This is a genomic window from Aeromonas sp. 97A, assembly GCF_051919185.1.
GTDB lineage: Bacteria > Pseudomonadota > Gammaproteobacteria > Enterobacterales > Aeromonadaceae > Aeromonas > Aeromonas veronii.
Genome location: NZ_JBQBFF010000001.1, coordinates 519,045 through 634,387, shown reverse-complemented (window position 1 = coordinate 634,387; position 115,343 = coordinate 519,045). Strand labels below are relative to the sequence as shown.

The following is a 115,343-nucleotide window of genomic DNA, read 5'->3' as shown; positions in this document are numbered from 1 at the left end:
TTGTCGGCCCCTGCTCTATCCATGATCCCGCTGCTGCTCGCGAGTATGCCCAGCGCCTCAACGCCCTGCGCGAGCAGTATAAAGAGAGCCTCTGCATCGTGATGCGCACCTACTTCGAGAAGCCGCGCACCATCGTCGGCTGGAAAGGGCTGATCAACGATCCGCGCCTCGATGGCAGCTTCGACGTCAACGAAGGGCTGAAACTGGCACGCAAGCTGCTGGTCGATATCAATGAGCTCGGCATGCCCACCGCCACCGAATTCCTCGATATGGTGACCGGCCAGTATATTGCCGACCTCATCACCTGGGGCGCCATCGGTGCTCGTACCACCGAATCCCAGGTACACCGCGAGATGGCTTCGGCCCTATCCTGCCCGGTTGGCTTCAAGAACGGCACCGACGGCAATACCCGCATCGCCATCGATGCGGTGCGCGCCGCCCGTCACAGCCACATCTTCTATTCGCCGGACAAAGACGGCAAGATGACCATCTACCGCACCGCCGGTAACCCCTTTGGTCATGTGATCCTGCGTGGTGGCCACCGACCCAACTACGACACAGCCAGTGTCGATGAAGCCTGTGAAGCGCTGGCCGATGTGGGCCTGCCGGAGCGTCTGGTGGTCGATTTCAGCCACGGCAACAGCATGAAGGATCACCGCCGTCAGCTGCTGGTCGCGCAAGATATCTGCGATCAGCTGCGCCGTGGCCGCACCGGCATCGCCGGCATCATGGCCGAAAGCTTCCTGGTGGAAGGGCGTCAGGATGTGGAGAACGGCTGCGCCGCCACCTTTGGCCAGAGCATCACTGATGCCTGCCTGTCATGGAGCGACACCGAAACCCTGCTGGCGATGCTGGCAGAGGCTGCACTGGTACGCCTTGCCAAGCGGCAAGCCTGAGCCCCGATGACGAATATCGGCTGGCAGATAGTCCCCCTCGACGAGACGCTGCTGGCGCAGTGGGCAACCCTGCGCCAGCAGCTGTGGCCGCACCACGCACTTTCGGCCCACCTGCAGGAAGGGGTTGAGATGTTGGCCAATGCACATCTCAACGCCTTTCTGGCACTGGATGAGCAGAGTCAGGCGGTAGGCTTTGCCGATGCCGCCCTGCGCCACGATTACGTGAATGGCTGCAACAGCAGCCCAGTGATGTATCTGGAAGGGGTCTATGTGCAACCGGCCTCGCGCCAGCGTGGGGTGGCCCAAGCCTTGATCGCTCAGGTGGCGCAGTGGGGCCGCGAGCTGGGTTGCCGGGAACTGGCCTCCGATGCCGCCATCGACAATCTTGACTCGCAGCAGATGCACCAACAACTCGGCTTTGCCGAAACGGAGCGAGTCGTATTCTTCAAAAAGGCCCTCGGCTGACGCCAAGGGCCTTTCTTGTTTCTCACAAACTGGGCATAAACCACACCCGCCCTGCCGCTTCGATGCGGTCGGTGCTGATCTGAAACACCTGCGCCAGCAGCGCCTCATCCACCAGCTCGACACCCCCTTCGCGCACCACCGCGCCCCCTTGCAGGCAGAGAATGCGGTCGGCCCAGTCGATGGCCAGATTGATATCGTGGATGGCGAGCACCACCAGCAAGCCCTGCCCGGCCAGGGTTTTCAGCAACCGCAACAGCGCCAACTGATGATGCAGATCGAGCCCCGCCAGCGGTTCATCCAGCAGCAGCACCTTGCCGGTCGGATTGAGGCTCGGCCACACCTGCAGCAGGGTGCGGGCAATCAGCACCCGCTGCTGCTCGCCCCCCGACAACCGGCTGAAGTCACGAGCCAACAAGGCTTCCAGTTCCAATGCCTCGCACAGTGCATTTATCGCCTCATTCTGTCTGGCGGGTGCAACCATCTCATCGAGCCCCAGGCTCAACACCTGAAACACCGGAATATGAAACAGCTGGGGCTGACGCTGGGGCAGCATGGCGCGCCGTTTGGCAAGCTCGGGCCAACTCATGTCAGTAAGCACTTCCCCCCCCAGCAGCACTGTGCCATCGGCGGGTAAAATCCCCGCCAGCGCCCCGAGCAGGGTCGACTTGCCACTGCCATTGGGGCCAAGCAGCGCCACCAACTGGCCGCCATGCCAGCGGATATCCAGGGGAGAGAGCCGTCCGGCAATGGCGAGTGCGCGCGCCTCCAGCAGCGGCGCAGCAGCACGAGAAGAAACCGGCATGGGATCAGCGGGTGACATCGGCATCTTGCCTCAACAACGGGTAAATAAGGAGACTGCGCGCCCCGACCAAATCATGCAGATATTCATGCAGCACCATCGGCAGTTTGCCTCAATAGCAGGTAGATAAAGAGCGGCGCCCCCACCGAGGCGGTGATGACGCCGATAGGCAACTCCCCCGCGCTCAGGGTGGATCGAGCAACCAGATCGGCCGCCAGCAGCAAGGCCCCGCCGCCAAGCGCCGAGGCAGGCAGCAGAAAGCGCTGATCGCTGCCACCGCAGAGCCGCAGCAGATGGGGCACCACCAACCCGACAAAACCGATGACACCACACAACGACACCGCCACACCGGTCAGCAGACAGACCGCCAGCACCAGCCGCACCCGCATCTTGTCGACATCCATCCCCATCAGGCGGGCCTGGGTCTCCCCCAACAACAACTGTTGCAGCGCCTTGCCCTGCCAACAGAGCCAGCCCAGGGTGAGCGGCAGCACCAGCCACCACCAGCCGAACTGCTGGCTGCCGTAAGAGAGGCTCCCCATCATCCAGAACATGAATTCACGCAAGGAGCCATCGTCGGCAAAGTACATCAACCAGGTCATGGCGGCATTGGTAAGAATACCGATGGCGACGCCAAACAACAGCAAGCGAGCATGACCGAGACGCGCTCGGCGAGCCAGCCGAATGAGCAGCATGGTCACCAGCAGGGCGCCACCAAAGGCCGCCAGCGATAGCCCCCAGCCGGGCAGATAGAGGCCGAGGGACTTGGCCACCGCCATCGCCACCATGGCGGCAAGGCCCGCCCCGCTTGAAACGCCAAGCAACCCGGGTTCGGCCACCGGGTTGTGCAGCATCACCTGCAGCACGGCCCCGCCACAGGCAAGGGCTGCGCCGGCCAAGAGGGCCAGCAAGGCACGGGGTAGCCGCAGCTCCAGCAGGATGCGCTGTTCGAGATCGCCAAGGGGCTGCCAGGGCAGCAGCACAAACTCGCCCCAGACGAGGGAGAAGAGAAACAGCAGCAGGGTCAGCAGCGTCAGGCCACAGAGCCAGCGCCGCTGCCAGCGCTGCTGGCGGGCGATAAGGGAGAGGTACAAGGAGGATCCCCGAATAACAAGGCTTCCCCCCGGCCCTGTCGCAGCGCCGGGGGAAAAGCAGGAAAAGGGCATGATAACAGTGGCTTGCCACCCAAGGTCAAGGCTGGTAACGCTTTGCCATCCCCCTTATCTCGCCGCTGGCCACCAGATTTTGCAGCGCCACCAGCAAGGGCTGGCGCAGCGACTGGTGAGGTGAGTGCTTGCTCATCCCCAGATAGAGGGTCACCGGCGTGGCGGGGCGGTAGTCCGCCTTGCCTATCCGGCTGGCATTTCCCTGACTCAGGGCATAGTCCACCTGACAGTCGGTGCCAATCATCAGCGGCAGGTGACCGCGCTGCACCATGCGCAGCAGCTGATCTTCGGTGGGTACTCCGTGCTTGTCGAGGCGGCTGTCACTGTTGAAGGGCTCAAAGTAGGCGGAGTTGAGCACATAGCCCACCTTCGCCCCCTGCAGATCACGGTATTGGTGGATCCGGGCCACATTGACCGGCTGACCATAAAACGCGGGCCAGCACTGATAGTAGGCAGGCTGCAGATAGTCGATGAACTGCGCCCGCTCGGCGGTATAGGCGAGGCCAATCATCAGATCGACCTGACCGGTCTGCATCTGCTTGAGCGCCCTGCCCCACGGCATCCGCCGTACCTGCAACTCAATGCCGCTCGCCTGTTGCAACCGGCGCAGGATGTCCATGTCGAGCCCCTGCAACCGGCCATCCGCTTGCAGGATGCGAAATGGCGGCCACAGATCGGTGGCTACCGTCAGCGTCGGGGTCGCTCGCACCGGCATGGCAAATAACAGTAACAACACAATCCCGCATAACTTGCCCATCCCGTCGCATACCTCGCACGGCTTATCCTGTTGGTTAAAAATACCCTCCCGCACCACGTATGAAAACCCGTGGTTCAGGGATAAAATGCGCCGGATTTTCAAGGAGAACCCTATGAACCCGATTTTCACCAGTATCGGTCTGCTGCTCTGCAGCAACGTCTTTATGACCTTCGCCTGGTACGCTCACCTCAAGAGCATGAACCATAAACCCTGGATCATTGCCGCCCTGGTGAGCTGGGGTATCGCCCTGTTCGAATACCTGCTGCAAGTGCCTGCCAACCGCATCGGCCATACGGTGATGAGCGTGGGCCAACTTAAAATCCTGCAAGAAGTGATCACACTCACCGTATTCGTCCCCTTCTCTATCTTCTATCTCAAGGAAGATCTGAAATGGGACTATCTCTGGGCAGGGCTCTGCATTCTCGGTGCGGTCTTTTTTGTCTTTCGCGAGAAACTGACCGGCGCCTGAGGCTGTACACTCAATATCATCCCGCTCATGGCATCTCATTGATCGACGAGGCAAAAAAATGGAATTGCGAGACATGTTACAGATCCTGGCCAAGCAGGATGGCTCAGACCTCTATCTGTCGACCGGCGCGCCCCCCTGCGCCAAATTTAACGGCGGCCTGCGCCCCCTCAACGAAACGCCGCTGGAACCGGGTGAAGTGGCGCGGATCGCCGCCGAGATCATGGATGGCGAGCAGAAGCAGCAGTTCGAGAAGGATCTGGAGATGAACCTCGCCATCTCCCTGCCCCAGATCGGCCGCTTTCGGGTCAACATCTTCAAGCAGCGCAACGAAGTCTCTCTGGTGGCCCGCAACATCAAGACCGAAATCCCCCGCTTTGAAGATCTCAAACTCCCGCCTGTGCTGCTCGACACCATCATGGAGAAACGTGGCCTGGTGCTGTTTGTCGGCGGTACCGGCTCGGGCAAATCCACTTCGCTGGCGGCGCTTATCGACCATCGCAACCGCAACAGCGGCGGCCACATCATCACCATCGAAGATCCGGTGGAGTTCGTTCATCGCCACCGCAAGAGCATCATCAACCAGCGGGAGGTTGGCGTGGATACCCGCAGCTTCCACGCTGCCCTGAAAAACACCCTGCGTCAGGCGCCGGATGTCATTCTTATCGGCGAGATCCGCGATCGCGAGACCATGGAACATGCGCTGGCCTTCTCCGAAACCGGCCACCTTGCCATCTCCACCCTGCACGCCAACAACGCCAACCAGGCGCTGGATCGCATTATCAACTTCTTCCCCGAGGAGCGCCGCCCCCAGCTGCTCAACGATCTGGGCAACAACCTCAAGGCTTTTGTCTCCCAGCGGCTGGTGAAAACCACCGATGGCGGTCGCCGGGCCGCAGTGGAGATCATGCTCGGCACCCACACCATCCGCGACATGATCAAGCGCGGCGAATTTGGCGGCCTCAAAGAGGTGATGGAAAAGTCCAAAGCCCTCGGCATGGTCACCTTCGACAGTGCCCTGTTTGATCTGGTAGTGGAAGGGGTAATTGAGGAAGAAGAGGCGGTGAAAAACGCCGACTCGGCCAACAACCTGCGCCTCAAGATCAAGCTGTGGAAGGAGAAGGGACAGATTGCCAGCAGCAGCGATGCCACCGGCTGGAGCCTCGAACCCACCAAGGACGAGAAGGGCGATTTTTTCTAACCAGCCCCTCGAGAACCCCGGGCCCGCCCGGGGTTCTCTTTATCCAGCACGGCTGACCCGACTTATCCCTCAGCTCACGCAGCTCACGCAGCTCACAGCCAGTCAGCACCAACGGCGAACACGCTGGCAATACGCCACATACTCGTCGCCGAAACGGGCGCGCAGCAGCCGCTCCTCCGGCATGATCTGAAAGCGGGTCAGCCAGGCAACCAGCACGATTGGCCCAACCCAGACCCAACTTCCACCGAGATAACAGCCCCAGGCGGCCAGCCAGCAGAGCAAGCCCAGATACATGGGATTGCGACTGACACGATAGACGCCGCAGGTCACCAGACGACTGGTGTGCTGCGGTTTGGTGGGGCTGACCGTGGTCTGATGGTGACGAAACCGTTGCAGGGCACCAAAGCCCATGATGGCCCCCGCCACGACCAGCATAGCCATCAGCGTCATTGCCCAGATGCCGGGCTGACTCTCCCCTCTTAGCCACCACATGACACCAGCACAGAGCAGAAAGATCAGCGGTGGTGGCAAACGTAACTCAAGATTGACCATTTTCTTCCCCTGACGAGTGTCGGCCGAACCCGTGTTGCGGTAGACTCCCAACCCGTCAGCGCCTGTTGAGAGTGACAAAGATCATAATAATAACAACAAGTTGTGGTTAAACCACCACCAATGTGGCCGACCCCGTCCAAACTATCCAACGCGAACAACAAAAAGGAATCACCATGCACAAGAAAACTCTGCTGGCTACCCTGATCTTCGGCCTGCTCGCGGGCCAAGCCGTTGCGGCTCCCTATCTGCCCCTTGCGACGGATCATCGCAGCGGCCAGGAGCAAACCGCCAGCAACGCCTGGTTGGAAGTGGATCTGGGCGCCTTTGAACACAATATCCAGACCCTCAAGGATCGTCTCGGTGACAAGGGCCCGCAGATCTGCGCCATCATGAAGGCCGACGCTTACGGTCATGGCATCGACCTGCTGGTCCCCTCCGTGGTCAAGGCCAATATCCCCTGCATCGGCATCGCCAGCAACGAAGAGGCGCGCGTCGCCCGCGAGAAGGGCTTTACCGGCCGTCTGATGCGGGTGCGTGCTGCCACCCCGGATGAAGTAGAGCAGGCCCTGCCCTACAAGATGGAGGAACTGATCGGCAGTCTGGTGAGTGCCCAGGGTATCGCCGATATCGCCCAGCGCCACCACACCACCATTCCGGTGCATATCGCGCTCAACTCCGCCGGCATGAGCCGCAACGGCATCGACCTGCGTCTGGCCGATGCCAAGCAGGATGCGCTGGCCATGCTCAAGCTAAAGGGGATCACCCCGGTCGGCATCATGACCCACTTCCCGGTTGAGGAGAAAGAGGACGTCAAGATGGGACTGGCCCAGTTCAAACTGGACTCCCAGTGGCTGCTGGAAGCGGGCAAACTGGATCGCAGCAAGATCACCATCCACGCCGCCAACTCCTTCGCCACTCTAGCCGTGCCGGACGCCTACTTCGACATGGTGCGCCCGGGCGGCCTGCTCTACGGTGACTCCATCCCCTCCCACACCGAATACAAGCGGGTGATGGCATTCAAGACCCAGGTCGCCTCGGTCAACCACTATGCAGCGGGCAACACCGTCGGTTATGACCGCACCTTTACCCTCAAGCGTGACTCCTGGCTCGCCAACCTGCCGCTGGGCTACTCCGATGGCTATCGCCGCGCCCTCAGCAACAAAGCCTATGTGCTGATCCAGGGTCAGAAGGTGCCGGTGGTCGGCAAGACTTCCATGAACACCATCATGGTGGATGTGACGGATCTGAAAGGGGTGAAACCCGGTGACGAGGTGGTGCTGTTTGGCCGTCAGGGTGACGCCGAAGTGAAACAGGCGGATCTGGAGGAGTACAACGGCGCCCTGCTGGCGGACATGTACACCATATGGGGCTACACCAACCCCAAGAAGATCAAACGCTGATAACACGATATGAAAAAGGGCTCCCGCGGGAGCCCTTGTTGTTATTGCTTCATTGTCTGCCGCGCTCAAGCGGCCTTTTTACGGGTCACAAACAGACTCAGCCCCATGGACACCAGCAGGATCAGCGCGACGACACCGAGTGCTATGCCGGTCGGGATCTTGAAGATATCCAGCAACAGCATCTTGACCCCGATAAACATCAGGATCAGCGCCAGACCGTACTTGAGCAGGGCAAAGCGATCAGCCACACCAGCCAGCAGGAAGTACATGGCGCGCAGACCCATGATGGCAAAGATGTTGGAGGTCAGCACGATGAAGGGATCCGTGGTCACCGCGAAGATGGCCGGGATACTGTCCACCGCGAAGATGAGATCGCTCACCTCCACCAGCACCAGGATCAACAGCAGCGGGGTGGCATAGCGCACACCGTCACGCCAGACGAAAAACTTCTCCCCTTCCAGGGTCTCGGTCACCTTGAAGCGACGGCGCATCCAGCCTAGCAGCGGATTGTTGGCCAAGTCAGGCTCCTTGTCGGCCGCCCACAGCATCTTGGCACCGGTCAGCAGCAGGAAAGCGCCGAACAGATAGAGGATCCAGTGGAACTGCTCGATAAGCCAGCTACCGGCGAACACCATACCGGCACGCATCACGATGGCACCCAGCACCCCGTACAGCAGCACCCGGCGCTGCAGCTCGGCCGGAATGGCAAAGTAACCGAACAGCATCAGCCAGACGAAGACGTTGTCCACTGCCAGCGCTTTCTCGATGAGGTAGCCGGTGAGGAACTCCAGTCCCTTCTGGTTGGCGATTTCACGGCCCGCGCTGTGATCGAGCCAAAGCCAGATGGCCAGGTTGAAGAGCAGGGCCACACTGACCCAGATGAGGGACCAGACACCCGCCTCTTTGAGGGACACCTTGTGTGACTTGCCGCCACCGACAAAGCGTATGTCTATCCATAACAGGACCAGCACTATGCTGAAGAAACCGGTCCACATCCACCATTCACCCATTTTCACGTCTCCCAAAAACGACAAAACCCACGACCGAGAGGCGTGGGTTTGCGTTTGGAGCAGATACACCTTGCCTCTCGGCAAGGTCTCACTTACAGCTGATTTGCATCGACTGCCCGGCTGCCGGGTGCACTGCAGGATATGGGTGCACCGTAATGACGACAAACCGGCGAGAAGTTACTCCCCTTGTTGCGCGGATAGTAGCAGCGGTAAAAGATAACGCCAAGAGGCATCTTCAGTGCCGTCAAAAATAAATCGGGGCCCCATCAAGGAGCCCCGCAAACAGGTTCAACACATCCCCATCAGAGCGGATCGACCTTGAGGCAGGAGACCGCGTGATCGAAGTTCCCCTCCAGCACGGGGCGGGTCTTGGCGCACTCGGGGCCAGCCACCGGGCAGCGGGTGCGAAACACGCAACCGGACGGCGGGTTCATCGGTGAGGGCAAATCCCCCTCCAGGATCTGGATCACCTTGTTGCGCTCCAGCTCAGGGTCCGGGATCGGCACCGCTGACATCAGCGCCTTGGTGTAGGGGTGTAGCGGATTGGCAAAGATCTCCTTGCGGGTCCCCAGCTCAACGGCGTTGCCCAGATACATCACCAGCACCCGATCGGAGATATGTTTGACCACAGACAGATCGTGGGCGATGAAGATGAGCGACAGCCCCATCTCCTTTTGCAGGGATTTGAGCAGGTTGACCACCTGCGCCTGAATGGAGACGTCAAGCGCCGAGACCGGCTCGTCGCAGATGATCATCTTGGGCTCGAGGATCAGCGCCCGGGCAATCCCGATCCGCTGGCACTGGCCACCGGAGAACTCGTGCGGGTAGCGGTTGACCAGGTTGGGCAAGAGCCCCACCTTGCTCATCATGGCGCGCACCTTCTCCTTCACCTCTTCCCGCGGCAGGTTGGGATAGAAGGTGATGAGCGGCTCAGCGATGATGTCGCCGATGGTCATGCGTGGGTTCAGAGAAGCCAGCGGGTCCTGGAAGATCATCTGGATCTCTTTGCGCTTCTCGCGCAGGGCATTCTGATCGAGCTTGGTGAGATCATCACCCAGCCACACCACCTTGCCATCGGTGGCCGGTACCAGACCGATGATGGCGCGGGCAAAGGTCGATTTGCCGCAGCCGGACTCCCCCACCACGCCGAGGGTTTCACCCTCATAGAGACGCAAGGTCACGCCATCGACCGCCTTCAAATCGGATGGCTTGGCCCAAGGCCACGCCTTGCCACTCTTGATACTGAAGTGGACCTTGAGGTCAGACACTTCCAACAGCAATTTTTTGTCGGCACCCATTTAGTTGGCCCCCTTGTTCATGGCATCCGAAACCCAGTGGCAAGCACGCTCCCGACCGTCGTTGAACGGGGTCAGGATCGGTGACTGCTGGCCGCAAATCTCGCTGACCCGGTGGCAACGCTCCTGGAAGGGGCAGCCAGTCGGCAGACGCAGCAGGTTGGGCGGATTGCCCGGGATGGTGGGCAGCACTTCCCCTTCGGTATCGAGACGAGGAATGGCGCGCAGCAGGCCTTCGGTGTAGGGGTGGCTCGGACGATAGAAGATATCGTCTACCTTGCCGTACTCCATGGTACGACCGGCATACATCACCAGCACCTTGTTGCAGATACCGGCGACCACGCCAAGGTCATGGGTGATCATGATGATGGCGGTGTTGAACTCGCGCTTGAGCTCGTTCATCAGAGTCATGATCTGGGCCTGTACGGTCACGTCGAGCGCGGTGGTCGGCTCGTCGGCGATCAGCAGTTGCGGCCGGCAGAGCAGTGCCATGGCGATCATCACCCGCTGACGCATGCCGCCGGAGAACTCGTGGGGATACATCCCCATCCGCTTGCGTGCTTCGGGGATCTTCACCGCATCAAGCATCCGGACCGACTCTTCGAACGCTTCCGCCTTGCTGACGCCCTTATGCAACATCAGCACTTCCATCAGCTGATCCTGCACCTTCATGTAGGGGTTGAGCGAGGTCATGGGGTCCTGGAAGATCATGGCGATCTTCTCGGAGCGGATCTTGTTGAGCTTGGACTCCGGCAGGTTGAGGATCTCCTCACCCTGAAACTTGGCGGAACCGGTAATAATGCCGTTTTTGGCCAGCAGCCCCATGATGGCAAAGGCCGTCTGGGATTTGCCGGAGCCGGACTCGCCGACGATCCCCAGGGTTTCGCCCGCAGAGAGAAAAAGTTGAGGTCGTTAACCGCCACCACATTGCCATCCGGGGTCTTGAACTCGACCCGCAGATCTTTCACATCCAGTAACTTCATATAAAAACTCCTTATCGATCTTTCGTGATGCTTTCCTGTCGACCCGATGCTCGATTAACGATCTTTCGGATCGAGGGCGTCACGCAGACCATCCCCGAGGAAGTTGAAGCAAAACAGGGTCACCACCATAAAGCTGGCGGGGAACAGCAGTTGCCAGATGGCCACTTCCATCGACTTGGAGCCTTCATCCAGCAGGGCACCCCAGCTGGTCATCGGTTCCTGAACACCAAGGCCCAGGAAACTCAGGAAGGATTCAAACATGATCATGCCCGGCACCAGCAAGGTGGCGTAGACGGCCACGATACCGAGTACGTTCGGTACGATATGGCGGGTAATGATCTTCCACTTGGAGACGCCACAGACGTGGGCTGCCTCGATAAACTCCTTGCTCTTGAGGCTGAGAGTCTGGCCGCGCACGATCCGCGCCATGTCGAGCCAGCTCACCGCCCCGATGGCGATAAAGATGAGCGCCAGATTGCGGCCAAAGAAGGTGACCAGCATGATGACAAAGAACATGAAGGGGAAGGCGTTGAGGATCTCCAGTGCCCGCATCATCAGGCTGTCGACCCGCCCGCCGATAAAGCCGGAGGCCGCGCCATACAAAGTACCGATGATGACCGCCACCATGGCGCCCATGATGCCGACCATCAGGGAGATGCGACCGCCCAGCAGGGTGCGCACGAACAGATCGCGCCCCAGACTGTCGGTTCCGAAGTAGTGACCCGCTTCCATATCCGGCGGCGACTGCATGGCGCCCCAGTCCGGATCGTCAAAGGTGTATTGGGACAAATGGGGGCCAAAGATGACCGCCAGACCGATGATGGTCAGAATGATCAGGCTGGTCAGGGCCGCCTTGTTGCGCAGGAAACGGCGACGGGCATCCTTCCACAGGGAGCGCCCCTCCACCACTTCCACTTTTTGCGCGAACGCCTCAACGGCATCGCGTTTTTCAGTTGAAACAACCATGATGAACTCCCGAATTAGTAACGGATCTTGGGATCGATAAAGGCGTAGAGAATATCGACCACAGCGTTAAAGGTGATGGTGAGGGCGCCGACCAGAATGGTCAGACCGAGCACCATGGAGTAATCACGGTTAAGGGCACCGTTGACGAACAGCTGACCGATCCCCGGCAGGCCGAAGATGGTCTCGATCACCACGGAACCTGTGATGATGCCGACAAAGGCCGGGCCCAGATAAGAGACCACCGGCAGCATAGCCGGACGCAGCGCGTGTTTCAGGATGATATGGCGCAGCGGCAAGCCCTTGGCACGGGCGGTACGGATGAAGTTGGAGTTCATGGTCTCGATCATGCTGCCCCGCATGATCCGCGAGATGGCAGAGATGTAGTACATCATCATGCCGAACACCGGCAGCACCATAAACTGGATGCCACCACCCTGCCATCCACCGGCAGGGAACCAGCCAAGATGAATACTGAAAAACAGCACCAGCAAGGGCGCCAGCACAAAACCCGGGATCACCACCCCGGCCATGGCCGACGACATCAGCAGATAGTCGATGATGGTGTTCTGTTTCAGGGCCGCTATGGTGCCGAAGGTGACCCCCAGCAGCACGGCGAAGAAGAAGGCCGTGGTCCCGATCTTGGCGGAAACAGGCAGCGCCTGGCTCACCAGATCATTGACGGTAAAATCCTTGTATTTGAAAGAGGGGCCCAAATCACCCTGCACCAGGTTGCCCAGGTAGGTGAGATATTGCATGCCAATGGGTTTGTCGAGCCCATATTTGGCCTCGATATTGGCGATGACTTCGGGGGGCAGTGAACGCTCGCTGGTAAAGGGGTTACCCGGGGCGAAACGCATCATGAAGAAAGAGACGGTGATCAAGACCAGCAGAGTCGGGATCGCTTCCAATAGCCGTTTAAAAATGAATTTCAACATAGACATTTCCTGTCCTGTACTGCTTCCAAATGGTCGCGGTTGTAATAAAGGCCCGCCGTCTGGCGGGCCCTGCTTGTTATGCGACTTGTTGCTTTAAATCAGTGAGCAATGATGTACATATCTTTGCTGTAGAGGTTATCCAGCGGGTTGGCCGGGTAGCCGCCTACATAGGGTTTGACCATACGGGCAGTCACGTACTGGTAGATGGGGGCGATCGGCATGTCTTTGGCCAGGATCTCTTCAGCCTGGACGTAGAGCTTGTTACGGGCAGCCACATCGACCTGATCACGGGATGAATCCATCAGCTTGTCGAACTCCGGATTGGAGTACTTGCCGTCGTTGTTACCGTGGGTGGTCTGCATCAGATCCAGCATGGAGGAGGCTTCGTTGTAGTCGGCGATCCAGCCGGCACGACCTACGTCAAACTGACCCTGTTTCTTGGTCTCCAGGTAAGTTTTCCACTCCTGGTTGACCAGGCTCACCTGCACGCCCAGCTTCTTCCACATGGAGGCCACGGCCACAGCCACTTTCTTGTGGTTGTCGTCGGTGTTGTAGAGCAGCTCGAACTTCAGCGGTTTGCTGGCATCGAAACCGGCCTCTTGCAGCAGCGCCTTGGCCTTGGCATCACGCTCGGCCTGGGTCATCTTCGACCACTCGGGCGCTACCGGCTTGAAGCCATCGACGAAGTCCGGCACCAGGGTGTAACCCGGCGTCTGACCCTGACCCATCACCTTGTCGGCGATCACGTTGCGATCGATGGCATAGGAGAGCGCAGTACGGACACGCACATCGTCAAACGGCTTCTTCTTGACGTTGTACTGGTAGTAGTAAGTACCAACATAACCGGTCACTTTCAGCTCGTCCGGCTTCTCTTTCTTCATCTGCTTGAAGCGCTCGATGGGCATCTGATAGGTGATGTCCACTTCGCCAGCCAGATAGCGGCTCAGGTCGGCGTTGGTAGACTGGATGGGCAGATAGACCACCTTGTTGATGACGGTCTTGCCATCGTTCCAGTAGTGCTTGTTGCGCTCCACTTCGACGCGCTCGTTCACCACCCAGTTCTTCAGGGTATAGGCACCGTTGGATACCATATTCTCCGGCTGGGTCCACTTGTCACCGAACTTCTCGATCACCTTCTTCGGTACCGGATAGGTGGTGGTGTGGGAGAGCATGCTGACGAAGTAAGGGATCGCTTTCTCGAGCTGCACTTCGAAGGTGTAGTCGTCGGTCGCCTTCACGCCCAGCGTATCAGCCGGCTTTTTACCTGCGATGATCTCGGAGGCATTGGCAATGGTCGGGATCTCCAGATACCAGGAGTAAGGAGAGGCGGTTTTCGGATCAACGGCACGCTGGAAAGCAAAAACGAAATCGTGAGCAGTGACCGGGTCACCGTTGGACCACTTGGCATCTTTGCGCAGGTGGAAGACGTAGTGCTTGTTATCCTTGGTTTCCCAGGATTCAGCCACAGCCGGGAGAATTTCCCCTTTCGGGCCGGAAGCAACGAGACCCTCGAACAGGTCGCGCAGGATATTGGATTCGACCGTTCCTTCGGTCTTGTGCGGGTCAAGGGTCGCAGGCTCGGAGCCGTTGCCCTTTACCAGTTGCTGGACTTCAGCCAGCTTGGTTCCCGCCGGGACATCGGCAGCCTGAGCCACATTGACGCCACCAAACAGTGCAGCCATCAGCAATGTGTTAATCATTGTTTTTTTATGAGTCATTTCCCTACTCCAACAAGAACATTCCATGCGTTTTTTAAAGTGACGGGGTTAAAACCCGCTCCCAGCATAATTCCCTGCCAATTCCGATAATGCAACAGATATTGTCAGGGTAATCGTCATTTTCTGGTCAAAAAATCAGCCGCCATGCGCTTTTTCAGTATTAAAACACCAGCAAAGCTGCTCATTTTTCACACAAACGACCGATTCTAGAAAAGACCGGGCAAAAAGCAACCAATAAAAAGCCGGTCACGAGGACCGGCTTTCATAAAGCGGAGCTGGCTCACATCAGGCTGGGGAAAACCCCCTTGATGCCGGCCACCATGATCTCGATACCCAGCGACATCATGATAAGACCCATGATACGGGTCACCACGTTGATGCCGGTGTTGCCCATGATCTTGAACAGCAGCGGCGCGGCGCGAAAGATGAGCCAGGAGCAGAAGGAGAAGACCACGACAACCACTGACATGCCGAGCAGCTGCTGCCAGTGGCTCTGGCTGGCATAGACAATCACCGAGGAGATAGCACCGGGGCCCGCCATCAGCGGCAGCGCCAACGGCACCACGGCGATAGACTCGCGCACCGCCAGTTCACCCTTCTCCTGTTTGTTGTGCTTCACCTCGCCCAGCTTGCCCTGCAGCATCGACCAGGCAATCAGGGTAATCAGCGACCCACCGGCGATCCGGAACGACGCCAGCGAGATGCCAAACCCATCGAGGATCAGCTGCCCCATATACATGGAGACCAGCAGGATCACCATCACCGCGATATTGGCAGTGGTATTGGTTTTCATCCGCTCGGCCTGGGTATGGTGGCTGGTCAGGCTGACAAACACCGGCAACAAACCAAGCGGGTTGATAATTGCGAACAAACCGACAAAAAACTTCAGATACAACGAGACGTCAATTGCTGCCATAGGCGCCTTCCAATAGAGTTTCGGGCCCAGCGGGCCAGTCCATTAATTTCGTGCGTAAATTTACATCATAGCCAGAGCGGGCACCAATCAAATAATCTCACCATTTTGAGGGTTTTTTAGTTAGTTCATCTAATGCATCCGCGCTAACTGGCATAAACCGATGCCAAAAGCCCTTTCTACCGCCCGACACGCGCCAGAAAAGTGAGCGCAAGCCTGCTTAATCATGACCAGAGAGCCCGACGATGACTGACCGAATGACCAAGCGACTCGAGAGAATCCAGGCTTTGCCTTCCCACTATTTCAGGCCAGACATCACTTCATTGACTCGGCAAGAGAGCCACAATGCAAAAACCGGGAAAGGGGACAGAAATGGCCCCCTCGGGGAATAAAGCGGATTAGTCATGGATTAAAACAACAATCATTTTTGCAACAAACGCTGGAATAAAGTGCGTTTGTCGGTGATTTTGAAACCAATTCACTCATATTTGCTAACCTATACCGCCAAAATAGCTCTGCAATCCTATGTTCGATTGCAATTAACCACTTGATAAATGTGGTTTATTACCCTGCGTTAACAAGTCTCTCGCCTTTCCCTTTGATGCACATTCCGATAACATCAGTCAAACAAGGATTGTGAAATAAAATTTCTTTTGTTCTTTTGTTACACATGATCCAGATCAAGTTTTTCTGAGTCAGCCCCGCTCTATAATCGACTCAGAAAGCGATTTAGTAAGGCATGTGAAAAAGCTGTTGCAACGATACCGTCTTGACAGGGCGACTATAATTGCCGGGCATTGCCAACGTCTTACTAAACAGTTTTCAAATAATCAGGAGATAAACATGGCAGTAACCAATTTGGCTGAACTGGATGCACTGGTCGCCCGCGTTAAGGAAGCCCAGCGTGAATTCGCCAGCTTCTCTCAAGAGCAGGTAGACAAGATCTTCCGTGCCGCCGCCCTGGCCGCCAACAACGCCCGTATCCCCCTGGCCCAGATGGCCGTGGAAGAATCCGGTATGGGTATCATCGAAGACAAGGTTATCAAGAACCACTTCGCCTCCGAATACATCTACAACAAGTACAAAGACGAGAAGACCTGCGGCATTCTGAGCGAAGATGATCAGATGGGCACCATCACCATCGCCGAGCCGGTAGGTATCATCTGTGGTATCGTTCCGACCACCAACCCGACCTCTACTGCGATCTTCAAATCCATGATCGCGCTCAAGACCCGCAACGCCATCATCTTCTCCCCGCACCCCCGTGCCAAGAACTCCACCAATACTGCTGCCAAGCTGGTACTGGATGCAGCTGTTGCCGCTGGTGCACCGAAAGACATCATCGGCTGGATCGACCAACCGTCTGTTGAGCTCTCCAACGCCCTGATGAAGCACGAAGACATCAACCTGATCCTTGCCACCGGTGGCCCGGGCATGGTGAAAGCAGCCTACTCCTCCGGTAAGCCTGCTATCGGTGTGGGTGCCGGTAACGTACCTATCGTTATCGACGAAACCGCCGACGTGAAGCGTGCCGTTGCCTCCATCCTGATGTCCAAGACTTTCGATAACGGCGTGGTCTGTGCTTCCGAGCAGGCAGTCATCGTTGTTGATGCCATCTACGACCAGGTTAAAGAGCGCTTTGCATCCCACAAGGGCCACGTGCTCTCCAAAGAAGATGCTGACAAGGTACGTAAAGTCATCCTGATCAACGGCGCCCTGAACGCCAACATCGTTGGCCAGCCAGCCACCAAGATTGCCGAGATGGCAGGCGTGACTGTACCGGCAGATACCAAGATCCTGATCGGTGAAGGCGTCAAGCTGTGTGCAGAAGATGAGTTTGCTCACGAGAAATTGTCCCCGCTGCTCGGTATGTTCCGTGCAAGCAGCTTCGAAAACGCCGTTGATATGGCCTGTGACATGGTCAACATCGGTGGTATCGGCCACACCTCAGGTCTGTACACCGACCAGGACCGCAACGCTGACCGCATCAAGTACTTCGGCGACAAGATGAAGACCGCGCGTATCCTGATCAACACTCCGTCTACCCAAGGCGGTATCGGTGACCTGTACAACTTCGCAATGGCTCCGTCCCTGACCCTGGGTTGCGGCTCCTGGAGCGGTAACTCCATCTCCGAAAACGTGGGTCCGAAGCACCTGATCAACAAGAAGACAGTCGCAAAACGGGCAGAAAACATGCTGTGGCACAAACTTCCGAAATCCATCTACTTCCGTCGTGGTTCCCTGCCGATCGCTCTGAGCGACCTGGAAGGTAAAAAGCGTGCCATGGTCGTAACTGACCGCTTCCTGTTCAACAACGGCTACGCCGATGAACTGGTCAGCCTGCTGAAAGCACAGAATATGGAAGTGGAAGTGTTCTACGAAGTAGAAGCTGACCCGACCCTGGCTGTGGTTCGCAAGGGTGCCGAGATGGCCAACTCCTTCAAACCGGACGTTATCCTGGCGCTGGGCGGTGGTTCACCGATGGATGCGGCCAAGATCATGTGGGTGATGTACGAGCACCCGAACACTGCGTTCGAAGATCTGGCCATGCGCTTCATGGACATCCGCAAGCGTATCTACAAATTCCCGAAAATGGGCGTGAAGGCCGAACTGGTCTGTATCACCACCACTTCCGGTACCGGCTCTGAAGTCACTCCGTTTGCGGTAGTAACCGATGAAGTGTCTGGTCAGAAGTATCCGCTGGCTGACTACGAGCTGACCCCGAACATGGCCATCGTTGATGCCAACTTGGTCATGGGTATGCCGAAGTCCCTGTGTGCCTTCGGTGGTATCGATGCCGTGACTCACGCCATGGAAGCCTATGTTTCCGTACTGGCTAACGAGTACTCCGACGGTCAGGCGCTGCAAGCCCTGAAAATGCTGAAAGAGTACCTGCCATCCAGCTACCAGAACGGTGCCAACGACCCGATCGCTCGTGAGAAGGTGCACAATGCAGCCACCATCGCCGGTATCGCGTTCGCCAACGCCTTCCTGGGTGTGTGCCACTCCATGGCTCACAAACTGGGTGCCGAGTTCCACATTCCGCACGGTCTGGCTAACGCCCTGCTGATCAGCAACGTCATCCGCTACAACGCGAACGACAACCCGACCAAGCAGACTGCGTTCTCCCAGTACGACCGCCCGCAGGCTCGTCGTCGTTACGCCGAAGTCGCTGACCACCTGGGTCTGACTGCTGCCGGTGACCGCACCGCCGCCAAGATCGAGAAGCTGCTGACTTGGCTGGACGAGCTGAAGGCTACCTTGGGTATCCCGGCCTCTATCCGCGAAGCTGGCGTGACTGAAGCTGACTTCCTGGCCAAGGTTGACCAGCTGGCTATCGAAGCTTTCGATGACCAGTGCACCGGCGCCAACCCGCGCTACCCGCTGATCAGCGAGCTGAAGCAGGTTCTGCTGGACTCCTACTACGGTCGTCCGTTCACCGAAGCCGCTCCGGTAACTGCTGCCCCGGTTGAAGCCAAGGTTGAAGGCAAGAAGAAATCCAAGGCCTGATAACCAGTCCTGAGATAACAAGCCCGCGCACTGCGCGGGCTTTTTTTATCTGCCACTTATCACAGAGCTCCTCACTCCAGCCGATTGCGGTAGTGCAGCGCCTAACTTCCCAACCAACCAACCAACCAACCAACCAACTCGCCCCAGCCAATCCGTTATCGACATCCCAACCTGTGACTCTGTATTGATGGGCCCCTGTGATAACAAGAGCACGCTCCATCACCTCCTCTCCCCTACCCGCAACGAATTACCCTGACGGGCAGATGTGAGCAGTCAACGCCATCTCAAGAGCTAAAGGTGTGATAAACAGGATAAGCGGAGCCTCGCTAACGCAATGCAGCAGAACTGCGACTGGCATACGTGCAGGGCCAACCGACTGGCAGAGACAGAGCAATGATAATTCGCGGAGAAAGCGGGAAAGATTGTCAGTGAAGAGAATTGTTGCGCCGATTACTCAACCGACACATCAGCAGTTGCCACGATGCAAAGATAAAAAAATGGCAGCCATCAGGCTGCCATCGGGAGAGCACGATTCAGCGATCAGAGGGTCGCAGCGACTTCATCGGAGATGGAGCCGTTGTGATACACCTCTTGCACATCGTCCAGATCTTCCAGCATGTCGATCAGACGCATCAGCTTGGGTGCAGTTTCTGCATCCAGCTCCGCTTCGGTGGAGGGGATCATGGTCACTTCGGCGCTCTGGGCCTTGAAGCCGGCAGCTTCCAGACCGTCCAGCACGGTACCGAAGTCGTTCGGGGTGGTGTACACCTCGATGGTGCCATCCTCTTCGGTGACCACGTCATCGGCGCCCGCTTCCAGCGCGGCATCCATCAGGGCATCTTCGTCTACGCCCACGAAAGTCAGCAGACCTTTCTTGCTGAACAGATAGGCAACGGAGCCGTCTGTACCCAGGTTGCCACCGCACTTGCTGAAGGCGTGACGCACTTCGGCTACGGTACGGTTACGGTTGTCGGTCAGGCACTCTACCATCACCGCAGAGCCAGCCGGGCCGTAACCTTCGTATACGATGGTCTCGAGCTGTTCGCCATCGCCACCACCGGCGCCACGCTGAATGGCACGGTTGATGGTGTCGCGGGTCATGTTGTTGGTCAGGGCGGCAGTCACCGCAGCACGCAGACGCGGGTTGTTGGCCGGATCGGCATCACCCAGACGCGCGGAGGTAGTGATTTCGCGGATCAGCTTGGTGAAGATCTTGCCACGCTTGGCGTCCTGAGCGGCCTTGCGATGTTTGATGTTGGCCCATTTACTGTGACCTGCCATAGAGACTCTCCGTTATTTTTTAAATGTCAGTAACACTGATCATGACTAACCCAAGGGAAACACAGAGGCCGCACGGCGGCGGCCTCCGGTGCCGGTATCGGCTTACTCGTCGCCCTTGACGGTGGTTGCAATCGCCAGCTCACCCAGTTGGGCGGCATTGGCAAGGCTGGGGGCGTCTGTCATCAGACAGGCGGCCGCGGTCGTTTTCGGGAAGGCGATGACGTCCCGAATGTTTTCGGTGCCGGTCAGCAGCATGCTGAGACGGTCCAGACCGAAGGCCAGACCGGCGTGCGGCGGGGTACCGTACTTCAGCGCATCCAGCAGGAAGCCGAATTTCAGGCGCTGCTCGGCCGGGGTGATACCCAGGATATCGAACACGGTGGACTGCATCTCGCTGTTGTGGATACGGACAGAGCCGCCACCCACTTCGTAGCCGTTGATCACCATGTCGTAGGCGTTGGCGTAAGCACCCACAGGGTTGGCTTTCAGCTCGGCCGGGCTCATGTTGCTCGGCGCGGTGAACGGGTGGTGCATGGCGGCCAGACCACCTTCACCATCTTCCTCGAACATCGGGAAGTCGATGACCCACAGCGGTTTCCAGCTGTTCTCCAGCAGGCCCAGATCGCGACCCACTTTCAGACGCAGGGCGCCCATGGCATCGCAGACCACTTTCTTGCTGTCAGCGCCAAAGAAGATGATGTCGCCGTCGGCAGCACCGGTACGAGCCAGGATCTCGCGCACGATGGCGTCAGAGAGGAACTTGGCAACCGGAGACTGCACGCCTTCGATACCATTGGCCGCTTCGTTGACCTTCATCCAGGCCAGGCCCTTGGCACCGTAGATGCCGACAAACTTGGTGTATTCGTCGATCTGCTTGCGAGAGAGCTCGGCACCGCCCGGGACTTTCAGGGCAGCCACACGGCCTTTCGGATCGTTGGCGGGGCCCGCGAACACGGCGAACTCGACAGCAGTCAAGAGGTCTGCCACATCGACCAGCTCCATCGGCAGACGCAGGTCCGGCTTGTCGGAGCCGTAGCGACGCATGGCTTCGTCGAAGGTCATGATCGGGAAGTCGCCCAGATCCACGTTCAGGATGTGCAGCCACAGTTTACGGATCATCTCTTCCATCACTTCACGCACCTGCGGCGCGGTCATGAAGGAGGTCTCCACGTCGATCTGGGTGAATTCCGGCTGGCGGTCGGCACGCAGGTCTTCGTCACGGAAGCACTTGACGATCTGGTAGTAGCGATCGAAGCCGGACATCATCAGCAACTGCTTGAACAGCTGGGGTGATTGCGGCAGAGCGTAGAACTTGCCCTTGTGCACGCGGCTCGGCACCAGATAGTCACGGGCACCTTCCGGGGTGGCCTTGGTCAGCATCGGGGTCTCGATATCGAGGAAGCCGTGCTCGTCCATGAAGCGGCGTACGAAGGCGCTGGCCTTGGCACGGGTCTTCAGGTACTTGGCCATCTCGGGACGACGCAGATCCAGGTAGCGATACTTGAGGCTGATCTCTTCGCTGTTGACCTGATTGAAGTCCAGCGGCAGCGGCTCGGCACGGTTGATGATGTTGAGTTCGTGGGCGAACACTTCGATGGCGCCAGTGGCCATGTCGCTGTTGCGCTGGGACTCGGGACGGGTGCGCACCACGCCGGTCACCTGGATGCAGAACTCGCCGCGCAGCTCGGAGGCCAGGGCGAACGCGTCCGGCTTGTCCGGATCGAAGAACACCTGAACGATCCCTTCCCGGTCGCGCATATCGATAAAGATCAGACCGCCGAGATCACGACGACGATGAACCCAACCGCACAATGTAATGGTCTGCCCTGCATGGGCCTCATTGACCTGTCCGCAATAGATAGAGCGCATGGACTTCTTCCTTCGAAATTGTAGAGAGACGGTTAACCTTGGGCCGCCGGGCACGACTGGCAAGCACCGTCTGTCTCACAGCTGGCCAGATTCTTTTTCTTACCCGGTTTGAAATCAGTCTCGTACCATCCGGTTCCCTTGAGCCGGAAGCCTGCCGCCGATATCAGCTTGACCAGATTCGGCTTGCTACAGGCCGGACAGTCGGTCAGGGGGGCATCGGAAAGCTTTTGCAGTTTTGCCAATTCATGGCCACAGACGTCGCAACGATATTCGTAGATAGGCATGGGTCACAAGAAATTGAAAAACAAAAGGGCTGGCATTATAGAGGAAAACCCCCTTTTGGGTAAAATGGCCAGCAGCCTCCTTTCGCCAGTTTTTTGCACTCGATGGCAAAAAGCGGGCAAAAAATCGGCACGAATGCACCAAGAGCGAAGAGAATAGCCATCATGAGCCTCTATTTGGGCCTGCCGCAATGGTCCCACCCCAGCTGGCCCGGCCAGTTGCTGGGCCTTGGCGCCAAGCCTGCCGAACACCTCGCCCACTACGCGACCGTCTTCAACTCGGTGGAGGGTAACACCACCTTCTACGCCCTGCCGACACAGGACACGGTACAGCGCTGGGCCGATGCGGTGCCTAATCACTTTCGTTTCAACTTCAAGTTTCCGCAAACCATCAGCCACCAGAGCGATCTGGTGAGCGCAGACAAGCAAGTCGCCGACTTTATTCGTCTGCTCACGCCACTACACGACAAGCTGGGGCTGCTCACTCTGCAGTTGCCCGCCCGTTTCGGGCCACAGGGGCTGGCCAGACTGGCGGCCTTCATCGAGCGGCTGCCGCGGGCGTTTCGCTACGCCCTCGAAGTGCGCCACCCCGACTTCTTCGCCAAGGGGGAGGCCGAGCGGGCATTGAACCGGCTGCTGATGGAACAGGGAGTGAACCGGGTGATGCTCGACAGCCGGCCACTCTTCTCGGTGCAAGCAACCACGCCAGCCCTTGTCGATGCCCAGGGCAAGAAACCACGCCTGCCGGTGCATCTGCTGGCCACCGCCAACGCCCCCATGGTGCGCTTTATCGGCCTGCCGGATCCGGCGGCCAATCACCCCTTCCTGCCCAGCTGGCTCCCCCACTGGCGCCAGTGGCTTTCCGAGGGCAAGGATCTCTACCTCTATATACATACTGCCGACAACGCCCAGGCACCTGAGCTGGCCCGCCAGATCACCCGCTTGCTGGAGCAGGAGATGGCCCCCTGGCCGGGGGAAAACGATCGCGCACGGCAGGGAGTGCTGCGCTTTTAGCCAACCCATTCTGCGGCCATCGTTTCGCTGCAAAAAAAGTGCTTTTTTGTGGCGTGGCAAGCCCTGGCGTCAAGACAAACGGCCATCAATCCTCTACACTACCGCCCCAAGTAAGGGTCCGGAACATGGCCCGTACGAACAGGACAGGTCCAAAGGATTTCACGACCAGCCACCCCGTTCGTAAACAGGTGATAAATCTACTCTGATGGGTGTCACCCAACGACTCAATTGAACAATACAGCCGGGTGATGTCCCGACTGTCAGGTTGCGCCAGCATGCATACCAAAGATCAAATTTTTGCCGCCCCGATCGCCCGATTGGGTGACTTCTGTTTTGACGAACAGGTCGTCGACGTGTTTCCCGATATGATCCAGCGCTCGGTGCCGGGTTACAGCAACATCATCTCTGCCATCGGCATGATGGCCGCCCGCTACGCCCAACCCGAGAGCCGACTCTATGATCTCGGCTGCTCACTGGGCGCCGCGACCCAGGCGATGCGTCGCCATGTCAGCCAGCCCGGCTGCCGCATCACCGCGGTGGATCTCTCCCATCCGATGATCGAGCGCGCCCGCGCCCACCTATCCGGTTTCAAATCCGAGGTGCCGGTGGAGCTGGTAGAGGCGGATATCTGCGACATCGAGATTGAGAACGCCTCCGTGGTAGTGCTCAACTTCACCCTGCAATTTGTCGAGCCAGAGAAGCGGGCCGCCCTGATCCAGCGCATTCATGATGGGCTGCGCCCGGGCGGGATCCTGATCCTGAGCGAGAAGTTCCGCTTCGAAGATGAACCGGTCAACGAGCTGCTCATCGATCTGCATCTCGACTTCAAGCGGGCCAATGGCTACAGCGAGCTGGAGATCAGCCAGAAACGCACCGCCCTTGAGAACGTGATGCGCACCGACAGCCTGCCGGTGCATCAGGCCCGTCTGCGCGACGCCGGTTTCGTCCATCAGGATCTCTGGTTCCAGTGCTTCAACTTCGGCTCCATGATTGCCATCAAATCCAGCGACGCCCAGCCATGATCGACTTTGCCAATTTCTATCAACTGATTGCCAAAAACCGGCTGAGCCACTGGCTGCATACCCTGCCCGCCCAGCTGCATGCCTGGCAACATGACAACCAGCATGGCGATCTGCCGCGCTGGAATCGCGCCCTCAACAAGCTGCCGGTGGTCTCCCCCGGCAACATCGAGCTGAAAAGCCGGGTCGAGATTGGCTCGGCCGAGAGCATTGGCGAAGGGGAGCGCAAGAAGGTCGAGAGCCTGCTGCGCCACTTCATGCCCTGGCGCAAGGGGCCGTTCACGGTGCACGGTATCCATATCGATACCGAGTGGCGCTCTGACTGGAAGTGGGATCGGGTGCTGCCCCATATCAGCCCGCTCGAAGGCCGTTACGTGCTGGATGTGGGCTGCGGCAGCGGTTACCACCTCTGGCGCATGGTGGGTGAAGGGGCCAAGCTCGTGGTCGGCATCGATCCGAGCCCGCTGTTCCTCTGCCAGTTCGAGGCCATTCGCCACTTCGCGGGCAATGATCAGCGCGCCCACCTGTTGCCGCTCGGTATTCAGGAGCTGCCGGAGCTGCGTGCCTTTGACACCGTCTTCTCCATGGGGGTGCTCTATCACCGCAAATCCCCCATCGAGCACATCGAGCAGTTGCGCAATCAATTGAAAGATGATGGCGAGCTGGTGCTGGAGACCCTGGTGATTGACGGCGGGGTCAACGACGTGCTGATGCCCACCGATCGTTACGGCAAGATGCGCAACGTCTGGTTTATTCCCTCAAGCCGCGCCCTCAAGCTGTGGGTCGAGCGCTGCGGCTTCACCGACGTGCGGATAGTAGACGAGAATATGACCAGCACCGACGAACAGCGTCGTACCGACTGGATGATTAATGAATCCCTGAGTGACTATCTGGATCCAGACAATCCGGCACTCACGGTAGAAGGACACCCGGCGCCGAAACGTGCCGTACTGATTGCCCGCAAGGCCAAAGACTAGCCGATGGCGATTCAGGAAGTTACACTGACCCAATTCCAGGAAGCACAGTTAAATGAATGACATGAAAAGCAAATTAAAAGGAATGACCCTGCTCTCCCTGCTTAGTCTCGGCGGGTGTGTCAATATGGAAAAAGCGCCTCAGGTCCCTGCTCTGACGCTGGCCGAGCTTCGTAGCGAGCTGAGCCAGAGCGAGCAGCGCCTGCAAACATCCATGGAACAGCAACAGAAGCAGTATGTGCAGCAACAGCACCTGCTGGTTCAGCTCAACACAGATGTCACCAATATGAAAGAGTCCATCAAGCAAGTAGACCACAAGCTCGCCACCCTCCCCTCCGAGCCGCCCAAGCCGATGGCCATCCCCACCGAGAAGTGCCCGGCCCCCAATCAGGGTCACACCATCGATGGCAAGCTGATGGTCGGTGAAGCCGAGTGGATCTGGGTTGATGCGGCCAACGACGCCTTCCAGGCGCGGGTCGATACCGGTGCGACCACCTCCTCCATCAGTGCGCAGGAGATCACTATTTTCGAGCGCAACGGCAAAAACTGGGTGCGCTTCTTCCTGAGCCATCAGGAAGTGGACGACAAGATCCAGATCGAAGCGCCGCTGGTACGCCATGTACGGGTGCGTCAGGCCTCTGCCGACGATCTGGACCGCCGTCCGGTGGTGCGTCTGGCCGTGCGCATTGGCGACATGACCGAGAAAGCCGAATTTACCCTGAAAGACCGTAGCGACATGACCTTCCCTGTGCTGCTGGGTCGCGAATTTTTGAAAGACATCGCCGTGGTTGATGTGGCCCGCGAATATATCCAACCCAAACCCAAGCTCAAGGATGTGAAATAATCCATGGTTTCCCGTAAGCCGTTCTATTTGCTGGTAGCCCTGCTGTACATTGTCGGCCTGGGGATGACGATCTATCACCATATCGCGTTGGATGTACCCCTGACGCCCGGTGAAAAGCGCCAGATCTGGTCCATCGAAGCCAAGCTGGAGTTTGAGGCGACCGGTGAGCCGGTGATCGCCTCTCTGGCCATTCCGGGCACCCAGCCCGGTTTCACCCTGATGAACGAGAACGCCGCCAGCCCAGGTTACGGCCTCTCGTTTGTCGAGAAAGATGGCGATGCCCGCGCCGAGTGGTCCATCCGCACCGCCTCCGGCCGTCAGGAGCTCTACTACCGCGTCGACATGATGGCGGATGCCCATGCCAAACCGGCCGCCAATCCGCAGCCGCCTGCCATCGAGAAGCAGATCGAGAGTGAGCCTTACGCCACCGCGATGAAGCAGATCCTCGAGCGGGCCCAGGAGCGCTCTGCCGACGGCTACACCCTGACTCGCGAGATCATCAAAGAGATCGAGAAGCAGGAGCAGAACGCCGAGCTGCTGAAAAAGCACAAGAGCCGCGCCAACCTGATCGCCGAGCTGCTCAACAATGCTGACGTCCCCACCCGCGTGGTGCATGCCCTGAATCTGGAAGATGGCCGCCGTCGTCAGGAACTGGTGGATTACCTGCAGGTATTCAACAGCCCGACCGACTACAAGCTGTTCAACCCGCAAACCGGTGAACAGGGCCGTCCGGCCAACCTGCTGCTGTGGGAATACAACTCCGGCGCCCTGCTGGACGTGACCGGTGGTCACAACTCCCGTGTCAGCTTCTCGATGATCGAGCAGGAGCAGCCGGTTAGCGTGGCACTGGCGCAGAAGTTCGAAAAATCGGAGATGATGAACTTCTCAATCCATAGCCTGCCGCTGGAAGAGCAGACCCTGTTCAAGGGCTTGCTGCTGATCCCGATCGGCGTGCTGATGGTGGTGTTCCTGCGGGTTCTGGTGGGGATCAAAACCTCCGGTACCTTTATGCCGGTGCTGATCGCGGTCGCCTTTATCCAGACCTCTCTGGTCACCGGTCTCATCGGCTTCCTGCTGATCGTCGGCACCGGTCTCATCATCCGCTCCTATCTGTCTCGGCTTAACCTGCTGCTGGTCGCCCGAATATCGGCCATCATCATCATGGTTATCTCGATGATCGGTATTTTCTCCGCGTTCGCCTTCAAGCTGGGGCTGACCGACGGCATGAAGATCACCTTCTTCCCGATGATCATCCTCTCCTGGACCATCGAACGGATGTCCATCCTGTGGGAAGAAGAGGGCCCGAAAGAGGTGTTCCGCCAGGGTGGTGGCTCTCTGCTGGTTGCCGTCATCGCCTATCTGGCCATGGATAACGAGCTCATTCGTCACCTCACCTTCAACTTCCTCGGCCTGCAGCTGGTGCTGATGGCGACCGTGCTGTTGATGGGTAACTACACCGGCTACAAGCTGAGCGAACTGAAGCGCTTCAAGCCGCTGGTGGACGAGATGAAATCTGGCGTCACCCCGGGTAAGGACAAGTAACCGATGTGGTTCTGGGAAAAATACACAACCCCGTGGAGCCTGTCCCAATCAGGCATCCTCGGCATGAACAAGCGCAACCACTCCTACATCAGCCGCTACAATCCGCGCAGCCTCTATCCGCTGGTGGATGACAAGCTGCAGACCAAGCAAATTGCGCTGGATGCAGGGGTTACCGTGCCTGAGCTGATCGGTACCATCCGTGCCCAGCACGATGTGGGTCGCATCACCGAGCTGGTAAAAGATTGGCCGGGCTTCTGCATCAAGCCGGCTCGTGGCTCGGGCGGCAAGGGGATCCTTGTGATCCTCCGTCAGGAAGATGGCCTCTTCTACAAGCCCAACGGCAGCGCCTCTACCGGTCAGGATCTGGAGCGCCATGTCTCCAACATTCTGGCGGGGCTCTATTCGCTTGGCGGCAAGCCCGACGTGGCATTGGTGGAAGGCCTCATCAACTTTGATGATGTGTTCGACGGCTACTCCTTCGAAGGGGTACCCGATGCCCGGGTCATCATCTTCAAGGGGTTCCCGGTGATGGCGATGATGCGCCTCTCCACCGCCGCCTCCGATGGCAAGGCGAACCTGCACCAGGGCGCCGTGGGGGTGGGTCTGTGCCTGCGTACCGGTCGTGCCCTGCGGGCAGTGCAGTTTGGCAATCCGCTGCGCCACCACCCGGACACCGGCCTCGATCTCTATGAGCTCAAGGTACCCCACTGGGATACCCTGCTGACTCTGGCCGCTTCCTGCTACGAGATGTCGGGTCTGGGTTATATCGGTACCGATATGGTGCTGGACAAGTTCCGCGGCCCCATGCTGCTGGAGCTCAACGCCCGTCCGGGTCTTGCCATCCAGATCGCCAACGGTCGCGGCCTGGTGCCCAACCTCAAGACCATCGAGAAACTGGGACAGGTGAAGATGAACGTGGAACAGCGGGTCAATTTCGCCAAGGATCACTTCGGGATCTTTGAGGAATAACTTCTTCGCTTGTGAACTAAGCGCGCGTATGGCGCGCTTTTTTTATGGCGATTGTCTGTCGGCATATCCCCCCACCCAGCCATTCGGATCAGCATCTCATTTCGAAACGACGAGTACGCCAGCGAACGGCTGCTTGGAATAGCAATGGAGCGAGAAGAGTGTGACCGCAATGTCAGGGGATGGATAAATCTCAGGTATAAAAAAACCGGTGCCAAGGCACCGGTTTTTCAAGGAGAGTATGACCCGATTACAGGGAGTCAGCGTTCTCGGACAGGTACTTGGCAACGCCGTCCGGAGAGGCTTGCATACCTTTTTTGCCTTTTTCCCACTGAGCCGGGCACACTTCGCCGTGCTCTTCGTGGAATTGCAGGGCATCGACCATGCGCAGCATCTCGTCGATGTTGCGGCCCAGCGGCAGATCGTTGACAACCTGATGGCGAACGACACCGTTCTTGTCGATCAGGAAGGAGCCACGGAAAGCCACACCGGCTTCCGGATGCTCAACGTCATAGGCTTTGCAGATTTCGTGTTTCACGTCGGCGATCAGTGGGTACTTGACCTGACCGATACCGCCATCTTCCACTTTGGTGTTGCGCCATGCGTTGTGGGAGAACTGGGAATCGATGGAAACACCGATCACTTCCACGCCACGCTTCTGGAACTCTTCATAACGGTGATCGAAGGCAATCAGCTCGGACGGGCAGACGAAGGTGAAATCGAGCGGATAAAAGAAGACAACGGCAGCTTTGCCTTTGATGTGGGATGAGAGGGTGAACGAATCAACGATCTCGCCATTACCCAGAACAGCTGCGGCGGTAAAATCGGGTGCGGGACGGCCTACCAATACCATATTCAATTCCTCTTTATGTGAAGTGAACAATCCGGTGAGGATTGGGCTACCTAGAGCCAAGTCCATCTAATTCAAGCGACAAACTATAGACCCGGTGGTAGATTAGTTAAATCAAATTAAATAGATAGCATTAATCGGGTTTTTCTATGCAACGTTGGCCCAGCCTCAAACAGCTGCAATATCTGGTCGCTCTCGATGAGCACAAGAACTTCAACCGCGCCGCCAAGGCCTGTCATGTCAGCCAGTCGACCCTGAGTACCGGGATCCAGACGCTGGAGGACATGATGAACCTGCAACTGGTGGAGCGGGACCACAAGAGCTTCATTATGACCCCGGTCGGCATGGAAATCGTCGAGCGCGCTCGCAATTTGCTCTCCGATGCGCGGGATCTGATGGAGCTCGGGCAACATCAGGGCGGCGTGATGCAGGGGACGGTACGTCTTGGCTGCATTCCCACCATCGCCCCCTTCCTGCTGAGCAAGCTGCTGAAAGAGTGCAGCAAAACCTATCCTGACCTCGAATTGTTGCTGCGTGAAGACACCACCAGCAATCTGCTCAAGCAGCTGGAACAGGGTCAACTCGACTTGCTGATCCTCGCTCTGCCCATCGAGATCGGGGGATTTCACTGCAAGACCGTCGGTCAGGATCCGTTCCACATGGTGATGCCCGCCAGCATGGCGGCCGGTCTGCATACCCCGTTCGACTACAAGGAGTTGCCCAACCAGAGCATCTTCCTGCTGGAGCGGGAGCACTGCCTCACCGAGCACGCAGTGAGCGCCTGCCGCCTGCGGGACAAGAGCAAGATCAACCCGTTCGCCGCCACCAGCCTGCACACCCTGGTACAGATGGTGGAAGCGGGTCTGGGCACCACCTTCCTGCCGCAGATGGCCATCGATGCCGGCATTCTTGCCAACTCCGATCTGGTGGCCATCCCGCTGCCGGGAGAGACCTCCTATCGCGAAATCGGGCTGGTCTGGCGCCCCAGCACCACCCGGGTGCAGACCTTCTACAAGCTGGCCGAGCTGCTTAAACCGCTGATCAGCCACAACGAGTGACAACAAACGCCAGCCCTCGGGTTGGCGTTTTTCAGTTCCCCGCCACATTTTTCCTCTCGGAGACTAGGTCTGGAGCCAGATCCCTGTTTATGATGGAAAAGTTGTCGCGTGCCCTCCTGCCGCCAGAACGATTTGGCAGGATATGGCGTTCGATAAATGTCTCGTTTGGTAGACCCGTCCGTGGAGAGAGCCCGATGTATCGCAAGCTGCTGCTATCCCTGCTGACTCTGCTGCTGGCCGCCTGTTCCAGCACGCCGGAGCCGCCTCCGGCCCCCCGGCAGAGCAGTGCCTTCGATGGCTTCTACCAACAGTGGCGCGGTGTCCCTTACCGCATGGGCGGCGCCAGCCGCGCCGGGCTAGACTGCTCCGCCTTCACCCAGCTCGCCTACAGTCAGGTGCTGGGCTTCAACCTGCCAAGAACCACCGAATCTCAGGCCAGCATTGGCAAACCGGTGGATCGCTACCGGCTGCAACACGGGGATCTGGTCTTCTTCAAAACCGGCTGGCAACAGTACCATGTGGGGGTCTACACAGGTGCCGGCGAGTTTATTCACGCCTCCACCAGCAAGGGAGTGATCCGCTCCCGCCTCGACAACGTCTACTGGAACAGTCGCTACTGGCAGGCGCGTCGGGTGACCCAGTAACCGCTCAAACGCCTGCTTGCGGCACAAGTTGCGTGCCGATACTCTCCGTCAATCCCTGTCGCGATGTCGGGACACGCAACCCACGCTTATAACTCAATTGGCCCCAAAGCCTGCATATCACACCATTTTGTGATAAGGTGGTGGCCAATTTTTAACACTTTCGCCTTTTTCTCATACGCTCTCTGTCCTGATTGACAACAAGCGAGGCGATAACAAGCAGCGCGCGGCGAAAGTGGAGTGTGGCGCGACACTGCCGGACGGGTGTCCCACAGCTGCAGTATCAAGGGTTAAATAGATAAGGAGATCGTGCAATGAAACAGTATCAAAGCTGGCTGGGGCAATACCTGATGAGTCGCCGTGACGGTGACCACGCCATGGCATGCGAGATGGCGAGTTCCATCTGCGAGTTCTGGCAGCAGCAGGGTGATGAAAACGAACTGGACAAGTGGCAGCAGATTTACCAGAACCATCTGGAAAAGACCACCTGATCCCGACCGTTGCCTTGCTGCCAGCCATCCGGTGTGGGCAGCAAGGCCACTCGCAACCAGCCACCATCAGCCAACCTCTCTCCCCCAATATTCCCGCTACGTTAAACCGCTACCTTCGTTCACCCGCGCTTTACCATCTTCATTTTGCTCTTGCGCACCGGTCTCTATTCATTCCATCTCGGCAGCCATTTCCTGCGCCCAGTCGATAAAAGCCTGGATCTTGGGACACGCCCGGTTGGGCAGGGTCGCCATGTAATAACGCTGCTCGCACTTGATCTCCAAGCCGGGGAAAGGGGCCACCAGCTCGTTGCGTGCCAGTCGCTTGCTCACCAGATTCTTGCGCCCCATGGCGATCCCGGCGTGATTCATGGCGGCGATGATGGCGAGATCCGAGCGATCAAAACCCATGCTCAGCTGGCATGCCTCGAGGCTGACCCCGGCGTGGTGAGCCCAGCTGCTCCATTCGTCGGTATCCGAGTCAAATCCCCATGCCTGCCGATCATGAAGCAGACGGCAAAAGGACAAGTTGGCGGGATTGCCGACAAGCCCGTGCTGCTCGGCATATTCCGGGCTGCAGACCGGCAGCATGAACTCATCCATCAGCGGATGGATGGCAAGCCGCTCCGGGCTCTTCTCATCGAAATAGAGGGTCAAATCGATGCCATAACCATGCAGGTTGATGTTCTCGTTGCCGGTGATGATATTGAGCTCGATCTGCGGATGCAGGCGGGAAAAATCCGCCAACCTGGGCACCAGCCAGCACTGGGCGATGGAGGGACGCGAATAGATGGTCAGGGTACCGGAGAGCTCCTGATTCTTGATCTCCAGGATCTCCTGATTGATGAACTCCAGCGAGGATTTGAGCGCCCAGAACACCCGCTGTCCATCCGCCGTCAGTACCACCTTGCGGTGAAAACGCTCAAAGAGCTTGAACCCCAGCTCCTCTTCCAGCGCGCTGATCCGGTGGCTCACGGCGCTGGGACTCAGCGACAATTCATCAGCTGCCATGGCAAAAGATCCGTGGCGGGCGGCCGCCTCGAAGGTGTGCAGCTTGGCCAGCTGGTAGCCACTCAGCAGCTTGTTGCGCGATATGTAATTATCCCCGTTATACATTCATCCCCCTCTTCGCAAGAGCCGCCGATGATACACCCACAGGCCACCTTCAGGATGAATTCAAAAGACCCAAAGAGTGTGATTTCGATAAATTGTGACCAATGCAGCGCCTTTGCATCACCTCAGTTCATCCAAGTGGTCGATTTCATCATTTGTCAGCCCCACCTCATTTTCATTCAATAAGCGCATAAACAATCACACACAACAGATGTCGAGGCGCAGTATGAGTTCAGAGGTATGGGTCATCGCTACCTTGCTAAGTAGCATCGTTCTTATCGTGGTCACCATAGTGAAGGGCAAGGTGCATCCTTTCCTCGCCCTGCTGCTGGCGAGCTTCTATGTCGGCACCCTGATGGGGATGGAGCCCCTCAAGATGGTCAACGCCATGGAAGAGGGAATTGGCGGCACGCTCGGCTTTCTCGCCGCCGTCATCGGTCTTGGCACCATACTCGGCAAGATGATGGAGGTGTCTGGGGCTGCAGAGCGCATCGGCCTCGCCCTGCAGAGATGCCGCTGGCTTTCGCCTCAGGTCATCATGGTGCTGGTGGGTCTGGTGTGCGGCATCACCCTGTTTGTCGAAGTCGGGGTGGTGTTGCTGATCCCGCTCGCCTTCTCCATCGCCCGCAAGACCAACACCTCGCTACTCAAGCTGGCCATTCCGCTCTGCACCGCCCTGATGGCCGTGCACTGCATAGTGCCGCCCCACACGGCAGCCCTCTATGTCACCAATCAGCTGGGCGCCGATGTGGGTTCCGTCATCGTCTATGGTCTGGCGGTCGGCCTGTTTGCCTCGCTTATCGGTGGCCCCCTGTTCCTCAAACTGCTGGGCAACCGGATTCCGTTCAAGGAGGTACCCGCTGCCTTTGCCGACATCAAGGCCCGCGATGAAGCAACTCTCCCGACCTTAAGCGCCTCGCTCTTCACCGTGCTGCTGCCCATCCTGCTGATGCTGGCCAAGACTGTCGCTGAGCTCAATATGGATCACGCCAGCCACCTCTACACCGTGCTGGAGTTTATCGGCAACCCCATCACCGCCATGTTCATTGCCGCCTTCACCGCCTACTACGTGCTGGGGATCCGTCAGCAGATGAAGATGGAGGGACTGCTTAACAAGACCGAGGAGTGCTTCTCCTCCATCGCCAATATCCTGCTCATCATAGGGACAGGCGGCGCCTTCAACGGCGTGCTCAAGGCAAGCGGCCTGGGCGATAGTCTGGCCACTATCCTCTCCCAGCTGGATATGCACCCCATTCTGCTGGCCTGGCTGGTGGCTATCGTGCTGCACGCCGCCGTGGGCTCCGCCACCGTCGCCATGATGGGCGCCACCGCCATTGTCTCCCCCATCATGGTGCACTACCCGAACATCAGCCCGGAGATCATGACCCTGGCCATCGGCTCCGGTGCCATTGGCTGCACCATGGTGACTGACTCTCTGTTCTGGCTGGTCAAGCAGTATTGCGGCGCCACCCTGAACGAAACGCTCAAGTACTACACCACCGCCACCTTTGTCGCCTCCCTGATGGCGCTGGCCGGTACTTTCCTGCTCTCCTATATCGTGTAACAAGACCGAGAACACTATGAAAAACATCGACGTACAACAGCTCACAGCGCAATTTCCACTGGTGCAATCCCTGATCGCGCTTGAGCCAGTCACCTGGTTCAACCCCAACACCACCACTCTGGCTGCCGGTCTGCCCTATGTGGGGCTCGATAACAACAATGTGGCGGACGCTTCCGCTCGGCTGGCCCGCTTCGCTCCCTACATGTGCGAAGCCTTCCCCGAGACCCGCGCCAGCAACGGTATTCTGGAGTCCGAGATCGCCGCTATTCCGGCGATGCAGGCTACGCTCAACCAGCGCTACGGGGTTGAGGTCACCGGTCGACTGCTGCTGAAAAAAGACAGTCATCTGCCCATCTCCGGCTCCATCAAGGCTCGAGGCGGTATCTACGAGGTGCTGACTCACGCCGAACAGTTGGCGATCAAGGCAGGTCTGCTCTGCGAAGAGGATGACTACCGCAAGCTCTTTAGCGAGGAGTATCGCCAGTTCTTCAACCAGTACAGCATCGCGGTAGGCTCCACCGGCAACCTTGGCATGTCTATCGGCATCATGAGCGCCAAGCTCGGCTTTACCGTCACCGTCCACATGTCGGCCGATGCGCGGGAGTGGAAGAAGCGCAAGCTGCGTGAACACGGCGTCATCGTGGTCGAATATGCCGAAGATTACGGGGTGGCGGTGGAACAGGGGCGCAAAGAGGCCGAGCGGGATCCCAACTGCTTCTTTATCGACGACGAGAACTCCCGCACCCTGTTCCTCGGCTACTCGGTGGCGGGCGAGCGGGTGAAAGCGCAGTTCGACCAGATGGGCATCAAGGTAGATGCCGACCACCCGCTGTTCGTCTACCTCCCTTGCGGCGTGGGTGGCGGCCCGGGCGGCGTGGCCTTTGGTCTCAAGCTCGCGTTCGGGGATAACGTTCACTGCTTCTTCGCCGAGCCCACTCACTCCCCCTGCATGTTGCTGGGGGTCCACACCGGATTGCACGATGCCATTGCGGTGCAGGATCTGGGCATCGATAACCTCACCGCAGCCGACGGCCTCGCGGTAGGTCGCGCCTCCGGCTTCGTCGGCCGCGCCATGGAACGACTGCTCGATGGCTTCTACACCCTGAGTGATCAGGAGATGTATGACCTGCTCGGGCTGCTGGCGCGCGATGAGCAGATCACACTCGAACCGTCAGCCCTGGCGGGTATGGCCGGCCCGTGGCGGGTGGCAGCCAATCCCGAGTGGCTCACCGGGCGCGGTTTCGATGCCGCAACCATGGCACAGGCCACCCATCTGGTGTGGGCCACCGGCGGTGGCATGGTGCCCGCCGAAGAGATGGCAAAGTACCTGGCCAGCGCCAAGATCTAGGCTGTTTTGCCACATTTATCTGCAAATCAACCCGCCATCACGGCGGGTTTTCTGTTTTGGGAACAAGGGGATGGGGCAGTTCTGTCGCAATCCATGGCGACAATTTCCCCAAGTTGGTCAGTTTGTGCTAAAATGGCGCTCATTTTTTGACATCTCGCGTCACGTTCGCCGCCAGATTGCCCATCGGGCTCTCTGCCCGGGTCGTGACTTTGCACCATCATGCCTGATGATGTTCCCCCCAGGATGAGCCAACAGGCTCTCGTCAAGGTGGGCACCCTCAAGGGCACATGAGATAAGGAGATCGGGTAATGAAACAATATCAAAGCTGGCTGGGAGATTATCTGATGAGTCGACGTGACGGAGATCACGCGATGGCTTCGGAACTTGCCAACACCATCTGCGCCTTCTGGAAGGCCCAGGGTGATGAAGCAGAAACCAGCAAATGGCAGCAACGCTATCAGCAACACGTAGAGCAGGCGCAATAAGCCCCTTCACTCTTTCGCGATAAAAAAACCGGCGCACATGGCGCCGGTTTTACGTTTCTGGCAAGCAGCAAATTACATCTGGTCGATCATGTCCTGAGCAAACTGGGAGCAGGAGCGCAGGGTGGCCCCTTCCATCAGACGCTCGAAGTCATAGGTGACGGTCTTGTTGCGGATCGCCGCTTCCATCCCCTTGATGATGAGATCGGCCGCTTCAACCCAGCCCATGTGGCGCAGCATCATCTCGGCGGAGAGGATCAGCGAGCCCGGGTTGACCTTGTCCTGACCGGCATACTTCGGCGCAGTACCGTGGGTCGCCTCGAACAGGGCCACGCCGTCACCGATGTTGGCACCCGGCGCGATACCGATACCGCCTACCTGAGCGGCCAGCGCGTCGGAGATGTAGTCGCCGTTGAGGTTCATACAGGCGATGACGTCATACTCGGCCGGACGCAGCAGGATCTGCTGCAAGAAGGCATCGGCGATGACATCCTTGATGACGATGGTCTTGCCGGTTTTCGGGTTCTTGAAGGAGCACCAGGGGCCGCCGTCGATCAGCTGGGCACCGTACTCGTTCTGGGCCAGAGCATAACCCCAATCCTTGAAGGCACCTTCGGTGAACTTCATGATGTTGCCCTTGTGCACCAGGGTCACTGAGTCGCGATCGTTGTCGATGGCATACTCGATGGCGGCACGCACCAGACGCTCGGTACCGGCTTTGGACATCGGCTTGATGCCGATACCGCAGGACTCGGGGAAGCGAATTTTCTTCACGCCCATCTCGTTTTGCAGGAAGGCGATCACCTTGTTTGCTTCGGCGCTGTCGGCCTTCCACTCGATACCGGCGTAGATGTCTTCGGCGTTTTCACGGAAGATCACCATGTCGGTCAGATCAGGACGTTTCACCGGGCTCGGGGTGCCGTCGTAGTAACGTACCGGACGCAGGCAGATGTAGAGATCCAGCTCCTGACGCAGGGCTACGTTGAGGGAGCGAATACCGCCACCGACCGGAGTAGTCAGCGGGCCCTTGATGGCCACGCAATATTCACGAATGAAATCCAGGGTTTCGGCCGGCAGCCAGGCACCTTCACCATAGACATGAGTCGACTTCTCGCCGGTATAGATCTCCATCCAGGCGATCTTGCGCTCGCCCTTGTAGGCTTTCTCGACCGCAGCATTCACCACATTCAACATGGCCGGGGTTACGTCAACACCGATGCCATCCCCTTCAATAAACGGAATGATCGGATGGTTGGGAACCTGCAGCTTGCCGTTGGCATCGACTGTGATTTTCTGACCTTGGGTCGGGATTACTACTTTGCTTTCCATCGGCATCTCCTAACTTCCGTTTGTTATCAACTTGTTTGTTGCGCGCGGCCATCTTAGCCCATTCATTTTCATAATAAAACGACAAGAAAGCATGTCAGACCAAAGAGGTAGCCACCCGCCAGTGCGCCGTCACCACGCCTTCCCGACACAGCCCCGTTATCCCTCCAGCTCGCTGGCCGCCGCCTGCGGCTGACTCAGGGAACGGTACTGGGAAGGGGTCAAGCCGGTCTTCTGTTTGAACACCCGGCAGAAGTAGTTCACGTCGGTAAACCCGCAGCGATTGGCGACCTCTTCGAGACGGAAGCGATACTTTTTCAGCATGAACTTGGCCCGCTCCAGCCGCACCCAGCTGATGTAGTCCGCCAGCCGCATGTGCCCCTGCTGGCGAAACAGACGTGAGAGGTGGCTGGGGGAGAGATTGAAGCGGGCGGCGATGCATTCGCGGCTGATGGGGCGGTGGAAATTTTCCTGAATGTAGATGCAGATGCCATGAAAAAGATCGGAGCCACGAGGACGACCGCTCTCCGACTCCACCAGCAACTGCCGTGAATAACTTAGCAGCGCCTGCAGCAGGTGATTGTCCATCGGTGCCCTTATCGGCTCCTGCGCAAGGGTGTTGAGGGAGAGCAGGATATGATCGAGCGCCCGTCCGGCACCGGCCTGAATACTGTGCTTCTGCACATCGAAGAAGCCGGTGTCTCCCTTGTGCTTGCTCACCAGACTGAACCCTATCTGACGCTTGCCGAACAACAGGCTGAGCACGGAACAGTCATTGTCCCAATCCGGCTTGTTCCAGCCGTTAGGGGGAATGTACATCGCCTCCCGCGGCCCCATCTGTACCGACTGCACATCCCCTTCCGGGGACCAGATCTGGTTGAGATAGTGGCCACTGAATACCAGCTCGAGACGCGGAAAATTGACCTGATAACTGAAGCAGGGAGGCACCCCTTTGTCAGAGGCAAACAACACCTTCTCAAAGCCTCCCCCCTCACTTAGAAAGCCGTCCAACAGCTGGGTAAAGATGATACTCATGAATGATCCTGATCAAGATGCAGAGAGCAACCGATTGCGGTGCGCTGCCCCTGCCATGCTATAGTCCGCGCCAGACTGAAATTCCCAAAAAATCGTTCTGATACAAGGAGCCATCCATGAGCTACCCGCCGTTTTTTCTAATGTGCAACCCGATCCAGGATTATGTCTGGGGCAGTCGTGACTCCCTGACCACGCTGTTTGGCATCAAAAATCCCGAAGGCAAACCACAAGCTGAACTGTGGATGGGCGCTCACCCCAATGGCTGCTCCGAAGTGACCCTGGCAGGCGAGACCGTGAAGCTTTCCAGCCTGATTGACGCCAACCCCGTCGCCATGCTGGGCGAAGCTACCCAGGCTCGTTTCGGCTCACTCCCCTTCCTGTTCAAGGTGCTCTGCGCCGAGCAAGCCCTCTCCATTCAGGTACACCCGAGCAAGGCACAGGCCGAAGCCGGTTTTGCCAGAGAAGAGGCCGCAGGCATTGATATCAAGGCGAGCAACCGCAACTACAAGGATCCGAACCACAAGCCGGAGCTGGTCTTTGCCCTCACCCGCTATCAGGCGATGAACGGCTTTCGCGCCATCCCTGCCATCCTGGCCCTGTTCGATCGCATGGCGCTGCCCGCACTGGTCGACCTGACCGCGGCGCTTCGCCAGTCACAGGATGAAGCTGGCCTGCAGCACTTCTTCCACCAGTTGCTGATCCTCAGCGGTGATCGCAAGGACGAGGCGCTGGCTGGCCTGCTGGCCTATGCAGCCGCCCATCAGGATGAAGAGACTTTCGCCACCATCAGCAAGCTGGCCAACCAGTACCCGGGGGATGTGGGGCTCTTCTCGCCGTTGCTGCTCAACGTGGTAACACTTGAGCCGGGTCAGGCGATGTTCCTCGATGCCCAGACCCCCCACGCCTACATCCACGGCACTGGCCTCGAGATCATGGCCAACTCCGACAACGTGCTGCGTGCCGGTTTGACCCCCAAATACATGGATGTGCCGGAGCTGCTGGCCTGCACCAGCTGTGTCGCCAAACCGGACGACCAGATCCTGCTCACCCCTCGCATGGAAGGCACAGTACAGCACTTCGACGTGCCGGTACCGGATTTCACCTTCAGCGTATATGGCGCAGGCGAACATGCCCTCACCACCGGCAATGCCGAGATCCTGTTCGCCATCGATGGGGCCATAACCCTCATTGGCCAGGATGGCGAGCGTCTGACACTGACCATAGGGCAATCTGCATTTGTACCCGCCAGCACCGGCGATTATCGCGTGACGGCTGAAGGGCGTTTTGCCCGCGCCAGCAACCGCTGATCCTGGTGGGCCATCGGCTCATCACCCTCTGTTCAAAGGGCCCAGCATGGCCCTTTTTTTCAGCTCATCTGACCATGTGGAGCCCGGTACGACTCACAAAATCGGTCATTTAACTCAACATCGAAGAATAACACGCTGACTTATAATGATTAATATCATTTAGCCTCCCTGGTCACGCCACCCTGCAGTTATGCGAGCCAGCTCACACCCTTCCCCACACGTCATAAAAATCCAGTTAATGCCATTTTTTTCCTCTGTCCTAGGATATTAATCAACGAAATAATAGAAACCGTTAATTTACAGGCAGCAGGAAAAACATTTAAGAGCATTTATATATTCCAGATGTAACACAGCTCAGCCACTTATTTCATAAGTGTAAGGGGCGATTTTTAAATCAGGCTATAGGTGCCTGTTATTTTTCTGCGCATTTATTTTTCCGCCTGTATGGCCAGAACGTTTTCACTATCCATTTTATCTGGCTGATATTCCCCCCGTCACCATCTATATCCAGTGACAGTCGGGGTAATACATGAAGATGGCTATCTCAGCCGGCAGATATTCATTGGCTGGCCCGGCATTCTGCATTATCTGTTTTTATATGTTCGATACCCTACTTTCATTAACCTGTGGCGACAAATATGAAACTGAAACGTTCCCTGCTCGCGTGTGCCGTACTGGCTGGCCTGGTTGGTATATCCGGTTGTCAAAATGACTCGGATACCGCTGTCGATAACAATAAAGAGACTAACGTCTCCCGTTACGTCAATCCGTTCATCGGCACAGGTAATTTGGGCAACACCTATCCTGGTGCCACTACCCCGCATGGCATGGTGCAACTGTCGCCCAATAATGGGGCCAATGGCTGGGAATATATCTCCGGCTATTACTACCACGACAACCGCCTCGCCGGGTTTTCCCACACTCACCTCTCGGGGGCCGGAGCTGGAGACCTCAACGATATTCTGGTGATGCCGATCAACTCACGCTCCAATTTCATGCTGAACGAGGGGTCGGCCTCACTGAATCTGGAGGCCTCCCGCTACAGCCACAAGGATGAAGAGGCAACAGCGGGCTACTACACGGTCAATCTGAAGGATTACGGGATCAAGGCCGAGCTGACCGCCTCGGATCGAGTGGGTGTTCATCGCTACACCTTCCCGCAAGATAAAAAATCGGAAATCGTGGTCAACCTCGGCTTCAAGGTCAACTGGGACTACACCTCCGACTCCTATCTGAAATGGGACAAAACCCACAACCGGATCGAGGGCCATCGCTTCTCTGACGGCTGGGCCCCCAGCCAGAAAGAGTTCTTCGTGATGGAGTTCGACCAGCCCATCAAAAACATCCGCTTCGCCTACTTTGACAAAGACCAAAACCGCTATCTGGACCTGCCGGAAGGCACCACCGAGATCGGCAACGAGACCCGTGGCAAATATCAGTACGCGCGTGCCTATGTGGAATTTGATACCGCAGCGGCGGGCTTGACTGTCGAGGCCAAGGTAGCCCTCTCCAACGTCGAGGTCGGCCGGGATGGCAACGCTGGCGCCTCACTCAACATGACCGAAGTGGCCAATATGTCGTTTGACGATGTCCGTCAGGCTGCGACCCAAAAATGGGAAAAGGAGCTGGGCAAGATCCGGGTCAGTGGGGATGAGGAGTACAAACAGACCTTCTATACCGCGCTCTACCACACCTATCTGGGCCAGACCATTCACTCTGATCTGGACGGACGCTACCGCCAGGTCCATCAGGGGCGCAACGCCTATCCGGATGGCAACACACCGTGGGGCGAGCAGATCGATACCCTCAAGGAGTCGGTTCGCACCGCCGATGCCAACCGGGATGGCAAAGCGGACTTTACCCGTTACGACACCTTCTCCCTGTGGGACACCTACCGCGCAGTACAACCCCTCTCGTCACTGCTGGAACCGGATCGCCTCGCCGATGTGGTGCTCTCCATGCTCTCCTACGCCGAGGAGGAGTGGATGGACGATCTGGGCAACCTGCGCAAGGGCAGATTGCCGGAGTGGACCTTCAAGGGTAACGAGACCGGCATGATGATGGGGATGCACTCCACCCCGGTGATCCACGACGTGCTCTCCAAAGGCTCGCTGGACAGACGGATGATCGCGCTGGGCTTCAGCGATGCGGAACGTCAGGAGATCAAGGAGCGACTGGTGACCGCCATGATCACCGATGCCCGCGCAGCCACCAGCCAGGGAGTCGCCTGGATCAAGGAGTACGAGCAGCAAGGCTATGTGCCTGCCCAGTTGCATGACACTCCGCCGGGCAATGACTGGGAATCGCACTCCCCCTTCAAGGATGCCTGGACCTCCTCCTACTCGCTGGAGTACTCCATGAATGACTGGGCGATCGCCCAATCGATCAAGGCAGTATTTGGCGAAAGTGACCCCCGCTATCAGGAGTTTGCCGATAGATCCAAGAACTGGCAGGCGCAGTTTGACTTTGGCGGCAAGCAGTACAAAGGGTGGTTCAAGGCCCGTGACTACGATGGCAAGTTCATCGATGCTGGCTGGGTAGACCCGAAAACCGGCCGGGCAGTGGGCAAGGATTGGCGCCCCGACATGTTCAACTGGTCATTCGCCGAGTCCAACGGCTGGCAATACGCCTTCAGCGTTCAACATGACATTCATGGCCTGGTCGATCTGATGACCCGGTTCGACCAGACCCAGAATCCTCAGGCCAAACCGGGTGAACTGTTTGCCAAACGGCTGGACGAGTATTGGAGCACCTATCCGGATCGCAACGCTGGCGACAACCAGTTCCCGGTATTCAACACCGGCAACGTGGGACAGCATGTGCAGGGCAACGAGCCCGATATCCATGTGCCCTACCTCTACAACTACGTAGGACAGCCCTGGAAGGGACAGGCCGCCATCGTGGCAGCCACCAACGTCTGCTACAAGAACACCCCTGACGGCATCTGTGGCAACGATGACTTTGGCACCCTCTCTGCCTGGTTCGTGTTCCGGGCGCTGGGCTTCTTCCCGGTCAATGCCTCCTCCGGCATCTACGAGATTGGCACCCCCATGTTCGAAACCGCCTCGCTCGATGTGGGTGCGGGCAAGCAGTTCACCGTCACGGCCCAGAATGTCAGCCGCGACAACATCTACATCCAGTCCGCTCGCCTCAATGGCAGCGAGTTCAATCGCAGCTACCTCACCCATGAGGAAATCCTCAGTGGCGGCAAGCTTGAATTCGTGATGGGCGATAGCCCCAACCAGAACTGGGCCAGCCAGCCGGAAGATCTGCCGCCCGCGCAAGGTATCGGCACCTTCCTGCACGAAGGCAACCTGCCTGCCGGTTCCCGTTAATCACCTGTTCGGGGGAGGGTTCCCTCCCCCATCACCACTCAAAAATGGAATGACCATGTTCAAGTGCAATCTTCTTTCTCTTGCGGTGATTGCCGCGCTGACCGGTGGCATCGCCGGTTGCAACAGTGAGAGCGAGTCTACCGCTATCGAGAAACCGGTAACTCCGGGTGTCGATCTGTCGGTACTGAAATACGTTGACCCCATGATAGGCACCGCCGCATCAGGCCACACTTTCCCCGGTGCCACCCGCCCTGCTGGCATGGTGCAGCTCTCGCCGGATACCTTTATTGGATCCAACACCGATCACGAGAGCGGACTCAACCCCTGGCACTCAGCCTCCGGCTACTGGGACTCTTCCAATTACCTCACGGGCGAGATCGTCGCAACCGATGTTCCGCTCTACGGCTTCTCCCATACCCATCTCTCCGGCACCGGCGCCACCGATCTGGGCGACATTCTGGTACTGCCCTACGCCGAGATGGCCGACGCCCAAATAAACGCCTTTGACAAAACCAATGAGCACGCCAGCGCCGGTTATTACCAAACCAGACTGAACAAGGGGGAGATTGAGGTTGAACTGACCACCACCAAACGGGTCGGTTTGCACCGTTACACCTTCGCCAAAGGAGCGGATCGGAATGTGAAATTCGATCTGGGCCACACTCTGCTGAACAACAACGGCCAGTCGCTCAAAAACAAAATCGAAGTGGTGGATGAGTACACCCTGCGTGGCCGCAAAACCTCCACTGGCTGGTTCCAGGGACAGAACCATCAGGGCCAGAACATCTTCTTCTACGCCAAATTCAACCAACCTGTGGCCAAGGCCATGCTGGGCGAGCAGGACAAGATGCCGACCCGGGAGATGCGCCCCAACAGCGTCTATCAAGGGGATGACCTGACCGCCTACCTCAATTTTGGCCAGGGTGACCAACCGCTCGAGATCCGGGTCGGTATCTCGGCGGTGAGCTGGCAAGGAGCACAGAAGAATCTGGAAGCGGAAGCCCCCACCTTTGATTTTGCCAAGGTGAAGTCAGACGCCGAATACGCGTGGGCCGAAAAGCTGGCAACACTCAAAACCGAAGGGGGGACGGAAACCGAGAAGACCAATTTCTACACCGCCCTCTACCACATGATGATCGCCCCTATCGAGCTCTACGATGTGGATGGCAAGTATCTTGATATGCAGGGCACCCTGCGCACCCTGCAACCAGGTGATACCCCCAACTACTCCATCTACTCGACCTGGGATACCTTCCGCGCCGTTCACCCCATGTGGACCATCATGGACCCGCCACAGGCGACTCTCTACGCCAAGGATCTGATCCGCAAATCCAACGTGGAGTTCGGCCTGCTGCCCAAGTGGGAAGGCCACGGCTCGGAAACCGGCACCATGATTGGGTACCCCTCGGCGGCCATCCTTGCCGATGCGGTGACCAAGGGGCTGATCGATGCGCAAGAGGCACTGGAAGCCTCGGTCAAATCGGCCCACTACCGGCCTGCCGATTACCCGCAGATCCATGACGACATCCTGAGTGCGCTGATGGCCGGTCAGCTCAGCTATCACGAGAAAGAGCAGTGCGTCCGTTATCCCAACTGGAACTCGGTCTCCTACTCGCTGGAGTTCTCTTTTTACGACTGGACCATCGCCGAGATGGCGAAAGCCGCGGGCGACATGACCACCTATCAGGAGTTCAAGGCACGATCCTACAACTCGCTCAAACATTGGGATCCCCAGGCTGGCAATGCCGATGGCAAAGGCTTCTTCGTACCGACCGAGCTGAAAAACGGCGACCCGTGCGCCCTGAAATACGCGCCAACCGATTTCGATCCCTACAAGTCGGATGCCTTCTACTACACCGAGGGCAATGCCTGGCAGTGGCAGTGGTCATTCATGCAGGATCTCGACAAGCTGACCGAGATCATGGGTGGCCAGCAGGGACTGAACGACAAGCTCGACAACCTGTTCAATGCCGACCCCAACGGGGGCGAAGCACATCAGGACATGACCGGTTACATCGGGCAGTACATTCATGGCAACGAGCCCTCACACCACGTCATCTATCTCTACAATCGCACCGCTCAGCCCTGGAAAGCGCAGGAGTACCTCGACCGGGTCTATAAGGAGTTCTACAAAACCACCCCGGATGGCCTGATCGGCAATGAAGACGTTGGCCAGATGTCGGCCTGGTACATCATGAGTGCCATGGGCTTCTATCAAATCTCCCCGGGCGACCCGACCTACACCATCGGCCGTCCCATCTTTGACAAGGTCACCATCAACCTGCCCGACGGTCAGTTCAACGTGGTAGCGCAGAACAACAGCCCGGACAACCTCTATGTCAAAGAGGTCACCATCAATGGCAAGCCACTCAACCAGTACAACACCTTCGCCCACAGCGAGATCCGTCCCGGTGGTGAGCTGCGTTTTGTGATGACCAACCAGCAACCGACCCCGTAACTCTACAAGCGGCAAGCCACCCGGCTTGCCGCTTGTTCATCTCCGGAATTTGAGGAACTACGATGTTCAAACCCCACAAGCTGGCCATCATGGTGACAGCCCTGCTTGGCCTCTATGGCTGCAACACAAACGATGAGACTACTGACAATGGCCGCCCCGACAATGCCCTGCAGGTGCTGCAATATGTCGATCCGCTGATCGGCACCGATGGGCTGGGCAATGTCAATCCGGCCCCTGTCATGCCGGAAGGGATGATCCAGCCGGGCCCGGACAACTGGAATCCGGCCAACTGGAATGGCAAGGGATCCCCTTCCGACTATCACCACCATCTGGCCAAGCTTTCCGGCTTCAGCAGCACCCATATCTCGGGGGCAGGCAAGGGGGATCTCAATGATTTCGCCTTCTTGCCCTTCACCGGCAGCAATACCGACCCGGTCACCATCAACAAGACGAGCGAACAGTCGGAAGTAGGCTATTACAAAGCGGATCTGGTGGAGACCGGCATCAAGGCCGAACTCACTGCCACCCAGCGGGTCGCCTTCCACCGTTACAGCTATCCGGCGGGTGAAGATCGTAAAGTCCAGCTCGATCTGCAGCACGAGCTGCTGGAGCAGTATGGCAACCACTCCCGCAATATTTACTTCAGGCGGGTGAGCGACAACGCCATTGCCGGAGCCAGAACCAGCAACGAGTGGGGGCAGTGGCAGACGGTCTTTTTCTACACCGAGTTTTCCGAGCCGTTTGTGGATCAGATCCTCTATGTCGATGGCAAATTGAGCAACGACACAGAGGTGGGGTTGGCCGATTACATCGGGTATGGCGAAACCAGACCCCGGGTACGGGATGTGGTGACCCAACTCAACTTTGCCAAAGGGGAACGGCCCATCACCATGAAGATGGCGATCTCGGGCACCGGCATTGAGGGGGCCATGGCCAACCTGCGCGCCGATGAAGATGGCTACCGCTTCGATCAGGTGGTGCAGGAGAACAAGCAGGCATGGGCGAAAGTGCTCAATAAGTTCACCCTGGAGGGTGGCAGCGATGCCGACAAGACGATGTTTTATACCTCGCTCTATCGCACCTACATCGCCCCCTTCGTCTATCAGGATGTGGATGGTCAATATCGCGGAATGGATGGCAAGGTGCATCAGGCCAAGCCGGGCTTTACCAACTATTCGGTCTACTCCATGTGGGACACCTTCCGCGCCGCCCACCCATTGAAGACCATCATCGAAAAAGAGCGATCCATCGACTATGTGCACGATCTGCTCAACAAATATAAAACCGGCGGCATCATGCCCAAATGGGAGCTGCACTCCGACTATACCGGCGAGATGGTCGGCTATCCGGCGGTCTCCATCATCGCCGATGTCATCGTCAAATATCCGGATGCATTCACGCCGGAAGAGATAAAGCTGGCATTGCAGGCGGCCAACGTCTCCGCCAATTTTGACCTCGAGCTGACCAAAAGCTGGGTGCCCTATAAGGATCCCTGGAACGGTGACAAGCGCTTCACCGTGATGACCCGCCACGGTCAGTATGCCGAGCAGCACGGCTATGTTCCGGCCAACGTCAAATACAAGCCGGAAGAGGGCGGCATGGCGCAGGACAAGTACGATGAGCTGGTCAACGAATCCGTCTCGTACGGTGTCGAGAACGCTTACTATGACTGGTGCATCGCCCAGCTGGCCCGTCTGGCTGGCGACAAATCCGCCGAGAACCGCTATCTGGCCCGGGCTACTACCTGGCGCGCCTATTTTGACTACAACCCGGCGGAATATGGCAAATATGGTTCGACTGGCTTTATGCGCCCCAAAAATTACGATGGCAGTTGGGTCAACAACTACCCCTCCTGTGCCATCGACAACAATGGCAACCCCGTTACGCCACCACAAAACTGTGACATCAACGACAGCAGCCGTTATGACATCTTCTGGCCCTATCGTGCCGAGCACCGGGGACAGGACTTTACCGAAGGCAACACCTGGCAGTGGAGCTGGTTTGTTCCCCACGATATCGAGGGGCTCAAAGAGGCGATGGGGGGCGAGGAGAAATTCAGGAAGAATCTGGATGCCCTCTTCACCGCCAACTCCAATGCCGACACCTCGCAGGGGGATATGACCGGCTATATCGGGCAGTTCGTGATGGGGAACGAACCGGATCACCATGTTCCGTATCTCTATAACTGGACCAAAGAGCCGTGGAAAACCCAGGAGTATGTGGATCAGGCGGTGCGCAGCTTCTTCCACCCAACCACCACAGGGCTGATTGGCAATGAGGACGTGGGGCAAATGTCCGCCTGGTACATCATGAGTGCCCTTGGCTTCTATCAGGTCACGCCGGGAGTCCCGGTCTACACCATAGGTCGGCCGCTGTTTGACAAGGTGACGATGGATATTGATGGCGGGAAATTCATCGTGAGCGCCGAGAACAATGGCCCCCAAAATATCTATGTGGAATCCGTCACCATCAATGGCAAACCGTTGGGGGAAAACCTGACATTCAACCACAGCGATATTCGGGCAGGTGGTGAACTGAAATTTATCATGACGGCGCAAAAACCGACCCGCTCAGATAATAAATAGCCATCATGCATTATCAATATATGTTCAGGCCCAAAGCTTCCTTTGGGCCTCTTTTTGGGTCGATTCACAAGAACACTCAAAAAATATGACGTGCTGCATCACATGATATGCGGATCACAAACAGACAGCCTTGTCACAAAAGTCTAGTGAATGACACTTTTTTACTCTGTCGATGAAACAGAAGCCATGGGAATAATAGCGCTCGCCGGGATTGACAGCGCCGAGCCTTGATATTACTCAGGCACCACTCCGGCATCAAAAAATAAATTCTGACTGCTCACCCCCTACACGATGGAGCCGTTCCATATGTTCAAGAGAAATATTCTGGCTATTACCCTGACCAGCACCCTGGCCATGTTATCCGGCTGCGATTCAGATAACAGCAGCACCGATAACGACGAGCAAAAGCCAACGCCAACCAATGTGTTGCAATACGTGAATCCATTTGTTGGCACTGGCTTTAACGGTCACACTTTTCCCGGCCCCGTGGTACCGGAAGGCATGGTGCAACTCTCGCCGGATACCGAACTGATAGGGTGGCACTCCTCCTCCGGCTATCACTTCGACAAAGACACTCTGTTCGGTTTTTCCCACACCCATCTCTCCGGCACCGGCATGGGGGGGCTCGGGGATATTCTGTTCCTACCCTTTACCGAAGATAAGGCCAAATACATCGAGCCGAACAATGATTACCGCAAGGCCATCTCGGTCAAAATGGACAAAAAAACCGAGCAGGCCGAGCCTGGCTACTATGCGGTGCGTATCGCCGAAAATGGCATCAAGGCCGAGTTGACCGCCTCCGAGCGGGTGGGCTTTCACCGCTACACCTATCCGCAGGGCCAACCACAACGACTGAAGATCGACTTGAATTCGATCCTCAACAGCGACTGGGGATCGAGTTCGCTTCGCAACAAGCTCACTGTCAGCGAAGATGGCTACACCATCACCGGCGAGCGGGATGCCACCCACTTCTCCGGCTGGGCGAAAAACCAGAAGATCTTCTTCCATGTGACCTTCGACAAGAAGATCAAAGGGGTCTACCTCCTCGCCGGGGGTGTGCCGATAGAGGGCTTGAGCGCCGAGCACAAGGCCAAATCCAATGCCGATGTCACCGCCTACGTCGAGTTTGAAGAGGGCGGTTCTGCCCAGCTCAATGCCAAAGTTGCCCTCTCGGCGGTTGATGCCACCGGTGCACAGAAAAACTAACAGGCCGAAGGGGATGTATCGTTTGACGAGGCCCGCGCCAATGCCCGCGACAAGTGGGCCAACGCCCTCAACTTCACCATCGAGGGGGGCAGCAAGAAGCAAAGCGAGATCTTCTACACCGCCCTCTATCACACCAAGATCGCCCCCATCGTCCATCAGGATGTGGATGGTAACTACCGCGGCATGGGCAAAGGGGCGCAGGCCAAGGGGGAAGGCAGCTACTCGATCCACTATGGTCAGGCGAGCGAAGAACAGCCCAACTTCTCGGTCTACTCCCTGTGGGACACCCAGCGGGCGCTGCACCCGCTCAAGACCATCACCGAACCTACCCGCGCCGTGCAATATGCCAAGAACCTGATCCAGAAGTATCTGGAGAGCGGCCTGCTGCCCAAGTGGGAGCATCTGGGGGATGAGACAGGCACCATGGTGGGCTATCCGGCGGTCGTGGTGATTGCCGATGCCATCACCAAATACCCCGATGCCTTCACTGCGCAGGAGAAAAATCTGGCGCTCACGGCCGCCATCGACTCCTCCACCTATACCAACTACCCCATGTTGGCGACCGAGTGGGACAAGGCGGTGCTGGACAAGACCCTGACCAACCACATCGATTACATCGAAAAGAACGGCTTTGCCCCGGCAGTGCAGCGGATCGACGGTCAGCCCGTCTTCGCTGACTACACCCTCGAGTCGGTCTCCTACGGTCTGGAGAACGCCTTCTATGACTGGGCCATCGCCCAGATCGCCAAGGCGGCCGGCAACCCAGCGGCCGAAGCGCGCTATCTGCCCGTTCTAACGGCTATCAGCGCTACTTCGACCACAATGCGACCGAATACGCCCAGTACGGGGTGACCGGTTTCATGCGTCCGGTGATGATCGATGGCTCCTTCATGACGCCGTTTGATCCCTATGGCACCGAACATGAGACTGGCAACTATACCGAGGGCAACGCCTGGCAGTGGACCTGGTTTGTGCCCCATGACATCAAGGGTCTGAAAACCGCGATGGGCGGAGAAGAGGCCTTCAAGCAGAATCTGGACGCCACCTTTGCCGCCGAGAGTCAGGGGTCGGAGACCGCTGACATGACCGGGATGATGGGTCAGGTGGCCTTCGGGAATGAACCCTCCCACCATATCCCCTACCTCTACAACTGGACATCGGAGCCCTGGAAAACTCAGGAGACAGTCGACTACATCCTCGACACCATGTACTCGAACACCCCGGCAGGCATCATAGGCAACGAGGATGTGGGCTCCATGTCTGCCTGGTATGTGATGTCAGCACTTGGCTTCTATCAGGTGAATGCGGCAGATCCCGTCTACACCATTGGCCGCCCGCTATTTGCCAAAGCGACCATCCCGGTCAAGGGGGGAACCTTCACCATCATCGCCGATAACAACAGTGCCAAGAACCGCTATGTCCAGTCGGTCACCATCAATGGCAAACCGCTCAAGGATGGTCTCTTCTTCGAGCACAAGGAGTTTGTACAGGGGGGCAACCTCCACTTCGTGATGGGCGATACCCCGCCACAAAAGTAACGATCGATAGCATTGAGGTGACATTCAGCACGCAACCCGAAAATGTCACTTTGTGATACCCGACGGCCCACGCCAGATGGATTGATAAAATCCAATCAGCGCTGGGCCATTTTATTTTCCAGTGGAAAGCCCTAGTTCAGCCATTAACCCGTTTTTCTCAAATCTGCCTTAAATCGGGCAATAAACCGCAAAAAATGGCTGTAAATCCCATTACAAGGGTTTTTCTGTCATACCTTGACCGCTGTCACAGCCTGCCATTAATTAAACAAAAACAACTATTGAGTTAAAGAACAACACTTTGCGAGCTGGATCACACCAGCAAAACCATGCAACAAAAATCCAGTTATTGCTACATTCATCGCCTGTCCAACCCTACCCTTGAGGGCAATAATGAGCCCAATTCGCAACGCATGACTTAGCCCTTACAGGGAAGGAGAGTGAGATGTTACCCACCATGACCAACGGCAGACTCATCTGCCTGGAGTTGAAGGCCACCAGCAAGGAGGCCCTGTTCGACGAGATGGCACAGATGCTGGCGCGCGATGGCGCCGTGTCTGATCAACAGCAATTCGTCAAGGATATCTGGGCCCGCGAGCAGCTGGACTGCACCGGCTTCGAGCAGGGTGTCGCCCTGCCCCACGCCAAGAGCAAGGCGGTCAGTCGTCCGGCCATTGCCATCGGTGTCAGCCGTCAGGGTATCGAGTACGGTGCCGAAGATGGCAAACCGACCCAGCTGATCTTCATGATCGCCTCCCCGGATGGTGGTGCCAATCACCACATCGAAGTGCTGGCGGAGCTCTCTACCCGTCTGCTGGAGCCGGGTTTTATCGAGCAGATGAAGGCGGCCACCACTGTCGAGCAAGCCCTGACCCTGCTCAAGCAAGGCCCGAAAGCGGAAAAACCGGCGCCAGCCGCCAAACCGGCAGCCACTGCCCCGGCGGCCCCCGAAGAGCGCACCTTCAAGGATCGCCTCAACACCATGAAGCAGCACCTGCTGTTTGGTACTTCCCACATGATCCCCTTCATCGTGGCGGGCGGTGTGCTGCTCTCCCTGTCGGTGATGATGAGCGGCAAGGGCGCCGTGCCGGAAGCGGGCTTCCTTAAAGACATGGCCACCATGGGTATCGCCGGTCTGACTCTGTTTACTGCCGTACTGGGTGGCTACATCGCCTACTCGCTGGCTGACAAGCCGGGCCTGGCCCCGGGCATGATCGGCTCCTGGATTGCCGTTCAGCACTATCAAACCGGTTTCCTTGGCGCCATTCTGGTGGGCTTTATCGCAGGTTTCGTGGTCAATCAGCTCAAACGGATCAAGCTGCCTGACTCTATGACCTCCCTTGGTTCCATCTTCATCTATCCGCTGATCGGTACCTTCCTGGTGTGTGGCATCGTGATGTGGGGGATCGGCGCCCCGATCGCCGCCATGATGGAAGGGATGAACCACTGGCTCTCCAGCATGGCGGGCTCCGGTAAAGTGATGCTGGGGGCCATTCTGGGTGGTATGACCGCCTTCGATATGGGCGGCCCGGTCAACAAGGTTGCTACCCTGTTTGCCCAGACTCAGGTCAACACCCAGCCCTGGCTGATGGGCGGCGTCGGTATCGCCATCTGTGTGCCGCCGCTCGGTATGGCACTGGCGACCTTTATGTCTCCGAAGCGTTACAAGAAAGAGGAGCGTGAATCCGGTAAAGCGGCCGCCATCATGGGGATGATCGGTATCAGTGAAGGTGCCATCCCGTTTGCTGCCGCTGACCCCATGCGCGTTATCCCGGCCATCGTCGCAGGCGGTATCGTCGGCAACATCACCGGCTTTATGATGCACAGTATCAACCACGCACCCTGGGGTGGCTGGATTGTCCTGCCGGTGGTGGAAGGCAAGATGGGTTACATTCTCGGCACCATCCTCGGCGCCCTGACCACCGCCATCATCGTCAACCTGCTGAAGAAGCCAGTGAGCGAAGAAGATGACGTGACCACCACCCAAACCAGCTTCGAGATCATTGAAGCGGAAGGAGAAGCGGACGTACTGGCCATCACTGCCTGCCCGTCTGGCGTGGCCCACACCTTCCTCGCCGCCAAGAGCCTGCAGAAGGCTGCCGCCAAGCAGGGGATCAAGATCAAGGTCGAGACCCAGGGCGCCAACGGCATCATCAACCGCATTACCGCCAAGGATGTCGCCAACGCCCGCTGCGTCATCTTCGCCCACGACGTGGCTATCAAGAACCGCGAGCGCTTCACCAATATCGAGGTCATCGATGTGAAGACCAAGGAGGCGATTCACAATCCGGAAGCACTGTTGGCCCGCACGCTGGGCAACAAGGCAAACGCCGCCTGATAGCAATCAGACCAACCAGTACAAGGGGCCCATCGCGGGCCCCTTTTCGTTGCCTGCCGAGCAACCGCACATCATCCCACCGACCAAGCCACTGATTTAAAACATATTAACCAGTCACATCACGGATCTTGGCGAGCCGTCACAGAACGGTGACGTGTAAAAAAACAGCAATTGAAGCGCTGGTCAGATCTCATGTCAAATGGCTCCGCCTACTAAACTGGAGCATCACAAAAATGATAAAAATCAATAAATTGGTTCTGGCTGTTACCCTCACCCTCACTGCCCCCCCCTTGCTGGCGGCTCACTGGACGTGTGGCGACCACGTACGCTTTGGCCTGCCCTCCGAATCGGATCAGAAGCTCTGCCGTGAAGGGTATGCGGTCGGCTACAACTACGACTACAAGGTGGCGGACTGGGTCTCCTACCGGATGACCGCCCAAAGCGCACAGGGCACAGTGCCGCGCAAGGATGCCTTCGCCGAGGACAGGGAGATCCCGGTTGCCTACCGCGCCACCCTCTCCGACTACAAGGGCTCGGGCTACGACCGTGGCCATCAGGCCCCGGCGGGGGACATGAAATCGAACAAGAACACCATGAAAGAGAGCTTCCTGCTGAGCAACATGACACCGCAGATCGGGGTGCTCAACCAGAAGGCGTGGCGCGTGCTGGAGGACAAGGTGAACAAGTGGGCGGTCTCCCGCAAGGATGTGCAGGTGATCACCGGCCCCATCTTTACCGGCTCTGAAGAGTCCATCGGTCAGGGTGTGGCGATCCCGAGCGCCTACTACAAGATCGTGATGGACCCGGCCAGACTGCAGGCCATCGCCTTTATAATGCCGCAAGAAGAGGTGCCCATCAGCCAGATCGCCGACTACCGGGTCTCGGTGCGCGAGGTGGAGGAGCAGACCCAACTCAACTTCTTCAGCGATATGCCCGAAGAGCAGCAAGAGACGCTGGAAGCCCGCATCTCCCCGATGTGGAACTGACCGCGAACACTCGCCAACAGATGGATTGACACACCATCTGTCTTGCATCGCAACAGAGGGAGGGGGAGTCACGCTCCCCCTGTCCCTTTCAGATGGCTGCTGACCCGTTGCGGCCACTTTTGCGGCCACAGGTGTGGCATCACCCGACGACTCGCCCCGACTCACAGTTTACCGCACCGTTAGCTGGTATATTGCCCTCTCTTTGGCACTAACAGACTGAATTGACGCACATTTGCCTTATCCCATCGGCCCACAAGCCGCTGCGCCACGGCGCGATTCAGCCCGACAGAGGACCTTTTGATGAAACAGACCCTTCTTGCCCTCACCCTCGGCGGCCTGCTGGCGCTCTCGCCCCTCGCCCTGCAAGCGGCCGAGAGCTCGATGCAGATGGAGCACGACCTCAATACCCTGGTCAGCAAACGCCAGGCGGTGGACATGCTGCTCGGCGAAGCGCTGCAGCTCTACAAGTCGCCTGCCAAGATCTCCCACGCCGGTTTTACCGCCAAGATGCCGAGCAATATGGAGCTGGTGACCGAGCGGCTGGTGACCGAGCGGCTGCTGGCCGCCTACCAGCTTGAGCCCTACCGCACCGACCTGCTCATCTCGGCAGCCAACGCCCAGATCTACAACGGTAACCTGAGCCGCGCCATCACCTTGCTGGAGCAGGCGCAGGCCGTCGCCCCGGATGATCTCGACATCAACAGCTATCTCGCCATCTGGCAGTTGGTGAAGGGCAACAAGGAGGCCTCCCGCAGCTATCTGGCGAAAGTGGCGGATCGCAACAGTGGCCGCGCCGCCGATCTGGAAGAGATCATCGCCCGGGTGCAGCGGATCACCGCCGCCCCGCTGCAGACCGAACTAACCGAGGATCAGGTCAAAGCCAGCAGGGAGGGCAAACGCGCCATCGTCACCCTGGGCTACGCCCTCAATCCCGACGGCAGCATGGACAAGATCCTGCTGGGCCGTCTGCAAACCACCCTTGAGCTGGCCAAAGCCGACCCAGAAGCGCTAATCATCCTGACCGGCGGTGTGCCCCAGAACCGCCAGACCGAGGGCAAGCTGATGGCAGACTGGCTGGCCAACCACGGCATCGACCGCAGCCGCCTGATTGAAGAGAACTACGCCACAAGCACGGTGGATAACGCCCTCTACAGCGCCTATGCCCTCGCCCGCCACCAGATTGACTATGCGGTGCTGGTAAGCTCCGCCAGCCATGTACGCCGCGGGCAGACGGTGCTGGAAATCGCCTGCGACCAGATTGGCCCGGCCAACATCAAGGTGGCGAGCGTCAGCTACCCCGACAAACCCCTCGAGGAGCTGGCCACCCCGAGCGAGAGCGAGCTGCTCGGCATCTACCGCGACGCCCTGCGCACCTACGGCATGTGGAGCTACCGATCTGCCCCGCTGATCGAGCGTTGATCGGCCATCAACACGAAAAAGAGAAGGAGGCGTGATGCCTCCCTCTGTTTTTATTGACCGATGATTGGCCAAGCAGCGCCCGTTAGCTGACGATAAAGCCCTGCGAAGGGCTCGCTTTGGGATCATCGCCGAAGCGGTTTGGCCCCTGCTGGCCGTTGCAGACCATAAAGTAGATAAGAACCAAGGTGCCGATAATGGGGATAAGCCCGAGCAGCAGCCACCAAGCGCTGCGGTCGGTATCGTGCAGACGACGGGCCGCCACCGCCAGCGATGGCAGCAGCACAGCCAGCGAATAGATGGAGCTGATCAGCTCATTGTCGCCGCCAATCAGCTTGTCCACCATGCCGAGCAACAGCATGACGATGACGTTGCACAGCACGAACATCCAGTATTCGGTGCGACGGGCTCGCCCGCTGAATACCGCATATTGCTTGAGGACCGAGATATACCAGTTCATTGCGCCTCCTGAGTGGCCTTTATGCCTATGAATAAAAAGAGAGTCGATAAAACAAGTAGTTAAGAGCTTAGCGCGATCATCCCCCCGAGTCGACAATGATGCCCGAACGCCTCCCAAACTAATCAGCTGCGGCAATCATTGACCGACCGAGCCGAGAGATAATTTGCCCTGCAACAGGGCAAATCCCCCCCATCAGCGCATCACTCTCGTCACAAGCAGGAAAATGGTGCTTAATAATCCATTAGCAATCGTATGGACTCAGCGTGAGGATAGCGGTAGATTCGGCGCCCAATCCTGAACAGGATCTGTGTCTCCCTCCCATAATGAATCCACTTATTCATTACTTCTCCTAACACAGGGATAGCCATGAGTATTACACGCAGAGATTTTCTCAACGGCGTTGCCATCACCATTGCGGCAGGCGTCGCCCCCATCAATCTGCTCAAGGCTGCCGAAGGCGGCAGCACGCTGGCGGATAAAACCCTGGCCTACCCGCCCGCCCTCACCGGGCTGCGCGGCAACCACCCGGGCTCTTTCGAACCGGCCCACAGTATCGCCCGTGACGGCAAGCAGTATGACTTCGCCAATATTCCCCTCGAGGGGGAGTACGATCTGGTGATCGTCGGCGCCGGGATCAGCGGTCTGGCCGCCGCCTGCTTCTATCAGCAACTGCTCGGCGCGGATAAGAAGATCCTGCTACTCGACAACCACGATGACTTCGGCGGCCACGCCAAGCGCAACGAGTTCACCACCCCCGATGGCCTGCGTCTGGGTTACGGCGGCAGTGAATCCCTGCAATCACCGCGTTCGGTCTACAGCCCGGTGGCGCTCGGTCTGCTCAAGGCGCTGGAGGTCAACATCGACGAGCTGGCCGCCGGTTTCCAGCAGACCTTCTATCCGGATCTGGGGCTGAGCCGTGGCGTCTATTTCGACGAGAAGCACTTTGGCGTCAACAAGATAGTGAACGGGGATCCGGGCCACAACGTGGCGGATGATATCCCGCGCGATCGCCTGAACGGCCGGCCACTGGCAGAGTTTATCGGTGACTTCCCCCTCGATGATGCTGACAAGGCCGCCCTGTTGGCCCTGCACGAATCGAAGATCGACTACCTGAGCGGCATGACCCGCGAGCAGCAGGATGAGTGGGTGACTCGCAACAGCTACACCACCTTCCTGCGCGATAAAGTGGGCCTCAGCGAGCGGGCGATCACTTACTTCCAGCAGCGCACCAACGACTTCCAGGCGGTCGGCATCGACGCCACCGCCTGCGCCGATGCGCGCCTCTGCGCCTTGCCGGGTTTCGACGGCCTCAATCTGACGCCGCTGGATGCCGAGGAGCAGGCGGAGCTGGACGATCCCTACATCTTCCACTTCCCCGATGGCAACGCCGGTCTCACCCGCCTGATGGTACGCAAGCTCATTCCGCAAGTGGCGCCGGGTCACACCATGCAGGATGTGGTGCTGGCCAAGTTTGACTACAGCAAACTCGACCTGCCTGAGCACAAGGTGCAACTGCGCCTTGGCAGCACGGCGTTGCAGGCCAAAAACGTGCGCCTCGCCGATGACAAGCTGGCGGTGGATGTCACCTACATCAAGGAGGGGAAACTGCATCGGGTGCGGGCCAAACAGTCGATCATGGCGGGCTACAACATGATGATCCCCTACATGGTGCCCGAGATGCCGGAGCCCCAGAAGGAGGCGCTGCGCCAAAATGCCAAGGCGCCGCTGGTCTACACCAAGGTGGTGATCAAGAACTGGCAAGCCTTCGTCAAGCTGGGGGTACACGAGGTCTACTCCCCCGCCGCACCCTACAGCCGGGTCAAGCTCGACTATCCGGTCAGCATGGGTGGCTATGAGCATCCCAAGAGCCCGGATCAGCCGATGTGCCTGCACATGGTCTATGTGCCGACCCTGCCGGGCAGCGGCCTCTCGGCCCGCGAACAGTCCCGCAAGGGGCGCGCCATGATCCTCGGCATGCCGTTCGAACAGCATGAGCAGATGATCCGCGAACAGCTGCAGGGGATGCTCGGCAGCGCCGGTTTCAACCATGAGCAGGATATCCTCGCCATCACGGTCAACCGCTGGTCTCACGGCTACTCCTATGTCACCAACACTCTGTTTGATGACGAAGCGCAGTGCGAAAAATGGATTGAACTGGGTCGCCAACCGATCGGCAACATCACCATCGCCAACTCGGATGCAGGCTGGAGCCCCTACGCCCACGCCGCCATCGACGAAGCGTGGCGCGCCGTCAACGAGCTGGTTGCCATGAGCAAGGGAGGTGCCCAATGAGCCGCGCCCAGTCACTGACCGCCAGCGCCCTGCTGCTGGCCCTGCCCGCCCTTGCCGCCAACGCAGCCCCCGCCATGTCTGCGGGGGAATACGTGGCCAAGCTGGGCGATTGCGCCGCCTGTCACACCAGCGAAACCAGCAAGCCGCTGGCGGGCGGCAAAGGGTTCCCGACCCCCATCGGCACCGTGTTTGCCACCAACATCACCCCCGACAAGAGTCACGGCATCGGCAATTACAGCCTGCCGGAGTTCATCAAGGTGATGCGCGAAGGGGTGGCCCGCGATGGGCATCGCCTCTATCCGGCCATGCCCTACACCGCCTACGCCAAGATGAGCGACGAGGATCTCACCGCCCTCTACCACTACCTGATGCAGGATGTGCAGCCGCTGGCCGTGGCCAACAAAGAGAGCGACATCCCCTGGCCGCTCAATATGCGCTGGCCGCTGATGGGCTGGAACTGGGTCTATCACGACGACAGCCGCTTCACCCCGGTCGCTGGCAAGAGCGAAGAGTGGAACCGTGGCGCCTATCTGGTGCAGGGCGCCGGTCACTGCGGCAGCTGCCACACTCCGCGCGGGCTTGGCATGCAGGAGAAAGCGCTTACCGAGGCGGACCCTGTCTACCTGAGCGGTGCCGCCCTCGACGGCTGGTATGCCCCCGACATTCGCGGCAACCGCTACGACAAGCAGGCGCTGATCGACCTGCTGAAAACTGGCCGCAGCCAGCATCAGGCCGTCGCAGGCCCGATGGCGGAAGTGATCACTCACAGCAGCCAGTACTTCAGCGACGCCGATCTGGCCAGCATCGCCACCTACCTCACCGACCTGAAAGCGGAGCCGGCGGTAGCGAAAGGTGCCCGCGCCTATGCCAGTGCCGGCGGCAAGGCGGACTACGCCATGTACTGTTCCACCTGCCACGGGGTCGATGGCAAGGGCAACGACCACGTCATCCCCTCGCTGGTGAACAACCGCACCGTGCTGGCGGACGATCCGGCGAGCCTGCTCAACGTGCTGCTGCATGGCGCCGAGACGCCCGTCACCCGCGGTCATCTCGGCTACCACATGCCGGGTTACGGCTGGACCATGGATGACGAGCGGATCGCCGAGGTGGTCAATACGTTGCGCGCCTCCTGGGGCAACGAGGAGCAGGCGATCAAGGCTGCTGCCGTCAAGGCCCAGCGCGAGCTGCACGGCAAGGAGTAAGGGCAAGCCGCTCTCGCTTGGCCAAGCGCCATAAAAAACGTGCCTCCACTGGAGGCCCGTTTGCTATCTGATGCACTCGGACTGCTTTTACCCTTTGCGCGGCTTGGCGCCCGGGGCGGCGACGTGACGATAGTCGCCATAGGGGAAGATATTGCGAAAACGCTGGGCCACCGGCTCGGGAATGGAGCGGGAGAAGACCAGCTTGACCCCGTCGCCATCGCGATGTCCCACAATGCGCCCGCGCACTGTTTCGTGGCGCAGGATCTGCTTGGCATGCTCAATAAAGGCGGGCGATACCTTGCCCTGCTTGACCACCACCTTGCCGGGTGCAAGGCGGATCTCGAACAGGGCACCACGCCCCAGCTTCATCAACCACCAGATCAGGGCTATCGCCACTATCAAGGAAATCCAGGCCATCCCAATCCCTCCTAACGTCTTGATATCAGACAGTATAAGCGCCTGAACGCCGCGATTGTTTGGCGGGGATCACAGCCGCAACGCGCGCCACCAAGGATCACCGCCAGACCGTCGCTGACGTTTAACGGCGCTTGCCCCAGGCTACCAGCGTCTCGCGATAGAGAGTGAGCAGCGCCTCATCACGCACCGCCACCCCGACCTGCTGCGGGCGAAACTCGGCCCAGCCATCGTGGGAGTGGCGCTTGCCATCGAACTTTTGCAGGGTATGACCGATGGCCGGGCCACTGTTGATCACCCGCACCGGCCCCTCACGCAGGGTAAAGAGAGTCGGGTCAATGACATAGGCGATGGCGGACGGGTCGTGGACATGGCAGCCGGAGAGCCCCAACTTCTCCGAGTAAAAACGCAGGTAGAAGCGGCTCACATCCCACAGGAACTGGCCCGGCTCGCCAGCTTCGTCACGCAGCGCATCGAGATAGTCGCCGCTGAAAAAGCTCTGCTGAGTCACATCCAACCCGATGATCACCACCGGCCAGTCGGCAGTAAAGACCCGGTCGGCAGCATCGGGATCATCGTGGATATTGGCCTCGGCATAGGGGGTGACGTTGCCGCGATGACCATTGATACCAAAAGCGCCTCCCATCACCACCACCTGTTTCACCAGTGAAACAATCTCGGGCGCCTGCTGCAGTGCCAGCGCCAGATTGGTCAGGGGCCCGATGGTGACGAGAGTGATCTCCCCCGGCGCCGCTTTGACCGCCTCGACAATGTACTGCCATGCGGGACGGGGATCGGGCGCAATACTCACCTCTCCCGCCTCCAGATCACCAAAGCCTCTCGGGCCGTGAACTATGGTGGTGGGGCCGACCGGCTCACGCAGCAGCGGGGCGGCAGCGCCTTTGGCCACATCCGCTTTCATGCCGTACTTCTGCTTGAGCCAGAGGGCGTTGCGGGTGCCATTGGCGATGGTGGCGTTGCCAAAAACGGTGGTGATGGCGAGCAGCTCGATGCCGGGGTGTGCCTCGGCAAAGAGGATGGCCATGGCATCGTCGATACCCGGATCGGTGTCGAGAATAATCTTGTGAGTCTGGATCTTGTCAGTCATATGACCTCCCTGCAACGACAAAAGGGGGAGTCTACCGGGCTCGCCACCCTTTATCCCGGCAGGGGATCACACCCTGAACCTTTGACCACCCTTTCCGGCATCACATCCACAATCCCCGCTACAAAAAATGGCGCGGCCACTTGGAGCCGCGCCATGACGATTCATTATCTCATTGTCCAGAAACTAGGTTCCCGGCATTGCCGCTCAGCGTTTACGGTGCCAACGCGGCGAGGTGGACTTCTCTCCCCAAGGGGTCACACAGGGGAGCAGAGCCCCTTCAATCACCGCATCGCAGCTGGCCAGCGCCTCGGCAATCTTCTGATGCAGCACCCGCAACACCTTGCCTTCGTGCTCGGCCAGCGAGTGGCCGGCGGCAAAGAACTCCGGCTGATACTGCAGCGCCAGCTTCTGGGCAAATTCGTAAGTGTTGAAGCAATCCGGCATCCGCTCAACCACATCTTCAAGCCGGGTCAACAAGCTGTTCAATTCCCTGGTCATAATGCTCCCTCCGTGCATGTGAATAGCCAAAAACTACCTCTTATTAGATAAGCCACCAACGAGCAAACCACAAAAGTGTGGGGAGGAACACAGTTCTCTCTTGCGTCCAGCTGCCGGTGACAGGGGCAGATGATGCCAGCTTTACACTTGCGCAACAAACGACTAGATTTAGACCGACCAATCAGTCGGTTGTTTTTCAGACGGAGAAGAGCATGGGAGTCGCACCGCATCAGCACAGTCCGGAGGATATCCTCGCCATCAAGCTGGCCCTGCCCGAGCAGCTGGAGCGGCTCAAACGGGCAAGCCGGGAACACCCCATGCCGACGCTGGCCGAGCGGCGAACCCAGCTGACCAAGCTCAAGCGGGCGCTGCTGGCCCACAAGGAGCAGCTCTGCACGGCGCTGGCGCAGGATTATGGCCAGCGCAGCCACTACGACAGCCAGATCGCCGACATCCTCCCCTGCATCATGCAGATCAACTACACCCAGAAGCGGCTCAAGCGCTGGATGCAGCCCCATCGTCGCCATGCTGGTCTGCTGCTCGCCCCCGCCAAAGTGGAGGTACACTTCCAGCCGCTCGGAGTGGTCGGCATCATAGTGCCGTGGAACTTTCCGGTGATGCTGAGCCTCGGCCCGCTCATCACCGCCATCGCGGCAGGGAACCGGGCGATGCTGAAACTCTCAGAGTTCACTCCCCATACCAACGCCGTGCTGCGAGCCCTGCTCACCACCACCTTCAACGAGGACGAGATCGCCGTCATCGAGGGGGATGCCCAGATGGCGGCCGCGTTCAGCTCGCTCCCCTTCGATCACCTGCTGTTCACCGGCTCCACCATGGTCGGCAAGCTGGTGATGGCCGCCGCCGCCCCCCAGCTCACCCCACTCACCCTTGAGCTGGGTGGCAAGAGCCCTTGCCTCATCGCCCCCGACATGCCGGTTGAGACCGCCATCGAGCGGATGATCTTCGGCAAGAGCCTCAACGCCGGGCAGATCTGCGTCGCCCCCGACTATGTGCTGCTGCCCCGCAGCGAGGTGGATAACTTTATCGCCGCCTATCGCCGCCACTTCAGCAAGCTCTACCCGCAGGGGCTCAATAGCGCCGACTACGGCGCCATCATCAACGACCGCCAGTATCAACGTCTCGTCAGCTGGCTGGATGAAGCCGAGCAGGCGGGTGCCCAGCTCCACCCCTGTGGCAACCCGGCCCGCGACGACCAGCGTCGCCTGCTGGTGCCCCACCTGCTGACCGGGGTGCCGAGTCAGTGTCAGGTGATGCAGCAGGAGATCTTTGGCCCGCTGCTGCCGCTCATTCCCTACGACACCCTGGAGGAGGCGCTCGCCTATGTGGCTGAACGGCCCCGCCCGCTGGCCCTCTATCTGATGAGCTTCGATCCCGAGTTGCAGGCACGGGTGACCCGGGAGACCCACTCCGGCGGCATGGCGATCAACGAGAGCCTGTTTCAGGTGGCTGCCGATGATGTGCCGTTTGGCGGCATCGGCGCCTCCGGCATGGGCCACTACCACGGCCACGAGGGGTTTCTTACCTTCTCCAAGGCGAAAACCGTGCTGACCCGCGGCAAGTTCACCACCGGCTCCCTGATCCATCCGCCCTACCACAGCTGGATCCAGAAGCTGATGATGGCCTTCTTCCTGCGCTGATGGAGATGACCATGAACCAGGCTATCCCGCAGCCACAAACCATGACCGACAAGCGCCGCCAGATCCTGGATGCCGCCCTCGCCCTCTGCGCCGAAGATGGCCTGCAGGGGGCCGCCACCGCCCGTATCGCCAAGGCTGCCGGGGTGGCCAACGGCACTCTGTTCCACCACTTTCCGAGCAAGGAGGCGCTGATCCTCGCCCTCTATCAGGATGTAAAGACCCGGATGGGGAGCGCCATCCATGAAGCAGATCCCACCCTGCCGCTGTACGACCAGACCCGCCACTACTGGCAGCTGGCGATGGAGTGGATGCAGGCTAACCCCAATGAGCTCAAATTTGTGCTGGGCTTCTTTCACTCTCCGCTGCTGGCCAGACCGGCCCGCAGCCAGATCCTGAACGATGCCCTGCGCTTTCTGCCTGCTCTGCTGGCAAAGGGGCAGGCCAGCGGCGAGCTGATGCAGGCTCCCGCGCCACTGTTGCTGGAGGTGTGTCAGGGCCAGTTCCTCGCCTGCGCATCACTGTTTGTCGATCAACCGGAGCTGGGAGAGGACGACTACTGGCAAGCCAGTGCGTTCGCCCTCTTCTGGTCAGCCATCTCAGGAGCCAATCCCCATGCAAACACGGATGTTTGAACCTGCGGCCGCCCTTGGTCGCCGCCTCTGGATCACCACTCTGCTCTGGGTGGTGGGTCGCACCCTCTGTCGCGCCGCCCGCACCGATGAGGCGGTACGCCGCGAATTGGCGCCGTTGCCGGACGGGTTGGCAATCCGCCTCGAAGTGGGCGGCATCGGCTACGCCATGAACATGCACAAGCAGGGTGGGCGCTGGTATCCCGGTGCGCCAGCCGCCCCTCATGCCACCATCCATCCGCTACGGGTGCGCTTCAAACACCCCAATATCGCCTTTCGCGCCCTGAGTTTTCGGCTCGGGGTCAATCAGGCATTTGGCGAAAACCGGCTGCTGGTGGAGGGGGATCTGACCGTTGCCATGCATCTGGTGCGGGGGCTTGAGCAGTTGCAGTCCCTGATCCTGCCCGCCTTTATCGCGCGGCCTCTGCTGCGCCACTATCCCGCCCCGACCAACAAGATCGGCCGGGCCTGCAACATCTATCTGGGTCTGGTGACCGGCTAACGCGCAAGGAGCCTTGAAATGAGCCGCTATTACGATTTCTTCTGCCCGGTCAAACTGCTGGCCGGTGAACAGGCGCTGGAGCAGCTGGCCAGCGAGCTGGCCAGCCTGGGTGCCCGTCGCCCGCTACTGCTGACCGACAAGGGGGTCAATGCTACCGGCCTTGCCACCCTGCTGGCCAATGTGCTGGCCGAAGGGGAGCTGCCGGTCGCCGCCATCTGGGACGAGATCCCGGCCGACTCTTCCACTGCCGTGGTGGAGCGGATCGCCAAACGCTATCGCGAGCTCGACTGCGACAGCCTGGTGGCGCTGGGGGGCGGCTCGGTCATCGACACCGCCAAGGCAGTCAACATTCTCACTTCCATGGGGGGGGATCATCTGCTCGACTACTCGGGCGCCGGTTGCCTGACCCGTCCCCTCAAGCCGCTGGCGGTGGTGCCCACCACGGCGGGCACAGGATCAGAAGTGACATTGGTTGCAGTGATCAAGGATGAGGCGAGCGGGCGCAAGGTGCCCTTCACCTCCCCCTTCCTGCTGCCCCAGCTGGCGGTGTTAGACCCGCGCCTGACCCAGGGGCTGCCTCTCAATATCACCGCCGCCACTGCCATGGACGCCATGACCCACGCCATCGAGGCCTTTATCGGTACCGCCAAGAACCCGGTGAGCGATGCACTGGCCCTGATGGCAGTGGAGAAGATCGCCAGCGCCCTGCCGCAAATCATCCACGACCCGCAAAACAAACAGCTGCGGCTGCAACTGGCGGAAGGCTCCACGCTGGCTGGCATGGCTTTTTCCAACTCCATGGTGGGGCTGGTGCACGCCCTCGGCCACAGTCTCGGAGCCCGCTGCCATCTGCCACACGGGCTGTGCATGAACCTCTTTTTGCCGACCGTGCTCGACTACAACCGCCCCGAGGTGGATAGCGAGTTGGCCCGGCTGCTGTTGCCGCTGGTGGGGGCAGAGCGCTTTGCTGCCACCCCGGCCCATCAGCGGGCAGAGGCGACCATCACAGCCATTCGCACCCTGCGCGACACCTTGTGGCAAGCGGTCAAGCTGCCGCGCACCATGAGCGAGGCGGGAGTAAGCGATCGCTCGCTACTGACCGAGATCCGCGATCTGGCGGTCAACGACGGTGCCATGCTGTTCAATCGCAAGGACGCCGACCGTGAGCAGTTACTCACCCTGCTGGAGCGAGCCTGGGTCTGATCCCTCCCCTTTGCCAATAATCTTGTGCTGACACTAACGCGGTGCCCGACTCACCATCGGGCACCTTGATCTGCATCGCGATATCGATGTGCCCCCTGTCAAAGGGGGATGATATTGACCACGGGCTCTCATTATCTGTTCTATACCTTGGCTAACAGTTATGTTGTGCCGAGAGACTCAACTTTATGCCAGAGGTGCCCACCATGAGCGACATCATCCATCAGGCCAACCAGCAACAGTTCATCTGTATGGTGGAGGGGAAAGAGTCGAGACTGCGCTACCGGCGGCTCGATGCCAAGACCATCGACGCCTACAGCACCTTCGTACCCCCCGAGCTGCGGGTGCAGGGGATTGCCGATCAGCTGGCGCGCGCCTTCTTCAACTGGACTCAGGCGGAGGGGCTCACTATAGTGCCGAGCTGCCGCTACATTGATGTCTGGTTACGCCGCAATGCCAACAACTGAACCTCTGAACTCCGCCCTCGAACAGCAATTCCAAGCCAAAACAGAAGCCCTGCTGCGGGCCGATCCGCAGCGGATGGCCTGCCTGCAAGCCGCGGCCGAGCTCAATCTGCCCGACTGGGCGCTGGGGGCCGGTTTTATCCGCAACCTCATCTGGGATCACCTTCACCACAAGGCGGTGCCCACCCCGCTCAACGATATCGACCTTATCTATCTCGATAAAAGCGACCCGCAAGGGCTGGCCGAAGCGGAGCACGAAGCTTGGCTCGCCAAACTCCTGCCCGGCCAGCAGTGGGAAGTGCGCAATCAGGCTCGCATGCACACTCGCCAGCTGGTAGCGCCGTTTGCCAGCAGCCTTGAGGCGCTCAGCCACTGGGTCGAGGTGCCCACCTGCATCGGCGTACGCCTCACCCGAGATGGCGAGTTCGAGTGGCTCGCCCCCTACGGCTTTACCATCAACTGGTCGCTGCAAGTGAGTGCCAACCCCAGATGTCGTCAGGACAAACAGATTTTTACCCAGCGCATCAAGGAGAAACGCTGGCAGGCTATCTGGCCTGACCTTCAGGTAAACTGGCCATAACCTGATTGCAATCTTTCGATAACCTTGGGCACACTAGGGGAAAAGCTGGTTGTAACTCAATGGGTTAAATAATGCGCGACTTCTTCTCTCTCGAACGCTGGCTACCGGGCCTCGCCGCCCTGCTGCAATACCAGCGCGCCTGGTTGATGCCAGATCTTCGCGCCGGACTCTCGGTGGCGGCAGTGGCGCTGCCCGTCGCCATTGCCTATGCAGAACTCGCCGGAGTGGGTGCCATCGTCGGTCTCTACTCCTGCATCCTGCCCATGCTGGTCTACGCCCTGTTTGGCACCTCCCGCCAGCTGATTGTCGGCCCCGATGCCGCCACCTGTGCGGTCATCGCCGCCGTGGTGACGCCGCTGGCCGCAGGCGACCCCACCCGTCACTGGCAACTGGTGATGACCATGACCGCCATGACCGGCTTCTGGTGCCTGATTGCCAGCCGCTTCAAGCTGGGAGTACTGGCGGACTTTCTCTCCCGCCCGATCCTGATGGGGCTACTCAATGGTGTGGCCATCACCATCATGGTGGGCCAGCTCTCCAAGATCTTCGGCTTCACTTTCAGCGAACGTTACCTCATCGAGCGGATCGCCAGCGGGGCCACCTATATCACCCAGACCCATCTGCCGACCCTGGCCATGAGTCTGGTAGCCCTGCTCACCCTGCTGCTGGCCAAGCGCTACAAACCGGCATGGCCCTCCTCCATGGTGGCCATGGTGGTGACCGCTGCGCTGGTGTGGGGATTTAATCTCGGCCAGTTTGATATCGCCACCCTGGGGGCCGTGGGCTCCGGCCTGCCCGCGTTCCAGATGCCGGAATTTCCCCCCGGTCTGATGCGGGAGCTGGTGCTGCCTGCGCTTAACCTGGCCATGGTGAGCTTCGTCTCCATGATGCTGACCGCTCGCAGCTTTGCAGCCAAAAACGGTTACGAAATCGACGCAGACAAGGAGTTTCGGGCCCTCGGTATGGCTAACCTCGCCTCCGCGGTCTCCCAGGGCTTTGCCATCAGCGGCGCGGATTCACGCACCGCGGTCAACGACGCCAACGGCGGCAAGAGCCAGCTGGTCTCTATCATCGCCGCTGCGGTGATCGCCCTCATCACCTTCTATCTGACGGCGCCGCTCAAATACATTCCCACCGCCGCCCTCGGGGTGGTGCTGGTGATGGCCTCCCTGTCGCTCACCGATTTTCGCGGTCTCTGGGCCCTGCGCCACTCCGATCGATCCGCCTTCTGGCTGGCGCTGGTCACCTTTATCAGCGTGCTCACCATGGGAGTGATCCCGGGGATCACCCTCGCCGTGTTGCTGGGGCTGTTCCAGTTCCTGCGCAATGTGATGCGCCCCACCGACCAGCTGCTCGGCATGGATGACGAGGGGGTAGTACGTACCCTGGGGGACAACGAACAGGCCAAGGCGATCCCGGGTATTCTGGTCTATCGCTTCAACTCGCCGCTCACCTACTTCAATGCCCCCTATTTCAAGCGGCGGGTGCTGGCCCTGCTGGTGCAGGATCCCCGAGCCCCCAAGTGTCTGGTGATCGATGCGGTCGCCTGCTTCACCCATCAGGACATCAGCGTGATGAGCATGGTGGGAGAGCTGCACAAAGAGCTGAAACGGCGCGGCATCCATATGGTGATGGCGGGTCGCCACGGCCAGATGACCCACTGGCTAAAGCAGGCGGGCGTGCGGGTGGGCGATGAAGGGATCATCCTCTGCCCCGATATGTATCAGGCGCTGCGCCTGACCCGCTGCTACCGCGAGCCGGTGTTCAAGGATGATGCGGTGGTGGAGAGCACCACTGATGCCATCCGCTCCAACTGGCCGCAGGATGATGCCCTGCCCGACTCGGCGCGCCTCACCCTGCCAAGCGAACAGGAGGCGGGCGCCACGCCTGCCTGATCCCTTGGCCTGCGCCCCTGGCCGATGCAATCCTGCACAAGGATTGCACCGGCCTTGGCCTTGGTGTTAAATGCGCCCCCAGAGGGCACTCCCCCGTGTCCTCCCAGCTGTTGGACATGCCATGCAATCTCAATCCCACGCAGGCCCGGGCACCCTCTTTGCGCTGACCTGGCCTCTCTTTATCGATCTCGCCCTGCACTTTCTGACCGGCGCCCTCAATACCTTCATGGTGGGTCACGTCTCCTATCAGGGAGTGGCGGCGCTGGCGGTCGGCAATCAGGTGTTCGACCTCGCCATCACATTGTTCAGCTTCGTCAGTATCGGCACCAGCGTGGTGATCACCCAGTATCTGGGGGCAGGCGATCGGGAGAAGAGTCGGGTGGTGATCCACACCGCTATCGGCTTCAACCTGCTGATCGGTCTGGTGGCAGCCATCGGCGTGATGGCTGGCGCCAGCACCATGCTGGCGCTGATGAACCTGCCTGCCAATCTGATGAGCGACGGGACGCTTTACTTGCAGATCATCGGTCTCTGCCTGTTGCCGGAAGCGGCAGCCCTCTGTCTGGCAGCCACCCTGCGCGCTCACGGCCACACCCGTCAGGCGATGTATGTGACCCTGATCGTTAACCTCATCACCTTCGTCGGCAACCTGCTGCTGCTCTACGGCTGGTTCGGCCTGCCCCAGCTTGGTGTCGCCGGTGTCGCCATCAGCACGGTCGCGGGCCGACTGGTCGGCGTGGTGCTGCTAGTGTGGCTGGTAGCACGCAAGACCGGTATTCGACTGGTGGTGCGCGATATCGTCCACCCCAGTCGGGAGATGCTGGGCAAGGTGCTCCATATCGGCCTGCCGGCGGCAGGGGAGAACCTCTCCTGGATGCTGCAGTTTATGGTGGTGACAGCCTTTGTCGGACTGCTGGGGGACAAGGCGCTGGCAACCCAGTCCTACTTCTTCCAGATCTGCCTGTTTATTTTGCTGTTTGGCCTCTCCATCGGCCTTGGCAACGAGATCATCATCGGTCATCTGGCAGGAGCCAGGCAGTTCGATCGCGCCTATCAACAGCTGCTCAAGAGTCTCAAACTGGGGCTGGCAGTCACCTGCGTCATCGCCGTGGCAGCTGCCCTCAATGGCCGTACCATCATCAGCCTCTTTACCGATGATGCCGACATCATCACCCAGGTGGCGCAACTGTTTCTTATCAGCCTTATCCTCGAGCCCGGCCGCACCTTCAATCTGGTGGTGATCAACGCCCTGCGGGCCACCGGGGATGCCCGTTTCCCCCTCTACATGGCGTTGCTCTCCATGTGGGGAATTGCCGTGCCACTCTCCTATTTCCTCGGTATCATGCAGGGTTATGGACTGGTCGGTATCTGGCTGGCGCTGGCCTGCGACGAGTGGGTGCGCGGTCTGGCCATGTTCTGGCGCTGGCGCAGTCGTCGCTGGCAAAACAAAATTCTTGTTGAAACAAAAGCGGAATCACAATGAAGAAGATAGGACTCTTGCTGGCTGCCATCCTGCTCAGCCCCCTGGCCATGGCGCAAACTGCCCCTGCCGCTCCCAAGGCTCAAGCCACCCAGACCTGGTATGTGGCCCCCATCGCCATCGATGAAACCAGCGACGCCCAGAAGGCGCTGACCAAGGACTTCATGGCCCAGATGATCAAGACCATCAAGATCAACGAGTACCAGACCGGCAAGGCGGTGGGCAACACCAAAAAGCCCAAGTGGCTGATCCGCACCAAGCTGATCCCCGCCAGCAACGAGCCGCTGGTCGGCAAGAAGCACCCGCAGGGTCTCACCTACGGCAAGGGCAATCCGACCCAGGAGATCGTCGGCGAGCTGTTGATGAACGGCACCCTGGTGGCCCACATCGGCCAGGGCTGGCGCGAGCCTATCGTCCCGGGCACGCCGGTGGCTGACAAACTCTCCATCGCCAACTATCGCTACGCCATCGGGGATCAGGCCAAGTCGGCGGATCTGGAGGAGCTGGCCGCCCAGATTGGCTTTGAAGCGGGCAAGGTGATCCACCGCGACGGCAAGCCGCTGCCCGAGAAGAAAAAGAAAAAAGAGCAGGCGGACGAAGAAAAAGAGTAACGTTGCCTGCATCCATAAAAAGGGGCCACTCGGCCCCTTTTTTGATCCTGCGCCCTCACGCCAACACTGCCCCTGTTGTGACTTGTCGCACAGTTTGGCTCACCATTCAGATTGATAAATCACTTATCTTGTTTTGATTCAACAAGTTATAAATATCCCGCCGAATACTCCAAATCATTGCCCCCAAATCCGATCAGGATCACATTTATCCCCGGCACTAAGGGGTAGCTTTGGTCTTACAGGCACAATCAAACGAAACCAAGGAGGCTCCATTACATGTTCCCAGAGTACAGAGAACTCATCTCGAAACTGAAGAGCAGTGATGTCCATTTCCAGAAGAAGTTTGACTTGCACAACGACCTGGATGCGGAGATTAGAAAGTTGGAAAAGCATCACGCCAGCGACTATAGCGCCGAGGTGAGAGATCTGAAAAAACAGAAACTCAAACTGAAAGAGGAGATATACGACATCCTCAAACAACATCCACAATAGATGCCTCGAAGAATATGCGGATAAGCAATTTATCCCCCAGCCCGGCCCACGCGCCGGGCTTTTTGTTGTTTCAGTCAATTAGTTGACACCCGAGCCTACCGATCTTGCTGGTAGTTTGTTACATTTTTCCCTTGGAATTCAGGGAATAACGGTGATGATAACATGAGCAGAAAACGATCTTTTTATCATCTCTTGCTGCTTTGCCTGTTCGCATTGAGCCACCCCCTGCAGGCTCAGGAGCCTGAACTGGAGCTGTGGCACTCCCAGCAAGCCGGTTACGTGATCGACGACGTGATCGCCCGCTTCAATCAGGAGGGAAACCACAGAGTGCGGGTCACCCAGATTGAGCCGGGCAAGATCAAGGCGGATCTCCTGCTGGCAGCTCAGGCCAGGGGGCTGCCCGATCTGATGCTAATCCCCTCCGATTTTATCGGCCTCTATCGCCAGATGACCCTCGCTCCCCTCCCGGCCGAGTGGTTTTCCCCCGCGCTGATGGCCAGCGCCTTGCGTTATGTCACCCTGGATCGGCAACGCTGGGGCATGCCCATGATGCAGGGCAACCATCTGATGCTGTTTTACAACAAGGCGCTGGTCTCGACTCCGGTGACCCAATGGCAGCAACTGACAGCTATCACCCCGGCCCTCAAGGCCAAGGGGGTCTACCCCGTCAGCTGGCCCTATCACGACATGTACTACTTCGCCGCCTTTTTACACACCTTTGGCGGCTCGCCGGTGACCGAAGGGCGCATCACCCTCGACAGCCCAGCCATGGTGCAGGCGCTGGAGGCCTACCGCACCGTCGCCAGCGAACAGTGGGTCGATCCCGAGTGCGACTATGACACCGCCCTCACCCGCTTCAATGAGGGCAAGAGCGCCTACCTCATCAATGGGGACTGGGCGTTCAATGACCTGGTGAAGAACATGGGGGATAAGCTGGGCGTCGCCCTGCTGCCCCGCTGGCAAAGCCATCCCATGCACTCCATGAGCGGCGCCTACGTGATGGGAGCCTCCCGCTGGGCGATGGATGATGAGGATCGGCAACCCGTCATCAAGGCACTGATGGCCTTTATCCAGCGTCAGGATATTCAGCAGTTCATCTATCATCAGGGGGCGTTGCTGCCGGTCAATCAGCAGGCTTTTACAGCCATCAGCCGCCGTCCCACGCCTCAGGAAAAAGTGCTGCTGGAGCAGTTCACCCTCAGTACCCCCATGCCCTCCGACAGCGCCATGTCCATCGCCTGGCAAGCGATGGAGAAAGGGTTCGAGCGCTTTAAAGAGGGGATCAGTGCCGCCGACACCGCCCGCTATATGCAGCAGCTGGCCGATCAGCAGTACCGGCAGGTCAAAACACCATGAAACATCGCACCTTTCGGCTCGGCCCGACCCTCATCATCATCCTGTTCACCGTCGCCTTGCTGCCAGCACTGCTGGCCAGCACTGTGCTGCTGATCCGCCAGCACCAGATCATCGCCCAGAGCGAGCAGTCACAGCTGGAGCGGGCCCTCACCAGCATGACCCGCGAGGCCCGCTTTCGCAGCGAGCTGATCGGCACCCAGATCAATCAGCTCAGCCAGGATCGGGTGCTCCATCAGGCCCTCGACAACTTTCTCTTCTCCAGCCATGCCCGGCTGGCGCTGGCCACCTTCATCAAATCCAACAGCCTGCTCACCTCGGCCTACCTCATCGATGACAAGGGGTTGGTGGTGGAGTACATCAATGGCCAGGCCTCCCACCTCGAATCGAGCAACCTGATGCCGCAGCTGATGGCCTGGGGCAAGACCCGCGAGGCAAAACAGGGCAAGCATCTGCTGCTGCCCGTCGATGATCCCGTGCTGGTCGACGACATGGAGCAAAACCGCAGCGGCGGGCTGGCGCTGGTAGCCCCCATCTATCGCAACCACCAGCGCGCTGGGGTGATGCAGACCCCTTCCGGCTTCGTGATGGCCATTCTCCCCTGGCGGCAGATGGCCCAGTTGCTGGAACCCTATCTCAAGGGGAGCGAATATCTGGTGATCTCCCAGGGCGAGAACCGTCTCTACGAAGGGGCTCACCAGAGCGCCAACGCCATGGATGACAGGGAGCCAAGCAAGTTGGCGCAGCCCCTGGCCATTGGCTGGCCCCAGCTGGAGCAGGAGATCACCCCCACCATCACCCTCTACAGCTACAGCAATGACAGGGTCAGCGAGCTCAATAAATCCCAACAGCTGCTGACCGTCAGCATCGCCGTCATGTTGCTGCTGGTGGCCATCGGCTGCGTCTGGCTCACCCGCTGGCTCACCCGACCGCTGCGCTCGCTGGCCGCGCTGGTGCGCAGCTATGGCAAGGGCAATTACCAGCAACGGCAGGCACCGCTGCGCTTTGTGGAATACGACGAGGTGCGCCAGTTGCTGCAGGAGATGGCCAGCACCATCTCGGATCAGGTGCGGGCGCTCTATCAGCAAAATGAACAGCTGCAGCAGGCCAATAGCGAGAAAGAGGCCTTCAACCAGCGGCTGCTCGGCTTCAACGACGAACTGGAGCAAGAGGTCGCCTCGCAAACGACCGCCCTGCGCTCGGCCCTGAGTCGGGAGGAGCGTAGCCGCCATATCCTGCAATCCTGGCTGCAGTTCGGTCTGCACCAGCAGCTGGATATCGATATTGCCGAGCTGGCCAGCTCTGCCCTGCTGCAACTCTCGCAGCTCTATCCCGGCCACCGCTGGGGGCTGGTGATCCGCCGCGATGGCCAGCCCCACTACTCCCTGACCCAGGGGGTCGATGCCCCCTTGCGGGATGCCTTGCAGGAGAAACTGGCTCAACTGATGGATGAGGAGGTCAAACACTCCGAATGCCAGTGGGACAACGCACTCTGGAAGATCATGACCCTGCCCGGTAGCCAGAGCGGCGTGCTGTTTGGCTATCTGATGGTGAGCGCCGAAGGGCTGGAGTCCGAAGACAGGGCCATCTTGCGGCTGTTTGCCAAGCAGTTGGCGGTGGGCATCGAGGGGCGTCTCTTCACCGACGAGCTGGCGCGGGTAGCCCGCACCGACAACCTCACCGGGCTGCCCAACCGGCAGGCGTTCGAAGAGGCCTTCCACCACTATCAAGCAGTGCTGGCGCGCCATCCGGAGCGTCACCTCGCCCTCTTCATGCTCGACCTCAACGGCCTCAAGCGCACCAACGACCAGTATGGGCACGAGGCGGGCGACGCCCTGCTGATCCAGATGGCTCGCCAACTGCGCACCCTCTGCCGTCAGGATGAGAAGATTTTCCGTATCGGCGGCGACGAGTTCGTCCTGCTGGCGGAGGCGGACCACCTCGCCAGCCAGCTGCTGGCAGGTAGACTTGAGGCAAGCCAGCAGCACGCCATCGTGCAACATGGGGAGCACAGCTTCCCGCTGCGTTTTGCCATCGGCTGGAGCAGCAGCGACCAGACCCCGCTGGCGGAGCTGAGCCGGGTGGCGGACGACGCCATGTATGCCAATAAGGCGCGCTTCTATCAGGGGCAGCGATAAAAAGCGGAGGTCTGCGGCGTTGGCGAGCCTTTCGCCAACGCCCTGATCAGCTCGCAAAAATGGCGCGCAACGCTAGACGCGGCGCGGACCATGACTAAGATAGGGGCTCTTGATGTCTCGATTTGGAAGGGAGTAGGAAATGGAGTTAGTACTTGGCCCGCTGGAAGCCCGCGTCATCGGCTGTCTGATTGAAAAAGAGATCTGCACCCCGGATCAATATCCCCTCTCCCTTAATGCACTGGTCAACGCTTGCAACCAGAAGAGCAACCGCGAGCCGGTGCTGGAGCTCTCCGAGCTCGATATCCGCGCCGTGGTGGACGAGCTGATCCGCAAGCGGCTGGTGGTCAACACCGCCGGCTTCAACGCCCGGGTTCCCCGCTATCAGCACAGATTCTGCAACACCGAATTTGGCGAACTGAAATTCAGTGCCCAGGAGCTCGGCATCGTCTGCGAACTGCTGCTGCGCGGCCCGCAAACCCCGGGGGAGCTGCGCTCCCGTACCAACCGACTCTGCAGCTTCGATGATGTCACCGAGGTGGATGCGGTGCTGACACAGCTTATCGAGCGTGGCCCCTACGTGGTCAAACTACCGCGCGAGCCAGGCAAGCGCGAATCCCGCTACGCCCACCTGTTTAGCGGTGAAGTGGATATTCAGGCGATGATGGATGCCGCCCCCGCCGCGGCCTATGCCTCCCCTGCCGCCGACCGCCTGAGCGAGCTGGAGCAGGAGGTGAACGAGCTCAAGAGCCGTCTCGCCGCCATGGAAGCGCGGCTGGCAGCACTGGATGGTCAGGGCTGATCGCCTTTACCATCGCCAATCTCTATCAGGGAGCCGGGGCAGATGTCCCCGGCTCCCTGCGTTTTTTTATCGTGAGGAAGTGCCCGTGATCACCCTGATTAAAGAGTCTGACCACCAGAAGATGCCCTGGAAAAACCAGCAGGGCACCACCAGCCAGATCCTCATCTCCCCCAAGGGGAGCAGCCTTGCCAAACTCGATTTTGACTATCGACTGAGCTCGGCCCCCATCAAGAGCGCGGGTCCCTTCTCCCCCTTTCCCGGCTATCAGCGCATTTTGCTGCCGGTGAGCGGGGCAGGCTTTGTGCTCAACGGTCACCCCTACGCCACCTTCGAGGCAGCGCACTTTAGCGGCGATGAGGAGACCCACTGCGAGTTGCTGAAAAAAGAGGTGACCGATCTGGGGCTTATCTACCATCCGGATCGCATCAGCGCCAACGTGCGGGTACTGAACCTCCCCTTCCCGCTGACCCTTACCCTCGAGCTAGAGAAGACCTACCTCTGTCACCTGCTGAGCGGCCAGCTGGCCGTGCAGGGCAAAGAGGTGGCTATCAACGAGACGCTGGTGGTGACCGGGGAAGAGAGCATTCACTTCGAATGCCAGAAGAAGACCGCCATCGCCTTCTTTACCCTGCAGGCCAAATAGCGCGAAAGTCGGCGGTGTGCAGTCATGCCACACACAAACAGCAGAGATGAAAAAGCCGGGTAATCCCGGCTTTTCTATTGAGGCAACCGGCTCGTGCCGGTCAGCACCTTAGTTGACCTTGAAGGAGCCCTTCATCATGGCGAAGTGGCCGGGGAAGGAGCAGAAGAAGGTGAGATCCTTGCCCGCCAGACCGTCGGTCTTGAAGGTCACGCTGCTGCTCTCGCCGCCGCCGATCAGCTTGGTGTGAGCCAGTACACGGGCATCGTCCTTGGGCAGATAGCCGTTCTCGGCCCCGGCGCTCATCCCGGCAGTCGCCACGGTCTGATAGTCGGCGGTGCTGGCCAGCACCCAGTTGTGACCCATGGCGGTCACAGGCAGCTTGCCGGTGTGGTTCAGGGTGACCGTCACCTCCTTGCAGGTGGCCGGCACGCTCATCTCTTTGAGGTTGTACTGCATGGCATCATTGCCTTCGATGACCAGTGCACACTCATCCGCCAGCACAGGGGCAGCCAGGGTACTCAGAAACAGCAGGGTAATCGCCTTTTTCATCATCTTCTCCTTTGATTGGCAATGGATGGCAACGACTTGGCGGATGCGGTTAACGCTTCGCAAAGATGCCGTCTAAATCGACCTTCATTTTACTCAATTGTCTTCAATCGGCTATGGCTTTTGGCCAAAGCTGCGGGCCAGGTCACCAGACGGTGCTCTACTCGCCACTCTCTCCCTCACGGATGGACGATACGGCGCTCGGCTGTCACAGGTTCAAAACTGTTTAATTTTTTCTGTCCTTTTCCCTCCGATTGGCCCTATCAGGGCTCGCCCGGCGGGCGCCCCTTGGCTAAGCTAGCGCCCCGATATGAACCTTCTCCAGATGAGAGCGCCGGATGATTGCGATAACCCCCGTGGCGGCCCTGCGCGGCCTGCTGCTGACCCTGCTGCTGGCTCTGGCCGGCTGCCAGCCCACCCCGCCTGCCCAGACCCGTATTCAGGGCAAGACCATGGGCACCTACTATGTGGTGACCCTGAGCGATAGCTACCCCGGTGGGGAGCCCGCCCTCAAAAGCGATGTAGAGAGCCTGCTGGCCCGGATGAACAAGGAGATCTCCACCTACGATCCGGGCTCGCTCATCTCCCGTTTCAATCAGGGGCCCGCCAACACCCCGTTTGCCATCCCGCCCGCCATGGCCATCATAGTCCAGCAGGGGATGGATGCCGGTAAGCTGACCGACGGCAAGCTGGATGTGACCGTGGGGCCTCTGGTCAATCTGTGGGGCTTTGGCCCGGACAAACGGCCGGTCAAGCGGCCCGATGAGGCGGCCATTGCCGCCGCCCGCCACAAGGTGGGCATCGACAAGCTGACCCTGACCCCGCAGGGGGATCACTTCCTGCTCGAAAAAACGATCCCGGATCTCTATCTCGACCTCTCCACTCTTGGCGAGGGGGCGGCATCGGATGAAATCGCCGCCCTGCTCGAGGGCAAGGGGGTACACAACTACCTGATCGAAGTGGCCGGTGCGGTGCGCAGCAAGGGCAACAACAGCAAGGGCTCGCCATGGAAAGTAGCCATCGTCGAACCCTCCGATCAGCCGGGAGCGTTTTCCGATATCGTCATCCCCAACGGCATGGCGCTCAGCACAGCGGGCAGCTATCGCAACTACTACGAGCTGGATGGCCAGCGTTACTCCCATATCATCGACCCCGCCACCGGCCAGCCGGTCACCCACAAGCTGGTTTCCGCCAGCGTCATCACCCCGACCGCGCTGGAGGCCGATGCCCTCGATACCGCGCTGATGGTGATGGGACCTGAAGCGGGGATGACATTTGCCAAGCAGCACCAGCTGGCGGTCTATCTCATCATCAAGACCGAACAGGGGTTCAAGGCCGAGTACACACCGCAATTTGCTCCCTATCTGGCAGAGAAAAAACGGTAAGTTCAAGGCCCTGGCAACAGGGCCTTTTTCTTTCACTCAGCGCGGGCAAAAGGCGGACAAACGGAGATGGTTCGCAATCGACAACTTGGCCAATTGCCTCTTCGGGCGCTTTGGTGGCACACTTTCTCCCATCAGCCCGTAGCGCCTCGACCCAGACAGATGCAGACACCTGAACAAGAGCCAGAAAAAAAGAGCCCAGCCAAGCCACAACGCATTCTGATGGTCAATGAGCAGCGCTCGTTTCAGGTGATGATGAAGGCGATGCTGCTCAATCTGGGTATCAGCAACATCACCTACTCCAATACCGCCGAGGATGCGCGGCGCCGCTGCCAGAAGGGCAGTTTCGACATCTATCTCATCGATTACGATCTCGGGATTGGCGAGAATGGCCGCCAGTTACTCGAAAGCCTGCGCGACAAAGACCTGATCCCGCCCCAGAGCGTGGTGATCATGGTGAGTGGCGACAGCTCTCGCGCCATGGTACTGAGCGCGCTGGAAGCCGAACCCGACGAATACCTGATGAAGCCCTTCTCCCAGGAGCAGTTCTCGTTTCGCCTCAAACGTGCCCTCGCCCGGCGCAATGTGCTGGCCAGCGTCTTTACCGCGCTGGCCGATGACAATCTGGCAGCCCTCATTACCGCCTGTGCCGAGCGGGCCGATGCGGTGCCCCGTTTTGCCAACTACTGCCGCTGCCTGCAGGCCGATACCCACCTCAAGCTGGGTCAGGCACAGGAGGCGCGCGCCCTGATGCGCCAGCTGCTGGCCGGGCAGGAGAACAGCTGGGCCCGCCTGACACTGGGCAAGGCCTGCAACACCCTGGGGCTCCACGAAGAGGCGGTCAGCCATCTGCAGGCGACCCTCAAAAATACCCCGCTGATGGTGGAGGCTCACCTCTGGCTGGCGGAATCCCTGCTGGCCCTTGGCAATGACGAGCAGGCGCAGCAGGAGCTCAGACGGGCGGTGGATATCTCCCCCCAGTCTGTGCAACTCTCCCGTCGGCTGGCGGAGGTGTGCCTGCAGCGCCACGACTACGCCCAGGCCAAGGATGTGCTGATGTCGCTGATCGACCTGTCGCGCAACTCCATCCACCGCACGCCCCATTATCTGGGGGCCTATATCCAGACCCTGACCCTCTACGCCCTCAACAGCAACGACAGCTACCACATCGCCAACCTGCAAAAGCAGGTCAATTCTGCCCTGTCGCGCATCCGCGATTCGCTGATGATGTCGGAGTTCAACTACCCGGTGTTCGAGCAGATCTGTCAGGCCCGGGTGCAGATTGCGCTGGGGGAGCTGCTCAAGGGCAAGAAGATGCTCTATCGCGCCAACCAGAACTGGCTCGATGAACCGGCCACCATGCCCCCCGTCCTGCTTGGCGAAACCATCCTTGCCCTCTATCAGCTCGGCGAGTTCGAATATGCCGAAAGCCTGCAAGGGCTGCTGGCAGAGGACGAAGATCGGCTGCTCACCACCTGCATTCAGGCAACCCGCGATGACAAGACGGTGCTGGAGCGACGTCAGCGTTACCAGCAGCTCAACGATCTGGGGATCAAGGCCTATCAGAGCGGCGAGCTGGAGCAGGCCCTCGGTCATTTTCGCGAGGCCCTGCGCCGCGCTCCCGCCAATACCGGTGCGGCTCTCAACAAAATCCAGGTGCTGCTGCAACTGATGCAGAAAAACCGCAAGAGCCCGGAGTTTGGTGCCGAGTGCAAAGACACCCTGGACGTGCTCGACGGAATCCCCCTCAACCCGGCCCAGCAGGAGCGTTTTCGCAAGCTGCGTCAGGAGTTCAACCAGTTCAGCTAAGACGCCGCCGCGCCCCCTTTTCCCCGCCTATGCTGAAACCAGTTCGGCAATGCGAGGGAAACGAAGATGGCGATGTGTCGTTATCTGGTGGCCGATGGCCGCCACTGCAGTGAAGAGGCTGGCGAGCACGATCTCTGCCACTGGCATGATCCCCACCATACCCATCAGGAAGCCCACACCGCCGAGGCGCTTGAACAGTACGTTCGCGCAGGCGGACTCTGCCACGGCCTGCAGCTGTCACGGGCCAATCTGGCGGGCCTCAATCTGGTCAACAAGGAGTCTGATCAGGGATTTTTGCTGGAGCAGTGCAACCTCTATCGCGCCAACCTGCGCGGTGGTCACCTCTACGGCCTGCGCATGAAGGGCGGCAGCCTGATGAAGGCCGATCTCAGTGATGCCAACCTCCAGTGCGCCACCCTCGATGACGTCAACCTGCTCGGCATCCGCTGGCACAACACCCGACTCGACAACATGCAGACCGGCAAACGGGTGATGCAGGATCGCAAGGGGCGCCGCGAACGGGATCCCAAACAGGCGCGCATCTGGTTCAAGGAGGCAGAAGAGACCTACCGGGATCTGCGCAAAGCCTCCGAGGCACAGGGGATCTTCACCATGTCCGGCAACTATATCCAGCAGGAGCTCACCATGCGCCGCCTGCAACTGCCGTTCTGGTCGACCCAGCGCTTCACCTCCTGGGTGGTCGATCTCTTCTGCGGCTATGGCGAGGCCCCGATGCGGGTGGTGCTCTTCTCGTTGCTGCTCATCTTTATCTGCAGCATTTTTTACTTCTTCTGCGGACTGCATTTTCAGGGCGAGCACCTCATCTACCAGCCCGGTGCCCCTCTCGAGCAAAGCCATCTTCCTGCTCGAATGCCTCTACTACAGCGTGGTCACCTTCACCACATTGGGGTACGGCGACTTCACTCCGGTCGGGCTCTCCAGGATCTTCGCCGCCTTCGAAGCCTTCACCGGCAGCTTTACGCTGGCGCTGTTTGTGGTGGTATTCGTCAAAAAGATGACCCGCTGACACCTCTGCCCACCCCGCGGTGCCTGCCACTGACGCAGGCCCGCGGCCAAACTTGCATCCACCGCCGATTCCTAGTCCAATAGCCACTTATAAAAATGACATGAGCATCCCGGACATGAAGATCATCTCTTTCAATATCAACGGCCTGCGCGCCCGTCTGCACCAGCTGCAAGCCATCATCGACAAGCACCAGCCCGATGTGATCGGCCTGCAGGAGATCAAGGTGCACGATGAAGCCTTCCCGCTGGCCGATGTGGAGGCCATGGGCTATCACGTGGAGTTTCACGGCCAGAAGGCCCACTACGGGGTCGCCATCATGAGCAAGCAGAAGCCGGTCAAGGTGGAGAAAGGCTTCCCCACCGATGATGATGAAGCCCAGCGCCGGATGATCATGGCCACCTTCGAGCACGAAGACGGCTCCCTCATCAAGGTGATGAACGGCTACTTCCCGCAGGGTGAAAGCCAGGATCACGAGACCAAGTTCCCGGCCAAGCAGAAGTTTTACGAGGATCTGCAGCACTACCTCGAGACCAACCACACCCCGGACGACCAGCTGGTGCTGATCGGGGATATGAATATCTCCCCCACCGATCTCGACATCGGCATCGGCGAGGCAAACCGCAAACGCTGGCTGCGGGATGGCAAATGCTCCTTCCTGCCCATCGAGCGCGAATGGATGGAGCGACTGAAAGGGTTCGGCCTCACCGACACCTTCCGCGCCGCCAACCCCACCGAGTGCGAGCGTTTCTCCTGGTTTGACTACCGCTCCAAGGGATTTGACGAGAACCGTGGCCTGCGCATCGACCTCATCATGGCCTCCGACGCCCTCAAGGACAAGGTGACCGAGACCGGTATCGACTACGAGCTGCGCGGCATCGAGAAACCCTCCGACCACGCCCCCATCTGGGCCTGCTTCGCCTGACACGGCGCAAGATTAACCGATGAGCCGCGCCGAATTCGTAAACTGTGAAGCGGCTCGCGGTTGCCCGCGATAAAAGGGCGTAAAAAACCCATCCAAACAAGGTGCCTTATGGCACCTTCTTTTTGCAGCAAGGAGTGCCAGCAGTGACCCCAACTCACCTTCCTCTCTCCCCCGCCCGTTTTCTGGCCCTGCGCCTGTTGCCCGGGGAGGATCTTATCGCCGGATTGCGCGCCCAAATGGCCCGACACGGCCTGCAGGCAGCCTGGATCGCCGGGGCGGTCGGCAGCCTGACCCACGCCAACCTGCGCTATGCCGCCCAGCCCGATGGTACCCTGCTGGAGGGGGCCTTCGAGGTGATCGCCCTTGGCGGCACCCTGGATCCGGAGTGCGAACACCTGCATCTCTCCATCTCTGACGAGCAGGGATTGATGCGCGGCGGCCACGTGCTACCTGGTTGCCGGGTGCGCACCACCCTCGAGCTGGTAGTCGGAGAGCTGGAGGCGTACCGTTTTGGCCGTGCCCCCTGCCCCCAATCCGGTTATGAAGAGCTGCTCATTACCCCCAGAACCTTGTGAGGATCACTATGTCCGTCAGTAAACTCTCCAGCTACAACCTGGCTTTTATGGTCATCTGCATCGCCATCAACATGGTGGCGGGACAGGCCGTCTCCATGCTCAAGCTGCCCATCTTCCTCGACTCCATCGGAACTGTGCTCTGCGCCATTCTGGCGGGCCCCTGGATGGCGATAGCCACCGGTCTGCTCACCAACCTGCTGTGGGGCCTGCTCACCGGCCCCATTGCCGCGGCCTTTGCCCCGGTCGCCATGATGATTGGCCTCAGTGCCGGTCTGCTGGCGCGGGCCGGCTGGTTCAACAATCTGCCCAAGGTGGTAGTGAGCAGCGTGGTGATCACCCTGGCGCTCACCCTGGTGGCCATTCCCATCCGCTCCTACCTGTTTGGTGGCGCCACCGGCAGCGGTGCTGATTTCGTGGTTGCCTACCTGCACGCCATGGGTAGCGATCTGCAGGAGTCGGTCGCCGTCACCGTGCTGGGTACCAACCTGCTGGACAAGCTGCTGACCGTGCTGATCGCCTGGGGGCTGGTACGCCGCCTGCCGCAGCGCACCCTGCGCCACTTCCCGCAGATGGCTGCCGTGCGCTGATGCACCTGTTTACCTCCCTCGCACTCTGGCTCTGGTTTTCGGTCACGGCCAGCGTGCTGCCGCCCCCCTGGCTATGGGGCTGGAGCCTGCTGCCGCTACTTGCTCTGGTGCTGCTGCCGGGTGCCCGCGCCCGGCTCAAGCTGGTGCTGGCGGTAATGCTGCCGCTGGGGCTGGGGCTCTATCTGGTGCACGGCCCCTGGTTGCGGATCCTGCTCGGCATGCCAGCGGTTCCAGCCAGCGAAGCGTTTCCCATTCTGCCCCTTTGGTGCCGGCTGCTCGCCTGTCTGGCCAGCGCCCAGCTCTGGCTGTGGGCGGTCTCGACCGAGCGGTTTGTTCATGCGCTCTTTGCCAGCCGGCTGCCCATCGCCCTCTCCTACCTCTGCTGCGGCCCGCTGTTGCTCAAAGAGCAGCTTGGCCACCAGCTGCGCGCTATCATGGAGGCCCAGCTAGCCCGCGGCGTGCCCTTTGACGGCAATCCGCTGGCCCGGCTAAAGGCAACGCTCCCGCTGCTCTCGCCGCTGGTCGGGCAGGCATTGAGTGAGCTGGCCACCCGCAGCATGGCGCTGGATCTGCGCGGCTTTCGCAGCCAGCCGACACGCACCCGCATGACGGAGATCCCGCAGCAACGTTACGAGCCACTACTGCGCTATCTGTTGCTGTTGCTGGTAGTGCTGGAGATTGTCTGGAGGTGGTGGCCATGATCTCGCTGCAAGGGTTGACCATCGGCCACGCGGCCCACCCTGACCACTTTCAACTGGGCCCACTCGATATTGAGCTGAAAGAGGGCGAATGGCTGGCCATCCTGGGTGGCAATGGGGCAGGCAAATCCCTGCTGGCCCAGCTGCTGGCGGGGGGCTGGACCCAGCTGCACCTCGACACGCTGACGGGAGAGGGCGTCATTCTCGGGCAGCCCCATGATAGCGGCCAGCTCAATCACCATGCGGCTGTGCGTCAGTGGGTACAGCAATCCCCTTATCTGCAATTTTCCGGCTGCTGTTTTTCGGTCGCCGATGAGGTGGCGTTTGGCCCGGCCAATCTCGGGTTGCCGCCTGATGAGGTCAGCCGGCGGGTATCCGATGCCATGGCGCTCTGCAACTGCGAGGTGCTGGCAGCCCGCCATCCCCTCGATCTGTCGGGAGGTGAAGCCCAGCGCGTGGTGCAGGCCTGTGCCCTGGCGATGGCTCCCAAGCTCTTGATCCTCGATCAGGCTTGCAGCCGTCTGACCCCGGCGGCAACCCAAACCATGCTGCGGCAGATCCGCCGCTACAGCGAGGAAAACGGCTGCAGCGTCATCTTGCTGGAGCAGCGGCTTTTTCCGGCCGCTCACTTCTGCGAGCGATTCCTGCTGCTCGACCATGGCCGCCAGCTGGCCTGCGGTGAGCTGGGCGAGGTGCTGCCCCATCTGCCCGGGAGGGTTATCCTGCCGGACTCCCTGCGCGAGACGCTACAGGTGCGCGACCCGCGCCATCACCCCTACCCCTTGGCCATGTTGCGGGAGTTTTATGCTGAGCTTTGACCACCTCTGCTTCTCATGGGCACCGGACAATCCCTGCCTGCACGACATCACATTGCAAATTGCCAGTGGGGAACAGGTCGCCATCGTCGGGGATAACGGCGCAGGCAAGTCAACCCTGCTGCGACTGGCGGCGGGTCTGCTGGCCCCCACTTCGGGCACGGTGAGCTGGCAACAGCAGGCGCTCTGCAAGCAGCGGGCACTGGCCCGTGCCAGTCAAATCGGCTTTCTGTTTCAGGAGTCTGAGCGTCAGCTGTTTCACAGTCGGGTCGAGGATGAAATCGCCTTTGGCCTGCGCCTGCAGAAACTGCCGCGCGAGGAGATCCGGCTGCGGGTCGCCGCAGCTCTGGAAGAGTGCGAGCTGACAAAGTGGGCGGCCACCCATCCGCTCGATCTCGATACCGGTCAGCGGCGCATGGTGGCGGTGGCCTGCCTCCATGCCATGCAGCCCGCCTTGCTGCTGCTCGACGAACCGAGCCGGGATTTCGATCCCCATTGGCTTGCCATTCTTGAAAGCTGGCTGGCCAGCGAACGAGCTAAAGGCACCACCATAGTGGCCATCAGTCACGATGCCGAATTTGTCAGACGCAACTTCACCACCCTGATCGAGCTGAAAGCTGGCCATCTGGTTGTCCACGGCCCCACAGCCGAACTACTCTCTGCACTCAATGGCTATAGAGCAGTGCCTTGCTGTTGGCTGCCATGGCCAGGGCTGAACATCCCCGATGATGTCCCGCCCATATCGGAAAAGTCAGACTTTTTCGTCAATCGGCAACCCTAATTGCCACTTTGAGAAGGTTGTGTTCAAGGTTGCCGCCCTATCATCTCCCATTCCAATCATAAAGAAGTTGTTTTTTTAATCATGAAGTTAATGATGTGTATGGAGAAACATGCTGAACGCAGCAGCCGAAATCGATCCAACAGGAGTGTGATGATGAAGGTGCCCAATGCCGGAAGAGAGGTTTACAAACGCAGCTTGCTGACCCTGGCGCTGATCAGCGGTCTGAGTGCCTGTGGCGGCGAGACGACCCAGACGGCACAGACCATGCCCGCCGTCCCTGTGGTGGTCGCCGAGGTCAAGCTGACCGATGTACCGCTCACCACCGAGATGGTGGGAGAGACCGCCGGTTTTCGCGAGATTGATGTGCGCTCCCGGGTCAGTGGCATCCTGCTCAAGCGCACTTATGTGGAAGGCCAGCCGGTTACCGCCGGTCAGGAGCTGTTTTTGATTGACCCTGAGCCCTACAAGGTGGCGCTGGAGCAGGCCAAAGGGACTTTGGCTCAGGAGCAGGCCCGTCTCAACAAGGCCCGTGCAGATCGGGATCGCATCATTCCCCTCTTCAAGCGTCAGGTGGTGAGTCGCAAGGACTATGACGACACCATCGCCAACTACGAAGCGGCTATCGCCAGCCATCAGGCCGCTCAGGCCAAGGTGAAAGAGGCGGAGCTCAACCTCAGCTACACTCAGGTGACCGCCCCCATCAACGGCATGGCGAGCAAGAGCTCCCAGTCCGAGGGGAGCCTTATCTCCACCAGCGGCGACAACGGCCTGCTCACTACCATCACCCAGTTTGATCCGCTCTATGTCAACTTCTCCTACTCGGAGCAGGATCGCCTCAACTTCGAAAACTCGGTAAAGAAAGGGGTGATTGAGGCGAAGGATGCCACCACCTGGCGCACCCATATTCGTCTGGCCGATGGCTCCCTCTATCCGGAGGCGGGCAAGCTCAACTTCTCCGACAACCGGGTCGATCCCCAGACCGGCACCATCCGTGCCCGTGCCATCTTCGACAACAAGGACGGCGTACTGCTGCCGGGCCAGTTTGTCCGCATGACCATCGATCTGGGCACCCGCAAAAACGCCATCGTGGTGCCGCCCCGTGCCATCGTCCAGTCCCAGGCTGACCGCATGGTGATGGTAGTCGATGCCGACAACAAGGTGGTGCCCCGTCCGGTGACCCTGGGCGCAACGGTCGACTCCGGCGTGCTGATCGAGAGCGGTCTGCAGGCTGGTGAGCGCTATATCGTCGAAGGCTTGATGAAGGCCCGCCCCGGCGCCGTGGTGAAACCTGTCTCTGCCGACGAGATGAAGGCGATCACCGGCAAGGTGGTCAGCCAGTCTGCGGCCAAGTAAGGAGCCCGTATGTTTTCCAAGTTCTTCATAGAACGCCCCATCTTCGCCAGCGTGATTTCGATCATTATCGTGCTGGGCGGTTTGGCGGCGATGCGGGCGCTCCCCATCGAACAATATCCCCAGATCACCCCGCCGGTGGTCTCGGTCACGGCGTTTTATCCGGGCGCAACCCCGGAGGTGATCTCCCAGACCGTGGCAGCGCCGCTGGAGCAGCAGATCAACGGCGTCGAGCGGATGATCTACATGCAGTCGGGGTCGGCCTCCAACGGCCAGATGAACCTCAACGTCTACTTCGAGATCGGCACCGACCCGGATCAGGCCACCATCAACGTCAACAACCGGGTCTCGGCCGCCATGGCCCAACTGCCGGAAGAGGTGAAAAAGCAGGGGGTGACGGTCAAGAAGAAATCGACCTCCATCCTGCAGGTGGTTACCCTCCAGTCACCGAACGGCTCGTTTGATACCACCTATCTGTCGAACTACGCCCTGCTCAACATCATCGACGAGCTCAAGCGGATTCCCGGCATCGGTGATACCACCTTGTTTGGCGGTACCGACTATGCGATGCGTATCTGGCTGCGGCCGGATCGACTGGCCCAGCTCGAGCTCACCCCGAGCGACGTGATCGGCGCCATTCGCGAGCAGAATACCCAGTTCGCGGCAGGCAAGATCGGTGCCCAACCCACCACGGCCCCCATCGACTTCACCTACACGGTGCAGACCAAGGGGCGCCTTGAGGATGTGAAGGAGTTCCAGAACATCATCGTCCGCTCCATGCCCGATGGCTCCAAGATCCGGGTCCGCGATGTCGCCCGGGTCGAGCTGGGGGGCAAGGATTATGATCTGGTCGCCCGCGCCAACGGCAAACCGGCCATCGGTATTGCCACCTATCTGCAGCCGGGCGCCAACGCCGTCGCGGTCGCCGATGCGGTACACGCCACCATGGAGCGACTCAAGGAGCGCTTCCCGCAGGATATCGAGTACCAGATCCCCTACGACACCACCGAGTTCGTGAAGATCTCCATCGAAGAGGTGGTACACACCCTGTTCGAGGCGATCGTGCTGGTGTTCGTGGTGGTCTATCTGTTCCTGCAGAACTTCCGCGCCACCCTGATCCCCTGTATCGCGGTGCCGGTGTCGCTCATCGGGACCTTCGCCGGCATGCTGGTGCTCGGTTTCTCCATCAACCTGCTCACCCTGTTCGGCATGGTGCTGGCCATCGGTATCGTGGTGGATGACGCCATCGTGGTGCTCGAAAACGTCGAGCGGATCATGAGCGAGAAGAAGTGCTCGCCCAAAGAGGCCGCCATCCTCGCCATGCAGGAGGTCTCCGGTCCGGTGGTCGCCATCGTGCTGGTGCTCTGCGCCGTGTTCCTGCCGGTCGCCTTTATGGGCGGCATGACAGGGGTGATGTACAAGCAGTTCGCCATCACGGTTGCCGTGTCGGTCGCCATCTCCGGTCTGGTGGCACTGACCCTCTCCCCGGCCCTGTGCGCCGTGCTGCTCAAGGAGGGACACCACAAACCGGCCCGCTTCTTCGTCTGGTTCAACGAAAAATTTGACCAGCTGACCCGCGGCTATGTGCGGGGTGTAGCCTTCCTGAACCGTCGGGTGGGGGTCGCCTTTGCCATCATCGCCGTGCTGATCCTCTCCATCTACGGCCTCTTCCTGAAAGTGCCGGGCGAACTGGTACCGAACGAAGATCAGGGCTACCTCATCTCCGCCGTCATGCTGCCGGATGCCGCCGCGATGAGCCGGACCCAGGCGGTGGCGGATCAGTTCGACAAGATCGCCATGGCCAACCCCCATGTGAAGGATGTGATCACCTTCTCGGGCTTTGACATTCTCTCCAATGCCATCATCAGCAACAGCGGCATGACCTTCATTACCCTGAAGGACTGGAGCGAGCGTCAGGGGGCCGGGCAGGACTCCTTCTCGCTGGCCAAGACCTTCCAGGGCTTGAGCCTGATGGGGCTGGCGGATGGCTTTGTCGCCTCCTTCAACCCGCCCCCCATTCAGGGGATGTCCACCACAGGTGGCCTTGAGGCCTATCTGCAGAACCGTGGCACCGGCAACGCCCAGGCCTTCTCAGGCGAAGTGCAGCGCTTCCTCGAAGCTGCCAAGGCGCGCCCGGAGTTTGCCAGCGTCACCAGCACCTACCGCGCCAACGTACCGCAGGTCTATCTGGACCTGGATCGCGAAAAAGCCAAGGCGCTTGGGCTGCCCATCAACGCGGTGTTCGACACCATGCAGGCCACCTTCGGCCAGGTCTATGTCAACGACTTCAACCAGTTCGGCCGTACCTACCGGGTGCAGTTGCAGTCCGAGGCAGACTATCGCGCCAAGAAGAGCGACATCCGCAACGTCTATGTCCGCTCCGACAAGGGGGAGATGATCCCGCTCAGCAGTCTGGTGACGGTGCGTGATGCCACCGGCCCCGAACTGGTCGAACGCTTCAACATCTTCCAGGCCGCCAAGATCATGGCACAGCCGGCACCCGGCTACAGCTCGGGTCAGGCCATCGCTGCGCTGGAAGAGGTCGCCAATGAGGCTCTTGGCAACGACGCCAAGCTGGAGTGGACCGGCTCCGCCTATCAGGAGAAAGCGGCCGCAGGCAGTGCAGGCATGGCCTTTGGTTTCGGTATCGTGATGATCTTCCTGATTCTGGCCGCCCAGTATGAACGCTGGAGCCTGCCGTTTGCGGTGATCACCGCCGTACCGTTCGCCCTGTTCGGTGCCCTGCTCGCCACCTGGCTGGTGGGGCTGACCAACAACGTCTACTTCCAGATCGGGCTGGTGACCCTGGTCGGCCTTGCCGCCAAGAACGCCATCCTGATCGTGGAGTTCGCGGTGATGAAGCACGAAGAGGGGATGAGCCTCATCGAGTCGGCACTGGAGGCGGCGCGCCTGCGTTTCCGCCCCATCGTGATGACCTCGCTCGCCTTCATCCTCGGCTGTGTGCCGTTGGTCACCTCCAGCGGGGCCGGTGCGGCAAGCCGTCACGCCCTAGGCTGGCCGGTCATCGGCGGCATGCTGGCGGCCACCTTTATCGCCATCTTCTTTATCCCGCTCTTCTTCCGGCTCATCATGCGCCGCTCGGAGAAACGGGCCTGACGATTCCGGTAAAGCTCACCAAGCCCCTCCCTCACGGAGGGGCTTTTTTATGTCACTCCGTTACATCGCAAACAGATAGGCCTTCATCGCCTTGAGACGCACGGTAGCCGCACCGATGATGTCGATGAAGCCAAGCAGCGGATGGGGTTTATGTGCCGAAATCCAGGCTGAGCCGGTTGCCCCTATTGGCAAGTCCACACCGTCCGGCACCAGCATGTCGAGTACCACTGTCCGGCCATGGCTCGACATGTTGTTGCCCACATGCTGCCGTACATCTTGATCCCCCTGCGCAACACTCATCTGGGCCTCCCCCGTACCAGTAAGTACTGAGTGCACCCGTGCCCGAAAGATGCGCCCTGGATAGGCATCTACATAAAACTCGGCAAACTGGCCTGGTGCTATGTTGCGAAAACTCTGATCCGGAATGCGAAACTCCAGAAACTTGCGAGAAGTGTCGTATAGGTGCATGTTGCCGGTACGGGAACCGCTGGCAATATTGACTATCGAGACCTGACCATCAAACGGAGCCCTGATCACCTTCTCTTCATTCCGTCGCTCCTGCAAGGCCAGCTCTGTCTCTAGATTCAACACCTGAGCTTCAATCGCCTGAACCTTCGCTTCACTGGCACTCAGTTGCGCCAGATCGCCATCAATTTGGGTCTGCAGCTGGTCACGGCTCTGAATACTGGCGAAGTTACCCAACTGGGTCAGCCGAGCCAATTCCTTGTGATTGAGGTTCAATCGTGACTGGATCGCTCGCTGCTGGCTTACCTCTGACGCCACTTGGGCATGCTGGGCGTCAATCTGATAGCTCAACGCCTGAGCCTTACCGTTACTCTCCCAGTCTGCAAGACTATAAATGGGCTGACCACGCGCAACGCGCTGATTATGCGCAACATAAATCTGATCTATCTGATGAAACTGGTTGATGCCTAGTAATGGTCCCAACACCGCATGAGGTGCCTTGACCGTCGCCGAATCGGTAAAATCCACCGGAGCCAAATGGCGAGAGGTAGTCAACAAACCAAGCGCCAATAACGCGCCAATTGCGGTACTCCAAAAACCAGTTTTTAGGTTCCAAGGCAATATGTTCAGCTTGACCAGCAACCAGACGATCAGGATATAGGGCAGCAGGATCTCTTTCATGATGCCTCATACCATGGCCGATAATAAGGCTCATCCGCTCGCTCAGCACATCCCAACGGGCAAAGGCGATGATAACGGCAAGCACCCACCAGGTCTTGTCGATAAACAGTCCGCACAAGGAGAGCGCAAACACCAGGGTGATATGCACCGACTCAGACACCTTGGCACGATGCACAGCGATCTCATGCAGTTGCCACAGCAGATAGACCAGATAGAGGACCACATAGAGAGTGATCACAGTAATCACCCCCATAAAGATCTCGGAATCAAGCAGCACCATGATGGCTGGCAAAGCATGGTTGAACTTGGTCGCCTCAATTGGATAGATGTGGGCACCTTTCGAGAAGAAGACAACCAGAGCGACCGTGACCAATATAAACGTCAGGCGCCAAAGCCACCGCGCTAACGCAGAGGGTGATTGTGATGACATTTGATGTTGTTCCTTGAGTAACGGATGAGCAAACAAGTGGACCTCACGAGCCACCCAGCTAATAACGCGCCAGATCGGCGCGACGGCTAGGATGGAGAAGCCCCCAACCAGTGAAGGCTTGCAAGGCTCACAACTCAGAACTGGTGTTGCACACCGATGTTGAAGAAGTTCAGGTAGCTGTTGTTGTAGTTGCCGGACAAGTGCGGGCGACCGATCCCGTCCTGATCCACTGGCATATCACCCAGCCAGGCCAGGGTATAGCTGGCTTCCACCTTGGTGGCTGGGCTCAACTGATAACTGGCCCCCAGACCCCAGCGCCAACCAGAACCCACTGGAAGCATCACAGTTCGGTACTCATCACTCACTGCACTACTGTCATAGCCTATTCCGCTGCTCAAACGCAGTGCTGGGGTGACATCAACCTGTGCCCCCAGGCTGGCATGCCATGTATCCTTGTAATTCATATCAATGGTTTGGCTGCCCATGGCAGATGCCACACCGATATCGCCAAAACGGGACCACTGCTGCCAGTTGGCACTGGCCAGCAAGGCCCACTGGTCGTTGAGCTGGTGATAGCCACTTAGCGTAATGGTCTGCGGAATCATGATCTCGACCCCTAGACCTGCCACATCAGCACGTGGGAAGAGCTGATCTTCCAGCTCCCACTTCAGTTCGGAGAAGTAGCTCAGGCCGATACGGGAGTGCTGATCCAGCTCGTAAAGTACCCCGAAGGAGGCGCCATACGCCCAGTCGCTGTTGGAGAATTCCCGACCTTCCCCCATCCCGGACGTCAGATCCACAGAGGCTTCCAGCGAACCATTCATGGCGATCAGGCTGGCTCCCACCGACCAATTTGAGTCAATGCGGTACGCCAGACTCGGAGCAAAGGCGATGCCGGTCAGCTTGGCCGACTGGGTATAACCACGACCATCCCAGCCATCGCCATAATCGATACCCAGACCGTGACTGCCAAAGACGCCGATACCTGCGACCCATTGATCGTTGATGGCATGAGTCAGATAGAGGCTGCCGAGCGGCGCGGTCTGCAGGGCATTTCCACCGTTGTTACCACCGTTGTCCAGATCCAGCTCAAGGTCGCCGTATACCACACCGCCATTGACCTGCAACTGGGTACCTTCCAGTTTGGTCATACCGGCCGGGTTGCTTGCGATAGTATCTGCCCCTTGGGCACGGGCGGCAGACCCTGCGTTGGCCAGCGCACTGTTGGCAGTGCTGGTCTCGTAGAGGGCAAGGCCGCCAGCCATGGCTGATGGACTCAGCAAAGCGGCAAGCATCAGCGACAGCAGTCGTGGCTGCATTTCAATACTCCTGAATAGTGAACATGGTGAGCACCCGGCAAGGTGTGCTGCTCAAAAACACGGTTTGACTCTTTGATTGTCAGCATCCGGGAGACCTGCGGCTTTATACTGCTCGCTCATGGCGTCGCGGGATGGATAAGGTCGGCAAGCACTCCTGCCGCAGTCATTTATGCCGGAGCAAAAGAGTGAACCATCACGCCATCGTGGTAACTGACAGGGGCATCCTAACGGGATGAGGGGCATGCTTCATTAGGGTTGGGCATACGCAATGGTTAAGCATTGCTTAAATATCCTCCCCCCAACACAGCACCTCTATCACATCACCGGCGCCATTGACCTTCACCTCGTGGCAAGGTTTACAGTCCCGCCATCTGCTCCCGAAGGATGCCCGGATTGTCACTCACCCAGCTTGCTGCAAGATTGCCCTCTGTTGCTCTGGCCCGGCTATTGCTGGCGCTGCTGCTCGTCTGCAATCTGACTCTCTGCATCAGCTGGCATGGTTCCCCCCTCTCCTCCGAGCCGACCCCAAGCAGCGCCCAGTCGATGGTGATGTTAGATTCATCCATGGCGATGGCGGATGGCGATATTTCTCATGCAATGCCCGCTATGGATCACCCGGGCGATATCATGCCCCTCTCCTGTCATCAGGGAGACGAGGGGTCAGCCATGGGCGATGAGTGCCAGATGCAGACCGGCGTCAATGCCCTCTCCTTCGGCGCGATGGCTCTGCTGGGTATGCTGGTCGCCATGCTGATCTTCCCCCTGCTGCTTGGCAGCAACTTCGCAACTGCACGGCTTGATAACTGGTTGCGGGATCCCTTCCTGCGATCGCGCGGTACTCACCCTCCCTCCTGGCCGCGCCGACATCTGATGCTGTCGGTGTTACGCCACTAGAAAGTCCTTCTCTTGCGGCACAGGCAAGCTTTAACTTGCCCGTTTCCTGCCGCCTTGCCTGACCCTGTGCCCCGGCCAAACCGGTCCGCTCACAGGGAGCCGTGCGCACTGATACAGCTGCACCCCGTTTGCCGCCAGCCCCTTTGGTGATGCCTTGCACCTCACCCGACCGGCGGCCTGCAAAAGAGAAGACGTATTATGTCACCAGCCCACTTTTCACCGTCCAAGGTTGCTGCCTTTGCGGGCGCATTACCCTCCTGCACTTTCTGCATGCAGATCCGCGCCGGAGACCAGTCATGAACAAGACCGTCCTGATGTCGGCCCTGCTACTTGCCCTTGGAGCTGGTGGCGGCTACTGGGCCGCCAAACAGACCACCACAGGCAACGCGGCCAAGGAGAAGACGCCGCTCTACTGGGTCAACCCTATGGATCCGCGCGACAAGCGCGATGCCCCTGCCAAGGACAACATGGGGATGGACTTTATCCCCGTCTATGAGGAACAAAAAAACGGCTCGCCGGGCACCGTCACCATCAGCCCCGAGATCCAGCAGAACCTGGGGGTGCGACTTGCCAAGGTGGAGAAGCTGCCTATCCACCAGCAGATCGAGACGGTGGGCTATGTCGGTTATGACGAAGATCGGCTGGAGGCGGTCAACGCCCGCATGGCGGGCTGGATCCGCACCCTCGCCATCAAGAGCGAGGGGCAGCAGGTGAGCAAGGGGAGCCTTATTTACGAGCTCTACGCGCCGGATCTGGTCAACGCCCAGCACGAATACCTGCTGGCACTCAACACGGCCAACCCCCTGCTGCTGCGCGCCGCCGAGGGCAAGCTCAAGTCCCTGCAGGTACCGGCAGATCAAATCTCAGCCCTCAAGCGCAGCCGTCAGGTGCGCGAAACCATCAGCATTTACGCCCCCAGCAGCGGTTATGTCTCCGAGCTCAAGGTGCGCGAGGGCCAGTATGTGGAGCCCGCAGCGGCGCTCTTTAACATCAGCACCCTCCAGCAGGTGTGGGTCAGTGCCGAGGTGTTCGAGCGCCAGGCCGACCAGCTGAAAGTGGGGGATCCGGTCACCATGACCCTCGACTATGCCCCCGGTCGCAGTTGGCAAGGTAAGGTGGATTACCTCTACCCGACACTGGACGCAGCTACCCGCACCCTCAAGGTGCGCCTGCGCTTTGCCAACCCGGACGAGTTTTTGAAACCCAATATGTTTGCCAAGGTGAGCATTCGCACCGGGCAGGGAGAGCCGCAATTGGTGGTGCCGAGCGAAGCGGTGATCCGCACCGGCAGTCAGGATCGGCTGGTGCTGGCGTTGGGGGATGGCAACTTCAAGTCGGTCGCCGTCACCCTCGGCCCCCAGTTTGGCGACAAGGTCGCCATCAAGGCGGGGGTGGAAGCGGGTGACAGCATAGTCAGCTCGGCCCAGTTCCTGCTCGACTCCGAGTCGGCCATCGATTCGGACTTCCAGCGCATGACGGCGGTACGCCCCGCCCAGGTGTGGACCCAGGGCAAGGTTGAAAGCATCGATCTGGCCAAACGTACCCTGATGGTCTCCCACCAGCCCATCCCCGAGTGGCAGTGGCCCGCCATGGAGATGGAGTTCGCCGTCGCCAACGGGGTCGATATCAGCAAGCTGGTCGAGGGGCAGACCCTGCACCTGCAGGTAATGCAGGAGGGGGATGAGTACCGCATCACCAACATCCATCAGGAGAAGGCGCCCGCTACTGACGGCGACGCCAAGCCTGCAACGGATGAGATGGAGAAGATGGAAGGCATGGACCATAGCCAGCATCAGATGACGATGCCCGAGGTGGAGAAGAAGTCATGATCCCTGCCATCATTCGCTGCCTAGCAGGCAACCGCTCTCCGCTCTCTCTACTTGGTGAGAAAGGAGTTCAACCATGATCCCCTCGATTATTCGCTGGTCGGTGGGCAACCGCTTTCTGGTGCTGTTGTTGACCCTCATGCTCACCGCCTGGGGGCTCTGGTCGGTCAAGCAAACCCCGGTGGATGCCCTGCCGGATCTCTCCGACGTGCAGGTGATCATCAAGACGGCCTATCCGGGCCAGGCGCCCCAGGTGGTGGAAGATCAGGTGACCTACCCGCTCACCACCGCCATGCTGGCGGTGCCGGGGGCGACCACGGTGCGCGGCTACTCCTTCTTCGGCGACTCCTTCGTCTATGTGCTGTTTACACGACAACACCGACCTCTACTGGGCCCGCGCCCGGGTGCTGGAGTATTTGAGCCAGGTTGCGCCCAATCTGCCCGCCTCCGCCCGCCCCCAGCTCGGCCCCGATGCCACCGGGGTGGGCTGGGTCTATCAGTACGCGTTGGTAGACAAAACCGGCACGCATGACCTCAGCCAGCTCACCTCCCTGCAGAACTGGTTTCTCAAGTACGAGTTGCAGACGGTGGAGGGGGTCTCCGAGGTCGCCACCGTGGGCGGCATGGTGCGCCAGTATCAGGTGCGGGTCGACCCGGACAAGCTACGCGCCTACGGCATCCCGCTCTCCCTTATCGAGACCGCCATCAAGCAGGGCAATCAGGAGACCGGCGCCTCCGTCATCGAGATGGCGGAAGCGGAGTACATGGTGCGCTCCAACGGTTACCTCAAAAGCATCGAGGATCTGAAGCAGATCCCGCTCGGCACCACGGTACGCGGTGCCCCGCTGCTGCTGGGTGATGTGGCAGATGTGGTCACCGGTCCCCAGATGCGGCGCGGCATCGCCGAGCTCAACGGCGAGGGAGAAGTGGTGGGCGGCATCATAGTGATGCGCTACGGCGAGAATGCCCAGCACACCATCGACGGGGTCAAGGCGCGGCTGGCGGAGCTGAAAAGCAGCCTGCCACAAGGGGTGGAGGTGGTCACTGTCTACGATCGTTCCGACCTTATCCAGCGCGCCATCGACAACCTCTCCGGCAAGCTGCTGGAGGAGTTTGCCGTGGTGGTGCTGGTCTGCCTCGCCTTCCTGTTCCACCTGCGCTCGTCGCTGGTGGTGGTCATTACCCTGCCCATCGCCATCTTGACCGCCTTCATCGTCATGCATCTGCAGGGGATCAACGCCAACATCATGTCGCTCGGGGGCATCGCCATCGCCATCGGCGCCATGGTGGATGGCGCCATCGTGATGATCGAGAACGTCCACAAACACATGGAGCGGGAGGCGCTCACCGACAAGAACCGCTGGCGCATCATCACAGAGGCGAGCATCGAAGTGGGGCCTGCCATCTTCTTCTCCCTGCTGATCATCACCATCAGCTTCCTGCCGGTGTTCGCGCTGGAGGCACAGGAGGGGCGGATGTTCCATCCCCTCGCCTACACCAAGACCTATGCCATGGCGGCGGCTGCCGCGCTCGCCATCACGCTGGTGCCGGTGATCATGGGTTACTTCATCCGTGGCAAGGTGCTGGCGGAGCAGGCCAACCCGCTGAACCGCTGGCTGAGCCAGGGCTATGTGCCACTGCTGAAAACCGTGCTGGCCCGTCCGAAAACCACTCTGGTTGTCGCCGCCGTAGTGACGGTGGCGGGCTTCTGGCCGCTCAAATACCTCGGCTCCGAGTTCATTCCGCCGCTCGATGAGGGGGACATCATGTATATGCCCACCACCGCAGCCAATATCTCGGTGGGCAAGGCGCGGGAGATTTTGCAGCAGACCGACAAGCTCATTCGTACCGTGCCCGAGGTGCAAAACGTGTTCGGCAAGGCGGGGCGCGCCGAATCGGCCACCGACCCTGCCGATCTGGTGATGATGGAGACCAGCATCCAGCTCAAGCCCCGGGACAAGTGGCGCCCCGGCATGACCCCGGAGAAGCTCAAGGAGGAGCTCGACTCCCTCATCCGCTTCCCCGGCCTCACCAACGCCTGGGTGCCCCCCATCAAGACCCGCATCGACATGCTGGCCACCGGCATCAAGACCCCGGTCGGCATCAAGATAGCGGGGCCGGATCTCAAGGTGATCCAGCAGCTCGGCCAACAGCTTGAGCAGATTGTCGGCAAGGTGGAGGGCGCCTCATCGGTCTACGCCGAGCGGGTGGCCGGCGGCCGCTACGTCAAGGTGGATATCGACCGGCTCAAAGCGGCCCGTTACGGCCTCAACATCGCCGATGTACAGGCGGTACTCGCCACCGCGGTGGGCGGCATGGAGGTGGGCCAAACCATCGAGGGGCGCGAGCGCTATCCCATCAACCTGCGCTACCCCCAGAGCTATCGCGACTCGGTGGCGAGCCTCGAGCTGCTGCCGGTGGTCACTCCAAGTGGCGCACGCATCGCGCTGGCGGATGTGGCACGGGTCTATATCAGCGACGAAGCTCCCATGCTGCGCAGCGAGAATGCGCGCCTCAACGGCTGGGTCTACGTCGACATTCGCGGCCGCGACATTGGCTCCTTCGTCGATGAGGCCAAAGCCGAGGTGGGCAAGCAGCTGGTGCTGCCGGCGGGCTACGCCCTCACCTGGTCTGGCCAATACGAGTACATGGAACGAGCCAAAGCGCGCCTCGCCTACGTGGTGCCGCTCACGGTCACCATTATCGTGCTGCTGCTCTATCTGGCGTTTCGCCGCGTTCAGGAGGTGCTGCTCATTCTCACCACCTTGCCGCTGGCGGTGGTGGGGGGATCTGGACCCTCTGGCTGCTCGACTTCAACCTCTCTGTGGCAGTCGGGGTGGGCTTTATCGCTCTGGCGGGGGTGGCGGTAGAGACCGGCGTCTTGATGCTGGTCTACCTCAACCATGCCTGGGATGACCTGGTGGCCAGTGGCAAGCCGGACAAGGCGGGGCTGCACCGGGCGGTGATCCAGGGCGCCGCCCTGCGCCTGCGCCCCAAGATGATGACGGTGGTCACCATTATCGCCGGCCTCTTGCCCATCATGTGGAGCCACGGTACCGGATCGGAAGTGATGCAGCGCATCGCCGCCCCCATGATCGGCGGCATGGTGAGCGCGCTGGTGCTGACCCTCTTGGTGCTGCCCGCGGCCTACTACCTGTGGCGCAGTCGCAGCCTTGGCAAGAGCGCGAACCCGCAATCCGAATAACCCGATTTCACGATCCATATTGACTGAACGATGAGGAAACCATCATGAACTACAAAACGCTGACCCTGACCCTGCTGCTTGGCCTTGCCACCCACACCAGCCTGCAAGCCGAGGAGATGACGCACAATGAAGGGCACGAGATGAGCCAGACGGGTGAGATGAACGAACAGGCCGCAATAGTGATGACCAAGGGGGTCATTACCCGCCTCGATGAGGGGAGCGGCAAGGTCGGCATCAAGCACGAGGCGATCGAGAATCTCAAGATGCCCGCCATGACCATGGTCTTTCGAGTGGCAGATCCGGCCCAGCTCAAGGGGCTGAAGGTGGGGGATGCCATCCACTTTCATGCCGAAAGCCAGAGCGGCAAGCTCACAGTGACAGCCATCCAGCCGCAATAAACGGCTCTGGCTCGCCGAAAAGGTCACGATAGACAGTGACAACGCAAGAGGGAGGCATCAGCCTCCCTCTTCTTTTGATCAACCTGTTCGTGTGGTCAACCTCTGGCGCGCGATAGCACTCAGCTGCGGGTTGCCAGCAACTGCTCCACATCCTCGATCACCTTGAGGGCCGCCTGCGGGCCGCCGCTGGAGGTCCAGAGCGACCCGTCCACAGCGCCAAAGCGCTTGGCTTTGATCACCGGCAGCTGCTGGAACGCCGGGGTCTGCTCCGCCTGACGCATGGCATCCACCGCATCACCGGTGGCGCTCAGAGTACCGACCACCAGCCAGTCAGCATCCAGCAAGTTGAGGGACTCCAGACTCAGCGCCGGTGAGTGGGGTGCGCCAGTACCCTGCTGCTTGCTTGGGCGTACCAGCCCCATCGACTCCACTACGCTGCTGGCAAAGGTGCCCTGATACATAAAGCTCGGCCCCTTGGGGTTCCAGCGCACTATGCTGATGCTCTCCCCCTGATGCTTGGCCAGCTTGCTGCGGGCCTGAGTCAGCCGCTCGGCATACTGCAGCAAGAAAGTATCCCCTTGCTGGTCGCGGTTGAGGGTGTGGGCGGTGCGGCGGAAGCTATCCTGCCACGGCTCACCCCACTTGCTGGTCACCACGGTCGGCGCGATCTCCCCCAGCAAGGTCAGCAGCTCGGGACGGGTCTGGCCGGTCAGGATAAGGTCGGGCTCCAGCGCAATCAGCGACTCCAGATTGGGGCTGTCGAGATCGCCGATCACCTGGATCCCCATGCCCGCCTTGTTCAGCAAATAGCGAGGCAAGGTGGGTTGACCACGGCCATTGACGGCGCCGATGGGGGTCAGCCCCAGGGTCAGGGTGCTGTCGAGTTCGAGCTCGCTCAGCACCACCACCCGCGTTGGCTGGACTGGCACCTGCACCTTCTGGCCAAACGCATCGGTCACTTCACGCATCTCCTGTGCCTGAACCAGCGGCGCGGCCAGCATCAGGATGGCTGCTGCCAGGGCGGCAAAACGCTTCATCATCTCACTCCTTCATCGTTGCACGGCCCGGATAATCGGCCGCGTGAATACACTCGGTGGGCCCACAGAGCAGGCCCATATGACTCAACTCGCCGAACGCAGGGTGCGGCCATGTTCGTGGCGACGGGGCACGATAATGGGCGCCCCGTCGCCGGGGGCATGCAGAATGTCGACACTGGTCTGGTAGAGCCGGTCGATTAGATCCTTGGTCACCACCTCCCGGGCCGGGCCCATGGCAGCAATGGTCCCCTCGCCGATGGCGATCAACTCGTCACAGTAGCGGGCCGCCATCGCCAGATCGTGGATCACCAGCAGCACGGTTTTGCCTTCGGCAGTGATGCGGTGGATTGACTCCATCACCTCGGTCTGGTGGCCGATATCGAGGGCGCTGGTGGGCTCGTCGAGCAGCACCATGTCGCTGTCCTGCGCCAGGATCATCGCAAGCCAGGCCCGCTGCGCCTGCCCGCCGGAGAGGGACGCGGCGCTCTGCTGCCAGATGCTTTCAAGCTGCATCCGCTCGCAGGCGCTGCGCACCATGCGGGCATCCTCCTCGCCCCACTGATTGAACCAGCCCTGATGAGGGTGGCGGCCATACTGCACCAACTGCTCCACCAGAATGCCGGCAGGCAGGGTTGGCCGCTGGGGCAGGTAGGCGAGCTCCCGCGCCAACCCCTTCATGGGGTAGCTGGCAAGCGGCTTGCCTTTGAGCAGGATCTCGCCGCGTTGGGCTTTCATCTGGCCGGATAGCAGCTTGAGCAGGGTCGATTTGCCGCAGCCGTTGGGGCCGACGATCCCCACCAGCTTGCCCCTCGGCACGCTGAAAGAGATGTCCCGCAAAATGGGGGTCTGCTGATAGGCGAAATGGAGGCGATTTACGGTGAGCGTCATCAGTCAGCCCTCTGGCGATCGTTAACAAGAAGAAACAGCAGCAACAGGCCGCCGAGAATACGGGTCATGATGCCGGTCGCCACCTCGTGAGGGTTTGCCAGCACCCGGACCAAGGTATCGCTGGCAAGCAGCAGCAAGGCGCCGCTGAGTGCCGCCAGCCAGAGCGGCACCACCCGGTCTTTCACCAGCCAGGAGGCAAGAATGGGGGCTGCCATGGCGATAAAGACCACGGGGCCGCCGATGGCGGTGCCGAGCGCCGCCACCAGAATGGCCTGCGCCAGAATGCCCAGTTGTACCCGATCGCCGTTGACGCCAAGCCCTCTGGCCATCTCGGGGCCAAAGCGCAGCACCGCCAGCGCGCGGGAGAGATAGACGATCCACGGGCAGAGCAGCAGCAACAGGATGGCGATAGGGGTAATGGTGCTGTAACCCACGGCGATAAAGCTGCCCATATTCCACAGATAGAGAGAGCTCAAATGCAGCAAGGCCTGAGTGGACATCACAAACTGGCCGAGCGCCTCGAACAGCTCGGAGAGGCCGATGCCGATCACCACGAACAGATAGCCCTGCTCACCCGGTTTGCGGCAGAGGGCATAGAGCACCAGCGCCGCGAAGATAGCGCCGATGGGGGCAGCCCACCAGGGCCAGCTGCCTACCGTCAAGTAGAGGGAGAAGACGATGATGGCCAGAGAGGCGCCGTTGTTGACCCCCACCATGTCGGGTGTGGCCAGCCGGTTGCGCACCAGAGTCTGCACCAGACAGCCGGAGAGCCCCATGGCCGCCCCCGCCACCACCACCCCAAGAATGCGCGGCAGCCGGATCTTGAACAGGGTGAGCTGCTCAAGCCGCGTCCCCTCCCCCAGCAGGGTGTTGACCACCCCGGCAAAGCCGAGATTGCCGCCGCCAACGCTCAGGGCCAGCAGAGCAAGCGCCAGCAGCGCCATGGCCAGCAGAGCCAGCCAACGCCAGCTGGGCAGATGGATCAGCAAAGAGCGGTTGCCGGCCCGCAGGCAGAGCATATCGGTAGGTGTGCGCATCAGCCCCTCACTTGACGGTCAGCAGGGTACGAAAGCCCCCGCGATGAACAATGGCGATCAGTACAGGCGCGCCAATCAGGGCCAGAATAACCCCGTTGGGCAGCTCGAACGGCTGGATCAGCCAGCGCGCCAGAATGTCGGCCAACAGCAGAAACAGCATGCCGAACAGGGCGGAGAAACAGACCTGCACCGACAGCTTCACCGGCTCTACCAGTCGGCCACAGTAGACGGCCAGAAAGCCGACAAAGCCGATGGGGCCGGCGATGGCGATGGCACTGGCGGTAAACAGGGTAGCGGCCAGCAGCACGCCAATTCGCACCCGGTTTGGGCGGATCCCGAGCGCCTGGGCCTGACTGTCCCCCATCTGCATCAGGGTCAGCTGGCGACAGAGCAGCAGGGTGATGACAAACGCCGCCAACACGAAGGGCAGCACGGCTATGATGGCATCGAGATTGGCCGCCGACAGGGAGCCGAGGTTCCAGAAGCGGTACTGCTCCAGCACCATCTTGTTGGAGAGCAGCAGAAAGCTGGAGAGACCGCCGAAGGTGGCGGAGAGCGCCACCCCGACCAGAATTAGCTTCAGCGGATTGGAGCGGCCAATCATCATGCCAAGTCCCAGCACAATAACGTTACCAAGCAGCGCGCCGAAGCCGGCCCAGAGCAGATAACCATAGGCGGACTCCACACCAAACCAGGTGAGCCCCACCACCAGCGCAAAGACGGCCCCGGCGTTGACCCCGAGCAGACCGGGCTCCGCCAGCGGGTTGCGGGTCGCGCTCTGCAACAAGGAGGCCGCCAGAGATAAAGAGGCGCCGACCACCATGGCGCAGAGGGTGCGCGGCAGTCGCAAGGTATTGAGCACCATGGCGAGCTTCTCGTCACTCGCCCAAGGCGCGTCACCCATCAGGTAGCCGAACACTTCGCGGGCACCATAAACACCCGCACCGGTGGCGAGCGAGAGAGAAAGCAGTATGAACAGGAGGAATAATCCCAGCCAGAACAGCGAGGTCTGGTCTCTAAACACCCTTTAACTCCTTATGATTGCAATGCCATCTTGTTGACACAAAAGCCGTCATCCGAGGTGATACCGTGGCAACAACGGAAGCCCGCCAGTGCGGGCTTCCGCTCAGCCACTACATCTTGTAGGCCACACCGGCATAGACAGTGCGCCCGTCGAGGATCTGATCGGCCTCGGTGGCAACCCAGTCACGCTTGGTATTGGTCAGGTTGTTGAGCCCGAACTTCAGATCCAGTGCCCGGGTGGCGTTCCAGACTGCCCCGATATCCAGGGTGTGGAATCCGGCGGTGGTCTCATAGGTGGTGCCGCTCATGCGCGGAACCGGAAGGATCTGGCTGCCGGTGTAGTTCCAGCCGAGCTGGGTACTCAGGCTCTCGATGACCTGCCACTCCAGCTTGGCGTTGACGGTATGCTCCGGCGTCCGATAGAGATCCTTGCCGCTGGTCTTGTCCTCCCCGTCGATCAGGGTGACGTTGCTGGAGAGGGTCAGGGCATCGGTGATATCAAACCAGCCGCTCAGCTCCACCCCCTTGATGCGGGCCTTGCTGACGTTCTGATAGGTCATCACCGCCGGACGCCAGGTGGAGGTCCATGCCTCGCTCTGGATCTTGTCCTTGATATCGTTGTGGAAGGCGGTAACCCCGGCGCCCCAGAACGAACCATCATAGGCGGTGCCCAGCTCGTAGCTGACGGCGGTTTCCGGCTTCAGCTCCGGGTTGCCCACCACGGCGCAGCGACCGCGACAGGCGGCTACCGCATAATCCGGGTTGGACTGGGCAATGGTCGCGCCTTGAACGCCTTGCCAATGCCGCCCTTGACCACCCATTTGTCAGTCAGGCTGTAGAGGGCATAACCACGGGGGCTGAACTCGGTGCCATAGGTCTCGTGGTGATCGACCCGGCCGCTGAAGGTCAGGGCCAGATCGCCAAAGCCAAACTCATCCTGCAGATAGAGCGCGCTCTGGTTGACGCTGACATCGCCCCCCTTGAGGTTGACGTTATGCTTGAGTTCGGTGATGCGGTACTCGGCACCGCTGGTCAGCAGGTGGCTGCCCAGATTACCGCTCAGCTGGCCATCGAAGGTATGGTTGGTCTGGCTCACATCGCCACTGGTCTTGCTCAGCGCCGTCATCAGTTCGGAGTCGTCAAACAGGTCAACCTGCTCGAAGGCATAGCCGACCCGGCTGTCGAACTGATCCCAACGGCCGACGTGGGTGGCGTTGAGTCCCAGTCGTTCCATCTGCTGGATATTGCGCGGCGTCTGGCCGTAGTTGTTCCAGTGGGCCTCCCGATCATCTTTGGCGTAGTTCATCCCCACATCCAGATCCTGACGATCGTCGATCAGCCATTTGACGTTGGAGAGGATCCCCAGCTTTTCACGCTGCTCGATGGCATCGGCCTTGGGGTTAATGCTCTGCTCGCTCTGCCAGGCATCCCTGTGGTTCCCTTCTACCACCAGGTTGGCCAGCAGCTTGTTGTCGATCAGCGCCCCGCCCACATAGGCGCTCGCCTTGTTGATAGTCCCGCCGTGACCGTCGGTGGGGTCGCTGAAGGTATAGGTGGCCGCCGCTTCGGTCTTCTCCCCGGGTTGGCGCAAGATGACATTGACCACCCCGCCCAGCGCATCTGCGCCATAGAGGGAGGAGATGGGGCCACGGATCACTTCGATACGCTCGATGGCCGCCATGGGGATGGCGGAGAGATCGAAATCATTGCCATAACCGGAGGTAAGAGCATCGCGGGAGCTGATACGCCGGCCATTGACCAGCAACAGGGTGTAATCCCCCTCCAGCCCGCGCAACTTGATCTCGCTGCGGCCGTAGCTGGTCGCAGGGCTGATATTGACCCCCGGCAGCTGTTTCAGGGCGCCGGTCAGATCATTGACATTGAGCTTGTCGAGCTCGGCCCGGGTCACCACAGAGACGCTGGCCGGGGCGGTCAGCTCGCTGTGCCGGGTTTTGGTCGCCGTCACCACCATAGTTTCATGAGCGGCGACAGGCGCAGTCCCTTGGGCCAGAACTGGCAGGGCAAAAAGGGACAACACCAGCGGATGCACTGCAAATCGTCGGGATGATGTACGCATCATCAACACTCCACATAAAACAACCAAGGCCAACACCACCGACATCCCTGTCTGACCTCGCCAGACCCGGTGCAAAGTGATGGAGTTCATTGGCATGAACAGTCGTCCATGCCCCATCACCCCGAACATCAGTGCATCACGGCAGGCCCTGCGTTGTGCTATGCCACTCGCAGCCATCAATAACTAAAGCGCCGTACCGACTGACATCGGGACGGCGCAATACTAAATGCAAATCATTTTTATTTGCAAGCGTGAATCAGGTATTCTTTCGCATCCGCTTAATTATCCATCACATCGTGACGGGTCTGGTGATAGGCCTCTTCACTCTTGCCCCGACGCCAGTACGGCACGGCGTAGAGCGACTGGCGATCCACCTCGAGCACAGACCGAAAATGGCGGCGCAGCGGCAGCACCAGCGCCTCTTCCCCACCCAGCCAGAAGAAGCCACCATCGCGCACCAGCGGCAGAGCAATCACATGCTCCAGCAGGCCACTGGACTCGGGCTCACCGACAAACCAGTGACAGCGCACCCCGACCGGTAGCGTCAACGGCTGAGCATCGGCCTGATCCGGCACCAGAATCGCAATTTCCCCTCTGGCCTCGGTAGGCATCACCTCACACATCGCCATGATGGCGGGCAAGGCGGTGAGATCCCCCACCAGACAGTAGTGATCGGCCGGTTGCAGCATGGGGTTGGGACCACCCGGCCCGGAGAGGATTACCTTCTCTCCCGGCTTGGCATGGGTAGCAAAGGCGCTGGCGGGCCCGCCGTCACCGTGCAGCACGAAGTCGATATCAATTTCCTGCTCATCACGGCGAAACGCGCGGATGGTGTAGGTGCGAATCACCGGCTTGTCCGCCGGGTCACTCCAGCGCGGGCCGCTCGGGGTCATGGCAGGCAGCACCGGCTCTACCTGATGGGGCTGGGCCAGCATCACCTTGATATGGGCTCCACCGCAAGTAAAGGGATAGTCAGCCAACTCGCTGCCACCAAAGGTGATGCGACGCAAATGGGGGGTGATCTGGGTAATGGCTTTGACAGTCAGCAGACGGGGACGATTGGGAGGCAGAGATGGGGACACGATGGGGCTCCTCGTTGAGTGTGTCGCCCATGCTACACACAAATAGGAATCACTATCAAATAAGATTGTTTCTCGTCTAATAGCTACAAGCTGGATTCAAACATTCCCAACCACTAGCGTCCACACCCCAATCCAGAAATAGGCTTTATGCACGCTAGCTCCATGATTGGGCAAAGAAAGCAGCCGGACAACGCCATAGTTACAAAGGGTTCCATTTGCTTATTTCGACCATAGTTTTTCGAGATCAAATTTTATTTCCCAATAAGTTTCCTATCCTTAGTGAAGCAGTTAATGTAAGCACAGGATGCCAAACAGGATTGTATGATGGATGACCAGATCCTGATTATTGATGATGACGATCTCTCCCTCCCCGACGCACAGCAAGCGGGCTGGAAGGTGATGATTGTTGACGATGAGCCTGAAGTGCATCGCATCACCAAAATCACCTTGAACAAATTCGAGTTTGACAATCGCCCCATCGATTTTCTGCATGCCTATTCCGCGGCGCAGGCCAAAGAGTTGCTGGCCACCACCCCAGACGTTGCTCTGTTGCTGCTGGACGTGGTGATGGAGGTCGACCACGCCGGCCTTGATGTCGTCAAATACGTCCGTGAAGATCTGCAAAACAAGATGGTACGCATCGTGTTGCGTACCGGCCAGCCCGGCCAGGCGCCGGAAGATGACGTGGTCACCAACTACGACATCAACGACTACAAGGATAAAACCGAGCTCACCTCACAGAAGCTGCGCACCCTGCTGCGGGCCAGCCTACGCTCATATCGGGATATCCGCACCCTGGAGAGTAACCGTCAGGGGCTGGAAAAAGTCATCGAAGCCTCCAAGGGGATCTTTGAGAAACGGGCCCTGCGCCAGTTTGTCGAAGGCGCCCAGGAGCAGCTCAGCGCCCTGCTCCATCTGGGGGAAACCCAGATATACGACGTCAAGCAATACGCCTATGAGGTGAAGGATCAAGTATTGGAGCCCCTGCTCCCCGGCCATCCAGCCATGCTCCTCACGGACGCGCCGGAGATCCTGCGCCAGGCCATGAGCAAGCGCAGCAACGTCTATAACGCCACCCAGATGGTGCTCTACTGTCAGAATCCGCGCCACCACCTGCTGTTCCACATCGAGACCACCCGCCAGCTCAGCCAGATCGATACCAGTCTGCTGACGCTGTTTACCGAAAACATCATAGTGGCGCTGGAGAATATCCGGCTCAATGAGGTGATCGCCGACAACCAGCGGGAGATCATCTATCGCATCGGCGAACTGGTCGAAACCCGTTCAAAAGAGTCAGGGCTGCACGTCAAACGGGTCGCGCTCTATACCGAACAATTCTGCCACCTGATGGGCATGAGCGAAGAGCAGAGCGAGCTGGTGAAACGTGCCTCGCCGCTCCATGACATTGGCAAGGTGGGAATTCCCGATGCCATCTTGCACAAGCCGGGCAAGCTGACACCGGAGGAGTGGGAGATCATGAAAACCCACGCCCAACTCGGGCAGGATATGCTCTCCGGCAGCGATCTGGCGCTGTTCCAGATTGGTGCCACCATCGCTGGCAATCACCATGAGAAATGGAATGGCAGTGGCTATCCCCGCGGTCTGAAAGGGACGGATATTCCGCTGGAGGGGCGGATTGTGGCGCTGGCTGACGTGTTCGATGCCCTGGGTTCGGATCGCTGCTACAAGAAGGCGTGGCCGCTGGACAAGGTGCTGGCCCTGATTGAAGAGGAGAAGGGGCAGCATTTCGACCCCCAGCTGGTCGAGCTGATGATGGCCAATCTGGACAAGTTCCTCGAGATCCGCGAGCAGAACAAGGATGTCTATATCGGCGAACACTGATAGCCAGTTTGTTCTGTTTATGAACTTAAAAAACCGCCCTGCTTATCAAGGCGGTTTTTTATCTCTGGCATCACGCCACTTCAGTACGAGGGTTACTGCTCTGGCAGATTGAGATCCAGCTTGGCAGCAGGTTGTCCGGCTTGCTGATTCTCGGCCTGCGCAGCGGCCAGAGCACGCTTCAGGGCACGCCGTTTTTGTATCACCACAAACCCGACCCCACCCAATACTGCCAGCAGCACACCACCACCCGCCAATGCCCAGATCAGCCAGCCCATTTCCTCCTCTGCCGGAGCTTCATGGGTCGCCTCGGCACTGGAGGCCGGTGTGGCGGCCGACACCACCTCTACAGGAGGCGGCGGTGGCGGGAAGACATTGAAGGTTTTCACCGGCAACTCGATTTTCAGCTCACGGCCGAGGCGAGTGGTGCCATAGAGGGTTGCTTTCACCTCATGCTGACCGACCTCCTTGATGTTGGAGAGATCGATATCAAGCTTGGGGTCGCTGGCGGTCTCGCTGAACTCGTAGAGGCCGCCCACATTGCTGGTCACACTCCCCTTGACAACCACGGAAGCAGGATCCAGCTCATCACGGTCTATTAGCAGTGAGAGCTTGGCACCCAGCTCATCCGAAGGCGGCGACAAGTTATAGCTGAACGGATAGGGGTAAAGCAGTACATCCTGATAACGGGCACGGACAAACACCTGATTGCCCGTGCTGAACATGGCGCGGTACTTGCCACCGGGAATATCCTGCAGCGTCACTTCCGCCGTCATGATGCCATCACCCGGCACTTCGTCGAGCCCCTTGCCATCATCGCGATAGTGGCCAAGTACTTGATCCAGCACGACCTCTTTCTTATCGGCATCGCTGAACGATTGCAGCTTGACGGTCATGCCAAGGTCAGAGAGATAGTATTTATCTTTCGGCGGCTGACCATTGATCAGCAGCCACGCCTTGAGCTTGACCACCTCCCCCTGATAGAGCTGCATCGGCAGGGCGGCGATATCGAGCCGGATATCGGAGAGAATGCGCACCCGGTTATCGGGATCCACCTCGCCAATCGCCTGCCAGGGGCCCGGCATGGGATTGCGCAGGGTAATGAGATCATGCTCCGGCAGCGCCAGCCAACCCACATCGGCAGGTTTGACCTTGCCCACGTAAAGCTTGCTGCCATCGGGGCGAACCAGGATCACCGAGGGGGTGCCCGGCTTGCGCTTGATAATGAAGGTGATCTCCTTCACGCCGTAATCGATGCGAAAGCGGTTATCCAGCAGCGGAATATCGGAAGGGGCAAATACCTCGGTCGCCGTCGCCCCCAGCGAGAGCAACAACAGCAGACCGGCACACCACTTGCTCATTGCCGCCACAGACAACTTCCTCCCTTCTTCTGTACCAGATCCAGTCTCGCCTCGTGCAGGGCCTGAACCTCGGCAGTGGCACGCACCACCTTGAGGGCGGGTCGGTTGCTCTCCAACCGGCGAATGCTGGTGTCCTGATTGTTTTCGTTTTCGTTGTTCTCGGTGGCCAGATTGAGTTTCGTCTGGCCGCCGGTCATCAGCAGGTAGACGTCCGCCAGGATCTCCGCATCGAGCAGAGCCCCGTGCAGGGTACGGTGGGAGTTGTCGATACCGTAACGATCGCACAACACATCCAGGTTGTTGCGCTTGCCGGGGAAGAGATCCCGCGCCATCGCCAGGGTATCTGTAATGGTGCAGATATCCGCCGTCTTGAAGTTGAGTCCGAGCTTGCTGAACTCGTAGTCCATGAAGCTTACGTCAAACGGCGCGTTGTGGGCGATCAGTTCGGCGCCGCGGATGAACTCGAGGAATTCATCGGCAATCTGGCTGAACGACGGTTTGTCACGCAGAAACTCGTCGGTGATACCGTGTACCTGGATCGCTTCCGGGTCGACCAGACGATCAGGCTTGATATAGACGTGATAGTGGTTACCGGTCAGCTTGCGGTTGATCACCTCCACACAGCCGATTTCGATAATGCGGTGCCCCAGATAGACAGGGCCGCCCGCCGTATTCATACCTGTGGTTTCAGTATCCAGAATGATCTGGCGATTCAGTTGGGGTGTGTTCATGATCCAATCTATGTCAAACTTCGGCTTTACTTACTCGCTAGTTTACCCCAAGCCTCATGTTAAAACAGATTGATTGCTCATGTTAAAACAGATTGATGTCTATACCGACGGCTCCTGCCTCGGCAATCCGGGCCCGGGTGGTTACGGGGCCGTCATGGTCTACGGCAAGCACCGCAAAGAGATTTCCGCCGGATTCAAGTTGACCACCAATAACCGGATGGAGCTGATGGCCGCCATCATGGGGCTGCGCACCCTCAACGAACCGTGCAAGGTTCGCCTCACCACCGACAGCCAGTATGTCCGCCAGGGGATCACCCAGTGGATCATCGGCTGGAAGAAGAAAGGGTGGATGACCGCCAACCGCCAACCGGTCAAGAACGTCGATCTCTGGAAGGAGCTGGATGCGGAAGTGGGTCGCCACCAGATTGAGTGGCTCTGGGTGAAGGGTCACTCCGGCCACCCGGAGAACGAACGGTGCGATGAGCTGGCCAGAGAGGCCGCCTGCGGCAAGGATCTGGCCGAGGATACCGGCTACCAGCCCTGACGGGCCATTCCCGGTGTGGCGAGGGACTTTGGCAGTTGCCAGCGCCGCCGCACCGGGATCAGTGGAAAGCGCCGTTTACGGGCCGCAATCACGTATACCGATGCAAATGCCCTGCAATAATCCCGCCCGATACTCTCTCGCCACCAACTGTGCCAGCTCTGTTTTCCCATAAACGAATAACCAAAGCGCTCGTCGAACATCACCTCGCATCCCAGCAGATGCAACCAGTCCGTCACCCGCCCCGGGGTGAACATTCGTGCCGACCAGGGCATTCTGCGCCGCAAGAACGGCACACAGTGACCGATCCCGACCAGACTCATGGGGTTATAGCCACTGATGATCAGCCAGCCATCGTCGGTCAACACTCTTTCGGCTTCGCGCAACACTTGGTGGGGATCGGCAGAGAAATCAAGGCAGTGAGCCAGCAGGCAGGCATCGACGCTGCCGGTCCGCACCGGCAGATCGAGGGGATCGCCATACATGTCGAGCAATCGCCCGCCGGGGGCGACCCCGATCTGGTGACGAATGGAGGAGCGTTTGCAGGAGAGTTCAGCGCTCAGGGCGCCAATTTTCAGCAGATGATACCCAAACAGATTGGGGCACCAGTTGTCGAGCCGTTCCTGGATCTCGGCCGCCACCCAGTCACCCATAGGCAATGCAGACCAGCTGGTCGGGATCTCGATTTGTTGTTCGGTACGTGCCACCTGCATAATAGGGCTCAACTCGGGGTTTCGAACGCCATCCTGTTATATAAGATACCCTCCCTAAAGAGAAGCAGACTCATGTATCCAGTGATCACAGTTCCAGCCTTTAATGACAACTACATCTGGTTGATCCGCCACGAAAATCACTGCCTGGTGGTCGATCCGGGCGATGCCGCCCCCGTGCTGGAGCGGCTCGAGGCATTGGGGCTGGTGCTCGATGCCATCCTGCTGACCCATCACCATCACGACCATGTCGGGGGCGTCACCGACCTGCTTGCCCACTTCCCACACGCCCGGCTCTATGGCCCCAAACTTGACCCGATGCCGGATCACCACGGTCAGTGGCTGGAAGATGGCGATCAGATCAACTGGCACGGCCTCGCTCTCGAGGTGATCCATGTGCCCGGGCACACTCGCGGCCACATCGCCTACCACGGCAACGGCATGCTCTTTTGTGGCGATACCCTCTTCTCGGCCGGTTGTGGCCGCCTGTTTGAAGGGACGCCGGAGCAGATGTACCACTCGCTGCAACGACTCGCCGCCCTGCCCGATGAGACACTCATTTATTGTGCCCACGAGTACACCCTCTCCAACCTGCGTTTTGCCTATGCGGTCGAGCCGGACAACCCGGCGATCCGCCGCCAGATCGGGCTGATCAGCAAACTGCGGCAACAGGGGCTGCCAAGCCTGCCAACCCGGCTGGGTGACGAACGCACTTTCAACATTTTTCTGCGCTGCGAACAGGATTCAGTGAAATTTTCTGCTGAAAAGCATGGGCTAAAATGCGTGGAAAATCCGGTAGATACCTTCACCATCCTGCGTCAGTGGAAGGACGTTTTTTGAACAAACCTTGATCAGGGGGCCATTGCCCCTTATGATGCGAGCTGTTTTTCCTAAAAATGACCGGAACGAGATGAAGGTACGAACGGCCTTATTGGCAGCGCTGTTGCTCAGCGGCTGCCAAAACCTGAGCCATCAGGATGACCGGGCGCTAACGGCAATCGAGCCGATCAAGTCCCCCCAGGTCAAGAAAAAAGCGCATAAAAAACACTCTTCCCATTTCCTGTTTGGCGATGAACAGCTGGACGAAATGGAAGATACGGATAATCTGTGGGTGCGTATCAGCGATGATATGCAACTGGAAACTCCGGACAACCCGCGCATCCGCCAGCAACGTGAGTGGCTGTTGCGCAATGATAAGCATCTGGCGACCATTGCCAGCCGGGCTGAACCCTACCTCTATCTGATGGTAGAGGAGATTGAACGGCGTGAGCTGCCAATGGAGCTTATTACTGTCCCGATGATCGAGAGCATGTTTGATCCTCATGCCCGATCCCGCAGTAATGCCGTCGGACTCTGGCAGTTTGTGCCAGCGACAGGCAGAAACTTCGGTCTGCGCCACGACAACTGGTATGACGGACGGCGCGATGTGCTGGCTTCCACCAATGCAGCGCTCGACTATCTGGAGTACCTGAACCGCTTCTTTGACGGTGACTGGCTGCAAACGCTGGCCGCCTACAATGCCGGTGAAGGTCGGGTGCGCAACGCCATCCAGCGTAACCAGCGCGCAGGCAAACCGACCGACTACTGGTCGCTCGATCTGCCCCGCGAAACCCGGATGTATGTGCCCAAGATCCTCGCCATGGCTGACATGATCAGCAATGCGGACAAGTACAATATCCAGTTGCCGGTGCTCGCCAACGAGCCGAAGCTGCGGGTGGTGGAAACCGGCAGCCAGATCGATCTGAACGTGGCGGCCCAGCTGGCCGGTGTGCGCACGTCACAGCTCAAGGAGGTCAATCCAGCCCTGAGCCGTGGCGTGATGTCGCCCCGTGGCCCTTACCGCCTGCTGGTACCGGTAGAGTATGCCGATACCCTGGAGCTGGCACTGGCCGATCTGCCCAAGAGCGAGCGTATTCGTACCCGCTCCTATCAGGTCACCAGTGGCGATACCCTGTCGCGCATTGCCCAGAATCATGGCGTCAGCGTGAACGAGCTGAAGCTGGCCAACAATCTGCGCAGCAACAACCTTCGTCGCGGTCAGCAACTGGTGATCCCGACCCACGGTCAGGTCAGCAGCAAGGCCAGCTCCGCCAGCAAACCGCAGCAGCTGGCAAGCCGTGGCAGCAGCCAGAAGGCCAAGGTCAGTTACAAGGTGCGCTCGGGTGACAACCTGTGGAGCATCAGCCAGGCGCACGGCGTCTCCCACGAAGAGCTCGCCAAGTGGAATGGTCTGAATGCCAAGTCGGCGCTCAAGCCAGGCATGAAGCTGGTTGTCTATCCCAAGCAAGGGAAGAAGAGCGACAAATCGATGGTGTATCAGGTTCGCCGTGGCGACTCCATCTCTTCCATCGCGGCTCGCTTCCAGGTGGCCATCAACGATGTGATGCGCTGGAACCAGCTGGATAAAGGGGATTACCTCAAGCCCGGTCAGGAGCTGACCCTGTTTGTGAAGAACAACAGCTAAGCCTCACCGCTTGAACCCGATAAAAACGGGGCCAGTCATCTGACTGGCCCCGTTTTTTATTACTGCGGCTAACCGCTGCTGTGTCTGAGCCACCGACTAAAACAATGGCTTGGCGCCGCCTGCGGATGCATCACCGCTCTGCAGGCAAAACTATCACCGCTATTCCCAGAGCCTTGTCGGCACCACCATCAGCACTGTGCGCTGACCGATCGCCACGTTGGCATTGGGGAAGACCACCGCCTCACGCGGCTTCTCGACCGTGTAGCGCAGCTCACCATCCTCGGCCAGCACGAACCCTTGGGGGAATTCGGTGAAGTTGTCCACATCGCTGGCGAACAGGAAGCGAAAGTCCGCCGATTTTTTGGTGATCACCCGATCGATGGCAAACAGGGTGAAATCATCCGCCCGCCACGGCTCCAGCGCCACCTCATCCTGAGTGACCAGCTCCTGCAGCGCTTGGCGGGTTTCGATAAAGCGGGTCATATCGTTCTCGCCAAACGGGCGCACCTTGCCCAACTCCACCGTAAAGGCGTGGGCACCATGCTGGCGGGAGCTGTAGTAGCTGAAGGTCGTGGTCGGGCTGGCGGAGAGCAGAATAGTACGCACCCCGCAGGCGCCGAGGAACTGCACCTGCTCGCGGCAGTGAGGCCGCTCGTGGGGGAAGGGGTAGACGGCAAACTTCTCGTGGCGCGAACCGCGAATGGCGGTGTGCAGGTCGTAGTGGTAGCGGGGACGAGCCGGATCGGCAAAGAAGCGGCTCACATACTGCTCAAGGCGCATGGCGCGGATCCGCTCCCGATTGCAGAGCCCCTCCCCCTTGCTGTGTGCTCCGGAGAAGAGCCGGTTCATGTTCTCCTCCACCTCCCGCAGCCCCAGATTCATCGCCGCCGGATTGCCAAACAGGAACAGCACCCGATGGCGGGCGCTCAGCTCGCCTGAGAGCAGACGACTCAGCAGCTGGTTGCAGATCTCGATGGGAGCGGTCTCGTTGCCGTGGATGCCGCAGGAGAGGACGATATCCTTGCGTCCTCCCGGCTGGTCGCCCGCGCCACTGGCAGGCTCCAGACAGAGCACGCCCGTATCCCAGACGCTGACCCGCGCACCATCGGGCAGGGCAAACTCAAAGGGCTCAAGCTGCCACTCATGGCTGCGGGTCAAGGCCAAAAAATCGTGCTGGGGAATCATCCGTCTCACCCTCTCGCTCTGGAATACTATGGCCGGATTATACGCAAGGCATCGCGGCTTAAAATCGTTTTTTAAACAAATTCAAACAGTAACGATACAAGTGTGATAACAATCGAACGATGACAGCAATGGCAGTAGCGATATGGAATAAATAGAGGATAGGAAAAAGGATCAATAAATAACGGGGGGAGGATAAAACAGACAATGACAGAACTGGCGGCTGGACGCCA

Annotated in this window: 95 protein-coding genes and 4 pseudogenes (1 of these 99 only partly in view); 63 read left to right on the top strand and 36 right to left on the bottom strand. The window is 59.3% G+C overall.

Features of this window, described 5'->3' with window-relative positions:
- Together ACTG27_RS02920 and aac(6') are read left to right on the top strand one after the other, a co-directional pair.
- Positions 1 to 896, top strand: the 3' portion of a protein-coding gene (locus tag ACTG27_RS02920) for a 3-deoxy-7-phosphoheptulonate synthase (protein WP_213386391.1). 169 nt of this gene lie to the left of the window's left edge; 896 of the gene's 1,065 nt are visible here — the last part of the coding sequence; its start codon lies off the left edge, out of view; its stop codon occupies positions 894 to 896.
- Between the two features lie 6 nt (positions 897 to 902).
- Positions 903 to 1,361, top strand: coding sequence for an aminoglycoside 6'-N-acetyltransferase (gene aac(6') / locus ACTG27_RS02915; RefSeq protein WP_139464053.1), 459 nt, complete (start codon positions 903 to 905; stop codon positions 1,359 to 1,361).
- 22 nt (positions 1,362 to 1,383) lie between these two features.
- Here the strand turns inward: aac(6') and ACTG27_RS02910 are convergent, their stop codons facing one another.
- From ACTG27_RS02910 to ACTG27_RS02900, 3 genes are all read right to left on the bottom strand, one after another.
- Positions 1,384 to 2,181, bottom strand: coding sequence for an ATP-binding cassette domain-containing protein (locus tag ACTG27_RS02910; RefSeq protein WP_439980484.1), 798 nt, complete (start codon positions 2,179 to 2,181; stop codon positions 1,384 to 1,386).
- A 65-nt stretch (positions 2,182 to 2,246) separates the two neighbouring features.
- Entirely contained in the window at positions 2,247 to 3,254 is a 1,008-nt protein-coding gene (gene btuC, locus ACTG27_RS02905) for a vitamin B12 ABC transporter permease BtuC (RefSeq protein ID WP_043825636.1), read from the bottom strand.
- A 97-nt stretch (positions 3,255 to 3,351) separates the two neighbouring features.
- Positions 3,352 to 4,083 carry a substrate-binding periplasmic protein gene (locus ACTG27_RS02900; protein WP_439979060.1) on the bottom strand — a complete coding sequence of 244 codons (732 nt, stop codon included), beginning with the start codon at positions 4,081 to 4,083 and terminating at the stop codon, positions 3,352 to 3,354.
- A gap of 112 nt (positions 4,084 to 4,195) precedes the next feature.
- Here ACTG27_RS02900 and ACTG27_RS02895 point away from each other — a divergent pair, with 112 nt between their 5' ends.
- Both ACTG27_RS02895 and tapW read left to right on the top strand, forming a co-directional pair.
- On the top strand, positions 4,196 to 4,552 hold the full coding sequence (locus tag ACTG27_RS02895) for a DMT family protein (RefSeq protein ID WP_005337656.1): 357 nt from the start codon (positions 4,196 to 4,198) through the stop codon (positions 4,550 to 4,552).
- A gap of 58 nt (positions 4,553 to 4,610) precedes the next feature.
- Positions 4,611 to 5,750, top strand: a complete 1,140-nt coding sequence (gene tapW, locus ACTG27_RS02890) for a type IVa pilus ATPase TapW (protein ID WP_005353124.1) — start codon at positions 4,611 to 4,613, stop codon at positions 5,748 to 5,750.
- A 102-nt stretch (positions 5,751 to 5,852) separates the two neighbouring features.
- On the opposite strand, the gene ACTG27_RS02885 is transcribed toward tapW, so the two are convergent.
- The gene (locus ACTG27_RS02885; RefSeq protein ID WP_040067858.1) at positions 5,853 to 6,302 is read right to left on the bottom strand and encodes a methyltransferase family protein; all 450 of its coding nucleotides are present in this window, start codon (positions 6,300 to 6,302) and stop codon (positions 5,853 to 5,855) included.
- Positions 6,303 to 6,475: 173 nt separating this feature from the next.
- On the opposite strand from ACTG27_RS02885, the gene alr reads away from it, so the two are divergent.
- Positions 6,476 to 7,702, top strand: a complete 1,227-nt coding sequence (gene alr / locus ACTG27_RS02880; protein ID WP_040067860.1) for an alanine racemase — start codon at positions 6,476 to 6,478, stop codon at positions 7,700 to 7,702.
- Between the two features lie 65 nt (positions 7,703 to 7,767).
- Here the strand turns inward: alr and ACTG27_RS02875 are convergent, their stop codons facing one another.
- The 7 genes and pseudogenes from ACTG27_RS02875 to ACTG27_RS02845 all read right to left on the bottom strand — a co-directional run bounded on the left by ACTG27_RS02875 (position 7,768) and on the right by ACTG27_RS02845 (position 15,525).
- On the bottom strand, positions 7,768 to 8,712 hold the full coding sequence (locus ACTG27_RS02875; protein ID WP_439979059.1) for a TerC family protein: 945 nt from the start codon (positions 8,710 to 8,712) through the stop codon (positions 7,768 to 7,770).
- Positions 8,713 to 9,014: 302 nt separating this feature from the next.
- Positions 9,015 to 10,010 carry a murein tripeptide/oligopeptide ABC transporter ATP binding protein OppF gene (oppF, locus tag ACTG27_RS02870; protein WP_005337666.1) on the bottom strand — a complete coding sequence of 332 codons (996 nt, stop codon included), beginning with the start codon at positions 10,008 to 10,010 and terminating at the stop codon, positions 9,015 to 9,017.
- Positions 10,011 to 10,990, bottom strand: a pseudogene (locus ACTG27_RS02865) (ABC transporter ATP-binding protein).
- A 54-nt stretch (positions 10,991 to 11,044) separates the two neighbouring features.
- Entirely contained in the window at positions 11,045 to 11,956 is a 912-nt protein-coding gene (gene oppC, locus ACTG27_RS02860; protein ID WP_439979058.1) for an oligopeptide ABC transporter permease OppC, read from the bottom strand.
- A 14-nt stretch (positions 11,957 to 11,970) separates the two neighbouring features.
- The gene (gene oppB / locus ACTG27_RS02855; protein WP_005337672.1) at positions 11,971 to 12,891 is read right to left on the bottom strand and encodes an oligopeptide ABC transporter permease OppB; all 921 of its coding nucleotides are present in this window, start codon (positions 12,889 to 12,891) and stop codon (positions 11,971 to 11,973) included.
- A 98-nt stretch (positions 12,892 to 12,989) separates the two neighbouring features.
- Complete coding sequence (locus tag ACTG27_RS02850; RefSeq protein WP_026035101.1) at positions 12,990 to 14,609, bottom strand: ABC transporter substrate-binding protein; 1,620 nt, start codon at positions 14,607 to 14,609, stop codon at positions 12,990 to 12,992.
- Between the two features lie 280 nt (positions 14,610 to 14,889).
- Positions 14,890 to 15,525, bottom strand: a complete 636-nt coding sequence (locus ACTG27_RS02845) for a YchE family NAAT transporter (RefSeq protein ID WP_005337678.1) — start codon at positions 15,523 to 15,525, stop codon at positions 14,890 to 14,892.
- Between the two features lie 840 nt (positions 15,526 to 16,365).
- On the opposite strand from ACTG27_RS02845, the gene adhE reads away from it, so the two are divergent.
- Positions 16,366 to 19,032: a bifunctional acetaldehyde-CoA/alcohol dehydrogenase gene (adhE, locus tag ACTG27_RS02840; RefSeq protein ID WP_019446648.1), complete on the top strand. Its 2,667-nt coding sequence runs from the start codon at positions 16,366 to 16,368 to the stop codon at positions 19,030 to 19,032.
- 540 nt (positions 19,033 to 19,572) lie between these two features.
- On the opposite strand, the gene ACTG27_RS02835 is transcribed toward adhE, so the two are convergent.
- The 3 genes from ACTG27_RS02835 to ACTG27_RS02825 all read right to left on the bottom strand — a co-directional run bounded on the left by ACTG27_RS02835 (position 19,573) and on the right by ACTG27_RS02825 (position 22,466).
- Positions 19,573 to 20,313 carry a YebC/PmpR family DNA-binding transcriptional regulator gene (locus ACTG27_RS02835; RefSeq protein ID WP_005337681.1) on the bottom strand — a complete coding sequence of 247 codons (741 nt, stop codon included), beginning with the start codon at positions 20,311 to 20,313 and terminating at the stop codon, positions 19,573 to 19,575.
- A 102-nt stretch (positions 20,314 to 20,415) separates the two neighbouring features.
- Positions 20,416 to 22,182, bottom strand: a complete 1,767-nt coding sequence (gene aspS, locus ACTG27_RS02830) for an aspartate--tRNA ligase (protein ID WP_005337684.1) — start codon at positions 22,180 to 22,182, stop codon at positions 20,416 to 20,418.
- Positions 22,183 to 22,214: 32 nt separating this feature from the next.
- Positions 22,215 to 22,466, bottom strand: a complete 252-nt coding sequence (locus ACTG27_RS02825; RefSeq protein ID WP_005337686.1) for an FmdB family zinc ribbon protein — start codon at positions 22,464 to 22,466, stop codon at positions 22,215 to 22,217.
- A 162-nt stretch (positions 22,467 to 22,628) separates the two neighbouring features.
- Here ACTG27_RS02825 and ACTG27_RS02820 point away from each other — a divergent pair, with 162 nt between their 5' ends.
- From ACTG27_RS02820 to ACTG27_RS02795, 6 genes are all read left to right on the top strand, one after another.
- Positions 22,629 to 23,477, top strand: coding sequence for a DUF72 domain-containing protein (locus tag ACTG27_RS02820; protein ID WP_439979057.1), 849 nt, complete (start codon positions 22,629 to 22,631; stop codon positions 23,475 to 23,477).
- A gap of 275 nt (positions 23,478 to 23,752) precedes the next feature.
- Positions 23,753 to 24,499 (top strand): carboxy-S-adenosyl-L-methionine synthase CmoA, encoded by a 747-nt coding sequence (gene cmoA, locus ACTG27_RS02815; RefSeq protein ID WP_005353159.1) that lies wholly within the window; start codon positions 23,753 to 23,755, stop codon positions 24,497 to 24,499.
- Positions 24,496 to 25,473 carry a tRNA 5-methoxyuridine(34)/uridine 5-oxyacetic acid(34) synthase CmoB gene (gene cmoB / locus ACTG27_RS02810; protein ID WP_439979056.1) on the top strand — a complete coding sequence of 326 codons (978 nt, stop codon included), beginning with the start codon at positions 24,496 to 24,498 and terminating at the stop codon, positions 25,471 to 25,473. The genes cmoA and cmoB overlap by 4 nt, the downstream gene beginning before the upstream one ends.
- 52 nt (positions 25,474 to 25,525) lie before the next feature.
- Entirely contained in the window at positions 25,526 to 26,314 is a 789-nt protein-coding gene (locus ACTG27_RS02805) for an ATP-dependent zinc protease family protein (RefSeq protein ID WP_043821334.1), read from the top strand.
- A gap of 3 nt (positions 26,315 to 26,317) precedes the next feature.
- Entirely contained in the window at positions 26,318 to 27,856 is a 1,539-nt protein-coding gene (locus ACTG27_RS02800; protein ID WP_005337699.1) for an inactive transglutaminase family protein, read from the top strand.
- Between the two features lie 3 nt (positions 27,857 to 27,859).
- Positions 27,860 to 28,825 carry an alpha-L-glutamate ligase-like protein gene (locus tag ACTG27_RS02795; RefSeq protein WP_005353164.1) on the top strand — a complete coding sequence of 322 codons (966 nt, stop codon included), beginning with the start codon at positions 27,860 to 27,862 and terminating at the stop codon, positions 28,823 to 28,825.
- A 247-nt stretch (positions 28,826 to 29,072) separates the two neighbouring features.
- Here the strand turns inward: ACTG27_RS02795 and ACTG27_RS02790 are convergent, their stop codons facing one another.
- Entirely contained in the window at positions 29,073 to 29,675 is a 603-nt protein-coding gene (locus ACTG27_RS02790; protein WP_236380875.1) for a peroxiredoxin C, read from the bottom strand.
- Between the two features lie 146 nt (positions 29,676 to 29,821).
- On the opposite strand from ACTG27_RS02790, the gene ACTG27_RS02785 reads away from it, so the two are divergent.
- From ACTG27_RS02785 to ACTG27_RS02775, 3 genes are all read left to right on the top strand, one after another.
- Complete coding sequence (locus ACTG27_RS02785; RefSeq protein WP_005337702.1) at positions 29,822 to 30,730, top strand: hydrogen peroxide-inducible genes activator; 909 nt, start codon at positions 29,822 to 29,824, stop codon at positions 30,728 to 30,730.
- Between the two features lie 194 nt (positions 30,731 to 30,924).
- Complete coding sequence (locus ACTG27_RS02780; RefSeq protein ID WP_005337703.1) at positions 30,925 to 31,374, top strand: C40 family peptidase; 450 nt, start codon at positions 30,925 to 30,927, stop codon at positions 31,372 to 31,374.
- A 311-nt stretch (positions 31,375 to 31,685) separates the two neighbouring features.
- A complete protein-coding gene (locus tag ACTG27_RS02775; RefSeq protein ID WP_005337704.1) occupies positions 31,686 to 31,862 on the top strand; it encodes a hypothetical protein in 177 nt (58 codons plus the stop codon).
- A 168-nt stretch (positions 31,863 to 32,030) separates the two neighbouring features.
- Here the strand turns inward: ACTG27_RS02775 and dsdC are convergent, their stop codons facing one another.
- Positions 32,031 to 32,975 (bottom strand): DNA-binding transcriptional regulator DsdC, encoded by a 945-nt coding sequence (dsdC, locus tag ACTG27_RS02770; RefSeq protein WP_439979055.1) that lies wholly within the window; start codon positions 32,973 to 32,975, stop codon positions 32,031 to 32,033.
- A gap of 223 nt (positions 32,976 to 33,198) precedes the next feature.
- Here dsdC and dsdX point away from each other — a divergent pair, with 223 nt between their 5' ends.
- The 3 genes from dsdX to ACTG27_RS02755 all read left to right on the top strand — a co-directional run bounded on the left by dsdX (position 33,199) and on the right by ACTG27_RS02755 (position 36,369).
- Positions 33,199 to 34,536, top strand: a complete 1,338-nt coding sequence (gene dsdX, locus ACTG27_RS02765; RefSeq protein ID WP_439979054.1) for a D-serine transporter DsdX — start codon at positions 33,199 to 33,201, stop codon at positions 34,534 to 34,536.
- A gap of 16 nt (positions 34,537 to 34,552) precedes the next feature.
- Positions 34,553 to 35,884 carry a D-serine ammonia-lyase gene (locus ACTG27_RS02760; RefSeq protein ID WP_439979053.1) on the top strand — a complete coding sequence of 444 codons (1,332 nt, stop codon included), beginning with the start codon at positions 34,553 to 34,555 and terminating at the stop codon, positions 35,882 to 35,884.
- A 308-nt stretch (positions 35,885 to 36,192) separates the two neighbouring features.
- Positions 36,193 to 36,369, top strand: a complete 177-nt coding sequence (locus ACTG27_RS02755; RefSeq protein WP_005337712.1) for a hypothetical protein — start codon at positions 36,193 to 36,195, stop codon at positions 36,367 to 36,369.
- Positions 36,370 to 36,441: 72 nt separating this feature from the next.
- Here the strand turns inward: ACTG27_RS02755 and icd are convergent, their stop codons facing one another.
- Both icd and ACTG27_RS02745 read right to left on the bottom strand, forming a co-directional pair.
- Positions 36,442 to 37,695, bottom strand: coding sequence for an NADP-dependent isocitrate dehydrogenase (gene icd, locus ACTG27_RS02750; protein ID WP_005347179.1), 1,254 nt, complete (start codon positions 37,693 to 37,695; stop codon positions 36,442 to 36,444).
- 156 nt (positions 37,696 to 37,851) lie between these two features.
- Entirely contained in the window at positions 37,852 to 38,727 is an 876-nt protein-coding gene (locus tag ACTG27_RS02745; protein WP_005347181.1) for an AraC family transcriptional regulator, read from the bottom strand.
- 116 nt (positions 38,728 to 38,843) lie between these two features.
- Between ACTG27_RS02745 and manA the strand changes: the two genes are divergently transcribed.
- The 9 genes and pseudogenes from manA (at position 38,844) to ACTG27_RS02700 (ending at position 55,896) form a co-directional block, all read left to right on the top strand.
- Entirely contained in the window at positions 38,844 to 40,034 is a 1,191-nt protein-coding gene (gene manA / locus ACTG27_RS02740; protein WP_368152778.1) for a mannose-6-phosphate isomerase, class I, read from the top strand.
- 638 nt (positions 40,035 to 40,672) lie between these two features.
- Positions 40,673 to 43,369 carry a GH92 family glycosyl hydrolase gene (locus tag ACTG27_RS02735; RefSeq protein WP_439979052.1) on the top strand — a complete coding sequence of 899 codons (2,697 nt, stop codon included), beginning with the start codon at positions 40,673 to 40,675 and terminating at the stop codon, positions 43,367 to 43,369.
- A gap of 55 nt (positions 43,370 to 43,424) precedes the next feature.
- Entirely contained in the window at positions 43,425 to 45,827 is a 2,403-nt protein-coding gene (locus ACTG27_RS02730; RefSeq protein ID WP_439979051.1) for a GH92 family glycosyl hydrolase, read from the top strand.
- A 62-nt stretch (positions 45,828 to 45,889) separates the two neighbouring features.
- Positions 45,890 to 48,412 (top strand): GH92 family glycosyl hydrolase, encoded by a 2,523-nt coding sequence (locus ACTG27_RS02725; RefSeq protein WP_439979050.1) that lies wholly within the window; start codon positions 45,890 to 45,892, stop codon positions 48,410 to 48,412.
- Between the two features lie 306 nt (positions 48,413 to 48,718).
- Positions 48,719 to 49,618: a hypothetical protein gene (locus ACTG27_RS02720; RefSeq protein WP_439979049.1), complete on the top strand. Its 900-nt coding sequence runs from the start codon at positions 48,719 to 48,721 to the stop codon at positions 49,616 to 49,618.
- 72 nt (positions 49,619 to 49,690) lie between these two features.
- A pseudogene (locus ACTG27_RS02715) lies at positions 49,691 to 51,156 on the top strand (GH92 family glycosyl hydrolase); the annotation flags it as partial.
- Between the two features lie 442 nt (positions 51,157 to 51,598).
- Positions 51,599 to 53,491 carry a PTS fructose transporter subunit EIIC gene (locus ACTG27_RS02710; protein WP_005353181.1) on the top strand — a complete coding sequence of 631 codons (1,893 nt, stop codon included), beginning with the start codon at positions 51,599 to 51,601 and terminating at the stop codon, positions 53,489 to 53,491.
- 233 nt (positions 53,492 to 53,724) lie between these two features.
- Complete coding sequence (locus ACTG27_RS02705) at positions 53,725 to 54,477, top strand: DNA/RNA non-specific endonuclease (protein WP_199427235.1); 753 nt, start codon at positions 53,725 to 53,727, stop codon at positions 54,475 to 54,477.
- 300 nt (positions 54,478 to 54,777) lie between these two features.
- Complete coding sequence (locus ACTG27_RS02700; protein ID WP_439979048.1) at positions 54,778 to 55,896, top strand: ElyC/SanA/YdcF family protein; 1,119 nt, start codon at positions 54,778 to 54,780, stop codon at positions 55,894 to 55,896.
- 82 nt (positions 55,897 to 55,978) lie between these two features.
- Here the strand turns inward: ACTG27_RS02700 and ACTG27_RS02695 are convergent, their stop codons facing one another.
- Positions 55,979 to 56,353: a DUF805 domain-containing protein gene (locus ACTG27_RS02695; protein WP_204381032.1), complete on the bottom strand. Its 375-nt coding sequence runs from the start codon at positions 56,351 to 56,353 to the stop codon at positions 55,979 to 55,981.
- Positions 56,354 to 56,719: 366 nt separating this feature from the next.
- Here ACTG27_RS02695 and ACTG27_RS02690 point away from each other — a divergent pair, with 366 nt between their 5' ends.
- Together ACTG27_RS02690 and ACTG27_RS02685 are read left to right on the top strand one after the other, a co-directional pair.
- Entirely contained in the window at positions 56,720 to 58,645 is a 1,926-nt protein-coding gene (locus ACTG27_RS02690) for an NAD(P)-binding protein (RefSeq protein WP_439979047.1), read from the top strand.
- On the top strand, positions 58,642 to 59,847 hold the full coding sequence (locus ACTG27_RS02685; protein ID WP_439979046.1) for a c-type cytochrome: 1,206 nt from the start codon (positions 58,642 to 58,644) through the stop codon (positions 59,845 to 59,847). Before ACTG27_RS02690 ends, ACTG27_RS02685 begins: the two co-directional genes overlap by 4 nt.
- 87 nt (positions 59,848 to 59,934) lie before the next feature.
- On the opposite strand, the gene ACTG27_RS02680 is transcribed toward ACTG27_RS02685, so the two are convergent.
- The 3 genes from ACTG27_RS02680 to ACTG27_RS02670 form a co-directional block, all read right to left on the bottom strand.
- Positions 59,935 to 60,264, bottom strand: a complete 330-nt coding sequence (locus tag ACTG27_RS02680; protein WP_033114291.1) for a DUF3634 family protein — start codon at positions 60,262 to 60,264, stop codon at positions 59,935 to 59,937.
- A gap of 121 nt (positions 60,265 to 60,385) precedes the next feature.
- A complete protein-coding gene (locus tag ACTG27_RS02675; RefSeq protein ID WP_439979045.1) occupies positions 60,386 to 61,369 on the bottom strand; it encodes a nucleoside hydrolase in 984 nt (327 codons plus the stop codon).
- A gap of 204 nt (positions 61,370 to 61,573) precedes the next feature.
- Positions 61,574 to 61,867 carry a hypothetical protein gene (locus ACTG27_RS02670; protein WP_019446630.1) on the bottom strand — a complete coding sequence of 98 codons (294 nt, stop codon included), beginning with the start codon at positions 61,865 to 61,867 and terminating at the stop codon, positions 61,574 to 61,576.
- Between the two features lie 212 nt (positions 61,868 to 62,079).
- On the opposite strand from ACTG27_RS02670, the gene ACTG27_RS02665 reads away from it, so the two are divergent.
- The 14 genes from ACTG27_RS02665 to ACTG27_RS02600 all read left to right on the top strand — a co-directional run bounded on the left by ACTG27_RS02665 (position 62,080) and on the right by ACTG27_RS02600 (position 76,311).
- On the top strand, positions 62,080 to 63,525 hold the full coding sequence (locus tag ACTG27_RS02665) for a coniferyl aldehyde dehydrogenase (RefSeq protein ID WP_439979044.1): 1,446 nt from the start codon (positions 62,080 to 62,082) through the stop codon (positions 63,523 to 63,525).
- Positions 63,526 to 63,536: 11 nt separating this feature from the next.
- Positions 63,537 to 64,157: a TetR/AcrR family transcriptional regulator gene (locus tag ACTG27_RS02660; RefSeq protein WP_005337741.1), complete on the top strand. Its 621-nt coding sequence runs from the start codon at positions 63,537 to 63,539 to the stop codon at positions 64,155 to 64,157.
- Positions 64,138 to 64,656 (top strand): hypothetical protein, encoded by a 519-nt coding sequence (locus tag ACTG27_RS02655; protein ID WP_040094758.1) that lies wholly within the window; start codon positions 64,138 to 64,140, stop codon positions 64,654 to 64,656. Before ACTG27_RS02660 ends, ACTG27_RS02655 begins: the two co-directional genes overlap by 20 nt.
- Before the next feature lie 18 nt (positions 64,657 to 64,674).
- Positions 64,675 to 65,859, top strand: coding sequence for an iron-containing alcohol dehydrogenase (locus tag ACTG27_RS02650; protein WP_439979043.1), 1,185 nt, complete (start codon positions 64,675 to 64,677; stop codon positions 65,857 to 65,859).
- A 203-nt stretch (positions 65,860 to 66,062) separates the two neighbouring features.
- Positions 66,063 to 66,323 carry a GNAT family N-acetyltransferase gene (locus tag ACTG27_RS02645; RefSeq protein ID WP_005337747.1) on the top strand — a complete coding sequence of 87 codons (261 nt, stop codon included), beginning with the start codon at positions 66,063 to 66,065 and terminating at the stop codon, positions 66,321 to 66,323.
- Positions 66,310 to 66,900, top strand: a complete 591-nt coding sequence (locus ACTG27_RS02640) for a nucleotidyltransferase family protein (protein ID WP_439979042.1) — start codon at positions 66,310 to 66,312, stop codon at positions 66,898 to 66,900. Before ACTG27_RS02645 ends, ACTG27_RS02640 begins: the two co-directional genes overlap by 14 nt.
- A gap of 71 nt (positions 66,901 to 66,971) precedes the next feature.
- Positions 66,972 to 68,795 (top strand): SulP family inorganic anion transporter, encoded by a 1,824-nt coding sequence (locus ACTG27_RS02635; RefSeq protein ID WP_201937193.1) that lies wholly within the window; start codon positions 66,972 to 66,974, stop codon positions 68,793 to 68,795.
- Between the two features lie 121 nt (positions 68,796 to 68,916).
- Positions 68,917 to 70,278, top strand: a complete 1,362-nt coding sequence (locus ACTG27_RS02630; RefSeq protein WP_005361670.1) for an MATE family efflux transporter — start codon at positions 68,917 to 68,919, stop codon at positions 70,276 to 70,278.
- Positions 70,275 to 70,886 (top strand): hypothetical protein, encoded by a 612-nt coding sequence (locus ACTG27_RS02625; protein WP_005337761.1) that lies wholly within the window; start codon positions 70,275 to 70,277, stop codon positions 70,884 to 70,886. The genes ACTG27_RS02630 and ACTG27_RS02625 overlap by 4 nt, the downstream gene beginning before the upstream one ends.
- A gap of 276 nt (positions 70,887 to 71,162) precedes the next feature.
- Complete coding sequence (locus ACTG27_RS02620; protein WP_005337763.1) at positions 71,163 to 71,378, top strand: YdcH family protein; 216 nt, start codon at positions 71,163 to 71,165, stop codon at positions 71,376 to 71,378.
- Positions 71,379 to 71,540: 162 nt separating this feature from the next.
- Positions 71,541 to 72,734, top strand: coding sequence for a sugar ABC transporter substrate-binding protein (locus ACTG27_RS02615; RefSeq protein WP_439979040.1), 1,194 nt, complete (start codon positions 71,541 to 71,543; stop codon positions 72,732 to 72,734).
- A complete protein-coding gene (locus ACTG27_RS02610) occupies positions 72,731 to 74,869 on the top strand; it encodes a diguanylate cyclase domain-containing protein (protein ID WP_335818825.1) in 2,139 nt (712 codons plus the stop codon). The genes ACTG27_RS02615 and ACTG27_RS02610 overlap by 4 nt, the downstream gene beginning before the upstream one ends.
- Positions 74,870 to 75,008: 139 nt before the next feature.
- Positions 75,009 to 75,668: a YceH family protein gene (locus ACTG27_RS02605; protein ID WP_064336484.1), complete on the top strand. Its 660-nt coding sequence runs from the start codon at positions 75,009 to 75,011 to the stop codon at positions 75,666 to 75,668.
- Positions 75,669 to 75,753: 85 nt separating this feature from the next.
- The gene (locus ACTG27_RS02600) at positions 75,754 to 76,311 is read left to right on the top strand and encodes a HutD family protein (RefSeq protein WP_439979039.1); all 558 of its coding nucleotides are present in this window, start codon (positions 75,754 to 75,756) and stop codon (positions 76,309 to 76,311) included.
- Positions 76,312 to 76,419: 108 nt separating this feature from the next.
- On the opposite strand, the gene azu is transcribed toward ACTG27_RS02600, so the two are convergent.
- Positions 76,420 to 76,860: an azurin gene (azu, locus tag ACTG27_RS02595; RefSeq protein ID WP_076494211.1), complete on the bottom strand. Its 441-nt coding sequence runs from the start codon at positions 76,858 to 76,860 to the stop codon at positions 76,420 to 76,422.
- Between the two features lie 335 nt (positions 76,861 to 77,195).
- Between azu and ACTG27_RS02590 the strand changes: the two genes are divergently transcribed.
- The 11 genes and pseudogenes from ACTG27_RS02590 (at position 77,196) to ACTG27_RS02540 (ending at position 89,920) form a co-directional block, all read left to right on the top strand.
- Entirely contained in the window at positions 77,196 to 78,242 is a 1,047-nt protein-coding gene (locus tag ACTG27_RS02590; protein ID WP_439979038.1) for an FAD:protein FMN transferase, read from the top strand.
- Positions 78,243 to 78,401: 159 nt separating this feature from the next.
- The gene (locus tag ACTG27_RS02585) at positions 78,402 to 80,048 is read left to right on the top strand and encodes a tetratricopeptide repeat protein (RefSeq protein ID WP_439979037.1); all 1,647 of its coding nucleotides are present in this window, start codon (positions 78,402 to 78,404) and stop codon (positions 80,046 to 80,048) included.
- A gap of 66 nt (positions 80,049 to 80,114) precedes the next feature.
- Positions 80,115 to 81,075: pseudogene (locus ACTG27_RS02580) on the top strand (ion channel).
- Between the two features lie 115 nt (positions 81,076 to 81,190).
- A complete protein-coding gene (gene xthA / locus ACTG27_RS02575) occupies positions 81,191 to 81,997 on the top strand; it encodes an exodeoxyribonuclease III (RefSeq protein ID WP_416032193.1) in 807 nt (268 codons plus the stop codon).
- A gap of 143 nt (positions 81,998 to 82,140) precedes the next feature.
- The gene (locus tag ACTG27_RS02570; RefSeq protein ID WP_041208634.1) at positions 82,141 to 82,572 is read left to right on the top strand and encodes a PPC domain-containing DNA-binding protein; all 432 of its coding nucleotides are present in this window, start codon (positions 82,141 to 82,143) and stop codon (positions 82,570 to 82,572) included.
- Between the two features lie 8 nt (positions 82,573 to 82,580).
- Positions 82,581 to 83,159: an ECF transporter S component gene (locus ACTG27_RS02565; RefSeq protein ID WP_041208635.1), complete on the top strand. Its 579-nt coding sequence runs from the start codon at positions 82,581 to 82,583 to the stop codon at positions 83,157 to 83,159.
- Positions 83,159 to 83,860 carry an energy-coupling factor transporter transmembrane component T gene (locus ACTG27_RS02560; protein WP_439979036.1) on the top strand — a complete coding sequence of 234 codons (702 nt, stop codon included), beginning with the start codon at positions 83,159 to 83,161 and terminating at the stop codon, positions 83,858 to 83,860. Before ACTG27_RS02565 ends, ACTG27_RS02560 begins: the two co-directional genes overlap by 1 nt.
- Positions 83,857 to 84,675, top strand: a complete 819-nt coding sequence (locus tag ACTG27_RS02555) for an energy-coupling factor ABC transporter ATP-binding protein (RefSeq protein WP_439979035.1) — start codon at positions 83,857 to 83,859, stop codon at positions 84,673 to 84,675. Before ACTG27_RS02560 ends, ACTG27_RS02555 begins: the two co-directional genes overlap by 4 nt.
- A complete protein-coding gene (locus ACTG27_RS02550; protein WP_439979034.1) occupies positions 84,662 to 85,453 on the top strand; it encodes an energy-coupling factor ABC transporter ATP-binding protein in 792 nt (263 codons plus the stop codon). Before ACTG27_RS02555 ends, ACTG27_RS02550 begins: the two co-directional genes overlap by 14 nt.
- Before the next feature lie 153 nt (positions 85,454 to 85,606).
- On the top strand, positions 85,607 to 86,806 hold the full coding sequence (locus tag ACTG27_RS02545) for an efflux RND transporter periplasmic adaptor subunit (RefSeq protein ID WP_439980483.1): 1,200 nt from the start codon (positions 85,607 to 85,609) through the stop codon (positions 86,804 to 86,806).
- Between the two features lie 9 nt (positions 86,807 to 86,815).
- The gene (locus tag ACTG27_RS02540) at positions 86,816 to 89,920 is read left to right on the top strand and encodes an efflux RND transporter permease subunit (RefSeq protein WP_236287277.1); all 3,105 of its coding nucleotides are present in this window, start codon (positions 86,816 to 86,818) and stop codon (positions 89,918 to 89,920) included.
- Between the two features lie 60 nt (positions 89,921 to 89,980).
- Here the strand turns inward: ACTG27_RS02540 and ACTG27_RS02535 are convergent, their stop codons facing one another.
- Positions 89,981 to 91,066 (bottom strand): HlyD family secretion protein, encoded by a 1,086-nt coding sequence (locus ACTG27_RS02535; protein ID WP_005353238.1) that lies wholly within the window; start codon positions 91,064 to 91,066, stop codon positions 89,981 to 89,983.
- On the opposite strand from ACTG27_RS02535, the gene ACTG27_RS02530 reads away from it, so the two are divergent.
- Positions 91,065 to 91,472, top strand: coding sequence for a hypothetical protein (locus tag ACTG27_RS02530; RefSeq protein WP_439979033.1), 408 nt, complete (start codon positions 91,065 to 91,067; stop codon positions 91,470 to 91,472). The two genes, ACTG27_RS02535 and ACTG27_RS02530, sit on opposite strands and share 2 nt — an antisense overlap.
- 158 nt (positions 91,473 to 91,630) lie before the next feature.
- Here the strand turns inward: ACTG27_RS02530 and ACTG27_RS02525 are convergent, their stop codons facing one another.
- Positions 91,631 to 92,815 (bottom strand): OmpP1/FadL family transporter, encoded by a 1,185-nt coding sequence (locus ACTG27_RS02525; protein WP_439979032.1) that lies wholly within the window; start codon positions 92,813 to 92,815, stop codon positions 91,631 to 91,633.
- Positions 92,816 to 93,208: 393 nt separating this feature from the next.
- Here ACTG27_RS02525 and ACTG27_RS02520 point away from each other — a divergent pair, with 393 nt between their 5' ends.
- The 4 genes and pseudogenes from ACTG27_RS02520 (at position 93,209) to ACTG27_RS02505 (ending at position 99,138) form a co-directional block, all read left to right on the top strand.
- The gene (locus ACTG27_RS02520; RefSeq protein ID WP_439979031.1) at positions 93,209 to 93,709 is read left to right on the top strand and encodes a hypothetical protein; all 501 of its coding nucleotides are present in this window, start codon (positions 93,209 to 93,211) and stop codon (positions 93,707 to 93,709) included.
- A 296-nt stretch (positions 93,710 to 94,005) separates the two neighbouring features.
- On the top strand, positions 94,006 to 95,538 hold the full coding sequence (locus ACTG27_RS02515; RefSeq protein WP_439979030.1) for an efflux RND transporter periplasmic adaptor subunit: 1,533 nt from the start codon (positions 94,006 to 94,008) through the stop codon (positions 95,536 to 95,538).
- A 73-nt stretch (positions 95,539 to 95,611) separates the two neighbouring features.
- A pseudogene (locus tag ACTG27_RS02510) lies at positions 95,612 to 98,740 on the top strand (efflux RND transporter permease subunit).
- A gap of 44 nt (positions 98,741 to 98,784) precedes the next feature.
- Positions 98,785 to 99,138, top strand: coding sequence for a copper-binding protein (locus tag ACTG27_RS02505; RefSeq protein ID WP_439979028.1), 354 nt, complete (start codon positions 98,785 to 98,787; stop codon positions 99,136 to 99,138).
- 119 nt (positions 99,139 to 99,257) lie between these two features.
- On the opposite strand, the gene ACTG27_RS02500 is transcribed toward ACTG27_RS02505, so the two are convergent.
- The 7 genes from ACTG27_RS02500 to ACTG27_RS02470 form a co-directional block, all read right to left on the bottom strand.
- Positions 99,258 to 100,175, bottom strand: coding sequence for an ABC transporter substrate-binding protein (locus ACTG27_RS02500; protein WP_021231222.1), 918 nt, complete (start codon positions 100,173 to 100,175; stop codon positions 99,258 to 99,260).
- 84 nt (positions 100,176 to 100,259) lie between these two features.
- Positions 100,260 to 101,063 carry an ABC transporter ATP-binding protein gene (locus ACTG27_RS02495; protein ID WP_439979026.1) on the bottom strand — a complete coding sequence of 268 codons (804 nt, stop codon included), beginning with the start codon at positions 101,061 to 101,063 and terminating at the stop codon, positions 100,260 to 100,262.
- Positions 101,063 to 102,100 (bottom strand): FecCD family ABC transporter permease, encoded by a 1,038-nt coding sequence (locus ACTG27_RS02490; RefSeq protein ID WP_439979025.1) that lies wholly within the window; start codon positions 102,098 to 102,100, stop codon positions 101,063 to 101,065. Before ACTG27_RS02490 ends, ACTG27_RS02495 begins: the two co-directional genes overlap by 1 nt.
- A gap of 7 nt (positions 102,101 to 102,107) precedes the next feature.
- Positions 102,108 to 103,124, bottom strand: a complete 1,017-nt coding sequence (locus ACTG27_RS02485; protein ID WP_439979024.1) for a FecCD family ABC transporter permease — start codon at positions 103,122 to 103,124, stop codon at positions 102,108 to 102,110.
- Between the two features lie 109 nt (positions 103,125 to 103,233).
- Positions 103,234 to 103,944: a TonB-dependent receptor domain-containing protein gene (locus tag ACTG27_RS02480; RefSeq protein ID WP_439979023.1), complete on the bottom strand. Its 711-nt coding sequence runs from the start codon at positions 103,942 to 103,944 to the stop codon at positions 103,234 to 103,236.
- Positions 103,869 to 105,203: a TonB-dependent receptor domain-containing protein gene (locus ACTG27_RS02475; RefSeq protein WP_439979022.1), complete on the bottom strand. Its 1,335-nt coding sequence runs from the start codon at positions 105,201 to 105,203 to the stop codon at positions 103,869 to 103,871. The genes ACTG27_RS02480 and ACTG27_RS02475 overlap by 76 nt, the downstream gene beginning before the upstream one ends.
- 275 nt (positions 105,204 to 105,478) lie before the next feature.
- Positions 105,479 to 106,282 (bottom strand): siderophore-interacting protein, encoded by an 804-nt coding sequence (locus ACTG27_RS02470; protein WP_216977986.1) that lies wholly within the window; start codon positions 106,280 to 106,282, stop codon positions 105,479 to 105,481.
- A gap of 324 nt (positions 106,283 to 106,606) precedes the next feature.
- Here ACTG27_RS02470 and ACTG27_RS02465 point away from each other — a divergent pair, with 324 nt between their 5' ends.
- Entirely contained in the window at positions 106,607 to 108,124 is a 1,518-nt protein-coding gene (locus tag ACTG27_RS02465) for an HD domain-containing phosphohydrolase (protein WP_019446605.1), read from the top strand.
- A 92-nt stretch (positions 108,125 to 108,216) separates the two neighbouring features.
- Here the strand turns inward: ACTG27_RS02465 and ACTG27_RS02460 are convergent, their stop codons facing one another.
- The gene (locus ACTG27_RS02460; protein WP_136501596.1) at positions 108,217 to 109,482 is read right to left on the bottom strand and encodes a TIGR03503 family protein; all 1,266 of its coding nucleotides are present in this window, start codon (positions 109,480 to 109,482) and stop codon (positions 108,217 to 108,219) included.
- Positions 109,479 to 110,213, bottom strand: coding sequence for a DNA polymerase III subunit epsilon (gene dnaQ, locus ACTG27_RS02455; RefSeq protein WP_439979021.1), 735 nt, complete (start codon positions 110,211 to 110,213; stop codon positions 109,479 to 109,481). Before dnaQ ends, ACTG27_RS02460 begins: the two co-directional genes overlap by 4 nt.
- A 79-nt stretch (positions 110,214 to 110,292) precedes the next feature.
- On the opposite strand from dnaQ, the gene rnhA reads away from it, so the two are divergent.
- Entirely contained in the window at positions 110,293 to 110,757 is a 465-nt protein-coding gene (gene rnhA / locus ACTG27_RS02450; RefSeq protein WP_005353268.1) for a ribonuclease HI, read from the top strand.
- Here rnhA and ACTG27_RS02445 read toward each other — a convergent pair.
- Positions 110,745 to 111,467, bottom strand: coding sequence for a methyltransferase domain-containing protein (locus ACTG27_RS02445; protein ID WP_033138893.1), 723 nt, complete (start codon positions 111,465 to 111,467; stop codon positions 110,745 to 110,747). The two genes, rnhA and ACTG27_RS02445, sit on opposite strands and share 13 nt — an antisense overlap.
- 72 nt (positions 111,468 to 111,539) lie before the next feature.
- On the opposite strand from ACTG27_RS02445, the gene gloB reads away from it, so the two are divergent.
- Both gloB and ACTG27_RS02435 read left to right on the top strand, forming a co-directional pair.
- A complete protein-coding gene (gene gloB / locus ACTG27_RS02440; RefSeq protein WP_005337817.1) occupies positions 111,540 to 112,304 on the top strand; it encodes a hydroxyacylglutathione hydrolase in 765 nt (254 codons plus the stop codon).
- Positions 112,305 to 112,374: 70 nt separating this feature from the next.
- Positions 112,375 to 113,928 (top strand): LysM peptidoglycan-binding domain-containing protein, encoded by a 1,554-nt coding sequence (locus tag ACTG27_RS02435; RefSeq protein ID WP_438402421.1) that lies wholly within the window; start codon positions 112,375 to 112,377, stop codon positions 113,926 to 113,928.
- A gap of 159 nt (positions 113,929 to 114,087) precedes the next feature.
- On the opposite strand, the gene astE is transcribed toward ACTG27_RS02435, so the two are convergent.
- Complete coding sequence (gene astE, locus ACTG27_RS02430; protein ID WP_115544138.1) at positions 114,088 to 115,113, bottom strand: succinylglutamate desuccinylase; 1,026 nt, start codon at positions 115,111 to 115,113, stop codon at positions 114,088 to 114,090.
- Between the last annotated feature and the right edge of the window lie 230 nt (positions 115,114 to 115,343).

Excerpts from the sequence above, each read along its gene's own strand:
- ACTG27_RS02910 (WP_439980484.1), bottom strand. The coding sequence starts at position 2,181 with ATGTCACCCGCTGATCCCATGCCGGTTTCTTCTCGTGCTGCTGCGCCG.
- ACTG27_RS02900 (WP_439979060.1), bottom strand. The coding sequence starts at position 4,083 with ATGGGCAAGTTATGCGGGATTGTGTTGTTACTGTTATTTGCCATGCCG.
- ACTG27_RS02895 (WP_005337656.1), top strand. The coding sequence starts at position 4,196 with ATGAACCCGATTTTCACCAGTATCGGTCTGCTGCTCTGCAGCAACGTC.
- tapW (WP_005353124.1), top strand. The coding sequence starts at position 4,611 with ATGGAATTGCGAGACATGTTACAGATCCTGGCCAAGCAGGATGGCTCA.
- ACTG27_RS02885 (WP_040067858.1), bottom strand. The coding sequence starts at position 6,302 with ATGGTCAATCTTGAGTTACGTTTGCCACCACCGCTGATCTTTCTGCTC.
- alr (WP_040067860.1), top strand. The coding sequence starts at position 6,476 with ATGCACAAGAAAACTCTGCTGGCTACCCTGATCTTCGGCCTGCTCGCG.
- ACTG27_RS02875 (WP_439979059.1), bottom strand. The coding sequence starts at position 8,712 with ATGGGTGAATGGTGGATGTGGACCGGTTTCTTCAGCATAGTGCTGGTC.
- oppF (WP_005337666.1), bottom strand. The coding sequence starts at position 10,010 with ATGGGTGCCGACAAAAAATTGCTGTTGGAAGTGTCTGACCTCAAGGTC.
- oppC (WP_439979058.1), bottom strand. The coding sequence starts at position 11,956 with ATGGTTGTTTCAACTGAAAAACGCGATGCCGTTGAGGCGTTCGCGCAA.
- oppB (WP_005337672.1), bottom strand. The coding sequence starts at position 12,891 with ATGTTGAAATTCATTTTTAAACGGCTATTGGAAGCGATCCCGACTCTG.
- ACTG27_RS02850 (WP_026035101.1), bottom strand. The coding sequence starts at position 14,609 with ATGACTCATAAAAAAACAATGATTAACACATTGCTGATGGCTGCACTG.
- ACTG27_RS02845 (WP_005337678.1), bottom strand. The coding sequence starts at position 15,525 with ATGGCAGCAATTGACGTCTCGTTGTATCTGAAGTTTTTTGTCGGTTTG.
- adhE (WP_019446648.1), top strand. The coding sequence starts at position 16,366 with ATGGCAGTAACCAATTTGGCTGAACTGGATGCACTGGTCGCCCGCGTT.
- ACTG27_RS02835 (WP_005337681.1), bottom strand. The coding sequence starts at position 20,313 with ATGGCAGGTCACAGTAAATGGGCCAACATCAAACATCGCAAGGCCGCT.
- aspS (WP_005337684.1), bottom strand. The coding sequence starts at position 22,182 with ATGCGCTCTATCTATTGCGGACAGGTCAATGAGGCCCATGCAGGGCAG.
- ACTG27_RS02825 (WP_005337686.1), bottom strand. The coding sequence starts at position 22,466 with ATGCCTATCTACGAATATCGTTGCGACGTCTGTGGCCATGAATTGGCA.
- ACTG27_RS02820 (WP_439979057.1), top strand. The coding sequence starts at position 22,629 with ATGAGCCTCTATTTGGGCCTGCCGCAATGGTCCCACCCCAGCTGGCCC.
- cmoA (WP_005353159.1), top strand. The coding sequence starts at position 23,753 with ATGCATACCAAAGATCAAATTTTTGCCGCCCCGATCGCCCGATTGGGT.
- cmoB (WP_439979056.1), top strand. The coding sequence starts at position 24,496 with ATGATCGACTTTGCCAATTTCTATCAACTGATTGCCAAAAACCGGCTG.
- ACTG27_RS02805 (WP_043821334.1), top strand. The coding sequence starts at position 25,526 with ATGAATGACATGAAAAGCAAATTAAAAGGAATGACCCTGCTCTCCCTG.
- ACTG27_RS02800 (WP_005337699.1), top strand. The coding sequence starts at position 26,318 with ATGGTTTCCCGTAAGCCGTTCTATTTGCTGGTAGCCCTGCTGTACATT.
- ACTG27_RS02795 (WP_005353164.1), top strand. The coding sequence starts at position 27,860 with ATGTGGTTCTGGGAAAAATACACAACCCCGTGGAGCCTGTCCCAATCA.
- ACTG27_RS02790 (WP_236380875.1), bottom strand. The coding sequence starts at position 29,675 with ATGGTATTGGTAGGCCGTCCCGCACCCGATTTTACCGCCGCAGCTGTT.
- ACTG27_RS02785 (WP_005337702.1), top strand. The coding sequence starts at position 29,822 with ATGCAACGTTGGCCCAGCCTCAAACAGCTGCAATATCTGGTCGCTCTC.
- ACTG27_RS02780 (WP_005337703.1), top strand. The coding sequence starts at position 30,925 with ATGTATCGCAAGCTGCTGCTATCCCTGCTGACTCTGCTGCTGGCCGCC.
- ACTG27_RS02775 (WP_005337704.1), top strand. The coding sequence starts at position 31,686 with ATGAAACAGTATCAAAGCTGGCTGGGGCAATACCTGATGAGTCGCCGT.
- dsdC (WP_439979055.1), bottom strand. The coding sequence starts at position 32,975 with ATGTATAACGGGGATAATTACATATCGCGCAACAAGCTGCTGAGTGGC.
- dsdX (WP_439979054.1), top strand. The coding sequence starts at position 33,199 with ATGAGTTCAGAGGTATGGGTCATCGCTACCTTGCTAAGTAGCATCGTT.
- ACTG27_RS02760 (WP_439979053.1), top strand. The coding sequence starts at position 34,553 with ATGAAAAACATCGACGTACAACAGCTCACAGCGCAATTTCCACTGGTG.
- ACTG27_RS02755 (WP_005337712.1), top strand. The coding sequence starts at position 36,193 with ATGAAACAATATCAAAGCTGGCTGGGAGATTATCTGATGAGTCGACGT.
- icd (WP_005347179.1), bottom strand. The coding sequence starts at position 37,695 with ATGGAAAGCAAAGTAGTAATCCCGACCCAAGGTCAGAAAATCACAGTC.
- ACTG27_RS02745 (WP_005347181.1), bottom strand. The coding sequence starts at position 38,727 with ATGAGTATCATCTTTACCCAGCTGTTGGACGGCTTTCTAAGTGAGGGG.
- manA (WP_368152778.1), top strand. The coding sequence starts at position 38,844 with ATGAGCTACCCGCCGTTTTTTCTAATGTGCAACCCGATCCAGGATTAT.
- ACTG27_RS02735 (WP_439979052.1), top strand. The coding sequence starts at position 40,673 with ATGAAACTGAAACGTTCCCTGCTCGCGTGTGCCGTACTGGCTGGCCTG.
- ACTG27_RS02730 (WP_439979051.1), top strand. The coding sequence starts at position 43,425 with ATGTTCAAGTGCAATCTTCTTTCTCTTGCGGTGATTGCCGCGCTGACC.
- ACTG27_RS02725 (WP_439979050.1), top strand. The coding sequence starts at position 45,890 with ATGTTCAAACCCCACAAGCTGGCCATCATGGTGACAGCCCTGCTTGGC.
- ACTG27_RS02720 (WP_439979049.1), top strand. The coding sequence starts at position 48,719 with ATGTTCAAGAGAAATATTCTGGCTATTACCCTGACCAGCACCCTGGCC.
- ACTG27_RS02710 (WP_005353181.1), top strand. The coding sequence starts at position 51,599 with ATGTTACCCACCATGACCAACGGCAGACTCATCTGCCTGGAGTTGAAG.
- ACTG27_RS02705 (WP_199427235.1), top strand. The coding sequence starts at position 53,725 with ATGATAAAAATCAATAAATTGGTTCTGGCTGTTACCCTCACCCTCACT.
- ACTG27_RS02700 (WP_439979048.1), top strand. The coding sequence starts at position 54,778 with ATGAAACAGACCCTTCTTGCCCTCACCCTCGGCGGCCTGCTGGCGCTC.
- ACTG27_RS02695 (WP_204381032.1), bottom strand. The coding sequence starts at position 56,353 with ATGAACTGGTATATCTCGGTCCTCAAGCAATATGCGGTATTCAGCGGG.
- ACTG27_RS02690 (WP_439979047.1), top strand. The coding sequence starts at position 56,720 with ATGAGTATTACACGCAGAGATTTTCTCAACGGCGTTGCCATCACCATT.
- ACTG27_RS02685 (WP_439979046.1), top strand. The coding sequence starts at position 58,642 with ATGAGCCGCGCCCAGTCACTGACCGCCAGCGCCCTGCTGCTGGCCCTG.
- ACTG27_RS02680 (WP_033114291.1), bottom strand. The coding sequence starts at position 60,264 with ATGGCCTGGATTTCCTTGATAGTGGCGATAGCCCTGATCTGGTGGTTG.
- ACTG27_RS02675 (WP_439979045.1), bottom strand. The coding sequence starts at position 61,369 with ATGACTGACAAGATCCAGACTCACAAGATTATTCTCGACACCGATCCG.
- ACTG27_RS02670 (WP_019446630.1), bottom strand. The coding sequence starts at position 61,867 with ATGACCAGGGAATTGAACAGCTTGTTGACCCGGCTTGAAGATGTGGTT.
- ACTG27_RS02665 (WP_439979044.1), top strand. The coding sequence starts at position 62,080 with ATGGGAGTCGCACCGCATCAGCACAGTCCGGAGGATATCCTCGCCATC.
- ACTG27_RS02660 (WP_005337741.1), top strand. The coding sequence starts at position 63,537 with ATGAACCAGGCTATCCCGCAGCCACAAACCATGACCGACAAGCGCCGC.
- ACTG27_RS02655 (WP_040094758.1), top strand. The coding sequence starts at position 64,138 with ATGCAAACACGGATGTTTGAACCTGCGGCCGCCCTTGGTCGCCGCCTC.
- ACTG27_RS02650 (WP_439979043.1), top strand. The coding sequence starts at position 64,675 with ATGAGCCGCTATTACGATTTCTTCTGCCCGGTCAAACTGCTGGCCGGT.
- ACTG27_RS02645 (WP_005337747.1), top strand. The coding sequence starts at position 66,063 with ATGAGCGACATCATCCATCAGGCCAACCAGCAACAGTTCATCTGTATG.
- ACTG27_RS02640 (WP_439979042.1), top strand. The coding sequence starts at position 66,310 with ATGCCAACAACTGAACCTCTGAACTCCGCCCTCGAACAGCAATTCCAA.
- ACTG27_RS02635 (WP_201937193.1), top strand. The coding sequence starts at position 66,972 with ATGCGCGACTTCTTCTCTCTCGAACGCTGGCTACCGGGCCTCGCCGCC.
- ACTG27_RS02630 (WP_005361670.1), top strand. The coding sequence starts at position 68,917 with ATGCAATCTCAATCCCACGCAGGCCCGGGCACCCTCTTTGCGCTGACC.
- ACTG27_RS02625 (WP_005337761.1), top strand. The coding sequence starts at position 70,275 with ATGAAGAAGATAGGACTCTTGCTGGCTGCCATCCTGCTCAGCCCCCTG.
- ACTG27_RS02620 (WP_005337763.1), top strand. The coding sequence starts at position 71,163 with ATGTTCCCAGAGTACAGAGAACTCATCTCGAAACTGAAGAGCAGTGAT.
- ACTG27_RS02615 (WP_439979040.1), top strand. The coding sequence starts at position 71,541 with ATGAGCAGAAAACGATCTTTTTATCATCTCTTGCTGCTTTGCCTGTTC.
- ACTG27_RS02610 (WP_335818825.1), top strand. The coding sequence starts at position 72,731 with ATGAAACATCGCACCTTTCGGCTCGGCCCGACCCTCATCATCATCCTG.
- ACTG27_RS02605 (WP_064336484.1), top strand. The coding sequence starts at position 75,009 with ATGGAGTTAGTACTTGGCCCGCTGGAAGCCCGCGTCATCGGCTGTCTG.
- azu (WP_076494211.1), bottom strand. The coding sequence starts at position 76,860 with ATGAAAAAGGCGATTACCCTGCTGTTTCTGAGTACCCTGGCTGCCCCT.
- ACTG27_RS02590 (WP_439979038.1), top strand. The coding sequence starts at position 77,196 with ATGATTGCGATAACCCCCGTGGCGGCCCTGCGCGGCCTGCTGCTGACC.
- ACTG27_RS02585 (WP_439979037.1), top strand. The coding sequence starts at position 78,402 with ATGCAGACACCTGAACAAGAGCCAGAAAAAAAGAGCCCAGCCAAGCCA.
- xthA (WP_416032193.1), top strand. The coding sequence starts at position 81,191 with ATGAAGATCATCTCTTTCAATATCAACGGCCTGCGCGCCCGTCTGCAC.
- ACTG27_RS02565 (WP_041208635.1), top strand. The coding sequence starts at position 82,581 with ATGTCCGTCAGTAAACTCTCCAGCTACAACCTGGCTTTTATGGTCATC.
- ACTG27_RS02560 (WP_439979036.1), top strand. The coding sequence starts at position 83,159 with ATGCACCTGTTTACCTCCCTCGCACTCTGGCTCTGGTTTTCGGTCACG.
- ACTG27_RS02555 (WP_439979035.1), top strand. The coding sequence starts at position 83,857 with ATGATCTCGCTGCAAGGGTTGACCATCGGCCACGCGGCCCACCCTGAC.
- ACTG27_RS02550 (WP_439979034.1), top strand. The coding sequence starts at position 84,662 with ATGCTGAGCTTTGACCACCTCTGCTTCTCATGGGCACCGGACAATCCC.
- ACTG27_RS02545 (WP_439980483.1), top strand. The coding sequence starts at position 85,607 with ATGAAGGTGCCCAATGCCGGAAGAGAGGTTTACAAACGCAGCTTGCTG.
- ACTG27_RS02540 (WP_236287277.1), top strand. The coding sequence starts at position 86,816 with ATGTTTTCCAAGTTCTTCATAGAACGCCCCATCTTCGCCAGCGTGATT.
- ACTG27_RS02530 (WP_439979033.1), top strand. The coding sequence starts at position 91,065 with ATGATGCCTCATACCATGGCCGATAATAAGGCTCATCCGCTCGCTCAG.
- ACTG27_RS02535 (WP_005353238.1), bottom strand. The coding sequence starts at position 91,066 with ATGAAAGAGATCCTGCTGCCCTATATCCTGATCGTCTGGTTGCTGGTC.
- ACTG27_RS02525 (WP_439979032.1), bottom strand. The coding sequence starts at position 92,815 with ATGCAGCCACGACTGCTGTCGCTGATGCTTGCCGCTTTGCTGAGTCCA.
- ACTG27_RS02515 (WP_439979030.1), top strand. The coding sequence starts at position 94,006 with ATGAACAAGACCGTCCTGATGTCGGCCCTGCTACTTGCCCTTGGAGCT.
- ACTG27_RS02505 (WP_439979028.1), top strand. The coding sequence starts at position 98,785 with ATGAACTACAAAACGCTGACCCTGACCCTGCTGCTTGGCCTTGCCACC.
- ACTG27_RS02500 (WP_021231222.1), bottom strand. The coding sequence starts at position 100,175 with ATGAAGCGTTTTGCCGCCCTGGCAGCAGCCATCCTGATGCTGGCCGCG.
- ACTG27_RS02495 (WP_439979026.1), bottom strand. The coding sequence starts at position 101,063 with ATGACGCTCACCGTAAATCGCCTCCATTTCGCCTATCAGCAGACCCCC.
- ACTG27_RS02490 (WP_439979025.1), bottom strand. The coding sequence starts at position 102,100 with ATGCGCACACCTACCGATATGCTCTGCCTGCGGGCCGGCAACCGCTCT.
- ACTG27_RS02480 (WP_439979023.1), bottom strand. The coding sequence starts at position 103,944 with ATGGGTGGTCAAGGGCGGCATTGGCAAGGCGTTCAAGGCGCGACCATT.
- ACTG27_RS02475 (WP_439979022.1), bottom strand. The coding sequence starts at position 105,203 with ATGATGCGTACATCATCCCGACGATTTGCAGTGCATCCGCTGGTGTTG.
- ACTG27_RS02465 (WP_019446605.1), top strand. The coding sequence starts at position 106,607 with ATGGATGACCAGATCCTGATTATTGATGATGACGATCTCTCCCTCCCC.
- ACTG27_RS02460 (WP_136501596.1), bottom strand. The coding sequence starts at position 109,482 with ATGAGCAAGTGGTGTGCCGGTCTGCTGTTGTTGCTCTCGCTGGGGGCG.
- dnaQ (WP_439979021.1), bottom strand. The coding sequence starts at position 110,213 with ATGAACACACCCCAACTGAATCGCCAGATCATTCTGGATACTGAAACC.
- rnhA (WP_005353268.1), top strand. The coding sequence starts at position 110,293 with ATGTTAAAACAGATTGATGTCTATACCGACGGCTCCTGCCTCGGCAAT.
- ACTG27_RS02445 (WP_033138893.1), bottom strand. The coding sequence starts at position 111,467 with ATGCAGGTGGCACGTACCGAACAACAAATCGAGATCCCGACCAGCTGG.
- gloB (WP_005337817.1), top strand. The coding sequence starts at position 111,540 with ATGTATCCAGTGATCACAGTTCCAGCCTTTAATGACAACTACATCTGG.
- ACTG27_RS02435 (WP_438402421.1), top strand. The coding sequence starts at position 112,375 with ATGAAGGTACGAACGGCCTTATTGGCAGCGCTGTTGCTCAGCGGCTGC.
- astE (WP_115544138.1), bottom strand. The coding sequence starts at position 115,113 with ATGATTCCCCAGCACGATTTTTTGGCCTTGACCCGCAGCCATGAGTGG.